Here is a 101,500-nt window from a genome sequence, read left to right on the forward strand (position 1 = left end):
TTACATAGAAATCAGAGCCATCAATAGCAAGTCCCTGCAACACTTGACTATTCATCCCCGAGGTGAAAGAGTAGGAATAAAGCTTATTGCTGAAATTCCCGTTTTTGACGTCGCTCATGTTGTAAACTTCCAGCTCGCTCACCGTACTTCCGCTTGTAGTATCTGTAATTCTTAAGGCGACCAAATTATTTTTAGGATCGGTCATAGGGGTTTCATATCTTTTGGAATTAGGAAATTCTTTGAGCTTTTCCACCCTGGAATCGTTAATGGAAATAGTGGCATTAGGCAAATAAGGCACTCTGCACAGCCATTGGGTGACTAACGTATCGCTAGCATTTACATCCAACATGTTGGTCCAAATATAGACTTTGCCATTGGCCCTTTCTACGCCAATCGATGTTCCATGGCCTCCGTTTTTAAAAATCATACTGTCCAGCATCTTGCCGCCTAACGAAGTGCGGGTAACAATAAAGCTTTCATAATTCCCGCCAAAATTGCCGTACACTTGGGAAGCATAAATCTCCCCGGCCACTTCGTCAATGGCCATTCCCTGGTTGACCGTTACGTTGGCCAGCTCCAGATCAAACAGATACACATCCTGGGCATCTCCTGCTACAAATTGTTTTGACATCACTTCATCTTCCTTTCAAAATTTTTTTAGAATAAAAAAGACGTCTTGGATAAAAATGTCGCCTCTTTCGTTCTTACGGACATGTTATCACAAAGATTTCGGGGGATGGAAATTTGTTCCTTTTGTAACTTTCGGAATGTATGTTCTCATTTTTTCCACCGCAGAGTCTTTAATCCGGGCTACATGAGAATGGGACAACCCCATATGCGCGGCAATCCACCGATAGGATTTCCCTTCTATAATCCAATGAAGAACTTCCATCTCGCGATCATCATCAATGGCTGTCATCCGCTCTTGAATAAAATGTACTTTTTCTTCATATTGAGCAATCTTTTTGTACCGTCTATCTCGGCGAATCGTCTCTTGATGAATGGGGTCATGTTGAACTTCCTGTGTTTTCCGCGGCGCTGCTCCCCTATTGAATTGGGCCGCTCGTCCTTCTCCCGCCGCACTCGGCATGGAAGAGTACAATTTAATCGAATTCATCATCCAGTGATAATCCTTAATTAGTTGTGATATATCTTCCATCAGTCATCCCTCCTTATCTTTGTCGCTTCTCTCCGCCTCTTCTTTTTGCGTAGAATGACCTTTCTAGTCTCACTATCTGAATCTATTAAAACCTCCTTACAGCATTGCCAGGTCTTCCAGGCGGATTTACCGATCTTATTCCATCCAACCCATATTAGAAAATTTCAACGTAATAGCCATAAGTCATTTTAACTTGCGCAATTTAAAATGACAGTTTATAATAATGACTATAAAAACTCCCTTAGACAAACTCCCTTCACATCTGCAAGAATCAGGGAATAGTTCAGTAGAACAATGCCTCACAACACTTAGATTCCCTTTAATATTTAGCAAAATTGAACTCGATTCACCTCCTTGATTTGTGCTTTTAAATGACATAATTATCATAACAGTCATTTAAAAGATCGTCAATCTAATTTACGTCATTATTAATGACTTTTGTTAAAAGGTGGTATTTGTGCTATGAATGAGGATGAAAAGAAACTAATGGGCCAACGAATCAAAGCCAAAAGAGAAGAGTGCAGAATGTCGCAGGAAAAACTGGCGGAAATGTTGGGGATGAAGCGAACAAACGTGGCCAACTACGAATCAGGAAGAGTGATTCCCCCGGGGAATGTATTGAAGAATTTGGCCGAAATTATGAATACAACCTCTGATTATCTTCTTGGGCGTATTAACCAGTCGGGAAGTGATGAAATAGAGACCATCGCCGCTCATCATGATGGTGACGATTGGACAGAGGAAGAGTTAAAAGAAATCGAAGAATTCAAAAGGTTTGTTCTCTCCAAACGAAAACAAACGAGGTGAAGCCGTGAAATATGAGGCGATAGTAAGGGAGGCCGATCAACTGGGAGTTGCCATCTACGAGAAGCCAATGAGCCCCAAAACCAAAGGACTCTATGCGGATAATAACATTTGCATCAATAGAAATATTCAAACCAGCATCGAAAAAAGCTGTATCCTTGCTGAAGAACTCGGCCATTATCACACATCTAGCGGTAACATACTAGATCAAAGAACGGTAGAAAATCGTAAACAAGAGAAGCGGGCGCGTTCATGGGCTTATGAAAGACTTGTTCCTCTGTCTGCTTTTATTGTTGCCCATCGGACAGGCATCCGTAACCGGTACGAGCTTGCTGATTATTTAGGAGTGACGGAGGATTTTCTTGACGCCAGTCTAAAGCGCTATCAAGAAAAATTTGGAATTAGCACCACGGTAGGCAAGTACACGATTATTTTCGAGCCATTGGGCGTTTTGGAGTTCCTCGAATAGCACGGTGCGCTTTCCGGCCACCAGGCTGTTCAGGCGCCCCCCCCCCGAATGGAACGAAAGCAAAAAGCCCTTGATATACAAGGACTTTTCCGTAATGCGGTCGAGAGGACTCGAACCTCCACGGGCGTTAGCCCACTACCCCTCATAGCCCGCTAAACTCTCCGGTTTCGGCGTCGAAGGTGTCCCCTAGCAGGTCCGGATTATATTCGTCCAATTTTTATCATGTCACAGGCTATCTGACTTATGGTAAAGATTTCCCTTGATCGTCATATTGAGCATAATATTTCATTTTTTCAAACCCTCCGGGTGTCCTACTCCCTCCAATCAAGACCTCATAGACTCCATTGTTAAGACGGGTTTGTGGTGTGTTTCCTGCATGCCAAATGTCGTTATTATTTGCCTCACGTCGTCGTCCGATGTTAAAGTGATCCGTCTTTCGATAGTCTTCCCGTTAGCCACGTATTCGACGCTTATCGATATGATTAAGCATTTTTCTTGGTGATGATAATTATTCGTCAGGTATCTGGCCAGAGCGACATGGAGATTAGTTTTTAGGAGGGAATAAGAAATAAAGGGAAGGTTATTTCTTCCCTTTATCATCTTCATCTTTCTCAACCGAATTTAATCCGCCAGGTGCGATGGTTCCACGAAGTCGCTTATTAACAAAGTCAGCAGCTTTCGCTACACCTTCATAAAATTCTTTGTCGTCATCTTGTTTCGGCTTATCGGTCATCTTTTAGACTCCTTCACAATTCAATTACAAATAGCATTGGCAGTTTTATGAAAAATATCCAAAGAAATAAGTTGTACCAGATTGACAAAAAATCGGGGGGATCAACGATGCCTAGCCTGGCATCCAGCCCAATAAAGATCCGATAGATTGAGGCCGATGTCCTGGAGCAGGTCCGCACCCAGAAGGGGCCATTAGCCATTTCCCGGGCGCTTAATATCCCTCAAGGACAGACCGGGAATATTATCTCACGCTCCACATTTTAAATCAGGGGACAAATGGCTTGGAGGCAAAAGACAGTTTGTATTTCACGCCGGATTAGGGAAAGCTTTCTATCATACCTACCCTTCCGAATGGCGGGGAAAGTTTGTTGAACGACATGATCTCAAAAAAGATCGCTTTCACGATCTGCAGCATTCCAGCGCCACACTGTTGATCGAAGCCGGCGCGTCGATGAAGGCTACAAAAAGGCTCGGACACACCAAGCACCAGACAACCGCGGACATCTATGCGCACACAACAAAAAAGGGCAGCCGGGAGACTGCTGAGAAATTCGATAAATTTTCTCCTCAGAAATTTCGTCCCCAATCTGTCCCCAAAGCCTAATATAGAACATCCGTACCCATCTGGACTTTCTCCCTAAAAAAGCAAAAAGCCCTTGATATACAAGGACTTTTCCGTAATGCGGTCGAGAGGACTCGAACCTCCACGGGCGTTCGCCCACTACCCCCTCAAGATAGCGTGTCTGCCATTCCACCACGACCGCATAATAAATATTATACCATGGCTTTCAAGGTAAAAGCAATGGTGAGCCATGGAGGACTCGAACCTCCGACACCCTGATTAAAAGTCAGGTGCTCTACCGACTGAGCTAATGGCTCCTATCCTGTTGTCTGTTCGTCAGCCCAGTGTAAAGCGCCAGGTTATCGACAAACTATTCCCCATCTGCGATGAAGATTCATTGGTGACCCGTACGGGATTCGAACCCGTGTTACCGCCGTGAAAGGGCGGTGTCTTAACCGCTTGACCAACGGGCCACAGTGTTATTATCAGGACAATCTTTAAAGCGACAAGTGTTATTATAGCGGATATTGATGCCCTTGACAAGCATTATTTTCGAATAATTTATTTTTCCATCGGCTCCCTATTTTCCGGTAAAAACAGGAACACATGAGTCTGGTCTGACCCTTCCCGTGTCAGCGTTGCAACGCGCGCGGGAGAGTGCACGTAATGCATGATTATTATTTAGCAAAGTAGCAGATGCTTCTCAACTTATCATGATTCATCAATCGCAAACCCAACATGAAAATTAGGATGGTTTGGTTGAACGAGTTACTTCCAATACGTCCACTAACATGGTGAAGCAGAAAGTTGCTTTTATTGGCGAGGGTCGCCGGACAATCGACTGCAATTATACAGTACTTCGGGCCGAAATCGCCGTTTTTTCGATCATCGAATGCAATTATACAGTACATTTCTTGACAATCAGCCATTTTTAGACCTCCAAAGCCGAATCTACTGTATTTTTGCAGTAGATCTTCCGAAAGGAGATCAACAATCATCCATCGACTGTACTTTTGCATTGCTTCATAACTTTTGAAAGGACCTGAGCTCCTCCTTTTAAGACCAATCGAGTCTACTGAGCCTCTCTTCCAGAAGGAGGCAGACTAATCCTAATGAGGACAAGGCCTGATCTCGCCTCTAAAAGTTATACATTCAATAACATCAAAAAAGACCGCATCACGCGGTCTTTCGTTCGCTTATGTATGGCGGAGAGAGAGGGATTCGAACCCTCGCACCGCTTACGCAGTCTAACCCCTTAGCAGAGGGTCCCCTTATAGCCACTTGGGTATCTCTCCATGGCTCCCCGAACAGGACTCGAACCTGTGACAACTCGGTTAACAGCCGAGTGCTCTACCAACTGAGCTATCAGGGAATGTAAAGCGACATCTTTAAATTTACCATCAAACGCTCCTTTAGTCAAGTCATCCGACGGAATTCATTAGCTAGAAATTCACCCCTGAAAAAACTTTTCCCCATCGTAACAGGGGGACGAACATTTTAAGACCTCTTCCATTAGTTTGCCTTTATTTCCCTTCTATATTCAAAGCAAACAGGCGCAGCTTTCCTCTGCATTTTCCGCAGACGTATTTACGAGGATCGGTCTTGCGCTTGCGCGGGTACTCCATCCCGCAAGAACCGCAAACAAGCCGATAGCGGTACGGCTCCTCCCTCCGCTTCCCTGGCAAGGGCTGACAAAACCGGGAGCCGCCTACTTCCTGCAGCAGCCGTTTAAAATCAGCATCCCGATGCTTGTATCCTTTGCGCTGAAGATGCAAATGATAATGACAGAGCTCGTGTTTGATGATTTTCTCGACTTCCTCCGTTCCAAATGTATCATAGTGCATCTGGCTGATCTCAATATGGTGGGTTTTCATAAAATATCTGCCGCCGGTTGAGCGGAGCCTGGTATTGAAGCTGGCCCGGTGAAGGAAAGGTCTTCCGAACGAATTTAACGATATTTGCTCGACCCATTGCTGCAGTTCCTCGTTGGTCATGGCCCGTCTCTCCTTAGTTCCTGCTGCAGCGCAGCTGACATTGCGGTGCTGACGTTGCGTTTACGGATATTCTCTTGAATTTGTACCGTATCTTAAGTACACTGTCAAGTAGTAAACCATTTGCAGCGCAGGACGGAGCCTCTTCAGGCTGTCCGTTCGTACGAGCTAGCGATAGGAAAGAAGGGACAACGGACCAAATGGCCAAAATGAGATACGGAATGCTCAAACTGGGGGAGAGCCTGGAATTTGTGGAGATGCCATCCACCCATATGTACCAGTTGACCGCACTAAATCGCAGACTTCATAAAGAACTGGACAAGCTGACGGCAGGGAATGTTCCGCAGCTTCCTTATTTGATTGCGGAATGCGACGATTTGGAATTGGTAGACGAGCAATACTCAATAACCGGAGGACTAGACTATATTAACCTTCTGGAAAGCACGTTTGCCAGAATTGAGGAATCCTCCTATCCGCTTATTTCGCTTCTAACCGAAATTCGGGCGTTACAAGCTCAATTGGAACAATGGTACGAAGAGGATGAGGAACAATAATGCTCATGGACCTGCACAAAATCGCGAATTTGCCCATAGGGTAAATAAAGAGGCGATTTCAGCAGGAAGGGGCGGGATGCATGCCGCAATGGCTATGCCTACAATTAATGAGGGCCTTTTACAGCAAAAACCGCAAGCAAGTGAAATTACTTAACGATTGCTGGTTCTTTTACCGGACCAAGCAAAGCCAGGCCAATGAGCAATCTCAAGGGTAAGCCCATCATACATTTGTCAAAAGCTGATTCATTCCATAGATAGACGCAAATAAGGAGCCGTCAGGAAATTTATTTCCAGACGGCTCCTTTGCTTGGCTCAGGTGCTTTTTGGGCTCGCTGATCTACTTGTCCTGTTTGTTCGGATTTTTCATCGTCAGACTGATTCGCCCTTTATTCGCGTCTACGTTAAGAACCCACACGGTTACCGTATCCCCGACGGAGACGACATCCATCGGATGCTTGACGTACCGGTCGCTTAGTTGCGATATATGCACCAGACCGTCGTTTTTGACCCCGATGTCGACGAAGGCCCCGAAATCGATGACGTTCCGGACAGAGCCCTGCAGTTCCATTCCCGGAACCAGATCCTCCAGTTGGAGCACGTCTGTCCTGAAAATCGGAGGCGGCAGCTCTTCCCGCGGGTCTCTGCCCGGTCTCTGGAGGCTGTCCAGGATATCTCGCAGTGTCGGAACGCCCACTCCCAGCTTCGGAGCGATCTCTTCCGGCTCCAATGAAGTCAGCTTATCCTTCAGCTCCTGCTCGCCTAATGCACTCAGCTCCAGGCGCAGCTCGCGGAATAATTGGTCGACCACCTCATAAGATTCCGGGTGGATCGGAGTCTGGTCGAGCGGGTTCTCCCCGTCGCTTATCCGCAAAAATCCGACGCACTGCTCAAATGTTTTTGCCCCAAGTCTCGGCACTTTTTGCAGCTGCTTCCGGTTCGTAAACTTCCCGTTCTCCTCCCGGAATTTGACGATATTTTTCGCAATCGTTCCGTTGACGCCCGCTACATAGGACAATAACGACGGAGAGGCTGTATTCAAGTCGACGCCTACATGGTTAACCGCTGATTCGACAACGGCCGACAAGCTTTCCTCCAGCCTTTTTTGCATTACATCATGCTGATATTGACCGACTCCGATCGATTTAGGATCAATCTTTACCAGCTCGGCCAAAGGATCCTGCATCCGGCGGGCGATGGAAATCGCGCTCCGCTCGGCGACATCCAGCTCGGGAAACTCGGTCTGCGCCAGCTTGGAGGCAGAATAGACACTCGCCCCGGCCTCGCTCACGATGATATATTCCAATGATCGGGCTTGGATATGCTGGATCAGATCGGCTACGAACTGCTCCGTCTCCCGGGAAGCCGTACCGTTGCCAATAACGATAAGCCCCACCTTGTGCTTGTCAATCAGCCGTTGAAAAATAGCTCGCGCTTCCTCAATCTGATTACGCGGCGGAGTAGGATAAGTCACCGCGATGTCCAGTACTTTGCCGGTTTCGTCCACGACAGCCAGCTTACAGCCTGTCCGATAAGCCGGGTCTACGCCCAGCACCACCTTCCCTCTCACCGGAGGCTGCAGCAGCAAATTCCGCAAGTTTTCGGCAAAAATCTGAATCGCATGCTCCTCCGCCTGTTCCGTTAACAAATTGCGAATCTCCCTTTCTACTGCGGGAGCGATCAGCCGCTTGTAGGCATCTTCGACCACTGCGGTAAGCGTATCGGCAACAATAGAACCCCAATGCTTAATATATTGTCTGGACATAAACTCATGAACTTTAGGCGATGGAGCTTCAATAGCAACCTTTAGTATTCCTTCCCGTTCTCCACGGTTGATCGCCAGAGTCCTGTGCGGAGGAAGCTTGCGAACCGGCTCCTCATAATCGTAGTACATTTCGTAAACCGATTCCTGCTCCGCATCCTTGGCCTTCGTCGCTACAGTTCCCTCGTCCCAGACGAACTTCCTTACCCAAGCGCGAATCTTCGGATCATCCGCCATCTGCTCGGCAATGATGTCCATCGCCCCTTGCAATGCTTCCTCGGGCGTATGTACCTCTTTCCCGGGGTCCGTATATTTCCCCGCCTCTTCCAATACATTCCCTTGCTTCGGCTGCTGCAGGATCCACTCGGCTAGCGGCTCGAGCCCTCTTTCCTTGGCTACGCTCGCCCTTGTTTTTCGCTTCTGGCGATAAGGACGGTAGAGATCCTCGACCTCCTGAAGCTTGGTCGATTTCTCAATGCCCTGCCTGAGCTCTGCGGTCAGCTTGCCCTGCTCGGCAATCAGACGGATTACTTCCAGCTTGCGGTCCTCCAGGCTTCTAAGATACTGCAGCCGCTCCTCTATGCTGCGCAGCATATTTTCGTCCAGCTCTCCAGTCATCTCTTTCCGGTAGCGAGCAATAAAAGGGATTGTGTTCCCTTCATCCATCAGCTCGACCGTCGTCTTGACTTTGCCCGGAGGAAGCTGCAATTCCCCGGCGATTTGCTTTAATATCCTCTCCCGCGTCTGGGCTTTCTGCTCCTCCGTCACTTCGACGGCGACGGTTTGTTCCTCTATGTTTGCCATCCGTTACATCCATCCTTTACCCGTTTGTTGCTGGATTCGCTGCCATGAATGCGGATTCACACCCTTGTCCTTAAGGGGCCTCGAATCGCCGTTTTCCGGTCCATTGCCACAAAAAACGGGGGTTTCCCAGTTCCCCCGCTTCGCTGTGCCGTTCCCGGTTGTTTTCATTTAAAAGTCAATTAATCCGACACTGATCTGCAAAGCGTCATTCACCTTGCGCATGGTTTCGTCGTCCAAATGAGTAATTTTGTCGGTTAACCTTTGCTTGTCAATCGTCCGGATTTGCTCTAACAAAATAACCGAATCCCGGTCAAACCCATGAGTCTTGGCATCAATTTCGACGTGAGTAGGCAATTTCGCCTTCTGGATTTGGGCCGTAATAGCCGCGATAATAACGGTAGGACTGAACCGATTCCCGATATCGTTCTGAATGACAAGAACCGGACGAACCCCGCCCTGCTCTGATCCTACGACAGGAGAGAGCTCCGCAAAAAAAACATCGCCACGTTTTACTATCAACGTCTACACCCCGCTAACTAAGCGGTCTAATGTGCTTCCTGCATCTTCCTCTGCTTGAAAGGCTTCCGAAGCAATGTTGAGATTAATTTTAGCCATTTCCATATACCCGCGCTGCATCGATTCACGCAAATACCTTTTTTTGCGCTCCATTAAATAGAGCTTCATCGCCTGACGGATCAGCTCGCTCCGATTGGATTTCTCCAATTCAACAATTCCGTCCACTTCCCGCAGCAACTGATCCGGCAAGCTAATCATAATCCTCTTCGTGTTCACACTGGACACAGAACTAGCACCCCCAAACATTCACAACCAATATTACCATTATAGCGGATTTCAAGCAATTTAATACAAGAAAAAATATATGCCTATAGTATATCAATTATGCCATACAAATGATGCAGATCGTGGCGAGTTTCACAGCTCCTGATTACAAACTAGCCATCATTATAAACGTCCATTTCATTCCGCAGGAAAATGCCTAGTGATGCTGCAATTGATTAATCGCATGAAGAACCTTGCCATTACTTACGTAAACTTTAGGAACCCGATGTGAAATCATGCAGACAATTTCATAGGGAATCGTCCCCAAGGCTTCTGCTATCTCCTCCACCGGGAGGGTGGCTCCCTGCTGATTTCCATAAAGTACTACTTCATCCCCGTAACTGGCTTGGGGCAAATGCGTCACATTTATCATACATTGATCCATGCAAATCGTCCCAACGACAGGAGCGCTCTGCCCATTCACCAGCACTCTGGCCTTGCCGGTCAGCATACGGGAGTACCCGTCTGCATAACCTACCGGCAGTGTAGCGATTCGTTCGCCATCCTGTTGGGTCCTGTACACCGCGCCATAGCTGATGCCTTCATCAGCGGGCATGGATTTGACCATGACGATCCTCGTCTTGAGACTCATTACCGGCTGGAGGTTAATTTTCTGCCGGTTCACCTCCGCCGAAGGGTAGATCCCGTACATGGCGATTCCTAAGCGCACCATATTATAGGTCAGTTCCGGCAGATCAATGGCTGCTGCGCTGTTCCCGGCATGGACATACGGAAATCGGATTCCTTTGTCGGCAAAATATCGGACAATTTTATCAAATCGGCGATGCTGTTTGAAAGTATAGGTTTTATCTTCTTCGTCTGCACAAGCGTAGTGGGTGAACAAGCCTTCTACAATCACTCCGGGGGTACCGATGGCTTGCTCGATCAAAGCAATCGCCTGCTGTTCTTGATGGAGGCCTAGCCTCCCCATCCCGGTATCGATCTTAATATGAATTTTGACCGGATGTTCCACGCTTGCCTGTTCTGCCAAAGCACACAGCATTTCTTCATTATACACATTCACCGTAATATCGCTCGCCAGCGCGTGAGCTAATCCCTGTATGGGCGTATGCCCCAAAATAAGAATAGGCGCCTTAATGTTCGCCCGTCTCAGCTCCAGCGCTTCGTCCAAAAAAGCAACGGCCAAATATTTAGCTCCGCAAGCCAACGCTTCCTTGGCTATTTCTATGGCCCCGTGGCCGTAGGCATCTGCTTTAATGACCGCCATCATCTCAATAGACGGATCAAGCAGATGGCGAAATGCCCGTAAATTGTGTCGGAACGCATCCAACGAAATCTCTATCCATGTTGGACGATAGAACGAGTCCAAGCTCTTCACCTACTTCACAACGTAAGAGGGGTCCTTATAGAAGCTTTCCGCTTCCTTAAGCAACCCCCCTTCGGGATACCGGCTACATTGTCTAAAAAGTTCATGTTAATAGTTTATTTTAATGTTAAACGCTTCTCTATAAGCTGTCAATGAATCGCTGGGCTCTATTTTAACGATTGCCCCTGGACAGATTGGGCGATGGCCGCCATCTCTTCCACAGGAAGATCGCCGGAGGAAAGACGGAATTCCACTCCGTCGTAAGTCCACACTAACGTTTTCTGATCCTCCCCGGTCAGCACCGCTAATGTATACCCCAGGTCCACTATCTCCGTAGGCAGCACCGAGACCGCCCGATCTACCGGTCTGGATTGCAGTAACGTGTAGTTGTAAGTTCCTGTGTATCTTTGCAGCAGCCCCTTCCCATCGCCAAGCTTAACCTCCGTCACCTCCGATTGGGTGACCCCTTCCGGAAGATAAGCCGGATCGATGAATACCAAGGTCTGCTGCTTCGTATTAATAGAAGCTTCCTCTCCTTCGGCCCGGGCTTGTTGGCCGTCCTCTGCTGCTTGCTGCCCCTCTCCTTGAAGCATCGTCGGAGTTGTCGGCAGCAGGGAAGCCGTCATATTCCTCTGCATGTCAAAAGAGTCCTTGTCAAATTCTTTATTGAATTCAAAGTGGGTGAACTCCATAGAAACCATGACATTGTTGCTGGCATCCGAAACTTCTATGTTTTGCGGCCCCAGCGTTTTTTTGTCCAGCCATACCTTTTGACGAACCAAGGACGCATTCTGATAGTTGGCCGACACATCAAAAACATAGGCATTGTCCTCTGTCGTCAGTTGACGTTCTTTATCCATCTGGATGCTTTCTGCAATAGACTGGAACAAATAAACCTGCCCCTGATTGTCCGGCCAGTTGCTCTGGAAGCGGAAGCTTTTATTCAAATGAGGAGTCAGCACATATACCCCTTCATCGTTGCGCAGTACAATCTGGGTAATGTCTTTCTTGTCATTCGTCAAGGCAATTCGATAATAATGGGGCTTCTTGAACCATACTTCTACCTGATATTCCTGCGGCTCTTGCCCCGTATGCAGCGTCATCCGGCCAACTCCCTGATAGCTCTCCATCTTCGCAATAACTTCGTCCAGCTCTTTGACTACGGTACCCGCATCCTTAGCGCCGCATCCGGATAATATAACCGCAATACCTAATACGATAGCCGCCATCCATGTGACCCGTCGCATCCCATCATCCCTCTCCTCCAAGGTTTGTTAACCATCCCGGCTTTCGCAAGCCTTTGCGATTTCACTGATACATGTCTATGTAGATACTTGGCCATTTATTCGGACTAGTTTGACGAGCAGGGGCTTGAACGAAAAAGTATGAAATAAAAATTCCTTCAAAACTTTTTTAATTTCAATTGAAAATGTTCCACAATGGATATTGACATCTGCGACAACTTGTCGTATTTTAGATATACGACAAGTTGTCGCAGTAGTAAAACAGGTGGTGCGCACACGATGAAACAATTAGGAAGGTTATCTGAAACCGAAATGGAAGTCATGGAGGTGATATGGGAATTAGCTGCTCCTGTAACGGTTGCACAGCTTCTGGAGCTATTCGAAAGCAAAGACTGGAAAACTTCAACTTTATCGACCATACTGAAACGGCTGATTGAAAAAGGGTTTTTGACCAAATCCATGATCGGCAAGGTGAATTTTTACGATCCTGCGTTGACATTTAACGAGTACAAGAAGTACGAAACCAAAACATTTTTAAGTCGCTTATACAATGGGGAAGTCAAAAATTTTATAGCTTCTCTCGTTGATGATGAGGAACTCGGTCCAAACGACATAGCGGAGTTAAAAGAGTGGTTTGCGCGCAAGGAGGGTGAGAAATGATGGATTTATTTCTGTCTCTCATCATTGCGTCATTAATAGGAACATTTATTTGGATTGTGCAAAATAGTATCAAACCATTCACGCAAAAATTATTTTCACAGACGTGGCACTATTACACTGGCTTAATCCCTGTATTTTTTCTTCTTGGCGGTGCAGAAATCTTAAACAGACTTATTCCGTTTGTACAGTCTATGTTACCTGATACAGGCACAAGTCCAACTCCCGGGCAAGATGTACATGTTCTGCCATTGGAGCAAACGGCAAATAGTTTGTCGCATATGCATCAGCTATTTATCCATCTGCTGCGGCTTGAAAAGGTAAAAGATATAGTTCTATTCGCCCTTCTGATTTGGGCAGTTGGAGCCATCGTTTTTCTTGCTGTGAATGTAATAAAGTATCGGGCATTCAAACGTTCTATTCTACAAAAAAGCCGAGTATGTGATACGGTGCCATGCCCCGTCAAAGTAATCATAAGTGCCCATGCAACGACACCCATGCTAATGGGGTTATGGAGACCGGTGGTTATCCTGCCGGATACTCCATTCGGCGAGAAAGAGCTTGCCATGATTATCTCTCACGAGGTCATTCATTTAAAACGCGGCGACCTGCTAGTAAAGTTAATGGTACTCATGGCCAATTCGGTTCACTGGTTTAATCCGGCAGCTTATTCGCTCAACAAACAGATGAATACGCTTTGTGAGCTTTCCTGTGATGAACAAGTCGTTCAGGAAATGGATAGGGAAAGCCGAAGGCTATACGGTGAAACGCTTTTATCCATGCTGGAGTATGGCGTTATGCAGAGAAATGTTATTTGCACCAGCAGCTTATGCAATTCTAAAAAGAATATGAAAAGGAGACTGATAAACGTGATGAATGTCAAGAAACCAAAAAAATCTATTATTTTGTTGTCTCTTGTTGCGACAATAGCAATGGTTGGAAGCGGCGGAATTGCTGCGTATGCCGCCGGATCGGCTGTCTCGTTCGATTCTTCCTCAGTCAAGGCTAGTAATATTACCATTCAATATCCGGATGGGACCATCGAATCTTACGATAAAGACGGCAATCTGAAGCCGGTGGAACCGAAAGGAAGCCATCCCCCGCGGGAGCTTACCTACGAGGAGATATTGGAGCGGATCAAACTGCTTCAAGAGAAAGGGATTTCTGTGCCGGAAGAATACCTCAACGCTATCAATTAACCATCTGACCTTTCTAAGGCAAGCTGAACTTATCGTCTCTCGAAGACCGAACCTAGAAATCGCGACGTGTCACTAGTCATTCTGCCATTGGTGGAGCATTTTCTGATGCTCCACCAGCATCATATCCGTCCATTTTTCCATCTGCCTTAGCTGGATATCCGATGCTTCACGGATTTCTCTGACCGCTTCCCTTCCTTGTTCCAGGATCTTTATGAGAGCATGGAATCCCTCGATCCTTATTTTTATAGCATTCTCCCAAGCATCCTCAGATAAGTCTATCAAATAAAAAACGGCCATCGCTTCAATTCCAGTGCCGGCCGCTTGGAGTTATTCGGTATCACTTTGTATTATTATTTGTATAATTAAAAGGAAATGTGGTGGAACTTGTCGAAATATAGGCATCATGATGTCAACTAAAAGAGTCATTTTCATAGCGGTAACATTTTTGGCACTCCTTACGGGCTTTCGCTTTTTATGGCTCCATTTTTATACGGTTCCTGATCATCCGCATGCTTTTCAGGGTGAACTGGATTTGCGCAACTGGGAACCGCTGGCAGATAACTCGATTACACTGGACGGGGAGTGGCAGTTCTTCCCTAATACTCTTTTGATGCAGAGTACGGAGGACACCCATTCTACTTTTAGCGAGAACGGAGCAGACGTTATTCAAGTTCCGGGCAACTGGAACGTTTCTGAACAGACAGATAGATCAAGCACGTATGGCTTTGGAACTTATCGATTACGCATCCTAGTCGATCCTGACAAAGGCAGTCATTACGGTATCCGCATTCCAAGCATCCACAGCTCGTCCGAAGTATATATCAACGGGAACCTGCTGGTCCAGTCTGGGCAGCCTGCCGAGAATAAACAGCAATACAAGCCATTAGACGTTCCTATTATGGCCTATTTTACATTGGAAAAAACGAACGTGATTGAGCTCGTCATTCAGGTTGCAAACTATGATAACGCCCACAACGGCGGTATTTTCCGTTCCCTGAAATTCGGCTTGGCAGACACCTTTAGCAAGGACATCACATTTGCCACAGGTGTAGTTCTCATCGCTTGTGTCGTTTACCTGATTCATGCCTTGTATGGCTTCATACTATATTTGGTTGGGAAGCGGGACAGACGATTACTCTACTTCTCTTTGATGATCCTTTGTGTCATTCTAGGAACGCTCATGGATGGAGATCGTTTGTTATTTGCATGGGTTCCGTTCAATTTTGAATGGAGTATAAAGGTTTTATATCTTGTGATGATCTCCGGAGGCTACTTTCTGCTGCAGTGCATTAAGCACAAGCTGCCCGATTACATAAGATTCAAACTGTTCACACCGTATGTAATCCTGTGTGGAGTATCGATAGGGATGATCTTGCTCCTGCCAGCCTCTGCCAACTTGATGCTGGAGACGTTTTACAGCATCGTGATGTTTATTCCTTGCTTATTAGCGCCTCTGGCGATGTATCGTGCGACAGTACGTATTAATAGGGACAACATTTTTTTGCTGCTGGCGGTCATTGCTGCAATTGGCAGCCTGATATGGCTGTTTATCATTTATGCGCTGCGGATTGAGATGATTTCTTACCCGTTTGACCTGATGATTGCGACTATCTGTTTTTCCACGTATTGGTTCAAACAATATTTCCGCGTACTGGACAAGTCGCAGCAGTTGACAGTCAAATTGCAGAAAGCTGACAAGCATAAAGACGAATTTTTGGCCATGGTAGCTCATGAGCTGCGAAATCCGCTGCATGGCATTATAAATATTTCGCAATCGGTCTCAGACAGGGAGAAGGGTACGCTCAAGGAGAGAAGTGCGCAAGATCTGGAACTACTATCCATCGTTGGACGACGCATGTCGTTAATGTTAGATGACTTGCTTGATCTGGCACGGTTGAGGGAAAGCCGCCTTTCCCTTCAGCCCGTCCGCGTATCGGTCCATAATGTTGCGGAAGCCGTCATGGACATTCTTCGATATATGACCGAGGGGAAGCCGATACAGCTGGTCAATCGGATTCCAAGCCACTTCCCGCTGGTGATCGCTGATGAAAACAGATTGACTCAAATTTTGTTTAATCTCCTGCACAATGCAGTCAAATATTCGCAAGCCAGAGAAGTATCTGTCTATGCTTCTATTGAAGATAATTGGGCACGAATTTCGGTTGTCGATAACGGTATCGGCATGGATAATGAGCTTATGAGCAAAATTTTTGAGCCGTATGAACAAGCTTCCACCCCATCTACTGGCAGTGGATTTGGACTGGGACTGAGCATTTGCAAGCTATTGGTTGAATTGCATGGCGGTACGCTGGAAGTGAGCTCCAAGCTGAACCAAGGCTCGATTTTCACGTTTACACTGGAAGTATCCGTTTCTTCCAGTCAACCAGAGGTTATACCGAGTCCGGTTGCGAAGCTTGGAGATAAGCAAATCGCCGCAGCTAAAGCTTGGGATAAGCTTAATGAGGCTGTGGAGCAATCATCACCATCGGACCCTGTTCGAATATTGGCCGTAGATGACGATCCCATGAACTTAAAAGTGCTGGAGAGTGTCTTCTCCATAGAGCCATATGAGATTGTTACCGCTACAAGCGGTCCAGAAGCGCTGTCACTTCTGGAGTCAGGCGAATGGGATCTAGTCATTGCCGATGTCATGATGCCGAATATGTCCGGCTATGAATTGACCTCCCGTATCCGGGAGCGGTTTCCCATTTCGGAGCTTCCCGTGCTGCTTTTGACCTCCTGCAGCCGAAACGAGGACATCGAAGCCGGATTTCGAGCGGGAGCCAACGATTATGTTACGAAACCAATGAATGCGGTGGAACTAAAATCCAGAGTTCAATCGTTGACCAGACTGAAAAGGTCGATCAGCGAACGCCTGCGTATGGAAGCAGCGTGGCTGCAGGCGCAGGTCAGACCCCATTTTATTATCAATACATTCACCGCGATAGCCGCGTTAGGCAAAATAGATACGAACAGAATGGATGCCCTGATCGAGGAGCTGTCCAATTACTTGCGGCTTAGTATCGATTTTCAAAACTCCGATCGGGTAGCCTCGTTGGAGCACGAGCTTCAGCTCATCCGTTCCTATCTGTTTATCCAGAAGGAACGTTTTGGCGACAGGCTGCGAGTAGTCTGGGAAATAGACGAGCCTATTCAATTAGACATTCCTCCATTATCCATCCAGCCTCTTGTGGAGAATGCGATCATTCACGGGTTATTGAAACGTTCAAAAGGCGGAGAAATCCGCATTCGTATTACGGAACGGGAGCAATGGGTGGAGATTTCCGTAGCAGATAACGGTGTTGGAATGGATTCTGAGACGCTCAAGCAGCTATTAGACAGAAAGCCCGACAAACGTTCGCGAATCGGTCTGCTCAATACGGATCGGCGATTGAAGCAATTTTATGGCGTCGGTTTGAAAATCGAAAGCAAGCTTGGCGAAGGCACTACAGTATCTTTTACGGTTCCGAAAACGGGTGGGAGCAAGGCGGGCACGAAGTATTAAATAAACGAATAATAACCCACATCGCTGTGGGTTATTCTGAACAGCAAGAGGAGATAATCGGGGGATACAGTACCATTTCATGACGCAACTGGCCGGGAAACGATGAACGTCCCCGGCCAGTATGTAATATTGCCGTTCGATGCAGCGGTTTGGGAGGAATGCCGGACGAATTCAGTTTAATTCCGGCGATAGAGGCCCGGCTAATTCGTTCAGGCAGAGATTGAGGCGAGGGGAGAGAATTAGCTGATCGAAATGGACAGAGCTGCGAAGAAGAGATTTCATCTATCAAAGACATGCATTACTGCATGTCCATTTACGAAAACCCGCTAAATATCGAAGAAGACATGCAAAAATACACGTCATTCCCCGCTAAAAGAGGAAAATGAGCCAAGTTGCTAAATCCACCTGCACATTTGCACGTCATTCGATAATTTCCGCCAAAACCTCGTCAAAGACCTGCATGTTTGCAGGTCCTTTCCCCTCTACTGGTTTTTCTTAAGTTGTTTAGAAGCTATTTCTTATCGACAAATAGGATTAGATCTCACTCAGGAAGTAGAAACATTTGAATTATGTGGTAAAATTAGATTGTACAACCATACTCAGTTCTTAAATAGAAAGGAGTCAATGTATATGTATGATATTGCTATTATTGGGTCCGGACCCGCGGGAGCGAGCGCTGCCATATTCGCTGCCAAAGCCGGCAAGAAGACGCTGGTGATCGATAACGACCAAGGGGTAACGCGACGGGCCTGGGTCAAAAATCATTACGGTGTGGAAGACATTAAGGGACCCGATCTGGTGGAAGTGGGTAACAAGCAAGCTGCAGCATTCGGGGCTGAATATGTTCATGACAAAGCGATCGAAATTGCCAAATCGGAAGAAGGCTTTACCATTCGTTCTGAAAACGGTTCATATCAAGCCAAGCATGTCATACTGGCCACCGGCTTCTTAACCGACCTGGCGGAAAAAATCGGAATCAAGACGGTGCCTGGCACGGAACCGCGTGTAAAAACAATCGTTCAGGTGGACCCAAGCGGAAAAACGAACATTGAGGGCATCTGGGCCGCAGGCACTTGTGCGGGAGTCAGTGTACATACGATCATCACTGCAGGAGACGGAGCCAAGGTTGCGATTAATGTCATTAGTGATATCAATGGAGAGCGATACGTAGACCACGACGTTCTTAAATAGGCGTGGCGGGGAGAAATTTGAATCACATATATTCCATCCATGACAGGAGCTTTGAGACCCGCTGAACTATAAGTGTGAGCTCCCCGATACGAACCATATACACGCCTTTAAACCGGAAGCTGCGTCCTGGCTTCCGGTTTATCTGTTTGCACGAATTCATTCTCAGAAAAAAGCTTGCCCTTGACGTTACGTCAAGGGCTATAATTTGGGGGAAGAAAGGAGTTGAAGCGCAATGCCCCTTATCCAATGGTTTACTATCGGCGAATTTGCCAAGCTGACCGGTGTCACCGAACGCACCCTCCGTTTTTATGACAAAAAATCTTTGCTTAAACCGTCCGGTTACAACGAACAAGGCCATCGGCTGTATTCCAACAAGGATATTGTTCAACTGCAAAAAATATTAACGTTGAAATATTTGGATTATCCATTAGAAGAAATCGCCGAGCATCTGCAAAAGCCGGAACCCGATTTGCAAAGCTCTTTGGCTTTTCAGTATGAGCTGCTGCTGCAAAAGCGCGAGCATTTGGACCAAGTGATTGCAACCTTGGGCCGGGTACAAAATATTTTGCACGAAACGGAAAACGTAGAGACAGATTACTTGCTCATGGCGATTTACATGCTTCAGCATGAAGAAAAGCAGAAGGAATGGCTTCTGCAGCGTTTTTCCAAACCAACCGTAGATGCTTTGTTTATGGAAGGACGGCCCGAGGAACGGCTTGAGTTCGAACGAAAAACAATAGCGCTCATATCAGAACTCAAGAAGTTAGGTAAGGAAGGAAAGTCCGCCGACGATCCGGTCGTTCAGGAAAAGGGCACAGAGCTGCTTAATGTTATGATATCTGCTGTTGAAGCCGGAGCCTTGGAGGAGCTGGTGCAGCAAATTGACGTAGAACAGCTGGCCGACGAACTCGTCTTATTCCCTGATTTTTTTCAAGAGGATGAAGCCTTCCTCAAGCAAGTATTTGAGAACATGGACGAATCCCTCATTAATCGATTGTTTCAAAGCAAAGGAAGCTCTGCAGAACAGGAGGAGAGACCGAATGAATAATCCGAATACGGCTAATCCTGAAACGACGGTTCAAGAGAAATTATGGGGCATGCCCAAATGGGGTGATTTCTGGTCTTTGCTAAAACAACATAGGCCGGCTCTCTGGATTGTGATTGTCGCCATTGTGCTGGGCCTTGGAGAGACCCTTCTTTCCTTGCTCATTCCTTTGCTCACGATGGATATGGTAAACCAACTGTCAGCGGCGAGCTTGCAGAGCAGCACCATCGTTCTATTGGTCAGCGCATTTTTATTTCAGGCATTGGCGTCAGGCTGCTCGATCTATACCATGTCCTATGTCGGTCAATATATCGTAGCCCGTTTGCGCAGCAAGACATGGCAACGAATTCTGAAGCTGCCGGTTTCGTTCTTTGACCGCAATACTTCCGGGGAAACGATGAGTCGGATCACCAATGATACGAATGTCATCAAAGATTTTATTACAGCTCATCTGATTTCCTTCTTTTCCGGACTTGTCTCCATTATCGGGGCGGTTATTCTACTGCTGATGATCGATTGGAAAATCACATTGTTCATGCTGCTTGCTGTCCCGGCCGCCTTGCTCGTTCTGTGGCCGATCGGTACCAAAATGTTCGGAGTTTCCAAGGGAATGCAAGAGGAAACCGCCTGGTTCCAGGGGGATCTCGGACGGGTGCTGTCGGAAATCCGGCTCGTCAAAGCCTCTCTGGCCGAATCGCAGGAATTGCAGCGAGGCAATCAGCGGGTTTCTCATTTGTTTCATTACGGGTTGAAGGAAGCCCGGATTATGGCTATCTTGTCCCCTCTTATGATGAGTATTATGCTGCTTCTGCTTGTCCTGTTGATCGGCTATGGAGGAGTACGGGTTGCCGAAGGCTCGCTCACCGGGGGAGAATTGGTTGCAATTATATTGTACATGTTCCAGATTGTCGTTCCTTTTACGCAGTTGGCTTCCTTCTTCACTCAATTCCAGAAGGCGATGGGCGCCTCTGAACGGATTATTGAAATTTTACAGGAAGAGGTGGAGGAGCCGCATGGAACGGAACAACCTCAGCTCGTGCCCCCGCATGGAACGGATTCAAGAGATCCAATCACGTCGTCGTCGCCTCAGCCGGATCAGCGGGAGCAGACCGAGTTACACCAGCTTGAACGTCAGGAGCAAATTAAAGCACTCCGGTTTGAATCGATTACCTTCGGGTACACTCCGGACAAGCTGATCCTGCGCGATGTGTCCATGACGATGGAGGCCGGACAGATGACCGCCTTCGTCGGTCCGAGCGGAGCAGGCAAGACGACGTTGTTCTCGCTCATCGAGAAATTTTATGAGCCTTCGGCCGGAACTGTTCTGTACGGCTCTACCCCTCTCTCTTCCTTCCGTATTCACGATTGGAGGAAACGCATTGCCTATGTGTCCCAGGAAAGCCCGATGATGGGCGGCACCATTCGCGACAATTTGACGTATGGTCTGGAGCCTGTGGAGGAAGACAAAATAAAAGAAGCGGTGGAGCAGGCGAATCTGAGCTCCTTTATTAACTCCCTGGACAAAGGATATGACACGGAGGTAGGAGAAAGGGGCGTCAAGCTATCGGGTGGACAACGCCAACGTCTGGCGATTGCCCGGGCGATCTTGCGCGATCCGGAAATCCTGCTTCTGGATGAGGCAACTGCCCATCTGGACAGCGATTCCGAACGGGTCGTGCAGGAAGCGCTGCAAATGTTAATGCACGGTCGGACTACGCTCGTTATTGCCCACCGTCTGTCCACCGTACGCAATGCCGATAAGATCGTCGTTCTGGAAAAAGGTACCGTCACCGGGCAGGGCACCCATGAGGCGCTTCTGGCATCGCACGATTTTTACAGAAAGCTGGTGCAGCAGCAATTTGAGCAAACCGGATGAACTCCGGTTTGTTTCTTCTCTATTGACTGCCATCCTTCCCCCAGTGAAACCATCCCTACACAAGAAAGCGAACCATCTCGCGATTAACGAGCTCCGGCTGCTCATGATTAATGCCATGTCCGGCATTTTCTACGATTTTAAAATTCATTCGATACTTCTCTAAACGGGAGAGCGATTTAGGATAGTGGATCAATTTATCATACCGGCCAATTAAAAACAGGGCTTTCTCTTGTAAAATGGACAGCTCTTCGTCCTTGAACTTAACGTATTTATGAACCATCATCACTCGATTATTAAAGTATTTCAACAAATAATTCCAATGCAGCATTAATTCCTCATTCTTCTCGAGAACATCAGAGCCCGGGGCACATAATTTCCTCAACAGTTTTCTCGTACTCTGTTCATTGGGAAATAAAGCCTCCGGCATAAAAACGACCAGCATCCGCATCCTGTTCAACGTAATTCCCCCCGCCATGCACACAATCTTATTAACCTTCCCGGGGTTCTTGATCGTATAGTAACTGGCCAAGTAAGATCCGTTGGATACTCCCGCTATATTAATCTTGGTGAGAGAGAATGCCTGTATAATCTCATCTATCCATACAGCTTGATCAAACCTTTTAAAATACATTTCATTGGGCTCACTCTTGCCCGGGCCTCCCATAGTATCTATGGCGATGACAAAGAAGTGCTCCGCCAGCTCCTGGATGTTATAAATCCACATCAATGCAGAATTATCGCCTACACCGTGAAATAGCAGTAACGGAGGATTCTCCCTGTCACCCGCCAGAATGACATGAGTTTTGCCGTAGGACGTTTCGATATCCAGTTCCTCTGTCCTCACTCCCCATGACTCCAGCAGCTTGGCATAGGATGAATAGATGAATCGTTTTCCATCCGTTTTTTTAAATCTTTGGATCATTCTGAGTCCCCCTGTCTTAACTACCCTTTTCTTAAAAATTGAAGCACCAATCCCGTAGACGGAAAAGGAATGTTCTTCCCCTGCTGGATTCTTGTTATCGCAAGTCCCTGTATAACAGAAAAATAGGTTACGGCCAGGACCATCGGATCTTCTTCGACGATTTCGCCCGCCTTCTGACCTTCAAGTAGCAGAGGGACAAAGTGCTCGAAAGGTTTTCCCGCCTTCTTCTGCGAGTTGACTTTAGCTTCGTCAGGGATCGCCTCTGAAGTGGCGGCTTGGAGTATGATTAATCTCCAATGCTGCATAGCTATACTGTCAGGGGATAACAGCGCCTCAGTCAGCCAGTATATTCTTTCATAGGCTGTTCCTTGGAGCTCGGCCGCATATTTTACAGAATTTCCGGCTCCTTCTGCCGCCAAATCCACAATTTTCGTAAAGATATCATCCTTGGATTTAAAATAATTATAAACATACCCTTGGCTGAACCCCGCCTTGACCGCTATATCCTTAATTTTTGTGCCGACTAGCCCTTTCTTGGCAAACACCTCCATCGCGTTTAATAAGATTTGTCTAGTCCCTGAATCGGGTACCGATTCTTCAAAATCTTTCATAAACTTTTCTTCAAGCTCTTTACTTTGAATCGACATACAAAACACCTTTCTGAATGAACGTTCATTCATATTGTAAATGATTTACACTTATTTTTCCATACCCATTTTGCAAATAAACCCTAAATCGAGATCAACATAGTACAACCTGTCTCTTCTTTCCATAAATTTTGAACAAATAGTGAATTATCCATAAATTGGTGATGTCTTGCGATTTCAAAACCGAAAAAAATAGAGGGCACCCTATATAGAGAAAAAGAGAGGAACAGAACATGAGAAAGATAAAAAACTTGCACAAATGGGCAGCCGCCGCCCTGATAACCAGTCTCCTGTTGACCGGCTGTGGCGGTTCGGGGGGTGGACAAGCTCTGACTAGCGGGGAGGGAGACGTTCAAATGACGTTCCCGTCCGGCTGGATTGCGGGTGATGGAGCGGAGTTGAATGTCGCCGGCCCGAAGGAAGACAGGGCCGTAATGGTCACAAGCGTGCCTAAGACGGATATGGCCGATGATATCGATCTGGATGGCTTTATGGAAGTGATGAAGAGCAGCTTTAGCAATCAATATCCGCTATTTCGCATGTATGAGATTCAGGATGTGACCCTCGATTCACTCTCTGGCAAGCAGGCGGAATACACCGGCATGCTGGAGAAGGATTTAATTCACGGCATCCTTACGGTGGTCGATCAAGGAGATCATTTCTACCAAATCCTTGCGGTCACCCCGGACCAAAAGTTTCATTCGACCAAAAAGGAATTATTTCAAATTATTAAAACGTTTAAAATCGTTCAAGCGAAGCCAGCCTCCAAAGCTCAAGCTCCTGATTCAACCGATGCCCAGGTCACACTGACCAGCAGCGATGAAACCATGGAATTGACCCTGACCGGCCAATGGGAGCAAATGAACGTAGAAGAGGTAGACATTCAGGCTACCGATCTGACGAGCAGCTCGGTGCTCTTCGTTCTGGGACACGACTTTAGCAAAGACTCGTCCCTGCAGCAATATTATCAGTTTATCGTGGACAACCGGCTAAACGATATCGAGAATCCAACAATTTCCGAGCCTCAGCAGCTAACTGTCAACGGTTTACCGGCGCTGCAGTTCGAGGTGTCCGGCAAGATGACGACTAACGGAATGAAAATGGCTTTCCTGATCACCTTGATCGATTCGCCCAAGCAGTACGTCCGCATTATGTTTGGCACGGTCCAATCCAATATGGACCAGCTGCGGGATGGGTTCGCGGAGGCGGTTCTTACCTATAAAGAAAGTGACAAATAAATTCCGGAACAAGATTGCGGAAGTAACATGAATCACGTGTAAAACGATCCCTCAGTTCTTTACAGGCCCGGTAAAGAACTGAGTTTTTTAATTTTATAGAGATTATTTTTTAAGCATGATCTCTAACCATTTCATATCCGCTTCCAGATGAAGCAATGCGCCATCAATCAAGAGCCTCATGTCCTCTTCCTGACCCTCTTTTTTTAAATGCTGCTTAAATTGGGTTAAATTCAGAATTTCTTTAATCAGCTGCTCCCGCTGTTTTTCAAGCATAGACTTCTCCTGCTGAAAATGAATTTTCCTCGCACATAACCATTTAAAATAAAATTCATCCCGAAGGAAAAAACGCTCTACCGGAAGGTTCAACCACCGAAGGAACTCCCCTCTTCCCTTATCCGTAATGGAAAAAATTTTACGATCCTTCTGATCCTGGCCCGGAGAATCCAATAATTCGTCCCTTACCAAACGGTCCAAAGTTGTATAAACCTGACCTGGATTTAACGGCCACTTGCCTTGGACGAGATCATCAAATCCGGTCTTCACCTCATAACCATGACGAGGTTTCTCATATAATAAAGCTAAGATAGCATGTTTGACGGACATCGTGATCCCCTACTTTTATTCATGTTTCAACGCTTGCTGGATATTAATCCGCGTGGCGAAAGAAGCAGGCAGCCAGGAAGCGATCGTACTTAGCGCCAGCCCGGCTAAAGCGGAAAAAGCCAGACTGTCCCACGGAATAATAAATTGAAATTCATTCCCCACCGAAACAGAAACGGAATTAAGATAAATAATCATTATTCCCAAAATCATTCCGATTGCAATCCCGGAGATCCCCACCAGCAATCCTTCTCCAATCACCATGCGTCTTACTTGCGATCCGGTGAAGCCCGTTGCCCGAATGGTGCCGATTTCCGCAATCCGCTCCATCATATTCATTAATAGTGTATTGCTAATCCCTATACTGGACAAGGCAATAACTAAAATAAGCAAAGCCTTCATTAATTCGTTCATCCCTGACAGAGCCTTCTGACTGGAGGCCACCGCTTGATCGACGGTAGAAACCTTGGATAGACGGTCCCCATATTGCTGCCATAGCTGCTCGCGAATGGCTTCCCCGCCGTTGTTGCCCGCATCTATCATAAGATGATATATATGCGGCCAGTTCATTCCTTCACTAAAGAAAGATTCATGAACAAAGCCTGTATAACCATTATAATGGGAGGTTTCCACTACGCCTACTACCTTCCATTGATCCCGGCCGTTGGGCGTATTGACAGTCAAGCTTTCTCCTACCTTGCCGCCCCATTCATCGAAAGCACGTTTTCCGAGCAAAATAGTTCCGGGCTCTTTAGCCTTCTCTAACTGCTCTTCCAGGTCAGCCTCTGCCTTAAATTTCTGAAACTTCGGGTCAGCTTCGGGATGAAAGCTTAAAACGTTAAAGTTTCGTTTCTCCCTATCGATATTTTCCCAAGTCACCATTGCTTCCCGATAGGCGCCCACTTGCCGCACCCCTTCCAGCGAAGCTATTCTGCTGATTTCCTCCGTTGTCCAAGGACGTTCCGAGCGGGCCTGGATATCCCCGCCGTATGTCTGGCGAATTTCCCTCTCCATTTCGTTAGGGATAGTTTGAAGGGCGGCCCCCATAAAGATGACCACAGATACACTGCTTGCCAGCATAGCCGCTGTATTGCTGTTTCTATTCAAATGCCTGGAAACATTCCCGCAGGCCATTGTTCCGGGATAACCCATAAGAAGGCCATATACAGGGAGAAGCCCTTTTTTAATAACGTTAAATAAATAGGGAAAGAGCAGTACCGCTGCCACAAGTATAAGTAAATAAGCCGCCATATGATCAATGAATCCGCCGAACAACATAATTAACCCTAGTATCCACCGCAAGTGTCGATGTCCAGAATGAAGATTCCCTTGCTGATTCCGCATAGCTTGCAGAATCGGAGTTTTCCCTGCGATGTACATTGGGACCAAAGCGGCCACTACCGGAAAACAAATACCGACAAGGATAGATAGCATAACAGGTCCTTGCCACTGCAGCGTATAATCGACGGTATCTCTGAAAATGCTCAGCAGCATCTGTTGAAACAGATCCGCAAACCATATCCCGATGGGAACCCCAATGAGCGTACCCGTAAAAGAAAGCAGCAGCACCTCTGTCAGAACCAGCCGATAAATGTGCATATTCGTATACCCGAGACTTTTCATAATGGAAAACTCTTTGCGCCGTTCCGTCACACTCGCAAAAATCATGTTAAATACAATAAATCCGCTGATAAACAAAGCTAGAATGGCTACCAAATAAAAGATATAAGTCAGGCCTTCCACATCATTATTCTGTTTATCATCGATCACGACCGGCTGGACAAAAAGGGGAGATCCCCTCAGCTCTTGCTGAAAGGCCGATACTAATTCGTCCTTATCCGCTTGGGGAACCGCTTGGAAACGGACATAGCTCACTTCATTCTCCAGCCCCGTCCATTCCTGCAGTGTCCGCAGCGGCATCATCACCCGGAAGTGTCTATCCTTCGCGGCCTCCCAGCTGTCAGGACTCGCCAGCAGCTGATTATAGCTTACGATGGCAGTTACTTCTATCGTCCCCATATCGCGGAAGGTTACCGTATCACCCACCTTTTTATTCCACAACCGGGCGGCGTTTTCCGGCAGAATCAGCCCTTCTCTATCTAGGTCTCCATCGATAAGAGGAAGGACCAATAACTCGCTTTGCGGGCTGCTCACCCCTGATATACGAACAGAAGTTACAGCAGGGTCTTGCCGGTCCTCGAGTTCCACGAACGTTTGTTTATCCAGAACATACAATGCGTCGGCTATCTCCGCACGTTCAGCCAAAGACTTCACTTCGTCACTGGTAAAGGTATGGTCCTGACCTAACACCCATAGATCCGCGTTACCTGTATAAATGTTGGCATAATATTCGAACGTATGCTGCGTTGTTCGATCATTGATCAGCATGCTGGTCGTAAAAATGATACCCGAAATGATAGAAATTAGAGTGAAGAAGAAGCGTTTTTTATTGCGGGTCAGATTACGCCAGGAAACTTGCCACAAATTGCGCATAGTCGGAATCCTCCCTTTTCACTTCCGCCTCAATCTTGCCATCCTTGAACAGAACAATCCGATCCGCATAACCGGCGGCAAAAATATCATGTGTGACCATAATAATCGTTTGTTTTTGTGTTTTATGAAAAGAAGATAGCAGCTCTAGAATGTCAGCAGCCCGCTCCCGGTCCAAATTCCCGGTCGGTTCATCCGCCAGCAATATTTTGGGGTCATTAGCAAGTGATCTGGCAATGGATACCCGCTGCTGCTGGCCCCCGCTCAATAAATTGGGGTAACGTTTGCCCATCTCCCTTAACCCAACCGCATCCAGCAAACTATTCACTTTTTCCTGAATTCCTCTGCCCTTTTTGCCGTCGGCGTGCAGCGGAAAAGCGACATTCTCCTCTACAGTCATCGTGGGCAGCAATTGATAATTTTGAAAAATAAATCCGACATGCCGACGCCTAAAGATCGTCCGTTCTTTCTCCGTTTGTTCGCTTATCGCAGTCCCGTCCAAGCGAATGGCCCCTGAGGTAGGAGTATCCAATCCTCCCAATAGTTGCAGCAGGGTGCTTTTTCCTGAGCCACTTGGACCCATAATCGCCACGAATTCCCCTTCTTCAACAGAAAAATCAACGCCTCGAAGAACGGATATTTCCTGTGTTCCGATTTGAAAAGTCTTTTTAACACTGATAGCTTGAATCATACAAAGCTAACCCCTTTACCTTGTTTTCCTGAAAATTAGGGATAGGGCAAGCCCCCCCTATACTTACCGAGTAACTAGTTACTCAGTAAGTATATACTAAGTAAGTATTTGTGTAAATAGGAGACCCGGCAGTCAGATTCTATTTTTTTGCCGTATAAAACGGCAATAAGTTGGACTGGTTAACTGAAAGCGCATCCATTAAGATGGTAAAAGAAATTGGATAATTTCTTTTTTTACAACCAGAAGGGGGAAGGAAGCAAATATGAAGAAAAGGCTTAGCGTTCTAATGATCTTCACCTTAATTACGATGATCCTGGCTGCATGCGGCGGCGGCAATGCTCAACCCGCGCCATCCACACCAGAATCGTCACCGGAGGCCAACAATGCTCCGAGCAGCAAGCCGAGCGATAAACCGAAGGGCAAACTAACGGTTTACGTCGGATTCCAGGAGGATCATGCGATTGAAGCAATGAAGCAGTTCACGAAGGATACCGGCATCGAGGCGGAAATGATTCGGATGTCCGGCGGCGAAATTCTCGCCAAAATCCGCGCCGAGAAAGATAACCCGCAAGCCGACATTTGGTATGGTGGACCCGCGGACACCTTTATTGCGGCGATGGAAGACGATCTGTTGGAGCCATACAAATCTCCGGAAGCGGAGAAAATTGATGCCAGATACAAGGACCCTGACGGCTATTGGACAGGGATTTATGTCGGAGCGCTCGGCTTCGCGTCCAATAAGGATTTTCTAAAAAAGCATAATTTACAGGCGCCGACCAAATGGGAGGATTTTCTCGATCCGGCCTACAAGGATCAAGTCGTTATGGGGAACCCCAGCTCCTCCAGCACCTCCTATACAATTATGTATACGATTCTGCAAGTGATGGGCGGCGAGGAGAAAGGTTTCGATTTCCTCAAAAAATTACATTCCCAGGTTTCTCAGTATACGACTAGCGGAACGGCTACAGGCCGAATGGTTGGTATGGGAGAAGCGGCAGTCAGCGTGCTCTTTGCTCACGATATTGTTAAATATCAGGAAGAAGGCTTCGAATCACTTGAGCTGTCTTTCCCCGAGGACGGAACCGGATATGAAACCGGAGCCATCTCGATTATTAAAAACACCAAAAACCCGGAGCTGGCTCAGCAATTCGTTGATTGGGCCCTCGGCAAAAATGCCCAGGAGGTTGGACAGCGGACCGGCAGCTATCAGAGCTTGACGAATCCCGAAGCGAAGCAGCCGGAAAGAGGCATCGATTTCAACAGTCTGAACCTGATCGACTATGATCCGGCCGAGGCTGGCAAAGAGCGTCAGCGTCTGATCGATAAATGGAATAGCGAAGTCAATAAATAAGCTTGCTTAATTAACAAAAGCCTGTCAGCAGCGTGTCTGGCAGGCTTTTACATATTGGCGCGCAGCTTCGCAATAACTTATCTCTATCGCAAATGCCACAGATATAGCCGTTCAATTAATTAACGGAAGAATACGTCCATAATGTAATGCAGTATAATTCCGATCACAGAAAAATCTCCGTCGGCAAAAGTCGCCCGGACATGACCAAGACCCGTTAACAGCGGCAATAAAAAGATCGGCAGCAGCGAAATAAAGAATCCATGGCATAACGAAGCGACGACAAGCCCTCTTCTTCCTCCAATCTTATAGGCTATGACCCCCGAAGCGCCGCCTGAGAAAAAATGCGGAATAATTCCCGGAATAATAACCGTATACTGTACATTCAGCATAATGATCATCGCCAACAGCCCGCCGGTAAAGCTGAGCAAAAATCCCATGACCGCAGCCAAAGGCGAATAGGTAAACAGAACCGGACAGTCGACTGCGGGAATCGATCCCGGTACAAGTCGCTGGGCAATTCCTTGAAAGGCAGGAATGATCTCCGAAAGCATCATCCGCACCCCGTGCAATATGATATAGACCCCTCCGGTAAACCATATGGATTGAATCACGGATACGATAACAAAATTTCGGCCCGAAAATATATCGCTAATCGACTTGGAGGATGCAAAAAAACTGGCGGACAAAAACAAGACGAATGTAAAGATGGCAATAACAATCATATTGTCTTGAAAAAAGGGTTGGATTTTCTGCAGCTTCGCTGGCACGGGTCTCTCTTTCCTGGATTTAAACAAGGAAGCCAAGCACCCCGTCAATACATAACCGACGCTGTTAAAATGACCGAGCGCAAAACTGTTGTCCCCCGTTGTCCTGCGTACGAATGGTTGAGAGATGGCAGGCCCAAAGGACATGCATAAAGCCAGCACCATGCCACCCAGTGTGTATTGCTGCCAATTCTGCATTGGAAAAACCGCCAATACCGCAGCCAGCAGCGAGGCCATAAACAGCATATGATGCCCTGTCAAAAACACAAATTTGAACCTTGTAAATCTCGCAATAGCGAGATGCACCCCCATCCCGATCAACATCATAATAGCAATCTCTTGACCATAATTGATCTGGGCGAGGGCGGTAATCGTCTCGTTATGTGGAATGATGCCGATAATTTGAAAGCCATTCTGGATAATCGCCGATAGATTGGATAACGAGGAGCCGGCGGCCGCTGCACCGATTTGCAGCAGTGTCAGACCGAGCATCGTTTTGATCGTTCCGGAGACGACCTTCTGTACTTTGTTTCGCTGCAGGAGCAAGCCGATTAAAGCAATCAAACCGAGCAGAATGACCGGTTCGCCGAACAAGCCTTTGTTGATCGTCTGTGATAAATTCATGGATTATCCACACCATTCCCCATGCCCTGTTGGAACCAGCTGCTGGCGAGCAGCCTCTCTCTTAAATGTTCCTTATCCGTAAGGCTGTCGAGCGCTATCCGCTCGATATCCGGGGCAATGTCAAGGGCGGCCACAATTTGTCTCGCCCCAATGATCAAGTCCGCATTGTATAAATCTATCGATGAAGAATCGCTTTGCTCCACATGCGCCTTCAGGCCGATTTCCTGCAGAATGGAGGTTAAATGAAGGCGGATCATCAAGCTCGTTCCCAAGCCGCTCGAACATACGACCAGTATCGTCTTCATAGGCCCTCCCTCTGCCGCAGCTCTTGCCAAACCCGCTGAGCGTCTTCCGTCTGCTTCAGCAGGGTCATAAAGGCGGTGTCGTTAAAAGCATCCAGCAAGGTGGACAGCGCCTTGACATGCTGATCCTTATCCACCGCGGCCAGCGTGATAATTAACCATACCGGCTGCTGCGCCGGACCGAACAATAGCGGGCGGCGAAACGTCAGCAGGCTGAAACCGGTTTCCCATACGCCGTCCAGCATGGAAGCATGCGGAAAGGCTATTCCGTCGTGAATGATGAAATGATGCTTTTGCGACCACACCATATCGACCAATTTCTCTTCATACTGCAATCCGGTCAGCCCGCGTTCGCACAGCAGCCGATTGCCAAGGCGAACGGCCGCTTCCCAATCGGCTTCTTCCAATTGCAGGCGAATGGATTGTACCGGCATTAAGGCGGTCAAATGCCGCCCCTGCGGAGTACGCGAGCGCCCCTGGAACAGATGCAGCAGTTCCTCAAGCAGCTGATTACGGTTCCTTATGTCCGCATGCCGCTCCGTAGTTTGCAGAATCGCGTTAACCAATTGAATCGTTTCCGCCTCTACCCGTCTGGCGGGCGGGGCAATTCCAAGAAAATTCACCACCCGATCCTGATCCGCCTCCGGCAGCAGAGGCGAAACTTTAAGCCAGGGAACCGCCATCGGATGAGCAATATCGATCGTCGTCAATGCGGCATCCGCCTCGAACACCGAAATTTCTTTGGAGCCTTTATAAGAATATTCTCCGACAACCTCCACATGCGGGAACAGGGAATCCATGCGCCGATGTAAAATGGAGGATGTCCCGAGACCCGAGCTGCAAATGATCGCTATCCGTTTCTTCCGCGCTGCAGAATGCTGGGTCAATCCGCTTCCGATATGCATCATAATATAGCCGATTTCGTCCCGATCAAGCGCAACCTCATGCGGCTCCAACACTTCCGCGACGATCCGCTCGATGATGGCCAGCAAAGTTCCGAACTCCGCTTCTAGCTGCCCAAGCAGCGGGTTGCTCGTGTTTAGGCCGAACTTGGCCCGATAGATAGCGGGCTTCAAGTGGATGGCGAGCCCCTGCACAATTTGCTCCATCCTTTGTAATGGATGCCCCAGTTCCTGCTCCACACTAATGACAATCTGCTTGGCCAGTTGGACGTATTGCGAATCTTCGCTGGACGGCTCGTGTTTCTTTTGTGCACCGAGGACATGCTGGGTAATATATCCGATCTCCTCCTGCGGAATTTGCACGGCGAAGTATCTTTCGATCGAATCGACCATCGTCTCACGCACGACATGGAACTCCTTCGTAGCTTGCAATTCGAGCAGCAATTCTCCATCCATCTTGATGGCATGCTCCTTCTTCAAACGCTCCATCGCCATCAGCAGATGGAGAATGAGAGCCGAGCAGCCCGCATCGGATAATTCGATCGCCAAGCGGCGCTGAAGCTGTTTTACCGCATCGAACAGGAAGTGCGCATCCTCCGTGCGAAACCAAAAGTTCCAAGGCTGATTGCCCAGAGGCTCTTCGCCGTCCAGCACGAATTGCAGGATCTTCTCATCGGTAATCTCCGTCCGCAGCAGCTCCAGATAAGCATGCCTTTTATGCAGCTCGCTGCCCTTGACTTTTGCCCAACCGCTTTCCCGTTTTAATTCCAGCTTCCGCTCAGCGAGCCATTCCTTCACTTCGGCCACATCCAGCAGCAGCGTATTTTTACTAATCTTGAATTCTTCAAGCAAATCTTCCATACGAACCTTGGTCTCGGCCAATAACCGTTTCAGCAGCAGCCGGACCCTCAGCTTGGAATCAACATACTCGGGCCTTCGCTTAAGCTGCGCGTTAAGACGCTCCCACTGATCGGAATCAATGACTACCTGAAAACCAAGCTTGCGATCACGATTCAGGAATACTCCATATTCCTTCAACCATTCTTCCAGCATTAACAGGTCATGACGGACCGTGCGGGCAGAAATCCCATAGGTCTGTACGAACTGGTCCATGGGAATATAATCCGGTTTCTCCATCAATTGCTGCAGCATGTTTTGTTGGCGACTTGTTAAAATGGTCATGTTCATCCCCTCTTGCCATTAAACCGCTTACATAATGTTAATCCTTTTAACCTCCCCTGTAAAGGGTGTGGGTACAAAGTCACAGAATGTACGAAATCCTGCCGTCTCAAGTGGCAAAACCTTGGACTGTCGCTTTGCAAGCGCACCCATTACGATTAAGTTATGGATGCAAAATAATATACAGACATCTCTTGGAAAGGGGACACGGAATGAAACGCTCCAAAATTTCGCACGATCCGCTGCTCTTGCTTTGCATCGTGCTAGTCATGCTTAGTTTAGTTATTTTTATTGTCTTTCCTTTATTTCAAATTTTAAAAACGAGTTTCTTCAACTCGAGCGGGCAATTCCATCTCGGGGGATACCAAAGAGTCTTTTTAGGCGGTCAGTTATTCGAAGCCCTGCGCAATTCCCTGCTGCTCGCCGTGATCGTATCGACATTATCGACTATTATCGCTTACCTGTTCGCCTATACTTTTGCCTATGTTAAAGTGCCCTTCAAAAGGCTGTTTAACGGGATTGCCATCCTGCCTGTCATTTCGCCGCCTTTTGTCATCGCCTTATCCGCCATCCTGCTGTTCGGCAAGCAAGGCTTTATTACCAAACACTTATTAGGCTTGGAGAATGCCAATATTTATGGCTTAAACGGACTGGTGCTCGTGCAAACGCTAACATTTTTCCCGGTCGCTTTTCTCGTATTGGCCGGTTTATTGCGCTCGATCAGCCCTTCGCTTGAAGAAGCCAGCTCGAATATGGGAGCCAGTAAGTGGAAGACCTTCCTTAAGGTGACGTTTCCTTTGACGGTCCCCGGGATCGCCAACGCTTTTTTGCTCGTTTTTGTCCAATCGTTGGCTGACTTCGGCAATCCGATGACCATTGGGGGCAATTATACGACGGTCGCGCGGGAAATTTATTTGCAAGCGGTCGGAAGCTATGACATGCAGGCCGGGGCCGCGTTAGCCATGCTGCTGCTTACCATCACTTTTATCGTATATGCGCTGCAGAAATTTTGGGTCGGTAAAAAAAGCTACGTTACCGTTACCGGGAAACCGGTGCATGGACGTAAACTGATCGATTCAGGGATCGTGAAAACTGTCTTGTTTACGCTCTGTTTTATTTTGTCCGTGACGGTCATCGCTTTCTACATCTTGGTCCCTATCGGGTCCTTCATCAAATTATGGGGGATCAACAACAGCTTCACGCTGGATCACTATAATTATGTATTCTCCATCGGTCAAAAAGCGATGCGGGACACCTTAATGCTATCCGTCGTCGCCACACCGATAGCAGGTATGCTCGGAATGATTATCGCTTTTCTTATTGTGCGCAAGCAGTTCTGGGGCAAGAAGACGTTGGAAATGGTCAGCATGCTCTCCCTCGCCGTCCCGGGAACGGTTATCGGGATCTCGTATATTTTAGCGTTCAATAAGGCTCCGCTTGCGTTAACCGGAACCGCCGTAATCATCATCGCCGCCTTCGTCATTCGTGCCATTCCGGTCGGAATTCGCTCAGGGATTGCTTCCTTGCAGCAGATTGATCCTTCCATCGAAGAGGCGGCGACGAATCTGGGCGCCAGCCAATACAAGACGTTCACCAGCGTCGTGCTGCCCTTAATTAAACCGGCTTTTTTCAGCGGTCTGGTCTATGGATTTGTCAAAAGCATGACGGCCATGAGCGCCATAATCTTCCTGATCTCCGCCAAATATAATTTGATTACTGCCTCGATCCTGAGCCAGGTGGAAACGGGAAGAATCGGTGTAGCGAGCGCCTATTGCACGATTCTCATTCTCGTCATGATCGTTGCGCTGGTTCTGCTTAACACATTGGTCAGCCTGTTCGGAGGCGGAAATAAAGAGTCTTCATTACTATAAACGTATACTTCTATCCAGTTTGAGGAGGAACTAGCATGAAAGCAAAATCAGTCTCTTTACACCATGTATCCAAAGCCTTTAACAATGAAAAGAACGAACTGGTCTACGCCGTATCTGATGTCAACGTAACGATCGAGGCCGGTCAATTCGTTACACTGCTGGGCCCTTCCGGGTGCGGGAAAACGACAACGCTGCGCATGATCGCAGGCTTTGAGGACATCTCGTCAGGAGACATCTATTTCGACCGGAACAAGGTCAACAGCATTCCGCCGAACAAGCGGGATTGTACGATGGTTTTTCAGTCGTACGCACTCTTTCCGCATCTAAGCGTATTCGATAATATTGCCTACGGGCTAAAAATCAAGAAAATGGCCAAAGCGGAGATCATCCAAAAAGTGCACGGCGTCCTGGATATCATGAACTTGACGGAATACAAGGATCGGATGCCTGCTCAGCTTTCGGGCGGCCAGCAGCAGCGTGTCGCCTTGGCGAGGGCTTTGGTCATGGAGCCGGGGGTTCTGTTATTTGATGAGCCCCTATCCAATCTAGATGCCAAGCTTCGGCTGGTCATGCGTGATGAAATTCGCCGGATCCAGCAGCAAATCGGCATTACAGCGATTTATGTCACCCATGATCAGAGTGAAGCCATGTGCATGAGCGATCAGGTTATTGTTATGAATAAAGGAAGGATCGAGCAAGTCGGCACGCCACAGCAAGTATATCAGCGGCCGGCAACAAGATTCGTCGCTGATTTTATCGGGACGGCCAATTTCATAGAAGGCCAGGTCGTGGAAGTGTCCGATGAGCAGCTACAGATTCGCACGGAAACCGGTATAATGAAAGCCAGAGCCACCGGAGCCCATCGGGTAAACGATAAGGTTTCGGTCGTCATCCGTCCGGAAGCGGTATCCTTGGCCAAAGGCGGCGAGAATACGGCCGTCGTTACCAAAAGCGTTTTTATGGGACAGTGTCAGGAGTATGAGGTGCAATTCGCAGGACAAACGGTGCAAATTACGGAAAACAATCCATCCGCGGAAAAGATATACCAGGTGGGAGACACGGTATCTTTGCGGTTTTCTGAACATTCCTTGCACGTCATTTAAACATCAGTCGGGAGAAGCCGGAGGGGGGAAGACAGATGAAGCGCGCACATTGGCGGAGGTTGCTGCTATTAGTTCTATTTGTCTTCTTAACTGCGTGCTCACCGGAAAAAAACGGCGTCCTGACCATATATGCGGGACTGTACGATGACCATGCGATCAAAGCGATCGAGGCGTTCCAGAAAGAAACCGGCATCAAAGTCTCGTATCTCCGTATGTCCAGCGGAGAAATATTGGCGAGAATAAGAGCCGAACGGGATAAACCCCGTACCAGCGTCTGGTATGGCGGACCTGCGGATACATTCATCCAGGCCAAAACGGAAGGTTTGTTAACTCCTTATATTTCCGTCAATTCCGAATGGATTGATGAAGCGTATAAAGATGAAGAAGGCTATTGGGCCGGAATCTATCTCGGCTCCCTCGCTCTAGTATCGAACAAGGCCTGGCTCCAGGAGGTAGGCCTATCCCCTCCCCAGTCCTGGAATGATTTACTGAACCCGAAATACAAAGGCATGATTGGCATGCCTGATCCGCGCACCTCCGGGACGGGCTATACGGTGCTCGCCACACTAGTGCAGCTGTGGGGGGAAGAACAGGCTTTCTCCTATTTTAAAGAGATTCACCAGCAGATTAATACCTATACGACATCGGGCAGCGTTCCCGGCAGAAAAGTAGGCATGGGTGAAATCGGGACCGCGATCATGTTCTCCCATGATGCCATTAAGTTTTATAAAGAAGGGTTCCGCGATATTATTGTAGGTTTCCCCGAAGAGGGAACCGGGTACGAGATCGGAGCGATCGGCATCATTAACGGCGCGCCTAATCAGAATGAAGCGGAGAGGTTTGTAGATTGGGCGCTGACCAAGCAAGCCCAGGAATTAGGCAAGCAGGTCGGCAATTACCAGCTGCTGACGAACCGGGAGGCGGTTTCCCCGGCAGAGGCGTTCCCTCTGGCGAATCTGACCCTCATTCCGTACGATCACTCCTGGGCCGGAAATAATCGGGAACGACTGTTGACCAAATGGGCCAATGAGGTGTTGAATTAGCCCTCTTCTCTCCCTCTCTGGCTCTTACAATGAAGGAGTGGAACATGCCGTTACTCCGCTCATGAGTGAACATGATATTCGTAGGCGAGGACTCAAGTCGATGAAGTCCTCGCCTTATTTTAATTGCGAAAGTGGGAATAGATAACACGCTGAAAGATTTTATAGAGTCGGGACTTCTCAACGATGAATTCCCGCGCATACAAGATGTCATCATGCACATCCATGGCAAGAAGCCGACGAGCGATTAAGTCAGCCTGCCAATGGTCGATCCATTATTAACAAGCTGGCTGGCCAACACCAATTTCATTTATTAGATGGGCATAGAGATGTCCCTTGTGGCTAGGGTCCCAGCCAAACACTTGAAAGGTTAGCCCAAGATTGGCACAATAAAAGAAAGCATCCTTGAGGAGGAGAATATTCATTAAAGATAAGGAAACGAACAAGCAGGAAGGGCTGCACGAAGAGGAAAATCCGCGTAAAGAGAAAAGGAAAGGGACACTTGAAGAGGAGGAATCGTCTAAAGAAAGACGCGAAGGGGCGCTCGAAGAGCTCCACGACGAGCCCTATGAAGATTTTGATCCGGAGGATCCTTCGTTCTTTGAGGATGACGACCCGGAGGAGGAAGAGCCTCGGCCCTCCCGAAGGTGGATTAAAAAATGGCTTGCGGTCCTCGTCGTCCTCGGATTATTTGCCAATATCATTGCTTTTTTCCCTCAAATTTTTAGCCTGCAGGCGATTGATTTTCTGAAAAAAAACAGGGAATTGTCACGGAATGAAGCGATTCAACAGTACAAGCAAGCCGTTGTTGTCGTAAATTCCGGCGGACGCAAGGGAACCGGATTTAATATTGCCGCCGACGGCCTCATTGTCACCAATCATCATGTCATCGAAGGGGAGCGGACAAGCCTTGTCAGCTTTCCAGAAGGAAAAACATTTACAGCGGATGTAGTGGCCAGCGACGCCGCTATGGATGCAGCCTTATTGCGGGTGAGGGACCCCGACCCATCGCTGCCCACCCTGGAGATTGCGCCGGTTACCGATCCAATGGAAGGGACCCCCATCTACGTCATTGGAAATCCGCTGTTGTTTAACCAGATGGCCAATGAAGGCTCCATTCTCGGGCTGACCTCTCTTACGGACTGGGACGTGCCTGTCCTGATGATTCAGGCCCCGATCTATAAAGGGAACAGCGGCAGTCCGATCCTCAACAAGGATGGCCAGGTCATAGCCGTCGTATTTGCCACCACCCAAATCAAACGGGAAGGCAAGTCCGGCAAAATCGGCCTTGCTGTCCCCTTCAGCCATTTTCTCAAATATATAGATGAGCTTTAGAAGTGTGTAATACAAAAATAGGAAGGGAACCCTGATTAGGGGATTCTTCCTGTTTCCATTTTCAATAATTATCCAGCGAAGTGTGGGTTATGGCTTAGGTATCAACTTTCGAATTTCATCCACGGGTACCTCCAGCGTCTCGGCCACTTTTTCTGGAGAAAATCCTTTATCAAGAAATTTCCTAATAATATCTTCCTTACCTTTTTCAATGCCTTCTTCAATACCCTCTTCGTACCCCCAGCGCTTCCATGCAGGCATGAGCTCCATAATCAGTTTTCCCTCCTCAGAATATTGTTCGCTGAATTCCCGCAGCACTGCTTCTTCTTCCTCTTACGGCAAAGGAGGCAGCTCACTAACCGGAGTGGGCTGCTCGGGCCTCTTTTTTACATCGGTAATGTAATCCATCAGACGGTAGCTGAATTCCAATGCTTCGGCACGAGTCAGGAAATCATCGCCTCTATATCCGGCAATCGTGTTGCTGTCTTTGCCCTGCGAATATCCTTTGCCCAGCATATACTGTATAGCTGCATCGCCTGTCAAATGATAGCCTTCGGCAGCCGCAATAATTTCCGCCACCTGCGTGCGGGTAATCGGGCTGCTTCGTTCCTCATCCTTTGCTGTCAGAACCGGCACATTGTAAAGTTCGGCAAAATAGTACAGCTTATCGGCCCAGTGCCACGGATAATCCGGCATGGGCTCGATCATCGCCGGATCCACCCGAGGACGATAGAAAAAGGCCAGAAATTCAGCCTCGCTGACGAACTGCTCGGGCTTGAACTCATTATCTTCATAGCCTTGGACAATACGCCGTTCTGCGGCCCATTGAATCGCTTCTTGAGCCCAATGACCGCCTACATCATTGAATGAAGCGAGCGGGTTCCGCACCCGTACATGGAACATATCTGTTCGGTCTCCATAAGTCACTTCCACAGGATAAGCGACCACTTCCGTTGCTTTCAGCGCCGTAACTATTCCTTGAGCGTCGACAGTGAAATAATCGGCGTACTTCTCATCCATTAGTCTGAATATCGCCTGATTCGTCACGTCTACAGCCTTACCCTGCTCATCCCCAGCCATAACCTTTACTTGAACCTGTTCCCCCACCAAGAGGGTTACATCGCGAGGGTTAATCGCTAGCCCCTCCAGCTTCGAGCCTGGCCTAATGGTTTGTTCACTGTATGTATAATCATCGATAGCGGGTGTGGACGACTGGGTGGATTCATCCAGTTCGAAGAAATGAATAGCGTACTCAATGGCGGTCTCGTTACCACTCTTGTCCTTGATTCCGGTAATCCGGATGCTCACCTCATCCTCCTCTTGAATGGATATGCCGGATACGGAAAAAGTGATAAAAGTAGCGGGCTCTCCCTGATAAAAGCGGCTGCTCATGTACATTTTACCCGCTTTACTGCTGTAGTTAGCTGTATCATATAACTGCCATTTTGTTTTTTGCCTTTTATTTAATATTTCTATCCGCAAGGATTCCGCATCGGCCGGCTCAAATTTATTAGGATTCAACAAGATGGAAAACATCTGAAATTCGGAGAACAGCATCGGAAAATTGCCCGCACTGGGCCAGGCTACATAGTCCCGTTCTTCTGGCCAAGGGGATTTGTAATTGCCCTCTTTCAAATGCATGACGATGTAGTTATCGGTATATCCGAAGCCAACTTCCCGGATATCCGGTTGGAGAATAGCCCAGCGGTGACCGACATTCCGCTCATTGGACGATCCTATGTCATCCATGAATGAAGCCACTGCACGCATCGGCAGGTAACCGTAATGGAGGTTCTCATAAGCGCTAGTTCCGCCCCCCTTCCAAGCCTGGCTGGTTTGGTAGAAGCTATCGCTCATATCTGCAGGCTGTGCCGGGTCATGCGGACGGGAAGAATGATAGGTTTGCTCGAGAACAACGACTTTATGCTGAGCGGATTCGTTCAGCTTCGAACTCAATTCAACCGATTCCGACATCCCCGCCAGGTAACGGGCGAACTTCGTCATATTCAACGCATCCAGCAGCACTTGCTCATGCAGCTTTCCCGCCGAATAAGGAGAAGAAAGTAAAGGCTGTTCCAAATAAAGAGAACCGGCATAATCAAATTCCGGAGCATATTGCTGCCACTTGGCCCGGATAGCGGGAATCGTGCCCGGATCCACCGTTTTCTCCAACAGAGGATCATTCGGGTTCAGCTTGACCATATCCTCGCCATCGGGTTTATCCGATAAAGTGTTAGGGGAGCGCACACCCAGCCAATAGGAGGTCCTTTCCTTGGCCCTTATGTAGATATTGGCCTCTTCTACCTCCAGGCGATCCGTAATTAATTTGAACTGGCCGTCCGTCGCCACATCCACCACGTATGTTTTAATCAGCTTCACCCCTGGACTAGGGCCATGAACATCAATCTCCATAGGACCTCCGGCTTTTTCCTCAGCCGTTCCTTCTACAGTCACCGTGTAATCCGGATTAAAGGTCGCAGTAAATGTATGATTTTTGTAAACATTCGAAATGGCTGCCTCCACCGGAGATAGAAACAGGCCCAGCAGCAGGGAACAAATTAGTAGAGCGCATAGAGTTAATCGTTTCATCAGTACACCTCGAGTGGTTTTATTAAGAATTTCTCCTAACGACTTCGCGAATCGGAGTTATATCCTTTCACCTATTTGTCGGCATATCACCTAGTTCTTTTTACCCATATAAAATAAAAAAAGAGACACAACCCTCAACAAGGAGAGTCGCGCCCTCATTAATAAGAGATTATTCCCCGGTAAAATAATCGATTCGCATCGCTTCCCGAACTTCCTGCATCGTTTCGCCGGCGATGCGTCTTGCCTGATCGGTTCCCGACCGCAAAATGTCCTCCACTTGCTTCGGCCTGGCCTCATAGTAAGCACGCCTTTCCCGCATCGGCTCCAGAACATCGTTAATCCGGCGGGCGATCCTCTGTTTACACTCCGCACAGCCGATCCGGGCTTGCATGCATTGTTCCCGAATCTCTTCGCTCTCTTCCGGCATAAACGCTTCGTGATAAGCAAAGACAGGGCAAATTTCCGGGTGGCCGGGGTCATGTTTATGAATACGGGCCGGATCCGTCACTGCTTTCTTCAGCTTGGCCTCCACCTCGCTTTTCGACGAATCCAGCTGAATGGCGTTGCCCAAGCTTTTGCTCATCTTCCCTTTGCCATCCAAGCCGATAAGCCGCGGCACCTCTCCGACCAACGCCTTCGGCTCCTCAAAGACAGTGCCGTACAGCTCGTTGAAGCGGCGCACTATCCTCCGCGTTTGTTCGACGTGAGGAATTTGATCCTCCCCGACCGGAATAAGCGTCGCCTTGCAGAACGTTATATCCGCAGCCTGACTGACCGGATAACCCAGAAAACCGTAATACAGATCGTCATAACCTCTATCAGCCGCCTCCGATTTGACGGTCGGATTATGCCTTAACGAATTTACCGTTACGAACATGGAATAATACACCGTTAATTCAGCGATCTCCGGAACAAGCGACTGAATAAAGATGGTCGATAAGTCCGGATCGATCCCCGCAGCCAAATAATCCAGCGCTACTTCCCGCACATGCTGCCGCACCAATTCCGGCTGCTCAAAATGAGTAGTCAAAGCCTGCACATCGGCCAGAATGAAATAAGGATCATATTCTTCCTGCAGCATCACCCGGTTCTTCAAGCTTCCGACGTAATGGCCCAAATGCAGCTTTCCCGTGACGCGGTCGCCCGTCAAAATCCGCTCTCGTTTCTGTTCTCTTCTCAATGTAATTCCTCCTTGGATGAATTGATATTCCAGTACTCCTCCGCTTTTTCCACATCTTCCGAGTTCTTAGCGTTCTTAACGTCCTCGACGTCCGCCACCAACCGTCCTCCATTTGGCCATCACCTCCCTCAAAAATAAAAAACCTCCGTCCCCATAAAAGGACGAAGGATCGCGGTACCACCTTTAATTCGCCTGAACAAGCAGGCGCTCTCTGAGGTACGGAAACCGATTTATAGACTACAGATCACATAAGTCATATAAATCCGCTTCGATACCCGACTCTTGATAACGGGGAGATCATTCCCGGCTCGGTCTACTTAGGTTTGGCAGATCTTCTCAACCTGCTTAGAGCTATTCAAGCATTGGTCAAGCCGGACTAACCTGGGCCTACTTCGTTAAGTTAGGTTAGATGGGGTCCAATTTGGCCAGCTTCTAAAGCTTCCCTGTTCGACAAGCGGCTCATAAGTCCATTCCGCGGGACCAAGGCACCGGTTCGCACCTCCCACCGGCTCTCTGCCAGCCTCCCGTACCCGCGTACTCTTCTTAATCTCAGCCTGTAAAAATATATACCATCATATTCGAAAATTCAGCTTTTTGTCAAATGGCCGCTAGTAGAGTTATTTAAGCCACATCCATAACCCAATTCCGAGAAGCCCCCACAGGAGGCATCCGATCATAAAACCGGCAACCATTCCTTTACTAATCGAGACGTCGGACACTGACTCTTCTCTGCCTTCGTCGTGCTTGTCCTCCTCTTTCATGTCGGAGCCCTCCCCTTAAGCATTGAATTCGTTCGGACCGACCATAGTTTGTCTATCTTATAAACAAGTCTATTATAATTATATTCGCCCATTCCTTTAGGAATGAAGCATTTTGTGGGAATTATCAGGTATAATACATTTGAAAAAGAAAAAATACAGGAATCCTGAATGCACCGCCTTCTTTCCCTGACCAGACGCAATCCGAGGCAGCCAAAAGACTTGAATATCACGGATGACTCGGTTTCACGAATGTCAGGGGCCAATGCGGGTTTGCCACCTCACCTCTGGAGTTTCTCCCTTCCCGAGTGTGTCTAAAGTAGAGCCCCGCTAGGTTTATTATCACCTTGGTCAGCAGAAGCAGGATTCCGTGGCAAAAGGAGACGGGAACAATGAATCCATCGGTTGCGGTGATCGGAACCGTATTTGTAGATTGTAAAGGCTTCGCCAACGAGACTTACCATAGCTCCTCCCGGAACTTGGGGACTATTCAATTCGTTCACGGTGGAGTTGGGCGCAACGTGGTAGAGAATATAGCCCGAATCGGTTTGAATACTACCTTTGTCAGCTCGTATGATTTAAATGGAGTTGGAAAAGAAGTTGCCACTCGACTGCAAGAAATCGGAGTAAATGTCCAATACTTGCAAGGTGTGGACGAAGGTGGAATGGGGATGTGGCTGGCTATCCTTGATGAGCAAGGGGACTTGGCAGGGTCCATCTCCCAAATGCCCGACTTGAAGCATCTCGCCCAAGTCATTAAGGCAAGCGGAGAAGAGCTCGTGCAGGCCTGCACGCATCTCGTCCTTGAATTAGATTTGAACGAAGCTATATCCCGTCGGGTAATAGCTTTGGCTAAGCAACACAATAAGCCGGTATATGGCATTCCGGGCAATCTCGACGTCGTTGCCAATCATCCCGATCTACTGAATACTTTGGAATGCTTTATTTGCAATCATCATGAAGCCGGAAAATTGCTGGGGGCCGACTTAACCCTCATGCAGCCGCAGGAAATGCTCCCCTTATTAAAAAAGCTAGTAGACTCCAACACCATGCGCTCTATGGTAATCACCTTGGGAGAACAAGGCTGCATCTTCTATGACTCTGCCACCGGGGAAAGCGGCCATCAGCCAGCCGAATTAGTCCGCATGATAGATTCTACTGGAGCAGGGGATGCTTTCTTCTCCGGCACCGTATCCGGCCTCGTCCAAGGCCTGTCCTTGTCTACCGCCGTTCTATGCGGAACTAAAGTCGCCGGCTGGACCATCGAATCCGCTGAAAGCACCTGCCCCACTTTGGGCGATAAGGTCCGCGAGGATGAGTTTTTTCGAGGGTTTAAATAAAGAAGAGGACTCCAAGTGGAGTCCTTTGTCGTATTAAACTAGTAAGCATTTTTATTGACAAAACCATTCCAAATAGTTCTGTATATAATCTTCAGATCGAATAAAAAAGTCCAATTTTCTATGTAGAATATATCATGATTTATCCGATCTTCAATTGACGTATCCCCTCTCAATCCTTTGCTTTGAGCCCATCCGGTAATCCCCGGGCGAATATGATGCTTAACCATATATTTAGGGATTTCTTCCTTGAACTGCTCTACAAAATACGGCCGTTCCGGTCTCGGACCGACCACGCTCATATGCCCGATCAATACGTTGAAAAACTGAGGAAGCTCATCCAAGCTGGTCCTGCGTAAAAAGGAACCAAATTTCGTTCTTCTTGGATCGTTCTCTGTCGTCCACTGAGTATCCGAATCTTGTTCTTCCATTATTTTCATGCTGCGAAATTTATACATCGGAAAGGTTCGCCGATTCAGACCTACCCGCTCTTGTTTAAAAATAATTGGGCCCGGCGAGGTCAGTTTAATTCCTATAGCGATAAGAATCATTACGGGCAAAGTAATCGTAATCGCCACAACAGAGAAAACAATATCGAAGGTTCTTTTCAATATTCGATTAGTCAGGTTGTCCAAAGGAATATCTCTCACATTGATAAGCGGAATTCCAGCGAAATTATCGAAATTAGGTCGAGCCGGTAAATAGTCGAAAAAATCGGGGATAATCATTGTACGAACTCCGGCTTTTTCGCAAATCGAAATGATTCTTCCGTACTTATCATGAGCAGCAAGAGGAAGAGCGATAATCACTTCATCTATCGGCATCTTTTCCAGTATTTCCTCCAGTTCATCTACGGTTCCCAGAATTGGTTTGTAATTATAGGCATTGTCCTCATGGTGCTGTTGATAATCGTCCAAAAATCCTACCACCTCAAAACCAAGCTCCGGATGCTTCAACAGGTTGGAGTAAAATCTTTTTCCCAGGCTTCCCGCACCTAATATAAGCACATACTGCTTATTAAATCCTTTCTCACGGAGTCTTTTTAAGAACAGCTTGGTCCAATAACGGTAAAAGCCGAGAAACGCAATACTGGTCACCAAATAAATCGCCAGCATCTCTCGGGAAATATCCACCGCCTTAAACACAAACAAGAAACTCAGTAAGGCAAGGAAGCTGATTAGTTGGAGTTGAATAATTTTATAGGCTTCGTAAGCAAACCTTTTCTTACGCTTAGGGGAATAAAAACCGGTAAAAAACCCTAGTCCTATACAAAGAGCCCCATAAAACAAACTCCATAACAGGTAAGTTTGGAAGGGAAGAGCGCCACCTGCATCAATCCAGCCCGATCTGAATTTTAACCAGAATGCTGCCAAGAATGCCAATTGAATAACGACAAAATCACAAAAGGCATAAATTTGCGACAAAATACTCTGATTATTTCGGATCACAGATTCTCACCTCGCCTTCGCCAAACCATTCTTTAATACAGCTAAAGCCAACTTAAAACCGATCCCTCCATAAATCATTATATTCGTGGGGAGGGAGTATTTAGTTCGATAATGTTTACGATGAAATAAATACATCGCTCTGTGAAATTCGTAGATGATTTTCCAGGGCTTTTTGCGGCTGCTGGCGCCTTTGTAATGGATAATATGAGTCTTCGGATAATAGTAATTTTGCCAACCGGCCTGCTTAATTCGATAGCACCAGTCGACATCTTCTCCATACATGAAAAATTCCTCGTCCAGCATTCCCACTTCTTCGATCGCCTGACGGCGGACAAGCATAAAGGCCCCGACCAGACAGTCTACAGGATATTCCTCATCCGGGTTTAAATAGCCTAGTTGATATTGATTGAACCGAGGAACCCGCGGGAACAGCTTCGAAATACCGAACGCGTAGTAAAAGGAAGCAGAAGGTGTAGGAAACCCCCTGCGGCATGCTTTATCCAAGGATCCGTCCGGTAGAATAATTTTGCAGCCACTTGCCCCGATTTCAAGATGCTCCTCCATGAATTGAAGCATGATATCGAATGTATCAGGTTGAACAATAGTATCCGAATTCAACAGAAGAATATATTTTCCCGTTGCGATTCTCATCCCTTGATTGTTCGCTCTGGAGAATCCTACATTTTTCTTGTTCTCTATCATTCGAACCTGAGGAAATTTCCCCCGAATTCTCTCGACGGAAGAATCCGAAGAAGCGTTATCAATCAAGATCACCTCATACTTAAACCCAGTATTCGATCCATATACCGACTCAAGCGCATTCAAGGTGAGCTCACACGTATTGTAATTTAATATAATAATACTTAAGTCCATCCAAATCACCTAATCTATTATAGCATGGGTTCCAAGATAATAGTGTTTATTTAAAAAAAGCTGAGTATAAGATACTTAACTCTTTTTTTCTATTTTTTTTAATTATCTTCCTATATTTTAAAATTCGTGGAATATCACCAATCAGCTTTTTCCACATTTTGAGTAGCTGTGGTTCTCTAAATAAAACATAAAAAAAGCTTGCAACTTCAAAAGATGCAATAAAAATAAAGTGTAGTAATATATATTTAAGAGAATCGTTTTTCAACATCATTCGATACCTATTTATGTATGAATACTCTCTAACCATTAACGATTGCTTAGATCTTGAGCCCCTCTTCCAACCTCGTTCATGCAAGGCAGTAGCCTCTGGAAAATAAAAGGATTTCCATCCATATATTTGGGCTCTCCATGCTACATCTACGTCTTCTTTATATGCAAAGAAACTTTCGTCAAAAAACTCATCTTCTATTGATATCTCATTTGCCATTTCTCTTGAATATAGCGCTGCAGCGCCAGAAACGCCAAATATTTCCGCCGGCTGATTCCAAAGTACCTGATGTGTCCCTGCTCCTCTATCAAATGCCCTCCTTGATTTGTTTATAGTTAGTCCAACACTGTCAATAGTATCTGAGAACCCTTTCAGACAAAGTTTACCGGTAGCACTACCAGCTCCAGGTATTTTAAGCATGTTCTCTATTAGCATTCTTATATAATCAGGATGTAAAATTACGTCGGGATTTAGAACAAGAAAAAAATCACTTTTTGTCATTCTAATCGCTTGATTATGTGCTGGAGCAAAACCGGTGTTAGATTCGTTTAGTACAATTTGTATATTAGGAGCGGTAAACTTCTTCAATACTGTAATAGTATTATCACTTGAATTATTGTCTAGGATAATTATTCTATCAACAGGATATGTCTGCTGAAGAACAGCAGTTAAACATTTATCAATGAATTCCTCACTATTATACGTTACGATATGGATACTAACTTTTCTCATGATTACTGTCCTTAAATTCCCTTATAAATTCACTTAATGCGACTCGCCAGTGCCTTAGTTCTTTAAATCCATTCGCTCTAATTGCAAGGGGCTCTAAAACTGAAAAAGTCGGTCTAGGCGCTTCTCTTGTAAATTCCTTAGAGGTACACGGATCTATGCCTACATCTATCCCTAATTCTTGCAATATTACTTGTGCAAAATCAAACCAAGAACATGCCCCACTATTTGATACATGATAAATACCATATTTTTCAGATAATATTAATTCCGCAATAAATTTTGATAAGTCAATAGTATAAGTTGGAGAACCTGTTTGATCATTAACAACTTTTAAATGTTGTTTGCTTAAAGCCTGTTTTAGTATAGACTTTACGAAGTTATTTCCATTCATTCCATAAACCCAAGAGGTCCTTACTATAAAATATTTTGAAGAAAAAGTTTGTATGAATAATTCTCCAGCCCTTTTAGATTTACCATATATACAAATTGGATTTGTATTATCAAACTCACGATATGGCTTGGTGGAATTTCCATCAAATACGTAATCCGTACTTATATAACAAACCTTTGCCCCAATTTTTTCTGCTGCAACAGCAATATTACGAGACCCATAAGCATTTACAAGATACGCTTTTGTTTCTTCTACTTCGGCCCTATCTACATCTGTAAAAGCAGCAGAATGAATGATAACATCTGGTTTAATTAATGAAATAACTTTTTCGCATTGTTCTTGCACTGTAACATCAAGTTCCAATCTTCCTAGACCGTATATTTTAAATTGCTTGTCAAGGATGTTGCAAAGATCTTTCCCTAGTTGACCTTGTGCACCTGTAACAATAACTTTCATAAAATTCATCCTTCACAGATATTTATTGTCATTTTATTGTACTTTTCTTTGTTTAACCATTCTTGGTTATTCAAATACCATTTAATTGTTTTCTTTATACCTGTTTCAAAATCATATTTAGGCTTCCAACCTAACTCTTGTTTAATTTTTGTGGCATCAATTCCATATCGGTAATCATGTCCTGGTCGATCTTTAACATAAGATATTAATGATTCGGGTTTGCCCAATTCTTGCAATATCATCCTTACAATATTTATGTTAGTTTTTTCCGAGCGTCCACCTATATTATACACTTCACCACTCTTACCATTATGAATAACTAAATCTATCGCAGTACAGTGGTCCTTCACGAATAACCAATCTCGAACATTCAACCCATTTCCATATATAGGAAGAGGCTTGTCTTGTATTGCTTTTGAAATTATTAATGGAATTAATTTTTCAGGGTATTGGTTAGGTCCATAGTTATTGGAACAACGGGTTATGTTAATTGGAAGACCATAAGTTTCATGATATGCCCTAATCAAGAGATCACCTGCAGCTTTACTTGCAGAGTATGGACTGTTTGGAGATAGTGGTGTATATTCAGTAAATAATCCTGTATCCCCTAAAGACCCATATACTTCATCAGTTGATATTTGAACAAATTTATTTATGCCGTATTTCTTTGCTGCCTCGAGTAAAACTTGGGTCCCATTTACATTTGTCTCAATAAAAATAGTAGGATTTTGTATACTTCTGTCTACATGAGACTCTGCTGCGAAATTTACACAAAAATCTATTCCTTGTTGAAAAATTCGATTTACCAAAAACGAATCTCTAATATCCCCTTTTACAAATGTATAATTAGAGTGGTTTTCATATTCTTTAAGATTCTTTACATTACTAGCATAAGTTAATGCATCCAAATTGACAATTTGACAATTAGAGTATTTTTTAAGCATATACCTAATAAAATTGCTGCCAATAAATCCATATCCTCCAGTTACTAGCATTTTCATTTCTTTCCCTCCCCTCAGTCAAAATTGATCTGAGCATTTTTAAACAACGGATGCTTTTGGTCTTTTACCGAAAGAATAGGGCTTTTTGTTGGCCAAGTAATGCCCAAATCAGGGTCGTTCCATATTATTCCTCTGTCTAAATCTGGTGCGTAATATTCATCTACTTTATACTGTACCTCTGCAATTGGAGTAAGTGTACAAAATCCGTGGGCGAATCCTCTGGGGATGAACAATTGTCTTTTGTTATCAGCACTTAAAACTATTGCTAACCAATCACCAAAAGTTACAGACCCTTTTCGAATATCCACTACAACGTCATAAATGGCCCCTGCAGTCACACGAATGAGTTTGCTTTGTGCTTTCGGATTAAGCTGATAATGAAGTCCCCGGATAACACCCACCTTAGAGGAAAAAGAATGATTGTCTTGAACAAAATTAATTGCTAACCCGTTTTTCTCCATGTTAATTTCATTATAGCTTTCCATAAAGAAACCACGTTCATCTGAAAACACTTTTGGTTCAATAATTAGTACACCTTCAAATTTAGTTTTAATTATATTCAATTAAAACACCTCATCTTGATAAGGTTTATATATCGATTATAAGACTTTTTGCTAAAGTATTGGCTAAAGCAAGGGAAGAATGTGTGCCTGCATCAGTCCACCAACCATTTAAAATATCATATGTTAACTGATTCAGGTTTATATATTCGTTATTAACATCAGTTATTTCATATTCACCGCGCCCCGAAGGTGTTAGCTTTTTTATAATATCGAATACTTTCTGGTCATACATATATATGCCAGTAACTGCAAAATTGCTTCTAGGACAGTCTGGTTTTTCAGTAATTGATGTAATTTTTGTTCCTTTTAACTCCACAACTCCATATCGTTGCGGATCCCTAACTTCTTTTACAAGGATTTTTGCACCTTCTTTTTGATTTTCAAACGATTTTATATAGGGGGTTATACTATCAAGAAATATATTGTCACCTAATAATACAACCATTTGATCTTCTCCCACAAAATGTTCTGCTAGACTTAAAGCTTGGGCTATCCCACCTGCTTGTTCTTGAACTTTGTACGTGAAACTTACTCCAAACTCTTTCCCACTGCCAAGCAAATTTACAACGTCCCCCATATGTTCCTTTCCCGTAATAATTAAAATGTCTGTAATTTCAGCTTCCCTTAATTTGTATATAGGATAGAAAATCATTGGGTACTTACCAACTGGAAGTAAATGCTTGTTCGTTATTTTAGTTAAGGGATACAGGCGTGAACCTGTTCCCCCAGCTAGAATAATGCCTTTCATGTTTAGCTCCTCGCAATTCTGAATATTTAATATTACTCGGAAGAAACATCCATATCATAAATGTTTGATTGAACTAATACCTTTCCCTTTGAATCAAACAACTTTATTTGAAAATTTAATTTTCCAACCTTTGCGTTATACTTTGCAGGAAGGATTGCTGTCAAAAAACCTTCATCACCATAAGTCGTATCTAGCGGTTTACCATTGACAAATACTATGCTATCTTTATAAAAATTCTTGCCATTAACAGCTATTATCGTTCCGTTCAATTTTGGATCCCTTACTTCTCCAGATTTTAAATCATTTGGAACTATTTCATCAATTATTGTTTCTTTATTACCATATTTAAAATTGGTATCAATTATATCTTCATTTTTTGAATTAACTAAATATTGTTTTCCAAAAAGATAGTCGTACTGAAGTAAATTATATGCTAACAAATCATCTTCATTTATATTATATTCTGAATAATATATATTTGGTGGGATGATCGGTGTCTTTATAAATTGATTATAAAGGAAGTCCGTATAAACAGTTCCTTCCTTTTGGGCTAAATCAAGAATAAAAGCGCCTAGAAAAGAAGGACTCATATGAAGGGTTTCTTTCTTTTCTGACAAAAAATTATTCCAAATTAGAAGTGGAGTTGTATGCAATGCTTTATAATCTGTGAAGCTGTTTCCATTTCCAGAAATATATCCCGTTTCTTTATATATACCATAATCGGTATTAAGAGCTGGTAGATGATCGCCAAAAAATACAATTATTGTCGGTTCATCTTTATTATCGTAGTAATTAACCAGTTTCTCTAGAAATTTATCGGCATCATAGGCTCCCTGGGCATATGTTTCTAATAACGACTGGGATTCCTTAGATATATTTCCACTCACTTGTATTAGGTTTTCATCAAAACGTTCAGGATCATAAGGGCCATGGTTTTGCATAGTACTTGCAAATATAAAATCCGGCCCCTCACTAAGTTCTGTAGTTTCAATGATGACATTGGCAACTTCATCATCCGCGATATATAGACCCTTCATAACAGGATCTTTAAATACCTCGCTACTTATAAAGTTAGAGAAGCCAAATCTTTTGTAAACTTTGTTATTATCATAAAACCAATTATAGTAAGCCCCGATAGCAGAGGCATGATATCCCTGCCTTCTTAAGATACTTGCCAATGATTCTACACCCGAATTTATATATTGCAAATAGGGAGTCGATCCTTGAGGCAAAAAACGCATTGAGTGCCCAGTGAGTATTTCAAATTCAACATTAGATGTTGCCCCACCGTAGGATGGGGAAAAAAGAGAACCTGATATATGTTTTTCCTGTAAGGAGTGGAAAAACGGCAAGGGATCTTGGCTAAACGAAATATTTTCAAGTACAGTAGGATCCCAGAACGATTCGCTTAGTATAATAATAATATTAGGTTTGAAATCTGTATCAATGTTATGCCTTCTTTCAATTTCATCAACCATGCTCATTATACTTTGTTCACTGTACTCGCTAGGCTCCATGACTGTTGCTTGGTTGGCATTCATCATAAAAGATAATAAAAAACCATTTTTTAAATAATTTTTTGATTGATCAAAACGAATATGTTCAATGTTGAAAACTTTTTTATACTCTATTGGTTTATCTAGGTATAGAATTAATAAAGCTAGAACGGCAAGAATTCCTAACGATATTCTTTCATAAAGTTTATATTTTTTTTTAATTTGCGGTAAAAACTTTATTGCAACGATAATTATGATAAAAATCATAATTGTCACGATATAAAATCCGCTCAAAATAAAGTCAATAAAATATTTAACCATTTCTAAAGACTCGCCAGCTAGTATAAAATCCCATGGCAATAACGGAAGGCCTAATACTCGGAATTTTACCCCATTTATAGTAGCAATGACAATTAAAAGTATCGAAACTATTAAGTAAGAAAGATATAAGCGATTAATTGCACAGCTAACTATTAAAAACACTGATGTGAATATAACATAATTTAGGAATAGTTCATTTATATTTGTGTATGCCCAGATAATTGTATCACTAAAGCTCCCCCTATTTATTGCTTCTATTATGATTACTAAAAATATTGGAATAATTAGAATATGATACCTTTGTTTCAAAAAATTTGATATTGATTTTAACACTACACTTCTTTTATTCACTTCATCACATCCTATTTTCATGGCCGGCTACGGTGACTAATTTTATTAATGGCTGTAGTACTACTCGCCATTGATAATTCTTCGTTATAAACTCCTTCGTTTCAATTGACCTTTTGTTATTTTTTACTAGCGCGAGCATACATTCAGCGATTGATTCAACAGAATTTGGATCGCAATATTCTGCATAATCTTTAAAATACTCTTTAACTGGAGGGATATTTGACACTCCAATATTAATCCCCAAACTTGCAGCTTCTAGACTCGCCAGTCCCGGTGTCTCAACGTAACTAGGTTGTATATGACCGCTGGAATGAGCCATTATCCACTGAACTTCTTGCCTATGTAAATGGCCAGCAAAATATACATTATTACCTGCTTCTCTCCTTAATTTATTAAAATATCCCTCGTTTTCTTCAGAATATCCACCAACAATAACTAGGGGTAGCGCGGTTAATTTTGCAGCCCTTATTAGACTTAATTGATTTTTCCTAGGACCTATCCCACCAACACAACAAACATAAATCGAATCTTTTAACGAAACTAGTTCTTGACTTGAAGGAGGTCTAATATCATGGTTAATGTTAATCCCGTTGTTTACAACAACAATTTTTCCCTCCATTTTTTTACATCTAAATTGATCAAGTAAATGAGTCGCTTCAGCATTAGAATTAGGACAAATATACAATGAATGCTCAAGAATCTTTTCAATAAATTTTTTTTTATTTAACAATAAAAGTAAATTTATCGATAATTTTTTTACTATTGTTTTATTTTGAGAATAAAACTTAAACGCACGAATTACATCGCTTCCTTTATGGGTCAGAATAAATTTGAACATACTCCTGATATTGAATCCAGCGCTTTTCACAACTTTATCCAAATTCCAATAAATAGGGAATAAAATATAAGGAATACCCGCATTTCGTACAATTTTTGTTTGCAGGTATAACTCATAGGGCCTTGTAAGATTAAACAATATTGCGATATCAAATTTTAAAAGATCTACGTTGTTTAAATCGTTAATAATAGCAACATATATATTGTTCTCTTCTAAAAATTTTGCAATAGCATATATTTGTATTGTATCCCCGCCTGGGTTTTGGGTAGAATCCTTTCTATCAAACAACACAACTTTAAATTTCTCCATTACTAATAAATCCCCTATTTTTTAAATTGTTTAATACAACCTCCGCTCTCTGGTCCCAAGAATTTTCTAAAGAACATTGAATTAGAAGATCTAAATACTGTTGATTTGTTTTTAGTTGAATACCTATATTTAATTTTTCGTTAAACTCTTCATTACCTTCTGCTGACAAAACAACATCATATTTTTGTATTTCATACAATTTGGTGCTAACGATAGGCTTTTTCCCAGCCATGTATTCAAATATTTTTACTGGAGACGTGTGTTGTGTAATTTCATTTTTCTTAAAGGGAAGAATAGCAACATCAAAATAACTTAACAATGCAGGAATATATCTGTAATTTATCTCCCCCCAAATTTCAATATTCGGTAATTTGGGAATAGATATATTTGGATATTTTACACCTACTAACAAAAAAGTCCAACCTGGATTTTTTCGCGCACAGTATTCAATTAAATCAAAGTCAACCCAATCTGCCAACGCACCATAATAACCAACTATCTGGTCTGATTCTTTTGAAATCATTTCCAATTTAGTTTTTAATTCATATGGAATATCCTGAATATAATCGCCCGAAAAATCCTCTAGACTGACAGCATTAGGAATTAACAAGCAATTATCTCCCTTTTTTTTGATATTGTTAAATATTTTGTCTGCTGTAGCAATTACTAAATCAGCTTCAGCTAAGCTGTTGATATGATCCTTTTCTATATCTTTGTAGTATATAAATGTTGATAAATGATCGATACAATCATAAATAATTTTCTTGTTTTTCAGTTTTAATCGATTTAAAAAATCAGTTTGATGCGGCCAGTATTTCCATACTACCATTTTATTTTGTAAAAAATTAAGAGTTCTACCAGATTGTCCATCGTTAAAAAGATACAAATTTTCCCCTACACATTTAAGTCCTCTCACGTCCCAGTCCGGGGATCCGGTAAAAGAAGTATCGACACAATAAATAACCGTATAACCTTTATTTCCGAGGGCACGAGCCATCTGCTGGGGTCGTTGAAACATATACCCCCAGGGGCATCCAGGAAGAGGAAAAATAAAACACTCTTTATTTTTACTCTCATTTTGTAATTTTTCAAGTTGGCCGATTATTTTTTCTGAAGAAGGGAATTTCATGAATCTGCGCTTCAAAGCATGATTTGGGAGCCTGTGAATTGCTTTCCTTAATGCAACCTTAGGATTTTGGAAGGCAAATTTCCAATTCAACAGACTCACCTCCATTAATTTTATTGTCAGTTTTTTTTATCAGATGTTTAATCAACTCATAGTCTAAATTCTCTATTACACCATCAGCGGATATAACAAAATCAGCAGCAACCTCTATTTTGTCCAGAATATTTTTTTCAGCGAGAACGAGATCGGCTCTAGAAAGTTTCTCACCCCCCCATTCCATCCACTGCAGTCTTCCAAAGCTTAAGTTCTCGTTAACCTTATCATCTTTAGTGTAAATATATACTAAACAACCATTTGTTAAAAGAAAGGAAATCAACGGTCCAAGTTCGTCTACCTTTAAAAGTCTACAAACATATATTTCAACTAAAAATAAAGGTTTTTGTTCTAGTGTAGGTTCATCATTTATCTTGCTAGAAATAATTCCCCTCCACTTTTCTTGCCAAGTTTGTTTGGAAAAAGCCTCAGCGATTTCTCTGCCCCTTCTCTTAAATATTTTTAATCTGTCGGGATCATTAACAAGCGTTTCAATAGCTTGTTGTAAAGACTCGCTATTAGGATCGATTAAAAAACCATTATAATTATTCAATACTAAATCCGTTAACCCGCCAATTCTTGTTGCTATTACCGCATTTCCTGCTGCCATAGCCTCAAGGCAAGATAAACTTGTCCCTTCACTATATAAAGTAGGTATTAATGTAATATCCGCATTATAGTAAGCGCTAGGCATTTTTTCTGGATCAAGCCAATACCATTTAACCCTATCGCCCCATTTATTTTTTTTCTTCACTACATTATTTGTATCTTCTTCGAATCCTTTACCAACGAAATGAAATTCAACCTGGGGGTATTTGTCTAAAATATCATCTAGTATGTCTAATACGATATATAGACCTCTAGCTTCATACAGCCTCCGAGGGTATAGTATTATAATCTTTTCTTTTTTTATTTCATAATCAGGCCTAGGCTTAAACTCGTTCAAATCAACATAATTTGTAACCAGTCGAACTTTATGACCGATATCATAATCAATTGTTTGCATCCAATTAGCAGTATTCGTATCTACTGAAACTAAATACTCACAGGCTTTGGCACCATCAATAAATCGACGATTCGTTTCCCAAAACTGACTTCCAGAATCAAACCTGCAAGACGGATTATCCCAAGCAACACCATGACTAATTCCAATACTTGGTTTAGCCGCCAGAGGCCAGGCTTCAAAAAAAGCTGAGTAAATATTTAATATTGACCTACCCACAACTTGCTCATAGAAAAATCTATTAAAGTTTTGAACACACTCAATAGAAAATTCGCTCGTATTTTGTCCATTCCTCGATAAAGAAACAACATCGATATTGCGAAATTTCCTTATCCAAGGATAATTACCATACTGATAAATTGTTAAAGAATAACCCAATTTAGAGGCAAGTTCAAATAAATCTATTAAATACCTTTCTGCCCCGCCTGAATAATAATTATCGCCATTAAAACTAAGAAATGAACTAGTCATAACAGCTATCTTATTGTTGGGACAATAATTTGAATAGATAAGCCAACCGCGAGGACTGGCTTTAATTTTCTTTTCAACAATGTCGATTCGACTTGACCATCGATTGGCATCCGCGAATCTCTTCCCCTCTTTTATAGCGAGATCTTTATTTGCGTTATTTAGTAGTTTTTCAATAGCTTCACTAAACCCTGCAGAATTATTCGCTACTGCAACAAAATCATTTTCATACTGAAGCATTTCAGCTATTGGAGTAGATACAACCGGTAATCCGATCGCTTGGTACTCAAAAAATTTAACGGGGGACACACAGTTAGTTAAATCGTTCACTTTAAAAGGTATTATTGCAACATCAAAATGCACAGCATAAGAAAACAACTTGTTATACTCTATTTGACCCAGAAAATGAATATTACTTGCAATTAAATCTTCTTGGTCCAAATTGTTTTTTCCTATAAAGAAAAATTGCCAATGTGGATTTTTCTCAGCTAGTTCCTTTATCAACTCTGAATCAAACCATTGCTCTATAGCCCCATAATAACCAATAATTGGGTTTCCCTTTTTAACCAAATTGGAAATTTCCTTAGGTATTATTTGAGATTGGTTATTTTTAAAATCCCCAGTCTTTACACCGTTAGGCAGATATAAAGCATCATCCCTATAAGCTACATACTTTTTTAGTCGGTGAGCAGAATAAGAGACTATATCGGCACTTTTCAACAATTCATTATGTTTTAGTTGGGCGTTTTGGTCATACAAACTAAAAAATTCTAATTGATCTAATACGTCGTACCATAAAAATTTATGAGGAAGCAGATCTGCAAATGCCGATTGCATCGGCCAGGAACACAAAATTATACAGAACTGACTCCTTAAAATGGGAAGCAAGTAACATTCTTTGTTTAAGAGGAATAAATTTTCCTCTTCCTCTCTTACATCAAATGGGGCATCTGAAGAATAGCAAAAAAAACATAGATATCCTCTCGCAGCTAATTCCCGAAGAAACTGCTGTGGTCTTTGTACCGGCTCCCATTCTATTGCCTCCGGATATACCACAATACCTTTGTATTGTTTTTCTTTTATTAAATTTATTATTTTTATTGTTTCTTTTGAAAATTCTGTTTTTAGAAATTGACTATAGTAATTATTTCTTTTAATATACTCCGAATTAAAAGTATTATCTTGGAGTTGCGTATTAACTAAATTTGTAGTACTTGGCGCTGATAAGTTACCTTCTAAAACCCCCCACAGTTCATGCAATGGATTATAATTCACTTTTGAAACAGCATGTCTTTTTGAAATTTTTTTTATCGCCCAAGAGTAAAATTCTTTTTTTTCTTGAATATTACCTTTTATAAACTGATGCTTAAATCTTCTTAAACCATTGACCAATTTCAAAGATTTTAAGCTTGAAATCTCATAGATTTTCTTCGATATCTGAGCCCTCAAAATTTCTGCATTTTTTTTCTCAGTAATTAATCTACTTATTTCAACAGCTTGTTGTTCTCTCTCTTTAAGTAATTTCTCGTTTTCAATACTTAATAATCTAATGTAGTCTTGTTCTGAATGGGAAGAACTCTTTTGCCTCTCTATTTCACCATGAAGCAATTCCATTTGTTTATCTTTTTCTGTTCGAAGAAGTTCAATTTGCTTATCTTTCTCTGTTCGAAGAAGTTCAATTTGTTTATCTTTTTCAGCAAGTAAAAGTTTTATCTGTTGTTTTTCTTTTTCATCATTACTAGAGGTATAAACAGTTAGATCGTGTAAATGCTGATTAGTCATACCTAACTGAACACTTAAATTTCTATTTTCCTCCATTAATCTATGAAACTCAGTTGAAATATTTAATATAGAAGTAACTTCTGTCGATAGCCCTAAATCAACCTTATCCAGCCATTTGCTAAAAATTTTAAAATCTAGTATATTTTGGTCTCCGACTTCTTGACAAAGAGACAACAATGATTCTGACCACTCCAACGCTGTCGGTTGAATTGTCGCACTATTGATGTAGTCGATGTAGCTCTCATATATCCTTTCAGCACTATAATGATTAATTAATCTTTCTCTAATAGAGTATTTATCGCTATCAATAAATAAGTTGTGTATATTTTCTGTAATTTGTTCAAAAGAACTATTTAATGATCCTCTCCCAGAGAAATTCTTTTCTGACAATTCATCAACATTATCAATAGTTACAAAACCTATCAAATTGTCGTATCCTGTCAGAACGACTGGTACATTCATCGCACCTGCTTCAACCACAACTCTCCCCATTCCAAAAACAACCTTGGCTTCTCTCATAAATGATTGGACATTATCTTTTCTTCCCAAAAATTTTATTAGAGAAGAATTCTTAGAATTATCTTCTACCCATTTCATTAAATCGTTTTTCTTGTTCCCATCACCTACTATCTTTAATTGAAATGGCTTTGATCCCCTTTGCTGAAGATAATCAAAAAGTTCTATAACCTTCTTTATTCCAGGTATTTTATCTTCATCTAGTCTAGATATAACCAAGAAATCTGTATTATTCCTTAAATCTGAAGCTGAAAATAAATTAAAGTTAATTGGATTTGCTAAAACATGCAGATTATTAACTTTAGTTATTTGTTGGACTACATCTTTAGTTTCTTTTGAAACACAAAATACGCTGCTTGCAGAAGGCAACAGACACTTACTCATAAACAAACGATAAATAGATCCGTAAGTTGCTGCAAGATTTAGCGGACTGTGAATGGTAAGAACATATGGTACATTGCTTATTGAAGCTGCAATACTAGCCGGAATAAATCCTTCATATGGATGTGCATGAACAACATCAATTTTATTTTTTTCTATGAATTCTTTTAACTTATAAGACAAAGCATAAACATTAGAACCTGTCAACGGCATCCATTCATCTGTCATTAACGATTTCTTTATATAAGGTGTAAGTGGAGTTATATCCGAAGTAGATGAAGTGGCAATGTAAACCTCATGCCCTTTTTCTTTTAACTTTTCGCTAAATATAGCAATTTGAGCCTCCAATCCCCCCAAAGAGTAATTTTGAGTAGTGAATAAGATCCTTGCCACTTCTATCCCTCCAGCACTTGAATCGATGATTTTAAGTTAGCAATACCAGTTCCAGTTAATGGTATTTCTTCAATCTTTATTAATAAATAATCTGAAAGTTTATCCAAATATATCATGTCATTCTTTCCAACCTTTTTAGCAACCGCGATTGATAAATGATAAGAGCCCGGAACAAGACTCACATGTTGTTCAAAAACTACTGTTAATGTACTATTTTGGTCTATATCTATTTTCATATCATCATAGTAGATTGTACTCGTTCCATATACTTCTATTCCGTGAGTTGTTTTTAATTTTATCCCAACAGAGATATCATTTTGCGGTAACGTACTATCAATTTTTATTGATATCCTGCATAAATCCCCACTATTATAAACATAAGATTCCTGTCCAGAAGAATCGTATAAGCTTACTTGACCGATTTTGGTAGGCTGTTGATGTGTATCAAATACAAAATCAGTATCCTCTTGAATCTTATTCTCGATCATTACTGTGCTTCCTGATTCCTCTTTTTTATTGTTAATCAATTTTAAGTGATCATTTTCTTGCGAGTATAACAACAAATGATATTTATCAATTACTTCCTTCGGCTCTCCCTCACCAATTAACTGTCCCCCGTCTAAAAGATAGGCATAATCACAAATCTGCTCAACTGTTTTCATCGAATGCGAAACAAAAAGAATTGTACAGCCTCTTTCTTTTAAACTATCTAAATGGTTATAACATTTCCTTTGAAATTTTTCATCTCCTACCGATAGTGCTTCATCGATTATAATTATATCTGGGTCTGTTAGTGTTATTACCGAAAAAGCTAATCTAACAAACATCCCGCTTGAATATGTCTTAACTGGTTGATCAATAAAATTACCTATCTCAGAAAACTCCAAAATTTCATTATATCTTTTCTTAACCTCATTTTGTTCTAACCCAAGGATAGAAGCGTTTAAATAGATATTTTCCTTACCTGTAAATTCAGGATTAAATCCAGCCCCCAATTCTAATAAGGCTGCTACTCTTCCTTTAACATTTACCTCTCCAAATGTCGGATTTAATGTACCTGCAATAATCTGCAATAATGTACTTTTGCCAGAACCATTTCTCCCTACAATGCCAACTGTTGTTCCTTTTGTGACACTAATGTTAATTTTATTTAAAGCAACGAATTCCTTGTACAATTTTCTTTTATTACCTGCTATAAACTGCTTTAATCTCATACTTGGCTTGTCATATATTTGATATATCTTTGAAATATTAATCGCTTCAATCATTAAATCAGAGGACATCAGCAAACCCCTTTCTGGTTCGGTTAAACCATAAATATCCAAAAATCATAATAATATAAGAAACTAACAAAATTATAAAATAACTGCTCCAATCTGGTAATTTCCCCCATATAATAACTCTTCGAAAATTATCAACAATTGTTGTCATAGGATTAAAGAACATGAACGTTTTAAAAAAGTCAGGTACTGCATTAATAGGATAGAAAATAGGAGTAACATAAAATAATATATTAGTAGCAACTACTACAGTATAAGCTATATCTCTAATGTATACTCCTAGAGATGATAAGAACCATGAAATACCCAAAGTAAGAAATATAAGTGGAACTATAACAATAAAAATCAAAATAATTGTCCAAGTGGTAAAATGCAAAAATATATTTACAGCAAGTAGTAATGTGAGTACACTTATCCCCGCATGAATTAAATTAGATAGTAAAACAGTGATTGGCAATATTTCTAGAGGAAAAACAACTTTTTTCACATAATTCACATTTCCAACTATTAACGTAGGGGCTCGATTAACAGTTTCACTGAAAATATTAAAAGCAATGATTCCACAAAACATTATCATAGCAAATTCAAAGTTGTTTTCCGGCTGATCCAGTCCCCACCGCCCTTTAAATACGACTGAAAATACAAAAGTATAGACCGATAACATCAGTAATGGATTAATGAATGACCAGAAAAAGCCTAAGAACGAGCCCTTATACCGTAAAAGTATTTCTCTTTGTGTAAATTGTTTAATTAGAGATTTATTAATCCAAAATTGCTTTATGAAGAAAACCGGATTTAGCAAACGTAAAATGTTATACATAATAGCCTCCCTAAATTCTACTGCCTTTGAGTTACAAATAAATAGCCACTGGCTTCATTAGCTACATAAGCTTATATTTACCTCAAGATCGGATTTCATATTACGTTTGTATTTTAGCAAAGTTACCTATTAAATACTAGGAAGAGATCTCTTCCAGTTTCACTCCCACCTTAACTATGCTAAAATATTGTACGATTATGTCACATTAAGGGAGTAAATGATATGAAGCATAAAGCAAAGAAAAAAACATCCCCTCCAAGTACAATAGGCAACAACGATTCCCATTCCATTACATTTTGGATAATAACGGGCATAACTGTGTTGTTTTTGTTCTGGGCTCCGTTTCAAAGAGGGTTGTTCAACGGCTATAATGTCGATTTTGATCGGGCCATCTATTCCTCCTTTGTTTGGGCGGCTATTTTATTGGTTATTATCTCTATATACTTGTTTTTCAACTATAAGTATCGAAATCTGCAAGATTTTTTTGTCATCTCCATTTGGCTAGTTCCTTTAAGCTTTTTAATATCCTTAGTTGGCGCAGCTTCCCATTACTTTGCCGTTAATATGCTGTATTTGCATATTATGTATGCAGTTTTTTTTATTTTAGGAATCTATTTATCTAACAACCGGCTTGGGAACTTAATTATGCAATACACGTTACTAATATCCGGCTATTTAATTGTCCTGTTCGGAATGCTTAATTGGCTTGGGAATCTTAAGTTTGCCAATGGAATTGCTGGACTGTTCACAAATTTAAATGGATTACCTGCCTATAAACATGCAGTGATGAGTGATTCCAATGGCTTGAGACTGACGTCTGTTTTCCAGTATGCCAATACGTATTCCGCCTATCTGATCGCAATATTATTTGGATGTGTGTTTTTCATCTTTAAATCTCGTAAATGGTATTCTGCTTTCCTTCACGCTCTTATGCTCGTTCCAATTCTAGTTTCATTTATGTTAACCTTATCCCGTGGTGGACTAGTTATATTACCTATTGTTTTACTTGTACTGCTATTATTCTTTTCGGTCCAAAGACAAATTATGATGCTTATTTACATGGGGTTATCTTCGGTTGCCGCTTTACTTATCCTTGAAAAAATTACCGAGATTGGTTCTGCCCTGCAAAAACAACCCGACTTGTCCTCATCTCTCCAAGCATGGGGGATTATGGTTGCCGCATCAGTTATCGTCTCAGGCCTAGTATCTGTGCTTCATTGCCGCCTAGGTCCTGTTTTAGAAAATAAATTACTAGGAAGAATCAAATTCCGCTATGCATCGATCGTCTTGCCAATAGGTGCTGTTGTTTTAGGAACATTAGCAATAGTCATTCTTTTTACAGATACGGGAGCCACTAAGCTTTTACCGGAAAATATTAGGGTAAGAATTGAAAATATTAATTTTCAACAGCATAGTGTTCTGGAAAGAGCTACTTTCTACACAGATTCCTTAAAATTGGTTAAAGATTATCCTGTTTTCGGTGCTGGTGGGGGCGGTTGGGCAGCACTCTATGAGAAATACCAAAATAATCCCTACACAAGCCGACAGGCCCATAACTTTTTCCTTCAATATTTGGTCGAAGTTGGAATAGTTGGATTTCTGATCTTTATTCTTTTGGTGGGATGGATTTTATATAAATATTCCCGAAATTATTTTAAAAGCGACCAACAAGATAAGGATTCTAAAGTTTTTTTCTTAATTCTTCTACTCTCCTTGCTTATTCACAGTATTATTGATTTCAACCTAAGCTACGCCTTTCTTGCTATCGTCATTTTCATTTGCTTAGGGGTTCTCGTATCAAATTTCGATAAAATAAAAGCCCCCTTCATCGATCGATTGAATAAGATGGACCGCCTTGTACCCAGAGTAGTTTCTGGTGGAACATTTGTGCTGGGTTTGACCTTCTTTATTCTGGCTGTAAAACTTCTATCAGGAAACAGTTACTATCATCAAGCGATTGCACAAGCTCAAGAAGGAAAGCCTTATACAGAAGTTATCGCTACGGTTGATAAAGCCTTGTCCATGCAGCCTAATCATCCGGATTATGTGGATTTGAAACAGGATATTCTGATGCAGGTGTATCAACAGCTCAATGATCCATCGTTAGAAGAACAAGCTGTTGATCTTATTAAGGAATTTAGAAAGTCGGAGCCTTACCATCGGCTTGGTTTGCAATTTCAATTAAATTATTTTGTAAAACAGAGAAACTTTTCGGACGCTCATAGCGTCAATATAGAAGGGCTAGAAATTTTCCCTTGGGATATTGATCTGTATCAGAGTCAAATACACATTCTGTATGAATTAGGTAACCAAGCGCGAGAGGCGAAAAATAAAGCGGCTACGGACCAATACTGGAATGAAGCAATCGAATGGTATAATATTGTCTTGGCCAGAACAAAGCAGTTGGAATCTTTGCCGGAAGAGCAACTTCAAGGAAGAGAATTCAATGTAACTCCGACTATTGCTTTATACATCGGACAGATTTATTATATGAAAGGTGATTATTCCAACGCTGCTTCTGCGCTGAAGTATGGAGTTACTGATAAACTGGATGATCCGCTTGTTCAAACCATTGCCAGATGGTATCTGGCTGCCTTGAACAAAGAAGGGGCAAACGATGCCGATCTTAGAGAACGGCTTCTCAATATGAATCCACAGGAAGCGCAAAAAGTCGAAGAGCTATTAAAAATGAATTTTGATTAAATATTTCCAACATGAGGAATCTCAAAAACTACCATTTGGTCAAAAAAAATGATATAATTCTTTGGGCATGTATAATGTGCAATTAATTAATCTTATATTTCTTTATTACGCTTGAAAGGAGGTGAAACTATACCATGTTTTCTAAAAATAACAATCACTTACGAGGGAGAGATAGGAACTTGTTTAAAGCTTCTGTTATGAAAAAGATGTCCGGTCTTCTCGCTACCCTTATGATTGTATCTATCCTTACTCCGTTGCTTGCTTTTGCATCCGGGTTTGGAACGATTACATATAAGGCGAACGGAGAAGTAACCGGAAGCGTTTATTTTGACGGCGATCTTTATGATGCTCTCAAAGATGAAGATTCCGTTACTCTGTCAGTTTACAATCAAGATGGCAGATTTATTTCTGTTGTAAATGCCACTTATAGCGAAACAGTTAATGGCGCAGTATACTTTAACTTTAAGGACACTGTCACAAATTCGACCTACAAAAACATTTATTTCGAGTTTGCTCATGAACTTGGAAATGTAAAGTCAGGTTTGATTTCTAGACAAATTTCCGGCGGTAACCCTGGCGGCGGTTGGGGAGGCGGCGGTGGCTGGTTAGGCAATGATATCGTTGATTCCGACGGTAAAGCTGACGCTACTAAGCTGGCTAACCTGCTGAAAGAAAACAAAAATGCTTCTCTGGAAATCAAAGGAGATTTTGTTCTTCTGCCGGCATCCGCACTGCTTGAAGGCGAAACCTTGACGATCTACAACGAGAACACTTCGTTCACTCTTCCGATCAAACCTCTGAAACTCGAGGCTCTGGCTAAAGAGTTGGAAGTTGACCTCGAAGATCTGTGGATTCGCGTAGCTATGGAAGAAGTTACAGGAGATTCTCTGACTGCAGTGGAAGCTGCTGTTAAAGCTCTGGGCGCTAAACTTCTTGCTACTCCTTATGACTTCACGGTAACCGCTGAAGCTGGAGATAAGAAGAAAGCCATCACTTCTTTCGGCAACACCTACACTAACCGTTCTATCAACTTTGAAGGAACGGATGTGAGTGCTAACAAATCTACGGGTGTTCTGTTCAACCCGACTACGAAGGCTCTGTCATTCGTACCTTCCGTATTCAGCAAAGATGGAGACAACAACAAAGTCACCATTAAGCGTAACGGAGCGAGCATTTACACAGCTATCGAAACGGACATCAGCTTCAATGACGTTGCTTCCCACTGGGCTAAGTCCTATGTAGATCTTCTGTCCCACAAGCTGATTGTTGACGGCTACGAAGATGGAAGCTTCGGACCTGAGCGCAATGTAACTCGTGCAGAATTTGCTGCTATCGTAGTTCGTTCCCTGGGTCTGGATGCTAACGCAACTTCTTCTACCTTCTCTGACGTACAGTCTGGTGACTGGTATGCAGGCGTAGTTAACGCCGCTGTTCAAAGCGGAATTGTTGACGGTTATGAAGATGGAACTTTCCGTCCGAATGCCCAAATCAACCGCGAAGAACTGGCTGCTATGGTTGTAAGAGCCCTGGCATATGCTGGTAAAGACGTAAAAGTAACTAGCACGGAACAAGATTCCCTGTTGGCGAAGTTTGCTGATGCTGACTCTATCGTATGGGGTCAAGCCGAAATGGCTGCTGCTGTTAAAGCAGGAATCGTTGACGGCATGACGGATACTTCCATTGCTCCTAGAAACGATGCTACTCGCGCACAATCTGCTGCAATGCTGAAGCGTCTTCTGGACAATGCAGGATTCATCAACTAATTCTTGATTTAATCCTTGAAAGCCCCGATACTTCGGTATCGGGGCTTTCTTCATTTCATTATTTTAGCAAGCCGGGTAATCTTCCGTTCTCAATCGCTATTACTTCGAAGGAAACAGGTCATTAATGACTTCTTGCTCTTTCTGAGCTTTAACCTGCTCGTATTGCTCTCGATAGCTTTGTACGGCTTGAGTGTCGTAACCGTTCTGGCTTAATTCCTTGGTCAAATCGTTCATGATTCCTTCGAACTCATTATCGAAGCCGCTCAGTAAATTCTGACCTTGTGTAATTAACGAAACGTCTTTCGTTTGTTTAAACTCATTAACGATCGAGGCCAGCTCGGATTCCGCCTTGCTCTGTAAACTGCTGATTTCCGACTCCGCGTCTTGAATGATACTCTCGTAGGATGTTTTAGGTGTCTCCGTATTTCCGTTTCCTCCGGAGTTCCCCCCACCGGAACCACCACCTGGATTGGTTACAGGAGGATTGGGGCCTGGGCTTTGACCCGGGTTTTGACCTGGGATTGGACCAGGATTAGTGCCTGGATGGTTTCCACCTGCAGGATTGTCCGGTTTGTCCGGATGGTCAGGAGTATCCGTTCTATCATTGGGCTGCTCAACCGGTTTATTCGGCTTAGACTCTTCTTTAGGCTTCGCAAAATCGACGGCTACCGTATAGGTTTCCTGATCCCAAGTTACCTTCAGTCCAAGGGATTCCGACACGAATCTAAGTGGGACATATAAGGTATCCTTGTAAATCATTCCCGGCGACTCTTCATCCGGCCATTTAGGCTTGCCATCAAAAATATATTGAACCGACTCAAAATAAACCGATATCGTTGTGGGATCCACTGTGGAATTGACCATGGCTTTCTGCCGGTTATTAAGCTCTTTAACTATCCGATTCAGCTTGTAGTCGCGAATGAGGACCTTTTCCTGTCTGGTAGGCTCCTGGATCGTCACGGTATACGTGTCTTGATCCCAGAGGACCGCCTTGTCCAAGGAATAGGCTGCAAATCGAAGAGGAACATAAGTTGTGCCTTTATAAATAAAGCCTTCCTGTCCATTCGGAGGCCTCATCTTTTCCTTATGAAAATAGTATTGAAGTGGTACATAATGAACTTCGATTTCCTCGCTAACCTGCTGAGCCAAGGTGCTAAAGGTTATGCCAAAAAGTAACCCAACAGACAAACACAACGTAAGGACTCGACGTAGCTTTTTCAAAATCGTCTCACCTTTTTCTCATTAAAGTTTAATGGAGGGTGGATGTACAACCTTGGAGGCATTTTCCTTCAGAAAACGGAAGGGCAGCTTTCTCTAGCGCCAATTGCCAATTATATTCATTGCTATCCAATACGATCGGCCTGGGGTATTCCTGCAGAGAATGGACAGGTTCCATCAGGGAGCCAATTGCTTTTGGCTGTCTTCATAGGATTTCCCTTGGCTCAGGCCTAATTTAGCCGCTATCGCTATGAGCTCGTTATATTCTTCTTCCGTTAATTTTTCCAGAATGATCTTTTTCGCTTCCCGCTTCTCCTCCACTGACATTCCGCCAGAAGCCAGCTCCATGACCGTTTTAATATCTGAAGAATTCAACCGTTTGAGGAGCACAGAGGTCACTTTGGTTTTATCCTTGATCGTTATTTGCTCTTGGGCTTGGGCCGCTTTTTCTTGAGAAATGCTGGCATCCACCTTGGGAGACCCTTGAGGAGCAGGTGATGCTGGGGACGGAGGCTTGCTCTGACCGTCCGACACTGAATTCTTTTCCTCTTCCGATGGGTTGGACTCCCCCGTTGGATTAGGGGAAGTTTTATTCCCCGCTTGTCCAGATGGATCAAGGCTATCTCCCGGAACTCCCTCTCCCTTTTCTTCTAAATCTGCAGAGCTTGGATCCGGAGTTGGAGTACTTTGGGGCTCAGTTGTCGACGGCGTCCCTTCTATTTCCAGGCCGGCAGTGATCGACTTAAGTATCCGGTCCACAGCATAATCCATGGCAAAGTAACCGCCTACAGCCACAATAATGAGAACTGCGGCTGTCCCTATGATCCATTTTTTCCACTTGCGCTTACGCATCGTATGCACCCCCAAATGGGTCTAGTTGATTAAAGGCATGGCCGTCTGTCCTGCAAAAGCAAATTCCTCCTCTCCACCCTCGGGGGAGAAGAGGAATTATTCAATACAATTATTTGTCTAGCAGTCTGTGAATCATTACAGCCGCCTGAGCCCTTGTCGTGTCGTCATTCGGATGGAACCTCTGGTCATCCTCCCCGACTATGAGTCCTTCGTGCGCAGCGAGGGCTACTCCGGAAGCTAGAGTCGTATGAATCTCTGCGGCGTCTGTGAAGATTTCAGTCGCTTCATCCATATCGGAGGTCATCTTATAGCCGCGGGATTGCATCAATGCGCGAGAAGCCATTGTAGCCATTTCTGCGCGAGAAATGAAGGCGTACGGCTCAAAACGATCCTCCGAGCGTCCGTTAACAATACCGGATTTAACCGCGGCCGCTACATAAGGCTGGAACCAATCCTCATTAGAGACATCGGCAAAGCTTTCCGCAGCCGACTCGTCCTCCAAGTCGAACGCTTTGACAATCATTTTGGCGAATTCCGCTCGTGTCACTTTCTCCTGAGGGACAAATTCGCCTTCGGCTCTCCCTTCCACTATACCTCTGGCGGCTGCCACCGAAATTTGGCGGCCTGCCCATTCTGCAACGTCATCCAGATCAGCGAACGCTATTTTATTCTCAATGACTCCGTAAGTTGAAAAGTTTTTATGGCCAGCAATCAAAGTTTGATTTTCTGGATTATAACGGCCTCCTTTGATGACCGTTGTATCCTCGTCCAATTTGGCCAGAACCAGCAATTCCTGATCACTGTTGCCCGGAGACACCGGGAATCTGACTTCTACAGGCTTAGCGAACGATTTCACCGGCTTGCCATCTGATTCCACAGAAAGGTGGTAAATATCAGAAGCGAAGGACTGCTCGGAAGATACCTTTGAACGATCTTGCTGTTCCAGCGTCCATGTAGTATCCGCCTCCCATTGATCTACATCCAGCGTAATAGTAAGACCATTGAATTGAATGGCAATGGCATTCATCCCGTTGGTCCTGGCTAGATCCAACAGCGCCTTCTTGATCGGCAGCTCTGCTTTAGAAGCGTTCATTTTGCCCAGATCCAGAGTGAGGATCGCTTTGGCCGGATAAGCATCCGGGTTGACCTCTTTTAACTTTTCATTCGCCATATCCGCAATCTGCTTGGCGTCTTCAAACAACTGTTCTAACTGATCCACATCGTAATCGACAGTGATCAAACCGTTTTTCTTTTCCACCAGCTTGCTTAAATCGATGACAGCAGCCGCGCGAATCGCTTCCTCCACCATTTGTTTAGCTTTCGCTACAGCCTCATTCCTGGAGTATTTCTTTTCTAAATGACTTAATTTTATTTCCTCGATCCATTTAGTCATCGATTTAATAAATTTCTCTATATCCGGTCCTTTCACACCATTAGGAGGCTTCGGGCGCTCTGGTTTGCCCGGAGGCTTGCCTGGTGGATTGACAGGAGGCTTACCCGGTGGATTGACAGGAGGTTTACCCGGGCCCGGGGGATTAACCGGCGGTTTTTCCCCAGGAGGATTCACAACCGATTTTCCCATTTCAATAGAGCCTTTATAAATAATCATCGTCATGTTCTTGTAGGTCAGAACAGCTCTAATTTCAGCTTTAGCCGACTCCACGCCTTCCGGAAGAATAAATCGTCCATCCTGCACGTAAATGTCACTGTCCGATTCTACTTGCCAGCTTAAATAAGGCAAATTGTTAAGCTCATATCCGAGCAGCTTCAGCTTCGGAGTCAACCGTTTGCCATCGTCCGATGTGACCGCCGAAAATGCCACTTGAGAACGAATCATAACACCGGCCACGGCCAACTGCACCTTGTTATCGGGATCCAGGTGTTTCACAAACAATTGGCGAACCATCTTCAGGTCATCGCCTGTTATGTTCATCTCGCGAATAAATTTGCTTATTTTTAAACTTTTATGTTGTGCGACTATCTCTATTGCCTGGTCTAACAATCTATCTACTTCCTCTTTAAAACGACCCTGAGAAATCGCCAGCATCAAAGTTGGGATTTCCTTGCGAACAAGAGCTTCCAATTCTTCATACACTTTTTTGCGGAACTGTTGAAAATCCCCCATGCCAATACCAGGTACACCAGCCAATTTGGTTAACTGATTCATAATTTTGCGGACTTGGGGATCTTTTCTCCATTCGCTCAGCTCTTCCAGCAACCTATCTTGGTCAATAGCGGCCCCTCGCTGGATCAGCCAAACCAGATTATCTAATGTTAAGTCCGGATATTTACTTCTGTCGTAGTCGACCTTGTCCTCCATCCTCGCCCAAATCGGAGCGATGATCTCTCGTACCGCGTCCTTATCCAGAGCCGCCAGTCTGGCTCTTATTTCTCTAAGAGCCGCTTGCTCCTCTTCTGTGAAGTCTCGCAGCATTTCGTTTATTAAGTCTATCAACTCCGGGAGAGGCATTTCGGAAAAATCGGAAGCGGAAACCGTTTGAATCCCTAGCTTGTCCAGCACTCCCGTTGTGCCAAGCGGTAATATCGATACCGAGCTAAACACTAAACTGGCAGCAAGAGTAGAGACCAGTACTTTCTTCTTCATCAACTCTATCACTCCTTATTAACCCTCTACCATAATCCGATTGGGGAACCAGAATTTAGGATATTCAACAGAAACTATAACACTCACTATACACATTGAGTATTAAAGGGTCAATATTACTTCAGGACCATAGCTGGTACCATTTTTTTTTAACTGGAATAGGCTCTGAATGGATAGGAATGACTTTGTTTTCTATAAGGGCTTGCGCATTTGCTAGATAGTAGGATGAGTACATGGACCCAATTTCTTTATCAATTTGGTTATAAGCCTCTTTAAGGGCAAAGGGCCTATTGGTTGCATTATGGGCATCCGAAGCGACGAAATGAATCCAGTTTCTTCTGCACATCTCCAGACTATGCTTACGGATGGTTGGACCAAATAAGCCGGTTATCGAATGAGATGTTAATTGACATAGTGCGCCCAGTTCAATTAATTCATAAAGTTTAGCGGGAGTCTCGGCCATTTCCTTGTTGCGCTCCGGATGAGCAATGACCGGCGTAATTTGCGCAACCTGCAATTCATGAATAATTTCTTTAGTATAAGAAGGGATACCGTGAGAAGGAAATTCGATCAGCAAATAGCGGGATTCATTTAACGTTAAAACGGCCCCAGCCTCCAGATTGGATATCAATTCACTAGTGACCCGTAATTCCTGACCCGATAAAATTTGCAGCGGAATGTTGTTCTTCTTTAATACGGCAGATAAACTGGCTGCACTTGTATGTATTTTGTGAGCTTCATTGTCGTATTTCCCGTTGGCATGATGCGGAGTAGCGACGATAGTGCTTATTCCATCCTGAACCGCCATTCTCGCCATTTGCAGCGATTGCTCTATGGAGGGAGAGCCATCATCCAAGCCAGGGAGAATATGGCAGTGTATATCAATCATGTTATGTGTTCTCCTATTCTTGAAATATTTAAACTCATTCTATAAGATTAGTAATCCGTCTTTCAACACTATGAAACATTCCTTGTTACCTTCCTATTCATTGAATCGATATTCTCATTATTCTGGAGTTAGATTAGTTCCATCTACCCTATTGCTTTAGCGGGAGTAACCGCCTGCATATTCGCTATTTTTCTACATTTTCCGACATTTTCCCCTGTATATTTAAGGTTCAAATAGGTGACCCATTCCTTAAATACCAGGAATCGTTTACAATAGTAGTGTTACACTATAGCAATTCCTATGGTCGGATGCCAGCCCGATGCTAGAAATCTTTGTTGTCATTTATGCTAGCGGTTTCATTAGTCGACTTCTCGAAGGACAGGGAGGTGCGAAATGAATTGGAATCTCTTCAAGTCCAAGCTGTTGTTGAAATACATCTGGTCTTATATCTTAATCTTTCTCATCCCGTTAATCATCCTTACCTTCCTCATTTACCATAACGCTGTCAAAAATTTGCGCACCGAGATTGAACAATCTAATGTCAATCAGTTGAACCAGGTTAAGCACAATATCGATGCGCGAATGACCGAGCTTCGGGATGTTGCTACCCGGATTGCCTACGATGAGCGGCTGACTCCTTATATGGTAAGCCACCCCTATTATTCACGTGACGCCATTCAAATGCTGGAGAAATATAAAGCGAACAGCTCGATCCTGGATGAAATTTTCCTGTACTTTCGCAAGGACGACGTCATCTATTCATCGCGGGGGCTGACAGATCTGAACGTCTTGTTCGAGCATTCCTATGTATTCAAGGACTGGAGCAAGGGGGAAATCATCCACGATCTGAATCTAGTCGCTTATCCGGTAATACGTCCGGCGGATTCAGTGAACACCAACATGCATCTTGAAAAGTCTTTGCTCGCTTATCTGGTGCCTATTTCACCAAACAATTCTTACCCGCACGGAACCGTCCTTTATTTAATGGAGGAATCCCAACTTACGGGATTAATGGACTCCATCTTGAACGATTTTAAGGGCAATAGTTACATTTTTGACCAAGACGGCCAGGTGCTTGCCCGTAATCATCATGGGGCTCCCATACCTAAGGAGGAGCTGCACGTTCTTTCGGCATTGAGCTCAGGCATTCACAGCCTGACGTTGAACAAGCAGTCGCACTCCGTCGTCGCGGTCAAGTCGGGCTTCAACGGCTGGACCTATGTGACCGCCATGCCGAGCAATCAGTTTTTCAGCCGTGTTTTCCACATCCAGACCTTTTTTCTGCTTGCCTTTGCCATTGTCGTCTTGGTCGGGATTTTCGCAGCTGTTATTCTCGCCAAGAGGCAGTATCACCCCATTCGCGATTTGATGGAATTCGCCAAGCTGAAGGCGGACTCCACCGTACCCGTCTTGACCAAATCCCCCAATGAACTGGAATGGATACGCCAGATGCTGCATAACTACAGTAATCGCGTCGATATTCAGGAGCCCTATGCCAGGAATCAATTTTTGCTTATGCTCTTGATGCATGGACTGCCTGAAGAACAGCAATCGGGGGATCTTTTGAAGATGTTCGGCATAGAATTGGTTGGCGGTCTTTACTTCGTCATTTCTATGGCTTGGGACGAATATCCCGGCATATCGGAACCGTTACAGGATCGGCAAAAAATTATCCATTTGCTAACCCAAGTGGAAATTCCGGAATATAAGACAGAGGCTTATGGCGTCGAGTTGCCGCAGTCCGATCAACTTGCGCTCATTGTCTGCATGAATGAAACCGATAACGGCCTTCCGCCAAACCACCGGATGGAGCGGATCGTCGAAGCCTTGCGCGCCATTGTGATGGAAAATTCACATCTGATTCCGTCTTTTGGGATCGGCAAGAGCTATTCGAGTCTCGAGATGCTGGACCAATCCTATATTGAAGCCTCCTCTGCTCTGGAATATCGGATGGCCAACGGCAAAGGCAGCACGACTTACTTCGAGAAGCTGTCTGACGCGCCTAATTCGACGTTCTGGATTCCGAAGGATGCTCTGCTCAAGCTCGTCCAAAGCTTGAAGCATGGCAACGAAACCGTCGCGATCCAAATGATCCGAACCATCTTTGCCAATGTAAGGTCGCAAACGTTGTCATTAGCTTTTCTGCGCTGTATCTGCTTCGATCTCCTGAACACCCTTCTCAAGACAGCGTCGGAGCTAGGTATGGACGAATTCATTCAGGATATCCCGAACATGACTTCCTTCGAATCGTTAGAGGAACTGGAAAGCAAGCTGGGGATTTTCGCCGCGCAAATATGCAGGCAAGTCGAGCGAAACACGGAGTCCAAACAGCACTCGCTCATGGATGAGATTATCGCTCAGGTCGATGAGCAGTATACCGACTACCAGCTCAGCCTGGACAAGCTCGCGCAAAAACATTCCATCTCGTCCTCTTACTTGAGCCGCGCCTTCAAAGAGCAAACAGGAAGCAATTTCTCGCAATACATCTGGCAGCTCCGAATGGATGAAGTCATTCGTCAATTGCTGACGACTGGCGATCCGCTTAAGGATATTATCGTCCGGGTCGGGTATTTGGACACCCCTAACTTCATTCGCAAGTTCAAGAAAGTAACCGGATATACCCCTGGCCAATATCGAAAAATACATGCTCGAACGAGACAACTTTGATGTCTGCCAACGATGAGTAACAAATGTATTGTTGAGTAAAGCAGCACAAATCCCCGGAATCAACCGTTCCCGGGGATTTTTCTCTACTTTAAGAGCGATGTTTATTTCGAATCCCAACGATCATATGCCGCTTGATAGATTTCTACTATCCGATCCGCACCCATTTTCATCAATTGATCTCTGTATTTATCCCAATTGCTAAGCGGCTCCTGGCCCGTGACGAATTTCGCTTCCATCTGCTTCACGTATGTATCGAGATCCGAGCGCAATCTGGATGTTTCCTGCTGCTCCTCCTGCGTTTGGTATACTTTAGGATAGGGGACTTTTGCATAAGGCACCAGTTTCTCCAAGGTTTCTTTATCTATCCATTCGTCGAATTCGCCTCTCAGCCCTTTGCTCACCTTAGCGTCCGCCACTCCCGGCGTCACGATACCGTAATCGGGGGTCAACGTTGCTCTGTAGTCTTCACGGTCTCCTCCGCCAGGAACAGGGAGCCATTCTTTGACTTGATTCTCCTTGTCCTTAAACTTCCACAGAATTCCTTCCGGACCTTGTCCGAACAGCGTCGCTCCATCATACGTATACAGGTAATCGATCCAGCGCATCGCCGCTTCCGGAGACGGGTTGCTGCTCGTGATGGCGAACGCGCCTGTTGACAGCCCCGGGTGCTTGCCATAGACCGGAGCGTCCACCATCTCGCTTTTCACAGGCAGCATCATCGGATCGTCCGTCCCTGGCTCGCCACCGAGCGTGAAGTATGGATGATAGTCGGAGAACAGCGCCACTTGGTTGTTTTTCCCTTTAGCCTTCTTCTGATCGTCCGTTTGAGAGAAGGTTTCCTTATCCAGCAGGCCGTCATTCCACAAACGGTTCAAAAAGGTCAGATAGCCTTTATACCCTTCTTCCATCGGAGTGTAATGCACTTTGCCGTCTTTATCGGCATAGATTACTTCGCTGTAGATTCCCCAGAAGCCCAGCATGAACATCCGAATATCATCCAGCTTGACGGATACAAGCGGAATCTCGTCCTGCTTGCCGTTACCGTTTGGATCCTCTTCCTTGACCCGTTTAAGGTAGGTATACAGCTCTTCCGTAGTCTCCGGCAATTTATCCATGTCCAGTGCTTTCAGAAATTTGCCGTTATACCACATAGGGCCGCGATACCAGACTGCGGACAAATCGATACGCGGCAATGTATAGATATGCCCATCGGGTGTCGTAATCGATTTGCGGATGTCCGGATGCTCATCCAGCACCTTCTTAATGTTAGGTGCGTAATGATCGATCAATTCTTCCAGCGGAAGAAGAACCCCCTGACCACCATAGTTGACTTCCTCGGCCGATGTAATCTGTGCTGCGTAGAAAATGTCCGGTAAATCGCCGCTTGCAAAGACCAGGTTTTTCTTCGTGTCGAAGCTATCCATCGGCGCGTTGCGGAACTGGAGCTTGATGCCTGTCAGTTTCTCCATCTCTTCGAATACTTTCATATCTTCCCAGTTTTGAATCCCGGCGTCGGGTCCCATCATCGTCAATGTGAGCGGCTCGTTGACAATCGGGAACCCTTCTTTATTCACGTTGCTTGCCGAGGCGGAATCTGTATTGTCCGGGTTGCCTGTTCCCTGCTTATTCTGCGAGCTGCAGCCTGCCGCCAGGGTCATGAGCAAGGTCGCAGACAACATAACCGCCCACATCTTGGTAAGCTTTTGCATGCTTATTTCCTCCCTTTTTCATGGAATCAGCCTTTGACGGAACCAATCATAACTCCTTGCACAAAGTACCTCTGCAAAAATGGATAGACAACAATAACCGGCAGCGATGAGACAATAATGACCGCATACTTGACGAGCGCGGCCACTTCCGCTTTGTTGTTCATAGCCGCTGCGACCGAGGAATCGACCGCCGTTCCTTTGGCCTGTGCGGACATCTCCTGGAGAACGAGAATCTGACGCAAAATCATTTGCAGCGGGTATTTCGTCTCTTCGTTCAAATATATAAGAGCTCCAAAGTAACTGTTCCAGTGTCCGACCCCATAGAACAAAGCCATGACAGCAATGATTGGCGCCGACAGCGGCAGGACGACCTTAACGAACAGCCTCAGGTTGGTGCAGCCGTCGATATGAGCGGCCTCCTGCAATTCCTTCGGGATTGTCGATTGGAAGAAGGTGCGCGCCACAATGATATTCCATACGGATGCCGCTCCAGGCAAAATGAGCGCCCACATGCTATTGACGAGTCCCAAATTTTTGACAAGCAAGTAGCTCGGGACCAGACCGCCGCCGAAAAACATCGTGACCATAAACATCCCCATGAAGAAGCTTCGTCCCATAAAATCTTTGCGGCTCAAAGCATAAGCCGCGGGCAAGGTGACGAACAGATTGACCGTGGTTCCGACCAGCGTATAGAGAATGGTGTTTTTGTAGCCTGACCATATTTTGGCGTTCTCGAATACCCTCACATAGCCTTCGAACGTTATTCCTTTAGGAAATAACCACATTTCACCCGAGTTGACCAGCTTCGGGTCGCTGATCGATGCGCTGATAATATACAATATGGGGTACGCCACAATGACGAATGCCATTAGGAGATAAATGTAGTTGAAGATGACGAAGATTTTGTCCCCTCTCGTTTCTTTCACAGCAGCCACCATGCAGAAATCCCTCCTCTACCACAAGCTTGTTTCACTGGTGCGGCGGGCAATCTGGTTGACCGTAACGAGCAATATAGCGTTAACTATCGAATTGAACAACCCTACAGCTGTGGAGAAACTGTATTGGGCATCCAACAGACCTGAACGATACACGAACGTCGAAATAACGTCCGAGGCTTCCATGTTAAGCGGGTTCTGGAGGAGCAGGATTTTCTCAAAACCAATACTCAAAATACTGCCCATGTTCAGGATAAGCAAAATCGTAATGGTAGGAATGATGGTCGGAATGTTAATGTTCCAAATCCGCTGCCAGCGGCTCGCTCCATCCATAATGGCCGCCTCATACAGCTGCGGATCAACTCCCGATAAAGCGGCTAAATAGATGATCGTTCCCCAGCCCGTGCTCTGCCAGACACCGGACAGAACATATACCGTCTTGAACCAGGCCGGATCGGTCAGGAATGCCGGTGCATCGATTCCTATAAAATTTAGAATGTGGATAATAATTCCGGTTGTTGGGGATAAGAACGTGATGATGATCCCGGCCATGACGACTACGGAAATAAAATGCGGGGCGTATGTCACGGTTTGCACGGTTCTCTTGAAGAAAACTCCTTTAGCTTCATTAAAGGCCAACGCCAGTATGATGGGAAGCGGAAAACCTACAGCCAATTCATACAGGCTGATGCTGAGTGTGTTCCACAGCAGGTCCCAGAAATAGTAGGAGTTGAAAAATCGTTCGAAATGTTCGAAGCCTACCCAAGGGCTGCCCAGGATTCCCTTGGTCGGGATAAAGTTTTTGAAAGCGATCTGAATTCCGTACATCGGGCCGTAGTGGAATATCAGGAAGTAAAAGAACGCAGGTGCAATAAACAAATAGAGCTCCCAGTTTTTGAGCAGCTTTCTCCAGAACGATTTCCTTTTGTTTAATCCGGCCGGTTCCAAATTCATTGCAAGAGTAGTCTGTTCCTTTCCTTGCATCGGCTCCTCCCTCCTTGATAAATTTTGCAGCACATGGCTCGTTATGTTTAACTTGTTAAATGCCGCACTACTTTCGTTAGCGCTTACATAATTGATTGTAGGCAATTTCTTTGAAGCACGTAAATATGTCGATTATGCATTGTCATTTGGCAATCGGTTAAATCGGCCAAACTGCATGGTTATCGGATTTCCCTCTTCCGGCCCCCTTCTCTTGTCCTGCCGCAAATCCCACAGAATTGGTCATAATTGATGTACGGATTACTTATCAAATTTTACATACTTTTAGTTTCCATACATCGGCACACGAAAATAACCCGCCCAAGTTACCGGATGACGGGTGATTTCCGCATATTTTCTCGAAGGTTCCCTCCAAAGTGTTATCTTTGGGACGGTATGCCGTACGTCCTTATTTCTTTTGCAAACGCTAGAGAACCCCCATTGACAACATCGATTCCTTAACGTGCTCCATGACCGGAAGTTTGTTTACCCTCTCAAGCTGAATACCTAATCGTTGGCATAGCTTGAGTAGTACGCCATAAGCCTGATCATTCTCCACCCATATCCGAGACGGAATCGAACCGACGGCCTCTACGCTACTCACTAAGTGATGTTGCAAATGATGGTTAAGATCATCTTCCGGACCCACCAAATCATAAGTTAGCACCTGGCCCGATCGCTGATCCAGACACATGTGGAAACGAGGATAATAGGGTCGCTCGTCTTCTTCCTCTTGGACAGGGGTTGGTCCATAAAATAGCCCATATTCCCATACAGCAGAGTCTTGTTTGTAATTTTTCTTGATCTGAGCCTGCTGGATATCGGATATTACCGATTCGCAGACTTGCGATGAAGATGCGGGTGGTTCGATGTTCAACCAACTATCTTTCCATAGGGTTCTGTCTCCCTCTATGGTGGAGGAACGTGTGAATATCCGGCTATCGTCACCGCTATTTAGAATATGCGGCTCCTTTCTCACCCGCTCCAATACAATCAAAGCCTGCTCTAATACCCGAATCAGGAAATCCGCCTCCGCTTCGCTCAAATGCCATGGGTAATAGCCTGGTTCATAGCTGCGGAAGCTTGGCCAAGCCTTCCGACCTCTGAACTTCATACCTGTAAGTTGGATTAACTCATATTCATCAGCACTCAGGTCCTTACGATCTTCAAAGGATAGAAGCAAGGACTTCTGCACGAAAGCCGCATCAGCTTCTTTCAATTCTCCGCTCATGATTTGAAGAAGTGCTCTCAGCCCTTCCTCCCCTTTATAAACAGCCAAACCGAATAGCTCCTGACCTTCGCCCAATACGCTGCAATATCCGACTTCCCCGGACTTTTCATCCGCCACGGCGAAGAGGTCTATATCACTCATCCACATCCATGGCTGAAGCTTGTTGAATTGTGCCGCAAGAGAAAACAGCTTGTGCCATAGCGCCGCTTCGTCGATGGCCTCCTGCGCACGCATCGCAAAATCAGCACCCGTCAGCGGAAAGCTATTCTCCCTTATCCGTTGATTGATTTGCTTCATAATAACAGCCCCGTCGCTTTCCTCGACTTCTTCGCCCCAAATACCGCCGCTATCCTCTTCCGGAGCTTCCTTAACCGCTTTGATGCAAACCGGATACTGCATGTCCGCAGAAGGAGCGATTAATTTCTCCAACACAATGCGATGAACCCAGTTATCTCCGAAATCATAGGTATACAAGCACGAGTCCTTCTCGACAAACAGCCAGTCACTCACAATCTCTTCCCTCTCGTCAAAATACAGAGGCGTCCACCCTTCATCATATTCAGGATTCCCAATAGTAGCCTCGGAAGGACGGGGGTAACCTGCAATATCGAATGATTCCTTTTCCTCCAGCTTGTTCCTGGGCACATCTTTCACCGTGAAGCAGTGAAGATGATAATCGTCCCAGTCGAAAGCCATTTGCAAAAGGTGATGAAGCTGATAAAATGTCATTTCTTCGTCTACAAGCAATCTTCTCCATACACCCGTATGTTCAAGCGTTATTTTTAATTGATAAATCATAACAGACCTCGCTTCGCTTTTTCTGGAATAAAAGCTTGCATGGATAGAGTCTTTAGAACTAGGTTAATCCGTTAATTTTAAGTTGCGGTGTCACGGGCTTCAGCAAGAAAGATGCCAAAGGTGCCTGCTTTTAATAAAGGAAAACAAAATAAGGTGCAATTGTACACCCCAATTCTGCCAATTTACCCATTTTGGGGATTAAGGTGTGAAAGTGCGCTCTATTTTCTACGATTTTTAAAAAAACGATGATTTCACCCATTTAGAGGGTATTGTTGCACTCGAATGCCCATTTCGGGAAAAAGGTTGGAATTTAAGAGGCACTATTGCACTTCAATCCGCCTCCATTTGGCTACCGTTAGAAGGAGATTGGGCATCAAACACTGATTGCAAGATGGAGCCACAATTAATATAAAAAATTTGTTATACTAATTCTATAGATCCGGCAATGAACGTCTGGTAAAACCCTATCGGAGTCCTTCGAAGCTTCAATCTCTCTTATTGTATTCCTGTAGTGAGACAGGCCTACGGATGCAGGAATACAAAATCTTCAACTAATTATAACATTGAAAGGATATCTACATGGAGCAGAAGTTAAATTTAATACTTAAAGAACTACAAGCATTAAATGATCGGGTCGCTTCAATTGATGATCGAGTGACTTCACTTGATAATCGGGTAGCCTCACTTGATGAGCGAGTGACTTCACTTGATAATCGGGTAGCCTCACTTGATGAGCGGGTTGCTTCACTTGAATCTGGGCAAAAGGAAATCAATCAAATAGTGACCGTTATACGTGATCGTCAAGAAGAGTCAGATGCTAAACTAGAAGCCCTCTCAGTTAAATTCAATAAACTTCACGGCATAGTGGTTGGACATACCGAAAAAATAGAGAACATTGCTAAAGGCCAAGAAAGACATGAAGGAATTCTCGGAACGTTAGCACTTCGCTCAATCGAACACGAAACAGAACTTCGTAACTTAAAAGGACTCAAAACCGTCATTAATGCTTGACGCAAGCAAAGGAGAAGCGAATTTTGAGCACTTAACATGGATTTCGTCAGAAAAGTAACGAATAGTGACGCGTTGAAACATATTGTTGATCTTTCTGAAAGCTGTTAGTGATTGAGTCCATGATGTATTGAATAAGGAAGTTGCAGCAATCGAAAACCCCCTCTCCAGGTCGAGCAAGTTGTAGAAAACCTGCAATTCTGCAGGCTTCTAGGCTCTTTTGATCCGTTTCCCATCCAAGCCTGCAAAAATACAGCCTTTTGCTCGTTCTAGGGGTGATCGAATGGTTTTATACGGAAATTACTGTATCATTGCAGGCTTTTCTCTCGGGCGCTCGATTTCGATTCATAATAGCTGTAAAATTGCAGGAATTCGCATCCGCTAGAAGGCATCACGGACAAAAACAATCATAGCTTTATTATATTTCCGGGATAATTTCTGTATTATATAGATTACGCCGTGTAGGGTCAAAATCCCTATCTAAACAACTGTAACATAATTTAACTATTCAGTATCATAGAATTGAAATTTGTCAAATAGCGGATGCAAGCGTGAAACGACCCGCTCGCCTGTTTTGTTTAAGTTAAAGATCGCATTATAAAATCTCTCTAGCCTTGTAAATTTTTATGGACAGCCTCCAAGACAACATATATAAACATAGGGCTATCAATAAACCGAAGCCAAATAGCTTCCCATCGCTCAATGTTTGGGGAATAATGAGTGTATCGGACAGGTACAAATACAAATAGTAGAATGAATACGCCCCTGCAATGACAATGAGAATATACAATATGAGCAATACAAAAATGACATTTCGCTGTGAAAGCCAATAAAAAATAGGGAAGCATAATGCCCCAGAGAGCATCATCAAAACAAAACTACCGATCAATTCTTTCCAAAGCGATAGCTCCCATCCCCCTTTGAAGATCGGCTCAATCATCATAACTGTACTCATACAGATTATCGTAACGACTAGTAAACTCGAATACCGGGCACCGACGATTTCACTTCGGATAAAAGGCAGAGCGTTCCATAACTTATGTCCATTCGCTTGCTCATCTGCATAGAATGCATTCATCGTTATAATGGCGCTCATTAAAGCGATAATAAATATGGCATCTTTATCTAAAAACATAAAGAAGAGAAGCATGGCAAAATACATGAGCCATTGAAATTTATGGATGGCTATATCCTTTTTAATTAACTGAAGCATCTGCTTTACCTCCCCGAGAATAATACATGATCTCTTCCAGACTCGCTTTTTCAATAATGACTTCATTCCCAAACAGCGCTTCAACTGTTTTATAGTCTGAGGTCAAAGCTTCAAACCCATTATCTGTCCGTGTAATTGAGAGAAAATATTGCTCGGTATCCCTATCAAGTAATTCCACCCCACCCCGAACGATGGCATATTTCTCTTCGATCTCATGCAATCCTTTCGAGAATACGATCTGCCCCTTTTGAATCAAAGTGATATAATCGGCTAAAGATGATAAATCACTCATAATATGAGTCGACAAGAAAATCGTCTTCTCCTCATCCAACATAACTTCATGCATCAGCTTCATAAATTCTCTGCGAAAGATGGGATCGAGGTTAGTTGTCGGCTCATCCATAATGAGGAGATCAGCATGATGGGATAACGCAAATGCGAGAGAGGCTTTCATTTTCATTCCAGCTGAAAAAGACTTCATATTCTGCCGGAGAGGAAGCTCAAACCGATCACAATATTGATGAAATAATAGATCGTCCCATTGTCGATAGCAAGGTGCAATCAGCTTCTTCATATCAGACAAGTCCAATTCTTTGTATAAAATTTCATCATTAAAAACGAACCCGATTCGTTCCTTTATTTTCTTTTCGTTCTCTTTGTAGTTCATTCCCAATACACGGACCTCACCCGAGTCAGGCTGATGCAAGTTCATGATCATTTTGATAATGGTCGATTTCCCGGCTCCATTCGCACCGATAAACCCGGTCACAAACCCCTTTTTGACTTTCAGTGACAAATCCGTAATGCCAAAGCTTCCGAATGATTTATTTACATTCCGTAACTCGATAGCATGTTCCATCTTCATTTCTCCTCATACAAAATGGTTATCCATTCTTTAATGTCTTGCAGTGACAATCCAACCTCTTTACTATTGGCTATTACTTCTACTAACTTTTCTTCGATTGTCGTCAGTTTTTTTTCTTTCATCACATCTGCATTCTGCTCTGCGATATAGGAACCTTTTCCTACGATCGAATATATGAATCCTTCTTTCTCTAACTCTTCATAGGCACGCTTTGTCGTAATGACGCTAATATGCAAATCCTTTGCTAATTGACGCATCGAAGGAAGGGCGTCTCCTTCAATTAATTCCCCCGATAGCACTTTTTCCTTAATTTGATTTTTGATTTGATTATAAATCGTCTCTTTGGAACTATTCGAAATCAAAAATTGCATTCTTTGCTCCTCCTGTAGCTGTCATTACGATTTTATATACACATTATATACAATATATACAAAGTATACAACGAAAATTTGCATTATAAAATTATCCAAAAATCATGGAGAGAAAAATAATAGGCGATGGACTCCCCCCTGAGAGTTAAATCAATGGTCCATACTGCTTTGGAGGGCTGCCAATTACAAGCGGCCAAACATTGAACTTTTCCCCTTGGACTTTTTGAACTTCTCTAGGAAATTTTCACTTAAACTTGCCGATCACGTATGAAAAAAGCGAATTATTTTAGCACCTGTTAGCAATACTGAACAAAATCAGGAATGAGATGGATGGTCACAAATGCAACCATAAGAGGATTTAAAACGAAGAGGCCCACTGAATATATTTTCCTTCATGCTCCTACCTCCAGAATGAGAATAGCCCCCGGAATCCCGAGGGCATAAAAAATACGCCTACCGCGGCGTGTGTGTAGTTTTCGAAAAAAAGAAGAAGGACCATTGTTCAATGGTCCTTCTTATTGGTCAGAAAGCTATTTCATGATGAAAAATTGAGGATCGGGACCACCAATTCTCCCATCACTAGCAAATACATACACATGCACCTCAAGCAATCTGTTTTGAGGAAGTATAGGTATGTGGTAGTAACTACTGTTTGAATTTGGATTTAAATTGGGATAAACTCCACTATCATATACTATTTCACCAGAATTAGGATCATAAACAAACAACCGTACTTCTGGGAAGCTAACACCCGGGTTAGAGGAATATTGATTCCACGTAACAGTTAAACCGTGCGGAAAAGGTGCATACACCCCTGCCGGATTATTAAATGTTCCGACTGGCGCAGTAACATTAACCCAGACGTCGGATCGAGCAACAGTATTTTCCGAGGAACTCGTAGAAACCGAAGGTGTTGCACTTGCTCCAGCAACTGAAAACATCAACAGTAGGCTCATCATCAAGAAAGCGATTGATCTTTTCACTGATTCTTCCTCCTATCTATTGTTTTTAGCTGGCCAGCTATCTCTACTATACATGGAATTTGTTGGAAATACAAGGATAATGATGGAATTTTTACAAACTTGTAGAATTTTTCATAATTAAATAGATTCTTCTGGCTCTGGCCCGGTGCTTCCTCAACCTCGATCGTAATAGATTCACTATTGATAAAGTCGTCGTTATCCGTCCGGATCGTCACATCTCCAGCAATCTCAGCCTGGTAAGTCAACACGGCAACACCATCAACAGCTTTGACTGTCTGCTTGGTATCGTTAAGCCGAAAACGTACATCTCACTCCTCACTCACTTCGACACACTCATACTTCTTTACTTGCGGAAGCCAGAGCAACTTTAGATGAGATAATGGATCGTCTCGTTCATAAGGATGATGATACCACTAGGCATATTTATTTACACATTACTAAGCCCATGAAAAAAGAGACTTCCCGTAAGTTTTCTCAACTCATGGAAAGTCTCTAATTTTTTTACCCTTCAATGTTACCCTTTTGTTACCCACTAAGTAACTATTTCAGGATAAACCCTTGATGCTACAGGCTTTTCAGCCCGTATTACATCATGCCGCCCATTCCACCCATTCCGCCCATGTCAGGCATAGCCGGCTTATCGGGTTCCGGTTTGTCGGCAACAACAGCTTCAGTGGTCAGGAACATAGCTGCCACGGAAGCGGCGTTTTGCAGCGCGGAGCGGGTAACTTTGGCAGGGTCTACGATACCTGCGTCAATCATGTTTACCCATTCGCCAGTAGCTGCGTTGAAGCCTACGCCAAGCTTTTCGCCTTTGAGGCGCTCAACAACAACGGAGCCTTCCAGACCCGCATTCGAAGCAATGATGCGCACAGGCTCCTCCAATGCGCGGAGAACGATGTTCACACCGGTTTTCTCATCGCCGGAAGCTTCTACGCCTTCTACCGCTTTGTAGATGTTAACCAGAGCCGTACCTCCACCGGATACGATTCCTTCTTCTACAGCAGCACGAGTGGAGTTCAATGCGTCTTCGATGCGCAGCTTGCGCTCTTTAAGCTCGGTTTCTGTAGCTGCACCTACTTTGATTACAGCTACACCGCCGGACAATTTAGCCAGACGCTCTTGCAGTTTTTCTTTATCGAACTCGGAAGTCGTTTCTTCCAATTGAGTTCTGATTTGCGAAATGCGGACGCCGATGTCCTTCTTGTCGCCGGAACCGTCCACGATAATGGTGTTTTCTTTCGTTACACGCACTTGACGGGAACGTCCAAGCTGCTCTACGCTAGTCGATTTCAGCTCTAAGCCAAGCTCTTCCGTAATCACTTGACCGCCAGTCAAGGCAGCGATATCGCCAAGCATAGCTTTGCGGCGATCTCCGAAGCCAGGAGCTTTAACCGCAACGCAAGTAAATGTTCCGCGCAGTCTGTTCACTACGAGAGTAGCGAGAGCTTCGCCTTCTACATCTTCTGCAATGATCAGCAATGGACGGCCTTGTTGAACGACCTTCTCCAATACAGGAAGAACTTCCTGAATGTTGGCGATTTTCTTGTCGGTGATCAGGATGTACGGCTCGTCGAGAACAGCCTCCATTTTATCCGTATCGGTAATCATGTAAGGAGAGATGTATCCGCGATCGAATTGCATACCTTCGACCACTTCCAGCTCCGTAGCGAAGCCTTTGGATTCTTCAACGGTAATAACTCCGTCATTTCCGACCTTTTCCATAGCTTCGGCAATCAGTTCGCCTACTTCGTCGTCGCCGGAAGAAATAGCGGCCACTTGAGCGATGGAGTTTTTGCCTTCGATCGGCTTGGAAATTTTTTGCAATTCGGCTACAGCTGTTTTTACAGCCCCTTCAATCCCTTTGCGGATAACCATAGGGTTGGCGCCGGAAGTAACGTTCTTCAGTCCTTCGCGAATCATCGCTTGAGCCAATACAGTAGCGGTTGTCGTTCCGTCTCCGGCTACATCGTTGGTTTTGGTAGCTACTTCTTTAACAAGTTGAGCTCCCATGTTTTCAAAAGCATCTTCCAGCTCGATTTCTTTGGCAATCGTCACACCGTCGTTAGTAATCAACGGGCTTCCGAATTTCTTCTCAAGAACAACGTTGCGCCCTTTCGGACCCAAAGTCACTTTTACCGCATTCGCTAAAGCGTCTACTCCACGGAGCATCGCACGACGTGCGTCTTCGCTAAACATAATGTCTTTGGCCATGTTTATAAAACCCTCCTGTTTCAATATGATTAATATTTACGGTCTTGTCCCAGAACCGGTATCTATCGGGTTTAAGCTAATACAGCGAGAATGTCGCTTTCACGCATGATCAGTAGCTCGCGGCCTTCGAATTTTACTTCCGTGCCAGCGTATTTGGAGAAAAGTACCCGGTCTCCTTCTTTCACTTCCAAAGGAATGCGCTCCCCGTCCTTCAACGCTCCGCTGCCTACTGCAACGACTTTACCTTCTTGCGGCTTTTCTTTGGCCGTATCCGGTAATACGATACCGCTAGCAGTAGTTTCCTCCTTAGCAATGGCTTCGATTACAACGCGATCGCCTAAAGGTTTGATCATGGATAAATAGCCTCCTTTAAATTTTGCTTTAGCGGCCTATGTAGCCGAATTAGCACTCGTTATGTTCAAGTGCTAATAACACTTTTTATCATAAACATTTTCCCAACCTTTTGCAAGTAGTTTTGGGGGAATTTTCATATTTTTTTAACACACTCGAGTACATAGGATCAACGGATATATGGATCTCGTCAACGGCTTAATCTCGAAATCAATGCTTGACTGCTTTTTCTGCCAAACTAACTGCGCAAGCTCATGGCGGGACGAAATAAGAGTACAAATGCTCTAACTTTGAATTGAAAGTTAGGTGCTCAAGTGCTATAAAACCTTTTTCACCAGTCTGAGAAGGGACATTTAGCCTCCAAGTGCTAATTACGCTTCTTAAGTCTTTGTTCAACAACAACTTAAGCCAGGGATCTCCCTGGCTTACTAGGCGGTAACGCATCTATAGGCTTAATTCTCTCCATACTCCTCTTCCCATTCCCGATCCTTCTCCAGCTGCTTGCGGTAGATGCTTCCCGACAGGAAGACACTGAACTCGTACAATAAAATAAGCGGAATGATGACGAGAATATCCGAGATTAAATCAGGAGGCGTAATCACCGTTCCGATTATAACGAGCACCATGTAGGCGTATCTCCGCAATTTGCGCAGGCGCAGCGGGTTAAGAATCCGCAGCTTCGTCAGAAACATGACGACAATAGGAAGCTCGAACAATAACGAAATGGGGAGTAGGATATTAAACATGAACGAAAAATATTGAATAATGCCATAGGTTTCCGTGAGCCCGATATTACGGTTAATGGTCGATGTAAACTGGAAGGCCATTTTAAAAACAACAAAATAAGAAAAAGCCAGTCCAAAAAGAAACATCGCCACCGTAAACGGAATATACCTCAAGGTCGCCTTCTGTTCGCTCTCTCTCAATCCCGGCTTAACAAAAGCCCATATCTGATAAAGAGTAAACGGCAATACGACAATCAACGCTATAATAAAAGCGAACTGCATATAAATATTGATTCCATCCCATAGGGCGAAAGCATTCCATTCGATCTCCGATGCGGGAGGGACGGATTTGAAATATTCCAACAGATGAATCGCTGCGAAGAAGCCCCCGATCATCGCGATGACTAGAACAACAATTACCCAGATCAAGCGTTTGCGAAGCTCCGTCAAATGCTCGACCAGGGTCATCGATTCTTCCTGCATAGCTTCACCAACCGATCTTCTCTCTATAATGCGTCAGTACGAAACCGCCGAAATGGAATTAATCCGGCAGTCTTTTCGTATCGCGCGGACGATCGGAGTCTTCGGACATAGATACACGGGAGTCCGTATTGTCTTGATAAACCTCTTTACGCTTGGGTTGTTCTTCATCCGACATGATATCTTTAGCTCCGTTCTTGAACTCTCTCAATGTTCTGCCAAATGCGCGTCCCAGCTCCGGAAGCTTATTCGGTCCAAACAACAAAAGAGCGACCAGAATGATCAAAATAACACCGGTTGTTCCGATTCCAGCCATATTGCACACCCTTTCCATTAGTTTGTATTGTTAACGACGGGAGGGAATCCTCCGCTTTTTCAACCTGTCCCTCTGTTCCGATCATTGCTCTGACTTTAAAAACAAGCAAGGACAGCATCGAAACAAAGCCTATCACGACATTAAACTAATAGTCCCATTGTAACCCTAATCTAATCCTCTGTACAATTTACAATTTATTGAACAAGTCCCCAGCTACCAACAACCGATTTTATGAATTTCCATTGTTCGCTCCCCTTAAAGAGCTAAGCGCCAAAGGAAGCTGCTCAATTATGGCCGCCAAACCTTCATGAACGCCTTCAGGCTTGCCGGGCAAATTAACGATCAACGTCGAGCCGCGAATTCCGCTAATCCCACGGAGCAGCATAGCCTCCGGCGACTTTTGCATGGCTTTCATTCGCATGGCCTCTGCAAGCCCCGGGACTTGCCTGTCTATCACCTGAAGCGTTGCCTCCGGAGTAACGTCTCTTGGACCGAGCCCCGTCCCGCCCGCGGTGAAAATCAAATCAGCCTGATAATAATCGGTCATTTCAATCAATGACGCCATAATTTCTTTTATTTCATCCGGAACAATCCGGTATTCTACAATCTCTCCGTTCATTTCTTCCTCGACCAATTCGCGGATGACCTGGGCACTGGTATCTTCCCTCTCGCCTCTGGATCCTTTATCACTGGCGGTCAGAATGGCCACTTTCCAGCGCATGAGAGCTCCTCCTCTTCCATAACTGTTATCCAATACCAGGATTCTGTTCGTGAAATAGGGTTAGCGACCATACACCCCTCCCGGCAAATTAATGACAGCGATGGGGGGAACAGAAGGTATGGCGTTTAAGTTTCGCATTATAATAATATTACTATATAAAGCTAGCGGATCATGACGCTCTCCGTAATTAGAACGTCCACCCGATAGTCGTGCTTCTCTTCCGGCACTTCCGGAATGATCTGAACGTCGAACGCAAGGGCGATTCGGACAGGTAATGGCAGGCATTGCCGTTCGAACCCGGCCAAAAAGCGGTCATAATAGCCGCCCCCATAGCCTAAACGCCTCCGTTGATCATCGAAAGCCAGGCCAGGCATAACGATGCAGCCGATCTGATCCAGCTCCTGCAGCCTCGGACATTCCGCTTTAGGCTCGCGTATCCCCCATGGGCCGCTTAATTCCACTTCTTCCATAGAAGAAATAATAACCGGCTCCATCTCTTTAGAGAGCGTATTGGTACGGGGAACGGCTACAGGAATCCCCCTGCTCCAGCCCCATTGCATGAGCGGCGAAACATCAAGCTCGGTACGGAATGGAAGGTAAACAAAAAGCGCTCTCCCTCCGGACAACAAAGCAGGCTCTTCCGCTAAATAACGGATCGCCCCCCGGCAAATCGTCTCGGATTTGACCCGGCGTTCGGATTCGGGTAGCGCGGATCGTCGGGCTTCCGCCTGTTGACGAAGCAATCGTTTCCGGTCCCTATCTATCATCATACTTGCGTTGCCTTTCCAGTTTCTAATATATGCCTTCCACCATATTGTAGCACATCGGCAAAGAGAATAAAAAGACGGTCCAAAAAAATTACATAATCGCTATAAAGACTATCCTCTGCACTAGTGTAAAGACTTAAGATCAGCTAAACTATAGTTAGTCCGTTAACCCACGAAAGTCTCCGCAAGAAGAGAAGGGCAAGCGGGGACCAGAGTGCAAGTATTTTATTCGGAGGTTTACTAAAAATGCTGCTTCAAGCTTCAAATATAAGTAAAAGCTACGGAGTTCGCCCGGTGCTTACAAATATATCACTGCAAATATTGGAACGGGAAAGGATTGGACTGGTCGGCGTGAATGGAGCGGGCAAATCGACGCTTCTGCAAATTTTGGCCGGAGAGCTTTCCTATGACAGCGGCGAGATTTTCAAAGCTAAAGAGACGCGAATCGGCTACTTGGCCCAGAACAGCGGTCTGAATTCAGATCGGACGATCTATCAGGAAATGCGTGAAGTATTTGCCCATCTTCTGAAGCTGGAGCAAGAGCTTCGCGAGCTGGAGACCCGTATGGCCGACCCTGACCTGCTTAGCGACGAGAAGCGCTATGAAGAAACTATGAATCGCTATGCGTCCCGATCGGAATCGTTTCGCGAGCAAGGCGGCTACGAAATAGAAGCCAAAATTCGCGGGATTCTCCACGGAATGGGATTCGGCGATTTCCCTTCCGACACGATAGTCCACACGCTGAGCGGCGGGCAGCGGACGCGGCTGGCTCTGGCCAAGCTGCTTCTACAGGAGCCCGACCTGCTCATGCTGGACGAGCCGACCAACCATCTCGATATCGAAACGTTAACCTGGCTGGAGGACTATCTCCGCGGGTATCCCGGCTCGATTCTCGTCGTATCCCATGACCGGTATTTTCTCGATGCTCTGGTTCACACGATCTATGAAATCGAGAGGCATTCCTCCCGCCGTTACACAGGGAACTATTCCCGTTATATCGAAACGAAGGCGGCAGAGTATGCGGTAGAATTAAAGCATTATGAAAAACAACAAGAAGAAATCGCCAAGATGGAAGATTTCGTCCAGAGAAATCTCGCCCGCGCCTCCACCACCAAACGGGCCCAAAGCCGCCGCAAAGCGCTGGAGAAAATGGATCGGCTGGACAAGCCGCTCGGGGAATTGAAGAAAGCGTCCTTTTCCTTCGAGATCGAACGGCAATCGGGCAAAGAAGTGCTGCATGCCGAACAGCTGGCGGTCGCTTATGACGATAACGAGCTGTTTAGCCAGGTTTCCTTTCATCTGGACCGGGGAGAAACGGTAGCGTTAATTGGCCCTAATGGAATCGGCAAATCTTCGTTATTAAAAGTATTGACCGATAGGCTCACACCGAAGCGGGGAACCTTCTACTGGGGAAGCAATGTCACTATCGGATACTATGATCAGGATCAGTCCGGCTTGAATCCGAATCATACTGTACTCGAAGAGGTGTGGAGCGCGTATCCTCATTTGGAGGAAGCCCGAATTCGTACCGTGCTGGGCAATTTCTTGTTTAGCGGCGAAGAGGTGTTTAATAAAATTGCCTCTTTAAGCGGCGGGGAAAAGGCCCGGGTGTCCCTGGCGAAGCTGATGCTGCTTAACGCGAACGTGCTCATTCTGGATGAGCCGACCAACCATCTTGATCTTTTCAGCAAAGAAGTTCTGGAGGCTTCGCTTATCGATTACGAGGGAACCTTGCTATTTATTTCTCACGACCGATATTTTCTTAACAAAATGGCGGAACGGGTGCTGGAATTATCGCCAGCCGGGATTACAGCCTATTTAGGGAACTACGACGATTATGTAGAGAAGAAAGAAGAGCTAGCCGAGCTAAAGGCCGAACGGGAAAAAGCAGTTGCCGCGAACGCCAGCAAGAAAATGGTGATGGAAGAGCCGTTGACCGACTATGAAGCGGATAAACTGGCCAAGCGGGAAGAACGCAGCCGCAGACGCAAGCTCGATCAGCTGGAAGCAGACATTGCAGCCGCCGAGCGTACAGCGTCAGAAATCGAGGAAGAACTGGCTCAGCCGGAAGTATTCAACGACTACGTCCTCGTTCAACAAAAAAACGATGAGCTCGAGCAAACAAAAGCTCAGTTGGAGCAGTTGTACGCTCAATGGGAAGAACTGATGGAATGAGCGTTCTCCTCGACAGCGACAAGCAGCATAGGAACAGTGGCGTAAGTGATCATCGTTCCAGCGGCGACAATACCGGAATCGTTGAAAACTAGGGCTACTACTGCACCCATCGTAATTGCGATCCACCCGTTAACCAATAGAGGATAAGCCTTTTTCCAGCAGAGCATTCTGCGAGGCGGTTTCAGCAATAGGGCGGCAATGACCAGCACACAAGTCAGTACGACTTTGCTCCAGATGGAGACGCGGATCAAATGAAGGTTCATCTTTAGCTTCCTAGCGATGATGGAGCGAATCTCCCCTCCATTCCCGGCCAACAGGTAGCGGAATGAATCACCAATATGGCTGGAAGACGCCCCCTTTAAGACAGCATTAGCCACCCATAGAACAATTAGCGCGGTGATCAACAGAACAAGTATAAGCCATATTGTCCGAATGCGGGGTCGGGGAGGCCGGTCAGCCGTCCCCAGACCCAGCCAGGACATCCCCAAGGCTACTGATGCAGTAATTGCTCCGCCCGCATTAGCCCCGCCTGACGGCATCGCCAGGTAAAGCAGCAGCGCGGCATAGCCTCCAGCCAATCCCCAGACCAGCAGCGGCTTGGCAGCCAAGCTTCCTTGGCGCCAAGAGATCCTGCTTGCTCTCCTCCCATTCTGAGCCCAAGCCATCGTTCCTAAAGCAGCCGAACCGACCAGCACACCCATCAGTTCATTGCCCATCCCATAGAATCGGGCTCCAATGATCGGATCATAGCCAAGAACGGAACGCTTCATTACCTCTGCCCCCGTCCATCCGTCCAGCAGCAGCACCGATGCGGTAACCACACCAATCAAGCTGAAAGCGGCCAGCAGATTCATTCGCGCCAGCCCTGCACTTATCGCTGCCAACATGACAACAAGCAGGACAACCTGGCTGATGTCTATCCACGTCCCATAACTTCCATGACTAGCTGCGGCATGGACTCCGCTCCCCCCTTGACTAATGACGAGACCCGAACCTCCCACTCCCCAGCCCAATGCAAATAACAACACCGGGGCAACCAGAATAGACCACAAGAGAGCCCGCATGATTGGACTGTCCCTGTTTTTTTGAAACCAGACGAAATACAGACCGAAGAAAAGCACAATCATTTCATAGACCGTAAAAGCGGTCAATAAAGGAGGTCTGAGCCGATAAACAGCCTCCATCCGCCCCAATTCCCGCTGTAAAAAAGAGAGAGGCTGTTCATAGGGCTTGATGCTCACTGCTTTGCCGGTCCAATCCTTCTCATTGCCCAAACCTAACCGATCTGTGATAGTAGGGGTCAAATCCAATAATGTGACTATTCCGTCGCGGCGGGTCGACTCCGTTCGGACCAACCCCCGCTGTCCGTCCTTCCGATAAAGCAACAACGGAGACATCGTCAGCTTTCGCCGATTCGCCTCCGAGTGAACTCCGGGGGACAGAATCCATAGCTCTTCATTGTCCCCTATTTGATTACGAACGGTTCCAATAAAATGGTCGATCTCTTTAAGCACGACTTGTTGGTGGGCCAAGAAGCTGTTCTCTGAATAACGAGACTTGAAAGTATAAAGCCTCTGCAGGTCCCCCAGTTCCAAAAGGGAAATCGAGCGATCAGCTCTTTGCCGCCATTTGTTCGTCAGGAAAGAATAGTCCGTCGTCACTCCCCCAGCATGATAAGGGGAGGGCATTAATGTAGCCTGGCTCACATCTCCCTGCTCTACAGTGCCCTGACGAGTCATTAAGGCGAAGGCAGCATAACGACGCAGTCCTTTACCTGAACCCGTTCCTTCTGATTCTGCTTCCCCTTCCACATCTGCATTTCCCCACACGTTCGTCTGGATATAATTCCTTCTTAGCAAGTCTCCTAACGAACCGGGACGCCCCCGATAAGATGAGGACTGATTCGCCCGCCTCATGCGGTCTATAGACGGGATCACGATGGCCTCCTGGCCCGAATCCGTTCCTGTGTATCGCCGGTAAATCAGATTAGCCGAATACCCTTCTACCTTTTCCCGCTGAGTATAAGCCTGCGCAGGGCCGCTCACACTCCGTCTTCCTGAGCCGATCGACACGTAGCTGTCCTTGCCACCTTGTCCTGCTAACCGCGTATTAACTGCTCCCAACGCTCCCTCTCGTAGGAGACGCTGAAGCTCGGGCATCTGGGTCAGCCACGGTTCCGTTAATTCCAGGAACGATAGGCCGGGAATAGAAAGAATCGTCAGACGCTCCGCTGTTTCGCTCTCCGATACCCTCTCTCCATCGCTGACTCCACTACTGGCATCGTTACTTATATCACTGTGTTTGCCACTGCTCATACCACTACTGATACCACTACTGATACCACTATGTTCACTGCTGCTTATACCGAGACTACTGTGTTTACTGCTGCTTATACCGAGACTACTGTGTTTACTGCCGCTGATACCGAGACTACTGTGTTTACTGCCGCTGATACCGCTGCTGATACCACTGCTTATTCCGCAGCTAACTCCTCTTCCGCCCCCGTACCAGTTTTCTCCCGACTCCGAGTAGACTTGGGCCAAAGAACCCAAATAAGCGAACAGCAAAATATAGCCTGCTGTTATCAACAGCCAAACAAGAAGTAGTACTAAGGAACGGAGCCCCGATCTCAAGTTCATCTTTTTCCTCCCGGACATGTTATCCATTCCTATAGTATCCATTCCCTCCGCAGCCCATCCCTGTACTGCTAGCACCCGACAATCCATGCAATCCGAGTGCCGTGCTAGATGTTATGGGTCTACAGAAAGTCGACAAGAAGGGATGGAGCACATGACCCGATTCCCATCCTCGCCCTGCGACATTTGTCTCCAGCGCTCATTCGTATGTTGCATGCCCGGCTACCAGGCTAAATTTTATGAAAAAGTAAAAAACTATCGAACTAATTGTTATCCACATCGTTATCCACATAGAAAGTTACAAAAATTTAAAGATATAACGGAATAATTCGTTCTATCAACAGATTTATCCACATTATCCACAGTTTTTGTTGAAAAAACTATCCCAAAAGGAGCACGTCCTTCCCCCTTACTCTCCCAACAACTTTTTTAGTTTATACACATTGTCCACATGGGTTGTGGATAACTATGTCCACAGAGACAGAAGCCGCTTCACCTTCCTTCATTTTCCTTTATATGTCTTTATCTACCTTCACCAGCTAAAGGATCCTATTTTGTTACTTCATGCCGTTTAAAAATTGGTTGAAATTAGCATCCCTCTTCTCTTATCGCAATTAATGTTATGGATAGAAAATTCTAGTAACGTAAGAAACATCTACAGTCAGGCGTTAAAAATATTGTTCATTCATCCATTCATCCATCCATCCATAGTGGGGAACTTATTCACATGTGGATAAAGCGGGAGCTGTCGAGCATTGAGTGAGGCATGCTTTGTGGAAATATCGCTGGGGAGGCTTTATCAGCAGATCCATTGAGGAGCCAGTGACGTGCAAGAGTGCATGTCTTTTTGCGGAAAGCGATCATTAATCCGAGAAGACGTGCAGATATGCATGTTGATAGCCATTAAAATCGAGAAATCGGACCCATCGGTAAATTTACCTGCATTTTCGCATTAGATTAGTCAGTTTCAACTAAATCTCTTCTAAAGACCTGCATTTTTGCCGGTATTACACACTGCAGGCTAACTTTTTCGCCATTGGGTTGATCGATAGTTGTCATAAGTTTCTCACCATTCGGTTGATCATCGTCATGCAACGCCGTAGCGTGGACAACTGCACCCTGCATTAAAAAATGTGGCTCAGTTAGAGTGCATAAGTGCACTCTAACTGAGCCACATTTGATATTTTATCTATTAAGGTGCAAAAGTGCCCTTTAATCTCCCTTTTTTGGAAAATTCCCGATTATCGGTAAAATAGGGTGTACTTTTGCACCTCGTTTGCTAAAAAAGAACAAAAAATCTAATTCAAGTGCACTTATGCCCTTCATTTAAAAATAGTGGGGGCGAGCATAGCCCCTTTACCTCTTTCAATGTTTGTTCATCTATTCCATTCCATGCGACTACACAGACCACTTTTCCAAAGACAAAAGCGGTTCCGCCTTCAGATCGAATGGAGAGAATTGTCCTCGAACATATTTCAAATAGGCGGCCGCCCCGATCATCGCCGCATTGTCTGTGCATAATTCGAACGGCGGGACGATCAAGGGGATTCCCTCCTCTTCGCATCGTCTGCCGAGCTCGGCCCGCAGCCCGCGGTTCGCCGCGACTCCTCCTGCGAGAAGCAGCTGTCGGGCGCCATTCTCCTTGGCGGCCCGCACCGCCTTCTCGACGAGCACGTCGATGACCGACTCCTGGAAGCCTCGCGCCACATGCCCCGGCTCAAGAGCCTGCCCCTTCATCTTCGCCTGATTCAATACGGCCAGTACGGCCGATTTCAATCCGCTGAAGCTGAAATCGTAGGAGCCCGGCTCGAGCCAAGCTCTCGGCAGCGCTATGCTCTCATCCGCTTCATGCGCCAGCCGGTCAATGTGCGGGCCTCCCGGATAGGGCAGCTGCAGGGCGCGTGCGACTTTGTCGAACGCCTCTCCGACCGCATCGTCCCTCGTTTGTCCAAGAATCCGGAAGCTCCCTTCCGATTCCACATGGACAATATCGGTATGCCCGCCCGACACAACAAGCGCAACAAGCGGATATTCCAGCTCTTGAACCAGCCGATTCGCGTAGATATGCCCGGCAATGTGGTGGACGCCAATCAACGGCAGCTCGAGCGATGTCGCCAGCGCCTTGGCCGCTACCATGCCGACCAGCAGCGAGCCGACTAATCCCGGGCCGTGGGTCACCGCGACCGCGGATAAATCACGAGGCCGGATGTTCGCCTCCCTCAGAGCTTCCTCCATAATCCACGTGATCGTCTCCACATGCTTCCGGGAAGCTACCTCTGGAACAACCCCGCCGAATTGGCGATGAGTCTCGATCTGACTCGAGACTATATTCGATCTCACCTTCGTTCCGTCTTCCACGACCGCAACCGACGTCTCGTCACAGCTTGTCTCGATGGCCACTATATAACAAGGCGGCCTGTTCTGCTTTTCCGTATCCTTCATTCGCTCCCGTCTGCTCCTTCCGTCGATGCCTGAGGGAAGCTTCCCAACTCCGCCCACATGATAATGGCGTCCTCATTGTTATCCGAGTAATATCCTTTGCGTACCCCGCTGGCCTCGAAGCCCAGTTTTCGATACAAATTCCGGGCAATTTCGTTCGATTCCCTTACTTCCAGAGTCATTCGGGAGGCTCCCAAATAGCCTGCCGTTTTCTTCAGCTCAACCACGAGCCGTTGTCCCAGCTTGAAGCCCCGGAATTTCTCCCTGACGGCTATATTGGTCACATGAGCTTCGTCCATAATCAACCACATTCCGGCATATCCGGCTACTTCACCGTTATATTCCATAACCATATAGCGGGCAAAATGATTGTTAACCAGCTCATTGTAAAAAGCACCGGCAGTCCAGGGAGTCGTAAATGACTCCTCCTCGATTAGGCAGATCTGCTCAATATCCTCTACCTTCATAAGCCGAAAAACAAGCGTCGGCGCGGTTTCGTTACGGGCGATTTTCCCCACCCCTTTTTCCTGCCGCTCCTGCCGGAGGTTTAACCGAGTTTTTGGCTAGAAGCTTGGCCTCTGCCTCAGCCAGCTGCGTATAATTGGGCACCAGCCGGTGAACATCCTCTTTGACTCCCTCTGCGCTCAGCCGCAAGGCCAGCCTGCCGACATCACACGCATGAATATCGTGAGGATAAGCTCCGGAGGTTCCGTCCCACAGCTCCGCCATTCGATCGATCGCTTCAGCGAACGCCGCCACTTCCCCGACGAACCAAATTTCGTGAGGCCTGTCCGCTTCCGGTTTCATCGGTGCACCCGCACTGCCTGCATTGGCAGCCGCTGTCGGGCTTAACGCCGGTTCCGCATTTGGGGCCGCTTCAGCTTCAGCTTCTGCGACCGCTTCCGCGTTTGCAGTGGCATCCGCATTTGGAGCCGCGCCAGTCTCCGCCTCCGCTGCCCTTGCTTCCGGGCCGGCGGCTTTCGCCAGCTCCTCCACCCAGACGTCCATCAGCCGGATTCCGTCTTCGCGAATCCGGGTCCATCCGTCGGCGGCAGACGCGAACAAGGCGGTATAGACCTGCCCCCTGCGGGCGTCCATCAGCGGCACGATCCAGCGGTGCGTATGCTTGCCGTGGGCTTGCGCCAACGAATCGGCCGCTCCCAGCGCCATCGCTTCCAGGCTGGAAACGCCGATAACCGGCTGATCCAGCGCCCAGGCCATCGTCTTCGCCACCGTGATGCCAATTCGGACACCGGTATAAGAACCGGGTCCGCGGCCCACGGCAAATCCGCTTAAATCGGCCGGACGCAGCTTAAGCTCGCCCAGCAGCTCATGAATCGTCGGCAGCAAATACATCGAATGATTGCGCTCTGCTTTCGTGTTCCGTTCGCCCAACAGGCGATTCCCTTCGATCACCGCCACGGTCATCGAGGAGGTAGAGGTGTCCAGAGCCAGCCAAGCGCCGCCGGATGAGGGTATAGTGTAATCTTCTGTCATAGGATAACTCCGTTCTGTTTCAGCGTTTCGCATCCCTGCATATAGACCTGACCTTCCGGAGTGAGGTGAAACCGCCGCTCCTGCAAGCCTTCCGTTTCAATATAAATCGTGAGCCGTTCGGCAGGGAGCAAGGAGTCGATTCGACTTGCCCACTCCACTACCGTCACGCCGCCGCCATAAAAATATTCATCGAGGCCAAGCTCATCCGCTTCTTCCTCGCTAATCCTGTACACATCCATATGGTAAAAAGGAAGCGTCTTCCCTTCATATTCTTTAATAATCGTGAAGGTCGGACTGTTAACAACATCCGTCACTCCAAGAGCTTTAGCCAGCGCTTGAGAGAACGTCGTTTTCCCGGCTCCGAGATCTCCGTCCAAGGCCAGCACTGTTCCCGGCGCCATCAGCGGGACCAGCGCTTCGGCCAGACGGGACGTATCCTGTTCATTAGCCGCATAATAAGTAAATTGCGCCTGCGTGGTGATCATCCCCTAAGCGTCAAAATGGTTATAGCCTCGCCTGCCCAATGGCTCCGATGTTCCGTCGCAGCGAAGCAGCCGCACTCCCTGGAATTGATCGCTCACTGTCCCGATTACCGTCAGCGGAATCCCCTCTTCCCGGAACAGCTCCTTAACCTTGTCTACGCCCTCGAGGCGCACCGTTCCGAGCAGCTGGTAATCCTCGCCGCCGGCCAAGATCCATTCCAGCGGGTCCTGTCCCGTCAGCCTTCCGTATTCCGCGACATCCGGATGAACGGGAAGCCGCTTGGCCTCCAGCAGCAGCCCGACGTCGGAAGCTTCGGCGATCTCCGCCGCTTCGCTGGCCACCCCATCGCTAATATCGTTCAGCGCTCCAACGAAGCCGGATTCCAGCAGCAGCCTGGCTGCTCTCACCTGGGGCTCCGGCCTCTGATGCGCATGAACGAGCGATTGGTACGGCCGCGGCAGCTCTCCGAGCGTGTCGGCGGGCTGCTGGCTCCGCAGCAAATAATCGAGGCCGGCGGCAGAGCCTCCCGGGTAGCCCGTGACGAACACGGCATCCCCCGCACGGGCGGAGGAGCGAACAATCGCCCGTCCCCGCTCGACCGCTCCGATTATCGTCACGGTGAGGACGATACCTCCTGAAATAGAAGAGGTATCCCCTCCCGCTACCGTTACCTGGAAGCGATCCGCGCATTCGTACAGGCCGTCGTAGATTTGGGTCAGCCGCTCAACAGGCACCTCCTTGGGTACGCTTAACGACACAAGAGCATAGCGCGGTACTGCGCCCATAGCCGCCATATCGCTAATGTTCGAGGCCATCGCTTTGTAACCGACATCGCGGTCCTTCATCGTCACCCGCTTAAAATGAATTTCCTGCACCATCGTATCGCAGGACATGACGATTTGCGATCGTTCGGGCCAATCCGCCACCGCGGCGTCGTCTCCAATCCCGACAACAAGCGGCGGGAGGTCTTTGCCGGACGAAGCTCTGCGTTCGGTCAGACGGCGAATAAGAGCAAATTCGTCCATACGTACCGGCCACCTTATTCAGTATTGACCATATTATAGCCCTCCATTTAAGATGTCGCAAGAAGGCCTGCGGAAGAGAAGCGGTTCGCGGATAAGAGAGCAAACAACGTCATTGCGTCAACAACTCATGACTCAAGTCACGAGCTTGTAACTGCCCGGAAGTGAGTGCGGCGGTTAGCCTCCTTCCTTGGGGTGGCGTTACCATAGGCAGGTTGACTGCTGCCCGATTGCATAGGTATACCTATACAGCCACTTCAGCGATGTACTGGATTCCAATGCGCTGAAGATTCATGGCGCCAATGCGATCATCATTCGAGCGATACCCGCACTTCTGACAACAGAAGCGGTGCCTCTTCTTATCCCGATTGGCTCTCTCTGTATGCTCACATTTGGGGCAGGCTTGTGAGGTGTAACGAGGATCGACCGCCATTACTTTGCCTCCATGGAGGATGGCCTTATACGTGATCATCTGGCGCAGCTGATAGAAGGACCAAGAAACGGTTTCATAACGATCCTGGACCCGAACCCGCTCTGTACGGTTTCGAACACCCGTTAAGTCTTCCAGTACAAACAACGTATGGGCCC

Annotated in this window: 83 protein-coding genes, 5 tRNA genes and 1 pseudogene (1 of these 89 only partly in view); 24 read left to right on the forward strand and 65 right to left on the reverse strand. The window is 45.2% G+C overall.

Features of this window, described 5'->3' with window-relative positions; genetic code table 11:
* Together KJS69_RS21090 and KJS69_RS21095 are read right to left on the reverse strand one after the other, a co-directional pair.
* A protein-coding gene (locus tag KJS69_RS21090; RefSeq protein WP_213585771.1) for a phage baseplate protein crosses the window boundary here: on the reverse strand, window positions 1–631 show its 5' portion. It extends 608 nt beyond the left edge of the window; 631 of the gene's 1,239 nt are visible here — the first part of the coding sequence; it begins with the start codon at window positions 629–631; the stop codon falls past the left edge of the window.
* Between the two features lie 87 nt (window positions 632–718).
* Window positions 719–1,159 carry a LuxR C-terminal-related transcriptional regulator gene (locus tag KJS69_RS21095; protein ID WP_213585772.1) on the reverse strand — a complete coding sequence of 147 codons (441 nt, stop codon included), beginning with the start codon at window positions 1,157–1,159 and terminating at the stop codon, window positions 719–721.
* A 462-nt stretch (window positions 1,160–1,621) separates the two neighbouring features.
* Between KJS69_RS21095 and KJS69_RS21100 the strand changes: the two genes are divergently transcribed.
* Window positions 1,622–1,966 carry a helix-turn-helix domain-containing protein gene (locus KJS69_RS21100; RefSeq protein ID WP_213585773.1) on the forward strand — a complete coding sequence of 115 codons (345 nt, stop codon included), beginning with the start codon at window positions 1,622–1,624 and terminating at the stop codon, window positions 1,964–1,966.
* A gap of 4 nt (window positions 1,967–1,970) precedes the next feature.
* Window positions 1,971–2,432, forward strand: a complete 462-nt coding sequence (locus KJS69_RS21105) for an ImmA/IrrE family metallo-endopeptidase (protein WP_213585774.1) — start codon at window positions 1,971–1,973, stop codon at window positions 2,430–2,432.
* 580 nt (window positions 2,433–3,012) lie between these two features.
* Here the strand turns inward: KJS69_RS21105 and KJS69_RS21110 are convergent.
* The gene (locus tag KJS69_RS21110) at window positions 3,013–3,165 is read right to left on the reverse strand and encodes a hypothetical protein (protein ID WP_213585775.1); all 153 of its coding nucleotides are present in this window, start codon (window positions 3,163–3,165) and stop codon (window positions 3,013–3,015) included.
* A gap of 405 nt (window positions 3,166–3,570) precedes the next feature.
* On the opposite strand from KJS69_RS21110, the gene KJS69_RS30305 reads away from it, so the two are divergent.
* On the forward strand, window positions 3,571–3,768 hold the full coding sequence (locus KJS69_RS30305; protein ID WP_374706691.1) for a site-specific integrase: 198 nt from the start codon (window positions 3,571–3,573) through the stop codon (window positions 3,766–3,768).
* Between the two features lie 77 nt (window positions 3,769–3,845).
* On the opposite strand, the gene KJS69_RS21120 is transcribed toward KJS69_RS30305, so the two are convergent.
* The 6 genes from KJS69_RS21120 to KJS69_RS21145 all read right to left on the reverse strand — a co-directional run bounded on the left by KJS69_RS21120 (window position 3,846) and on the right by KJS69_RS21145 (window position 5,720).
* Window positions 3,846–3,928 (reverse strand) — tRNA-Leu (locus KJS69_RS21120).
* 39 nt (window positions 3,929–3,967) lie between these two features.
* A tRNA-Lys gene (locus KJS69_RS21125) sits at window positions 3,968–4,043 on the reverse strand.
* An 81-nt stretch (window positions 4,044–4,124) separates the two neighbouring features.
* A tRNA-Glu gene (locus KJS69_RS21130) sits at window positions 4,125–4,199 on the reverse strand.
* Between the two features lie 730 nt (window positions 4,200–4,929).
* Window positions 4,930–5,021, reverse strand: a tRNA-Ser gene (locus KJS69_RS21135).
* Window position 5,022: 1 nt separating this feature from the next.
* Window positions 5,023–5,098 (reverse strand) — tRNA-Asn (locus KJS69_RS21140).
* Window positions 5,099–5,249: 151 nt separating this feature from the next.
* Entirely contained in the window at window positions 5,250–5,720 is a 471-nt protein-coding gene (locus KJS69_RS21145; protein WP_213585776.1) for a SprT family protein, read from the reverse strand.
* Window positions 5,721–5,917: 197 nt separating this feature from the next.
* Here KJS69_RS21145 and KJS69_RS21150 point away from each other — a divergent pair, with 197 nt between their 5' ends.
* Together KJS69_RS21150 and cmpA are read left to right on the forward strand one after the other, a co-directional pair.
* Window positions 5,918–6,271, forward strand: coding sequence for a hydrolase/acyltransferase (locus tag KJS69_RS21150; RefSeq protein WP_213585777.1), 354 nt, complete (start codon window positions 5,918–5,920; stop codon window positions 6,269–6,271).
* 80 nt (window positions 6,272–6,351) lie between these two features.
* Window positions 6,352–6,486, forward strand: coding sequence for a cortex morphogenetic protein CmpA (gene cmpA / locus KJS69_RS21155; RefSeq protein WP_213585778.1), 135 nt, complete (start codon window positions 6,352–6,354; stop codon window positions 6,484–6,486).
* A 122-nt stretch (window positions 6,487–6,608) separates the two neighbouring features.
* On the opposite strand, the gene KJS69_RS21160 is transcribed toward cmpA, so the two are convergent.
* The 5 genes from KJS69_RS21160 to KJS69_RS21180 all read right to left on the reverse strand — a co-directional run bounded on the left by KJS69_RS21160 (window position 6,609) and on the right by KJS69_RS21180 (window position 12,248).
* Complete coding sequence (locus tag KJS69_RS21160) at window positions 6,609–8,834, reverse strand: Tex family protein (protein ID WP_213585779.1); 2,226 nt, start codon at window positions 8,832–8,834, stop codon at window positions 6,609–6,611.
* A gap of 168 nt (window positions 8,835–9,002) precedes the next feature.
* Window positions 9,003–9,353 (reverse strand): type II toxin-antitoxin system PemK/MazF family toxin, encoded by a 351-nt coding sequence (locus KJS69_RS21165; RefSeq protein WP_213585780.1) that lies wholly within the window; start codon window positions 9,351–9,353, stop codon window positions 9,003–9,005.
* A gap of 3 nt (window positions 9,354–9,356) precedes the next feature.
* Window positions 9,357–9,656, reverse strand: coding sequence for a CopG family ribbon-helix-helix protein (locus KJS69_RS21170; RefSeq protein ID WP_213585781.1), 300 nt, complete (start codon window positions 9,654–9,656; stop codon window positions 9,357–9,359).
* 175 nt (window positions 9,657–9,831) lie between these two features.
* On the reverse strand, window positions 9,832–11,004 hold the full coding sequence (gene alr, locus KJS69_RS21175; protein ID WP_213585855.1) for an alanine racemase: 1,173 nt from the start codon (window positions 11,002–11,004) through the stop codon (window positions 9,832–9,834).
* A gap of 164 nt (window positions 11,005–11,168) precedes the next feature.
* A complete protein-coding gene (locus KJS69_RS21180; RefSeq protein ID WP_213585782.1) occupies window positions 11,169–12,248 on the reverse strand; it encodes an outer membrane lipoprotein-sorting protein in 1,080 nt (359 codons plus the stop codon).
* A 276-nt stretch (window positions 12,249–12,524) separates the two neighbouring features.
* Between KJS69_RS21180 and KJS69_RS21185 the strand changes: the two genes are divergently transcribed.
* Both KJS69_RS21185 and KJS69_RS21190 read left to right on the forward strand, forming a co-directional pair.
* On the forward strand, window positions 12,525–12,905 hold the full coding sequence (locus KJS69_RS21185; protein WP_213585783.1) for a BlaI/MecI/CopY family transcriptional regulator: 381 nt from the start codon (window positions 12,525–12,527) through the stop codon (window positions 12,903–12,905).
* Window positions 12,902–14,101: a M56 family metallopeptidase gene (locus KJS69_RS21190; RefSeq protein ID WP_213585784.1), complete on the forward strand. Its 1,200-nt coding sequence runs from the start codon at window positions 12,902–12,904 to the stop codon at window positions 14,099–14,101. The genes KJS69_RS21185 and KJS69_RS21190 overlap by 4 nt, the downstream gene beginning before the upstream one ends.
* A gap of 72 nt (window positions 14,102–14,173) precedes the next feature.
* Here the strand turns inward: KJS69_RS21190 and KJS69_RS21195 are convergent, their stop codons facing one another.
* Window positions 14,174–14,398, reverse strand: coding sequence for a hypothetical protein (locus KJS69_RS21195; protein ID WP_213585785.1), 225 nt, complete (start codon window positions 14,396–14,398; stop codon window positions 14,174–14,176).
* A 148-nt stretch (window positions 14,399–14,546) separates the two neighbouring features.
* Between KJS69_RS21195 and KJS69_RS21200 the strand changes: the two genes are divergently transcribed.
* From KJS69_RS21200 to KJS69_RS21215, 4 genes are all read left to right on the forward strand, one after another.
* Window positions 14,547–17,606 (forward strand): hybrid sensor histidine kinase/response regulator, encoded by a 3,060-nt coding sequence (locus tag KJS69_RS21200; RefSeq protein WP_249730642.1) that lies wholly within the window; start codon window positions 14,547–14,549, stop codon window positions 17,604–17,606.
* 630 nt (window positions 17,607–18,236) lie between these two features.
* Window positions 18,237–18,797, forward strand: coding sequence for an FAD-dependent oxidoreductase (locus KJS69_RS21205; protein WP_213585786.1), 561 nt, complete (start codon window positions 18,237–18,239; stop codon window positions 18,795–18,797).
* Between the two features lie 232 nt (window positions 18,798–19,029).
* Entirely contained in the window at window positions 19,030–19,845 is an 816-nt protein-coding gene (locus KJS69_RS21210) for a MerR family transcriptional regulator (RefSeq protein ID WP_213585787.1), read from the forward strand.
* Window positions 19,838–21,718 carry an ABC transporter ATP-binding protein gene (locus tag KJS69_RS21215; RefSeq protein WP_213585788.1) on the forward strand — a complete coding sequence of 627 codons (1,881 nt, stop codon included), beginning with the start codon at window positions 19,838–19,840 and terminating at the stop codon, window positions 21,716–21,718. The genes KJS69_RS21210 and KJS69_RS21215 overlap by 8 nt, the downstream gene beginning before the upstream one ends.
* 55 nt (window positions 21,719–21,773) lie before the next feature.
* Here KJS69_RS21215 and KJS69_RS21220 read toward each other — a convergent pair whose 3' ends face one another.
* Both KJS69_RS21220 and KJS69_RS21225 read right to left on the reverse strand, forming a co-directional pair.
* Window positions 21,774–22,640 carry an alpha/beta fold hydrolase gene (locus KJS69_RS21220; RefSeq protein WP_249730643.1) on the reverse strand — a complete coding sequence of 289 codons (867 nt, stop codon included), beginning with the start codon at window positions 22,638–22,640 and terminating at the stop codon, window positions 21,774–21,776.
* Window positions 22,641–22,660: 20 nt separating this feature from the next.
* Window positions 22,661–23,287 (reverse strand): TetR/AcrR family transcriptional regulator, encoded by a 627-nt coding sequence (locus tag KJS69_RS21225; RefSeq protein WP_213585789.1) that lies wholly within the window; start codon window positions 23,285–23,287, stop codon window positions 22,661–22,663.
* 233 nt (window positions 23,288–23,520) lie between these two features.
* Here KJS69_RS21225 and KJS69_RS21230 point away from each other — a divergent pair, with 233 nt between their 5' ends.
* Window positions 23,521–24,525, forward strand: coding sequence for a hypothetical protein (locus KJS69_RS21230; RefSeq protein ID WP_213585790.1), 1,005 nt, complete (start codon window positions 23,521–23,523; stop codon window positions 24,523–24,525).
* Window positions 24,526–24,627: 102 nt separating this feature from the next.
* Here the strand turns inward: KJS69_RS21230 and KJS69_RS21235 are convergent, their stop codons facing one another.
* From KJS69_RS21235 to KJS69_RS21245, 3 genes are read right to left on the reverse strand one after another with little or no spacing between them, the layout of a single operon-like run.
* Window positions 24,628–25,128, reverse strand: a complete 501-nt coding sequence (locus KJS69_RS21235) for a PadR family transcriptional regulator (RefSeq protein WP_213585791.1) — start codon at window positions 25,126–25,128, stop codon at window positions 24,628–24,630.
* 15 nt (window positions 25,129–25,143) lie between these two features.
* Window positions 25,144–27,618 (reverse strand): ABC transporter permease, encoded by a 2,475-nt coding sequence (locus KJS69_RS21240; protein ID WP_213585792.1) that lies wholly within the window; start codon window positions 27,616–27,618, stop codon window positions 25,144–25,146.
* Complete coding sequence (locus KJS69_RS21245; RefSeq protein ID WP_213585793.1) at window positions 27,587–28,306, reverse strand: ABC transporter ATP-binding protein; 720 nt, start codon at window positions 28,304–28,306, stop codon at window positions 27,587–27,589. Before KJS69_RS21245 ends, KJS69_RS21240 begins: the two co-directional genes overlap by 32 nt.
* A 262-nt stretch (window positions 28,307–28,568) precedes the next feature.
* On the opposite strand from KJS69_RS21245, the gene KJS69_RS21250 reads away from it, so the two are divergent.
* Window positions 28,569–29,657, forward strand: coding sequence for an ABC transporter substrate-binding protein (locus KJS69_RS21250; protein ID WP_249730644.1), 1,089 nt, complete (start codon window positions 28,569–28,571; stop codon window positions 29,655–29,657).
* A 119-nt stretch (window positions 29,658–29,776) separates the two neighbouring features.
* Here the strand turns inward: KJS69_RS21250 and KJS69_RS21255 are convergent, their stop codons facing one another.
* From KJS69_RS21255 to KJS69_RS21265, 3 genes are read right to left on the reverse strand one after another with little or no spacing between them, the layout of a single operon-like run.
* Window positions 29,777–31,045 carry a PTS ascorbate transporter subunit IIC gene (locus KJS69_RS21255; RefSeq protein ID WP_213585794.1) on the reverse strand — a complete coding sequence of 423 codons (1,269 nt, stop codon included), beginning with the start codon at window positions 31,043–31,045 and terminating at the stop codon, window positions 29,777–29,779.
* Window positions 31,042–31,350, reverse strand: coding sequence for a PTS sugar transporter subunit IIB (locus tag KJS69_RS21260; protein WP_213585795.1), 309 nt, complete (start codon window positions 31,348–31,350; stop codon window positions 31,042–31,044). Before KJS69_RS21260 ends, KJS69_RS21255 begins: the two co-directional genes overlap by 4 nt.
* Entirely contained in the window at window positions 31,347–33,431 is a 2,085-nt protein-coding gene (locus KJS69_RS21265) for a BglG family transcription antiterminator (RefSeq protein ID WP_213585796.1), read from the reverse strand. Before KJS69_RS21265 ends, KJS69_RS21260 begins: the two co-directional genes overlap by 4 nt.
* A 209-nt stretch (window positions 33,432–33,640) precedes the next feature.
* Here KJS69_RS21265 and KJS69_RS21270 point away from each other — a divergent pair, with 209 nt between their 5' ends.
* The 4 genes from KJS69_RS21270 to KJS69_RS21285 all read left to right on the forward strand — a co-directional run bounded on the left by KJS69_RS21270 (window position 33,641) and on the right by KJS69_RS21285 (window position 38,777).
* A complete protein-coding gene (locus tag KJS69_RS21270) occupies window positions 33,641–35,299 on the forward strand; it encodes an ABC transporter permease (RefSeq protein ID WP_213585797.1) in 1,659 nt (552 codons plus the stop codon).
* Between the two features lie 35 nt (window positions 35,300–35,334).
* Window positions 35,335–36,402 (forward strand): ABC transporter ATP-binding protein, encoded by a 1,068-nt coding sequence (locus KJS69_RS21275; protein WP_213585798.1) that lies wholly within the window; start codon window positions 35,335–35,337, stop codon window positions 36,400–36,402.
* Between the two features lie 35 nt (window positions 36,403–36,437).
* Window positions 36,438–37,445, forward strand: coding sequence for an ABC transporter substrate-binding protein (locus KJS69_RS21280; protein WP_213585799.1), 1,008 nt, complete (start codon window positions 36,438–36,440; stop codon window positions 37,443–37,445).
* A 402-nt stretch (window positions 37,446–37,847) separates the two neighbouring features.
* Window positions 37,848–38,777, forward strand: a complete 930-nt coding sequence (locus tag KJS69_RS21285) for a S1C family serine protease (RefSeq protein ID WP_213585800.1) — start codon at window positions 37,848–37,850, stop codon at window positions 38,775–38,777.
* A gap of 87 nt (window positions 38,778–38,864) precedes the next feature.
* Here KJS69_RS21285 and KJS69_RS21290 read toward each other — a convergent pair whose 3' ends face one another.
* The 4 genes from KJS69_RS21290 to KJS69_RS21305 all read right to left on the reverse strand — a co-directional run bounded on the left by KJS69_RS21290 (window position 38,865) and on the right by KJS69_RS21305 (window position 43,304).
* Window positions 38,865–39,044 (reverse strand): hypothetical protein, encoded by a 180-nt coding sequence (locus KJS69_RS21290; protein ID WP_213585801.1) that lies wholly within the window; start codon window positions 39,042–39,044, stop codon window positions 38,865–38,867.
* A gap of 63 nt (window positions 39,045–39,107) precedes the next feature.
* Complete coding sequence (locus tag KJS69_RS21295) at window positions 39,108–41,363, reverse strand: S-layer homology domain-containing protein (protein ID WP_213585802.1); 2,256 nt, start codon at window positions 41,361–41,363, stop codon at window positions 39,108–39,110.
* A 169-nt stretch (window positions 41,364–41,532) separates the two neighbouring features.
* A complete protein-coding gene (gene trpS / locus KJS69_RS21300; protein ID WP_213585803.1) occupies window positions 41,533–42,543 on the reverse strand; it encodes a tryptophan--tRNA ligase in 1,011 nt (336 codons plus the stop codon).
* A 617-nt stretch (window positions 42,544–43,160) separates the two neighbouring features.
* A complete protein-coding gene (locus KJS69_RS21305; protein ID WP_213585804.1) occupies window positions 43,161–43,304 on the reverse strand; it encodes a hypothetical protein in 144 nt (47 codons plus the stop codon).
* 389 nt (window positions 43,305–43,693) lie between these two features.
* Here KJS69_RS21305 and KJS69_RS21310 point away from each other — a divergent pair, with 389 nt between their 5' ends.
* Window positions 43,694–44,641: a PfkB family carbohydrate kinase gene (locus tag KJS69_RS21310; RefSeq protein ID WP_213585805.1), complete on the forward strand. Its 948-nt coding sequence runs from the start codon at window positions 43,694–43,696 to the stop codon at window positions 44,639–44,641.
* A gap of 38 nt (window positions 44,642–44,679) precedes the next feature.
* Here the strand turns inward: KJS69_RS21310 and KJS69_RS21315 are convergent, their stop codons facing one another.
* The 13 genes from KJS69_RS21315 to KJS69_RS21375 are packed head-to-tail and all read right to left on the reverse strand — an operon-like array spanning window position 44,680 to window position 62,295.
* On the reverse strand, window positions 44,680–46,086 hold the full coding sequence (locus KJS69_RS21315) for an undecaprenyl-phosphate glucose phosphotransferase (RefSeq protein WP_213585806.1): 1,407 nt from the start codon (window positions 46,084–46,086) through the stop codon (window positions 44,680–44,682).
* Between the two features lie 6 nt (window positions 46,087–46,092).
* Complete coding sequence (locus KJS69_RS21320) at window positions 46,093–46,959, reverse strand: glycosyltransferase family 2 protein (protein ID WP_213585807.1); 867 nt, start codon at window positions 46,957–46,959, stop codon at window positions 46,093–46,095.
* A gap of 46 nt (window positions 46,960–47,005) precedes the next feature.
* Window positions 47,006–47,959: a glycosyltransferase family 2 protein gene (locus tag KJS69_RS21325; protein WP_213585808.1), complete on the reverse strand. Its 954-nt coding sequence runs from the start codon at window positions 47,957–47,959 to the stop codon at window positions 47,006–47,008.
* Window positions 47,946–48,806: a dTDP-4-dehydrorhamnose reductase gene (rfbD, locus tag KJS69_RS21330; protein ID WP_213585809.1), complete on the reverse strand. Its 861-nt coding sequence runs from the start codon at window positions 48,804–48,806 to the stop codon at window positions 47,946–47,948. The genes KJS69_RS21325 and rfbD overlap by 14 nt, the downstream gene beginning before the upstream one ends.
* 5 nt (window positions 48,807–48,811) lie before the next feature.
* Window positions 48,812–49,807: a dTDP-glucose 4,6-dehydratase gene (gene rfbB, locus KJS69_RS21335; RefSeq protein WP_213585810.1), complete on the reverse strand. Its 996-nt coding sequence runs from the start codon at window positions 49,805–49,807 to the stop codon at window positions 48,812–48,814.
* A gap of 14 nt (window positions 49,808–49,821) precedes the next feature.
* Complete coding sequence (rfbC, locus tag KJS69_RS21340) at window positions 49,822–50,370, reverse strand: dTDP-4-dehydrorhamnose 3,5-epimerase (protein WP_213585811.1); 549 nt, start codon at window positions 50,368–50,370, stop codon at window positions 49,822–49,824.
* A 25-nt stretch (window positions 50,371–50,395) separates the two neighbouring features.
* Window positions 50,396–51,118, reverse strand: a complete 723-nt coding sequence (locus KJS69_RS21345; RefSeq protein ID WP_213585812.1) for a sugar phosphate nucleotidyltransferase — start codon at window positions 51,116–51,118, stop codon at window positions 50,396–50,398.
* A 32-nt stretch (window positions 51,119–51,150) separates the two neighbouring features.
* Window positions 51,151–53,286 (reverse strand): LTA synthase family protein, encoded by a 2,136-nt coding sequence (locus tag KJS69_RS21350; protein WP_213585813.1) that lies wholly within the window; start codon window positions 53,284–53,286, stop codon window positions 51,151–51,153.
* A gap of 4 nt (window positions 53,287–53,290) precedes the next feature.
* On the reverse strand, window positions 53,291–54,433 hold the full coding sequence (locus tag KJS69_RS21355; protein WP_213585814.1) for a glycosyltransferase: 1,143 nt from the start codon (window positions 54,431–54,433) through the stop codon (window positions 53,291–53,293).
* On the reverse strand, window positions 54,420–55,652 hold the full coding sequence (locus KJS69_RS21360; protein WP_213585815.1) for a glycosyltransferase: 1,233 nt from the start codon (window positions 55,650–55,652) through the stop codon (window positions 54,420–54,422). Before KJS69_RS21360 ends, KJS69_RS21355 begins: the two co-directional genes overlap by 14 nt.
* On the reverse strand, window positions 55,621–60,195 hold the full coding sequence (locus KJS69_RS21365; RefSeq protein WP_213585816.1) for a glycosyltransferase: 4,575 nt from the start codon (window positions 60,193–60,195) through the stop codon (window positions 55,621–55,623). The genes KJS69_RS21360 and KJS69_RS21365 overlap by 32 nt, the downstream gene beginning before the upstream one ends.
* A gap of 2 nt (window positions 60,196–60,197) precedes the next feature.
* A complete protein-coding gene (locus KJS69_RS21370) occupies window positions 60,198–61,478 on the reverse strand; it encodes an ABC transporter ATP-binding protein (protein ID WP_213585817.1) in 1,281 nt (426 codons plus the stop codon).
* Complete coding sequence (locus tag KJS69_RS21375; protein ID WP_213585818.1) at window positions 61,468–62,295, reverse strand: ABC transporter permease; 828 nt, start codon at window positions 62,293–62,295, stop codon at window positions 61,468–61,470. Before KJS69_RS21375 ends, KJS69_RS21370 begins: the two co-directional genes overlap by 11 nt.
* Window positions 62,296–62,517: 222 nt before the next feature.
* On the opposite strand from KJS69_RS21375, the gene KJS69_RS21380 reads away from it, so the two are divergent.
* Window positions 62,518–64,998 (forward strand): O-antigen ligase family protein, encoded by a 2,481-nt coding sequence (locus tag KJS69_RS21380; protein WP_213585819.1) that lies wholly within the window; start codon window positions 62,518–62,520, stop codon window positions 64,996–64,998.
* Window positions 64,999–65,132: 134 nt separating this feature from the next.
* Window positions 65,133–66,761 (forward strand): S-layer homology domain-containing protein, encoded by a 1,629-nt coding sequence (locus KJS69_RS21385; RefSeq protein WP_213585820.1) that lies wholly within the window; start codon window positions 65,133–65,135, stop codon window positions 66,759–66,761.
* 99 nt (window positions 66,762–66,860) lie between these two features.
* Here the strand turns inward: KJS69_RS21385 and KJS69_RS21390 are convergent, their stop codons facing one another.
* From KJS69_RS21390 to KJS69_RS21405, 4 genes are all read right to left on the reverse strand, one after another.
* On the reverse strand, window positions 66,861–67,982 hold the full coding sequence (locus KJS69_RS21390) for a copper amine oxidase N-terminal domain-containing protein (RefSeq protein ID WP_213585821.1): 1,122 nt from the start codon (window positions 67,980–67,982) through the stop codon (window positions 66,861–66,863).
* 174 nt (window positions 67,983–68,156) lie between these two features.
* Window positions 68,157–68,831 (reverse strand): hypothetical protein, encoded by a 675-nt coding sequence (locus tag KJS69_RS21395; RefSeq protein ID WP_213585822.1) that lies wholly within the window; start codon window positions 68,829–68,831, stop codon window positions 68,157–68,159.
* 109 nt (window positions 68,832–68,940) lie between these two features.
* Window positions 68,941–71,436, reverse strand: a complete 2,496-nt coding sequence (locus KJS69_RS21400) for an S-layer homology domain-containing protein (protein WP_213585823.1) — start codon at window positions 71,434–71,436, stop codon at window positions 68,941–68,943.
* A 121-nt stretch (window positions 71,437–71,557) separates the two neighbouring features.
* Complete coding sequence (locus KJS69_RS21405; protein WP_213585824.1) at window positions 71,558–72,325, reverse strand: tyrosine-protein phosphatase; 768 nt, start codon at window positions 72,323–72,325, stop codon at window positions 71,558–71,560.
* Between the two features lie 393 nt (window positions 72,326–72,718).
* Between KJS69_RS21405 and KJS69_RS21410 the strand changes: the two genes are divergently transcribed.
* A complete protein-coding gene (locus KJS69_RS21410) occupies window positions 72,719–74,992 on the forward strand; it encodes a helix-turn-helix domain-containing protein (RefSeq protein WP_213585825.1) in 2,274 nt (757 codons plus the stop codon).
* Between the two features lie 101 nt (window positions 74,993–75,093).
* Here KJS69_RS21410 and KJS69_RS21415 read toward each other — a convergent pair whose 3' ends face one another.
* The 4 genes from KJS69_RS21415 to KJS69_RS21430 all read right to left on the reverse strand — a co-directional run bounded on the left by KJS69_RS21415 (window position 75,094) and on the right by KJS69_RS21430 (window position 80,646).
* A complete protein-coding gene (locus KJS69_RS21415; protein WP_213585826.1) occupies window positions 75,094–76,701 on the reverse strand; it encodes an extracellular solute-binding protein in 1,608 nt (535 codons plus the stop codon).
* Window positions 76,702–76,727: 26 nt separating this feature from the next.
* Window positions 76,728–77,639: a carbohydrate ABC transporter permease gene (locus KJS69_RS21420; RefSeq protein ID WP_213585827.1), complete on the reverse strand. Its 912-nt coding sequence runs from the start codon at window positions 77,637–77,639 to the stop codon at window positions 76,728–76,730.
* A gap of 15 nt (window positions 77,640–77,654) precedes the next feature.
* The gene (locus KJS69_RS21425) at window positions 77,655–78,620 is read right to left on the reverse strand and encodes an ABC transporter permease (protein ID WP_213585828.1); all 966 of its coding nucleotides are present in this window, start codon (window positions 78,618–78,620) and stop codon (window positions 77,655–77,657) included.
* Window positions 78,621–79,044: 424 nt separating this feature from the next.
* Window positions 79,045–80,646 (reverse strand): plasmid pRiA4b ORF-3 family protein, encoded by a 1,602-nt coding sequence (locus tag KJS69_RS21430; protein WP_213585829.1) that lies wholly within the window; start codon window positions 80,644–80,646, stop codon window positions 79,045–79,047.
* Window positions 80,647–81,225: 579 nt separating this feature from the next.
* On the opposite strand from KJS69_RS21430, the gene KJS69_RS21435 reads away from it, so the two are divergent.
* Complete coding sequence (locus tag KJS69_RS21435; protein ID WP_213585830.1) at window positions 81,226–81,657, forward strand: hypothetical protein; 432 nt, start codon at window positions 81,226–81,228, stop codon at window positions 81,655–81,657.
* 592 nt (window positions 81,658–82,249) lie between these two features.
* On the opposite strand, the gene KJS69_RS21440 is transcribed toward KJS69_RS21435, so the two are convergent.
* The 4 genes from KJS69_RS21440 to KJS69_RS21455 all read right to left on the reverse strand — a co-directional run bounded on the left by KJS69_RS21440 (window position 82,250) and on the right by KJS69_RS21455 (window position 85,086).
* Window positions 82,250–82,867: an ABC-2 transporter permease gene (locus KJS69_RS21440; RefSeq protein WP_213585831.1), complete on the reverse strand. Its 618-nt coding sequence runs from the start codon at window positions 82,865–82,867 to the stop codon at window positions 82,250–82,252.
* Window positions 82,851–83,726, reverse strand: coding sequence for an ABC transporter ATP-binding protein (locus KJS69_RS21445; RefSeq protein ID WP_213585832.1), 876 nt, complete (start codon window positions 83,724–83,726; stop codon window positions 82,851–82,853). The genes KJS69_RS21440 and KJS69_RS21445 overlap by 17 nt, the downstream gene beginning before the upstream one ends.
* Before the next feature lie 2 nt (window positions 83,727–83,728).
* Entirely contained in the window at window positions 83,729–84,103 is a 375-nt protein-coding gene (locus KJS69_RS21450) for a GntR family transcriptional regulator (RefSeq protein WP_213585833.1), read from the reverse strand.
* A gap of 530 nt (window positions 84,104–84,633) precedes the next feature.
* The gene (locus KJS69_RS21455) at window positions 84,634–85,086 is read right to left on the reverse strand and encodes a hypothetical protein (RefSeq protein WP_213585834.1); all 453 of its coding nucleotides are present in this window, start codon (window positions 85,084–85,086) and stop codon (window positions 84,634–84,636) included.
* 298 nt (window positions 85,087–85,384) lie between these two features.
* On the opposite strand from KJS69_RS21455, the pseudogene KJS69_RS21460 reads away from it, so the two are divergent.
* A pseudogene (locus KJS69_RS21460) lies at window positions 85,385–85,582 on the forward strand (tyrosine-type recombinase/integrase); the annotation flags it as partial.
* An 89-nt stretch (window positions 85,583–85,671) separates the two neighbouring features.
* On the opposite strand, the gene groL reads toward KJS69_RS21460, so the two are convergent.
* The 6 genes from groL to KJS69_RS21490 all read right to left on the reverse strand — a co-directional run bounded on the left by groL (window position 85,672) and on the right by KJS69_RS21490 (window position 90,663).
* Window positions 85,672–87,300, reverse strand: coding sequence for a chaperonin GroEL (gene groL / locus KJS69_RS21465; RefSeq protein ID WP_213585835.1), 1,629 nt, complete (start codon window positions 87,298–87,300; stop codon window positions 85,672–85,674).
* A 71-nt stretch (window positions 87,301–87,371) separates the two neighbouring features.
* Complete coding sequence (groES, locus tag KJS69_RS21470; protein WP_213585836.1) at window positions 87,372–87,653, reverse strand: co-chaperone GroES; 282 nt, start codon at window positions 87,651–87,653, stop codon at window positions 87,372–87,374.
* 450 nt (window positions 87,654–88,103) lie between these two features.
* Window positions 88,104–88,859: a twin-arginine translocase subunit TatC gene (gene tatC, locus KJS69_RS21475; RefSeq protein WP_213585837.1), complete on the reverse strand. Its 756-nt coding sequence runs from the start codon at window positions 88,857–88,859 to the stop codon at window positions 88,104–88,106.
* 58 nt (window positions 88,860–88,917) lie between these two features.
* Window positions 88,918–89,172 carry a twin-arginine translocase TatA/TatE family subunit gene (locus tag KJS69_RS21480; protein WP_213585838.1) on the reverse strand — a complete coding sequence of 85 codons (255 nt, stop codon included), beginning with the start codon at window positions 89,170–89,172 and terminating at the stop codon, window positions 88,918–88,920.
* A 229-nt stretch (window positions 89,173–89,401) separates the two neighbouring features.
* Window positions 89,402–89,893, reverse strand: a complete 492-nt coding sequence (locus KJS69_RS21485) for a MogA/MoaB family molybdenum cofactor biosynthesis protein (RefSeq protein WP_213585839.1) — start codon at window positions 89,891–89,893, stop codon at window positions 89,402–89,404.
* Window positions 89,894–90,054: 161 nt separating this feature from the next.
* On the reverse strand, window positions 90,055–90,663 hold the full coding sequence (locus tag KJS69_RS21490; RefSeq protein WP_213585840.1) for a 5-formyltetrahydrofolate cyclo-ligase: 609 nt from the start codon (window positions 90,661–90,663) through the stop codon (window positions 90,055–90,057).
* A gap of 243 nt (window positions 90,664–90,906) precedes the next feature.
* Here KJS69_RS21490 and KJS69_RS21495 point away from each other — a divergent pair, with 243 nt between their 5' ends.
* A complete protein-coding gene (locus tag KJS69_RS21495) occupies window positions 90,907–92,835 on the forward strand; it encodes an ABC-F family ATP-binding cassette domain-containing protein (RefSeq protein WP_213585841.1) in 1,929 nt (642 codons plus the stop codon).
* Here the strand turns inward: KJS69_RS21495 and KJS69_RS21500 are convergent.
* From KJS69_RS21500 to KJS69_RS21530, 7 genes are all read right to left on the reverse strand, one after another.
* Entirely contained in the window at window positions 92,811–95,474 is a 2,664-nt protein-coding gene (locus KJS69_RS21500) for an alkaline phosphatase family protein (RefSeq protein ID WP_213585842.1), read from the reverse strand. The genes KJS69_RS21495 and KJS69_RS21500 overlap by 25 nt on opposite strands.
* Before the next feature lie 1,395 nt (window positions 95,475–96,869).
* Window positions 96,870–97,913: a tRNA (adenosine(37)-N6)-threonylcarbamoyltransferase complex transferase subunit TsaD gene (gene tsaD / locus KJS69_RS21505; RefSeq protein WP_213585843.1), complete on the reverse strand. Its 1,044-nt coding sequence runs from the start codon at window positions 97,911–97,913 to the stop codon at window positions 96,870–96,872.
* Window positions 97,910–98,377, reverse strand: a complete 468-nt coding sequence (rimI, locus tag KJS69_RS21510) for a ribosomal protein S18-alanine N-acetyltransferase (protein ID WP_213585859.1) — start codon at window positions 98,375–98,377, stop codon at window positions 97,910–97,912. The genes tsaD and rimI overlap by 4 nt, the downstream gene beginning before the upstream one ends.
* A gap of 31 nt (window positions 98,378–98,408) precedes the next feature.
* Window positions 98,409–99,407 (reverse strand): tRNA (adenosine(37)-N6)-threonylcarbamoyltransferase complex dimerization subunit type 1 TsaB, encoded by a 999-nt coding sequence (tsaB, locus tag KJS69_RS21515; RefSeq protein ID WP_213585844.1) that lies wholly within the window; start codon window positions 99,405–99,407, stop codon window positions 98,409–98,411.
* A complete protein-coding gene (gene tsaE / locus KJS69_RS21520) occupies window positions 99,404–99,892 on the reverse strand; it encodes a tRNA (adenosine(37)-N6)-threonylcarbamoyltransferase complex ATPase subunit type 1 TsaE (RefSeq protein WP_213585845.1) in 489 nt (162 codons plus the stop codon). The genes tsaB and tsaE overlap by 4 nt, the downstream gene beginning before the upstream one ends.
* A 3-nt stretch (window positions 99,893–99,895) precedes the next feature.
* Window positions 99,896–100,915, reverse strand: a complete 1,020-nt coding sequence (thiL, locus tag KJS69_RS21525; protein WP_213585846.1) for a thiamine-phosphate kinase — start codon at window positions 100,913–100,915, stop codon at window positions 99,896–99,898.
* A gap of 241 nt (window positions 100,916–101,156) precedes the next feature.
* A partial coding sequence (locus tag KJS69_RS21530) for a zinc ribbon domain-containing protein (protein WP_213585847.1) occupies window positions 101,157–101,500 on the reverse strand: 344 nt, incomplete at its 5' end.

Origin of the sequence: Paenibacillus sp. J2TS4 (assembly GCF_018403245.1) — a bacterium.
Taxonomy (GTDB): Bacteria; Bacillota; Bacilli; order Paenibacillales; family NBRC-103111; genus Paenibacillus_L.

What these genes read in the sequence shown, in the direction of transcription:
- KJS69_RS21095 (WP_213585772.1), bottom strand. Translation starts at nt 1,159, where the DNA reads ATGGAAGATATATCACAACTAATTAAGGATTATCACTGGATGATGAAT.
- KJS69_RS21100 (WP_213585773.1), top strand. Translation starts at nt 1,622, where the DNA reads ATGAATGAGGATGAAAAGAAACTAATGGGCCAACGAATCAAAGCCAAA.
- KJS69_RS21110 (WP_213585775.1), bottom strand. Translation starts at nt 3,165, where the DNA reads ATGACCGATAAGCCGAAACAAGATGACGACAAAGAATTTTATGAAGGT.
- KJS69_RS21145 (WP_213585776.1), bottom strand. Translation starts at nt 5,720, where the DNA reads ATGACCAACGAGGAACTGCAGCAATGGGTCGAGCAAATATCGTTAAAT.
- KJS69_RS21150 (WP_213585777.1), top strand. Translation starts at nt 5,918, where the DNA reads ATGGCCAAAATGAGATACGGAATGCTCAAACTGGGGGAGAGCCTGGAA.
- cmpA (WP_213585778.1), top strand. Translation starts at nt 6,352, where the DNA reads ATGCCGCAATGGCTATGCCTACAATTAATGAGGGCCTTTTACAGCAAA.
- KJS69_RS21160 (WP_213585779.1), bottom strand. Translation starts at nt 8,834, where the DNA reads ATGGCAAACATAGAGGAACAAACCGTCGCCGTCGAAGTGACGGAGGAG.
- KJS69_RS21170 (WP_213585781.1), bottom strand. Translation starts at nt 9,656, where the DNA reads ATGTTTGGGGGTGCTAGTTCTGTGTCCAGTGTGAACACGAAGAGGATT.
- KJS69_RS21180 (WP_213585782.1), bottom strand. Translation starts at nt 12,248, where the DNA reads ATGCGACGGGTCACATGGATGGCGGCTATCGTATTAGGTATTGCGGTT.
- KJS69_RS21185 (WP_213585783.1), top strand. Translation starts at nt 12,525, where the DNA reads ATGAAACAATTAGGAAGGTTATCTGAAACCGAAATGGAAGTCATGGAG.
- KJS69_RS21190 (WP_213585784.1), top strand. Translation starts at nt 12,902, where the DNA reads ATGATGGATTTATTTCTGTCTCTCATCATTGCGTCATTAATAGGAACA.
- KJS69_RS21195 (WP_213585785.1), bottom strand. Translation starts at nt 14,398, where the DNA reads ATGGCCGTTTTTTATTTGATAGACTTATCTGAGGATGCTTGGGAGAAT.
- KJS69_RS21205 (WP_213585786.1), top strand. Translation starts at nt 18,237, where the DNA reads ATGTATGATATTGCTATTATTGGGTCCGGACCCGCGGGAGCGAGCGCT.
- KJS69_RS21210 (WP_213585787.1), top strand. Translation starts at nt 19,030, where the DNA reads ATGCCCCTTATCCAATGGTTTACTATCGGCGAATTTGCCAAGCTGACC.
- KJS69_RS21215 (WP_213585788.1), top strand. Translation starts at nt 19,838, where the DNA reads ATGAATAATCCGAATACGGCTAATCCTGAAACGACGGTTCAAGAGAAA.
- KJS69_RS21220 (WP_249730643.1), bottom strand. Translation starts at nt 22,640, where the DNA reads ATGATCCAAAGATTTAAAAAAACGGATGGAAAACGATTCATCTATTCA.
- KJS69_RS21225 (WP_213585789.1), bottom strand. Translation starts at nt 23,287, where the DNA reads ATGTCGATTCAAAGTAAAGAGCTTGAAGAAAAGTTTATGAAAGATTTT.
- KJS69_RS21230 (WP_213585790.1), top strand. Translation starts at nt 23,521, where the DNA reads ATGAGAAAGATAAAAAACTTGCACAAATGGGCAGCCGCCGCCCTGATA.
- KJS69_RS21235 (WP_213585791.1), bottom strand. Translation starts at nt 25,128, where the DNA reads ATGTCCGTCAAACATGCTATCTTAGCTTTATTATATGAGAAACCTCGT.
- KJS69_RS21240 (WP_213585792.1), bottom strand. Translation starts at nt 27,618, where the DNA reads ATGCGCAATTTGTGGCAAGTTTCCTGGCGTAATCTGACCCGCAATAAA.
- KJS69_RS21245 (WP_213585793.1), bottom strand. Translation starts at nt 28,306, where the DNA reads ATGATTCAAGCTATCAGTGTTAAAAAGACTTTTCAAATCGGAACACAG.
- KJS69_RS21250 (WP_249730644.1), top strand. Translation starts at nt 28,569, where the DNA reads ATGAAGAAAAGGCTTAGCGTTCTAATGATCTTCACCTTAATTACGATG.
- KJS69_RS21255 (WP_213585794.1), bottom strand. Translation starts at nt 31,045, where the DNA reads ATGAATTTATCACAGACGATCAACAAAGGCTTGTTCGGCGAACCGGTC.
- KJS69_RS21260 (WP_213585795.1), bottom strand. Translation starts at nt 31,350, where the DNA reads ATGAAGACGATACTGGTCGTATGTTCGAGCGGCTTGGGAACGAGCTTG.
- KJS69_RS21265 (WP_213585796.1), bottom strand. Translation starts at nt 33,431, where the DNA reads ATGACCATTTTAACAAGTCGCCAACAAAACATGCTGCAGCAATTGATG.
- KJS69_RS21270 (WP_213585797.1), top strand. Translation starts at nt 33,641, where the DNA reads ATGAAACGCTCCAAAATTTCGCACGATCCGCTGCTCTTGCTTTGCATC.
- KJS69_RS21275 (WP_213585798.1), top strand. Translation starts at nt 35,335, where the DNA reads ATGAAAGCAAAATCAGTCTCTTTACACCATGTATCCAAAGCCTTTAAC.
- KJS69_RS21280 (WP_213585799.1), top strand. Translation starts at nt 36,438, where the DNA reads ATGAAGCGCGCACATTGGCGGAGGTTGCTGCTATTAGTTCTATTTGTC.
- KJS69_RS21290 (WP_213585801.1), bottom strand. Translation starts at nt 39,044, where the DNA reads ATGGAGCTCATGCCTGCATGGAAGCGCTGGGGGTACGAAGAGGGTATT.
- KJS69_RS21295 (WP_213585802.1), bottom strand. Translation starts at nt 41,363, where the DNA reads ATGAAACGATTAACTCTATGCGCTCTACTAATTTGTTCCCTGCTGCTG.
- KJS69_RS21305 (WP_213585804.1), bottom strand. Translation starts at nt 43,304, where the DNA reads ATGAAAGAGGAGGACAAGCACGACGAAGGCAGAGAAGAGTCAGTGTCC.
- KJS69_RS21310 (WP_213585805.1), top strand. Translation starts at nt 43,694, where the DNA reads ATGAATCCATCGGTTGCGGTGATCGGAACCGTATTTGTAGATTGTAAA.
- KJS69_RS21320 (WP_213585807.1), bottom strand. Translation starts at nt 46,959, where the DNA reads ATGGACTTAAGTATTATTATATTAAATTACAATACGTGTGAGCTCACC.
- KJS69_RS21325 (WP_213585808.1), bottom strand. Translation starts at nt 47,959, where the DNA reads ATGAGAAAAGTTAGTATCCATATCGTAACGTATAATAGTGAGGAATTC.
- rfbD (WP_213585809.1), bottom strand. Translation starts at nt 48,806, where the DNA reads ATGAAAGTTATTGTTACAGGTGCACAAGGTCAACTAGGGAAAGATCTT.
- rfbB (WP_213585810.1), bottom strand. Translation starts at nt 49,807, where the DNA reads ATGAAAATGCTAGTAACTGGAGGATATGGATTTATTGGCAGCAATTTT.
- KJS69_RS21345 (WP_213585812.1), bottom strand. Translation starts at nt 51,118, where the DNA reads ATGAAAGGCATTATTCTAGCTGGGGGAACAGGTTCACGCCTGTATCCC.
- KJS69_RS21355 (WP_213585814.1), bottom strand. Translation starts at nt 54,433, where the DNA reads ATGGAGAAATTTAAAGTTGTGTTGTTTGATAGAAAGGATTCTACCCAA.
- KJS69_RS21370 (WP_213585817.1), bottom strand. Translation starts at nt 61,478, where the DNA reads ATGTCCTCTGATTTAATGATTGAAGCGATTAATATTTCAAAGATATAT.
- KJS69_RS21375 (WP_213585818.1), bottom strand. Translation starts at nt 62,295, where the DNA reads ATGTATAACATTTTACGTTTGCTAAATCCGGTTTTCTTCATAAAGCAA.
- KJS69_RS21380 (WP_213585819.1), top strand. Translation starts at nt 62,518, where the DNA reads ATGAAGCATAAAGCAAAGAAAAAAACATCCCCTCCAAGTACAATAGGC.
- KJS69_RS21385 (WP_213585820.1), top strand. Translation starts at nt 65,133, where the DNA reads ATGTTTTCTAAAAATAACAATCACTTACGAGGGAGAGATAGGAACTTG.
- KJS69_RS21395 (WP_213585822.1), bottom strand. Translation starts at nt 68,831, where the DNA reads ATGCGTAAGCGCAAGTGGAAAAAATGGATCATAGGGACAGCCGCAGTT.
- KJS69_RS21400 (WP_213585823.1), bottom strand. Translation starts at nt 71,436, where the DNA reads ATGAAGAAGAAAGTACTGGTCTCTACTCTTGCTGCCAGTTTAGTGTTT.
- KJS69_RS21405 (WP_213585824.1), bottom strand. Translation starts at nt 72,325, where the DNA reads ATGATTGATATACACTGCCATATTCTCCCTGGCTTGGATGATGGCTCT.
- KJS69_RS21410 (WP_213585825.1), top strand. Translation starts at nt 72,719, where the DNA reads ATGAATTGGAATCTCTTCAAGTCCAAGCTGTTGTTGAAATACATCTGG.
- KJS69_RS21415 (WP_213585826.1), bottom strand. Translation starts at nt 76,701, where the DNA reads ATGCAAAAGCTTACCAAGATGTGGGCGGTTATGTTGTCTGCGACCTTG.
- KJS69_RS21420 (WP_213585827.1), bottom strand. Translation starts at nt 77,639, where the DNA reads ATGGTGGCTGCTGTGAAAGAAACGAGAGGGGACAAAATCTTCGTCATC.
- KJS69_RS21425 (WP_213585828.1), bottom strand. Translation starts at nt 78,620, where the DNA reads ATGCAAGGAAAGGAACAGACTACTCTTGCAATGAATTTGGAACCGGCC.
- KJS69_RS21430 (WP_213585829.1), bottom strand. Translation starts at nt 80,646, where the DNA reads ATGATTTATCAATTAAAAATAACGCTTGAACATACGGGTGTATGGAGA.
- KJS69_RS21435 (WP_213585830.1), top strand. Translation starts at nt 81,226, where the DNA reads ATGGAGCAGAAGTTAAATTTAATACTTAAAGAACTACAAGCATTAAAT.
- KJS69_RS21440 (WP_213585831.1), bottom strand. Translation starts at nt 82,867, where the DNA reads ATGCTTCAGTTAATTAAAAAGGATATAGCCATCCATAAATTTCAATGG.
- KJS69_RS21445 (WP_213585832.1), bottom strand. Translation starts at nt 83,726, where the DNA reads ATGGAACATGCTATCGAGTTACGGAATGTAAATAAATCATTCGGAAGC.
- KJS69_RS21450 (WP_213585833.1), bottom strand. Translation starts at nt 84,103, where the DNA reads ATGCAATTTTTGATTTCGAATAGTTCCAAAGAGACGATTTATAATCAA.
- groL (WP_213585835.1), bottom strand. Translation starts at nt 87,300, where the DNA reads ATGGCCAAAGACATTATGTTTAGCGAAGACGCACGTCGTGCGATGCTC.
- groES (WP_213585836.1), bottom strand. Translation starts at nt 87,653, where the DNA reads ATGATCAAACCTTTAGGCGATCGCGTTGTAATCGAAGCCATTGCTAAG.
- tatC (WP_213585837.1), bottom strand. Translation starts at nt 88,859, where the DNA reads ATGCAGGAAGAATCGATGACCCTGGTCGAGCATTTGACGGAGCTTCGC.
- KJS69_RS21480 (WP_213585838.1), bottom strand. Translation starts at nt 89,172, where the DNA reads ATGGCTGGAATCGGAACAACCGGTGTTATTTTGATCATTCTGGTCGCT.
- KJS69_RS21485 (WP_213585839.1), bottom strand. Translation starts at nt 89,893, where the DNA reads ATGCGCTGGAAAGTGGCCATTCTGACCGCCAGTGATAAAGGATCCAGA.
- KJS69_RS21490 (WP_213585840.1), bottom strand. Translation starts at nt 90,663, where the DNA reads ATGATGATAGATAGGGACCGGAAACGATTGCTTCGTCAACAGGCGGAA.
- KJS69_RS21495 (WP_213585841.1), top strand. Translation starts at nt 90,907, where the DNA reads ATGCTGCTTCAAGCTTCAAATATAAGTAAAAGCTACGGAGTTCGCCCG.
- KJS69_RS21500 (WP_213585842.1), bottom strand. Translation starts at nt 95,474, where the DNA reads ATGAACTTGAGATCGGGGCTCCGTTCCTTAGTACTACTTCTTGTTTGG.
- tsaD (WP_213585843.1), bottom strand. Translation starts at nt 97,913, where the DNA reads ATGAAGGATACGGAAAAGCAGAACAGGCCGCCTTGTTATATAGTGGCC.
- rimI (WP_213585859.1), bottom strand. Translation starts at nt 98,377, where the DNA reads ATGAAGGTAGAGGATATTGAGCAGATCTGCCTAATCGAGGAGGAGTCA.
- tsaB (WP_213585844.1), bottom strand. Translation starts at nt 99,407, where the DNA reads ATGACAGAAGATTACACTATACCCTCATCCGGCGGCGCTTGGCTGGCT.
- tsaE (WP_213585845.1), bottom strand. Translation starts at nt 99,892, where the DNA reads ATGATCACCACGCAGGCGCAATTTACTTATTATGCGGCTAATGAACAG.
- thiL (WP_213585846.1), bottom strand. Translation starts at nt 100,915, where the DNA reads ATGGACGAATTTGCTCTTATTCGCCGTCTGACCGAACGCAGAGCTTCG.